Annotated in this window: 102 protein-coding genes and 2 pseudogenes (2 of these 104 running past the window's edge); 61 read left to right on the top strand and 43 right to left on the bottom strand. The window is 69.6% G+C overall.

From position 1 onward, the window contains the following. From AC1C2U_RS09500 to AC1C2U_RS09475, 6 genes are all read left to right on the top strand, one after another. Positions 1–606: the 3' portion of a carbohydrate ABC transporter permease gene (locus AC1C2U_RS09500; protein ID WP_495361506.1), read on the top strand. The gene continues 327 nt to the left of window position 1, outside the view; 606 of the gene's 933 nt are visible here — the last part of the coding sequence; its start codon lies beyond the left edge, outside the window; its stop codon occupies positions 604–606. Then, complete coding sequence (locus AC1C2U_RS09495; RefSeq protein ID WP_495361505.1) at positions 603–1,478, top strand: carbohydrate ABC transporter permease; 876 nt, start codon at positions 603–605, stop codon at positions 1,476–1,478. Before AC1C2U_RS09500 ends, AC1C2U_RS09495 begins: the two co-directional genes overlap by 4 nt. Then, positions 1,478–2,551 (top strand): ABC transporter ATP-binding protein, encoded by a 1,074-nt coding sequence (locus tag AC1C2U_RS09490; RefSeq protein WP_495361504.1) that lies wholly within the window; start codon positions 1,478–1,480, stop codon positions 2,549–2,551. Before AC1C2U_RS09495 ends, AC1C2U_RS09490 begins: the two co-directional genes overlap by 1 nt. 4 nt (positions 2,552–2,555) lie before the next feature. Beyond that, positions 2,556–3,812 carry a CehA/McbA family metallohydrolase gene (locus tag AC1C2U_RS09485; RefSeq protein ID WP_495361503.1) on the top strand — a complete coding sequence of 419 codons (1,257 nt, stop codon included), beginning with the start codon at positions 2,556–2,558 and terminating at the stop codon, positions 3,810–3,812. 65 nt (positions 3,813–3,877) lie between these two features. Beyond that, positions 3,878–6,718, top strand: coding sequence for a glycoside hydrolase family 38 N-terminal domain-containing protein (locus tag AC1C2U_RS09480; protein ID WP_495361502.1), 2,841 nt, complete (start codon positions 3,878–3,880; stop codon positions 6,716–6,718). Positions 6,719–6,781: 63 nt separating this feature from the next. Beyond that, positions 6,782–7,543, top strand: a complete 762-nt coding sequence (locus tag AC1C2U_RS09475) for a GntR family transcriptional regulator (RefSeq protein WP_495361501.1) — start codon at positions 6,782–6,784, stop codon at positions 7,541–7,543. A 22-nt stretch (positions 7,544–7,565) separates the two neighbouring features. Here the strand turns inward: AC1C2U_RS09475 and AC1C2U_RS09470 are convergent, their stop codons facing one another. After that, complete coding sequence (locus tag AC1C2U_RS09470) at positions 7,566–9,674, bottom strand: HelD family protein (RefSeq protein ID WP_495361500.1); 2,109 nt, start codon at positions 9,672–9,674, stop codon at positions 7,566–7,568. 167 nt (positions 9,675–9,841) lie between these two features. On the opposite strand from AC1C2U_RS09470, the gene AC1C2U_RS09465 reads away from it, so the two are divergent. Further along, on the top strand, positions 9,842–10,186 hold the full coding sequence (locus tag AC1C2U_RS09465; protein WP_495361499.1) for a winged helix-turn-helix transcriptional regulator: 345 nt from the start codon (positions 9,842–9,844) through the stop codon (positions 10,184–10,186). Between the two features lie 91 nt (positions 10,187–10,277). Here AC1C2U_RS09465 and iolD read toward each other — a convergent pair whose 3' ends face one another. The 6 genes from iolD to AC1C2U_RS09435 all read right to left on the bottom strand — a co-directional run bounded on the left by iolD (position 10,278) and on the right by AC1C2U_RS09435 (position 17,431). Next, entirely contained in the window at positions 10,278–12,161 is a 1,884-nt protein-coding gene (gene iolD / locus AC1C2U_RS09460; protein WP_495361971.1) for a 3D-(3,5/4)-trihydroxycyclohexane-1,2-dione acylhydrolase (decyclizing), read from the bottom strand. A gap of 47 nt (positions 12,162–12,208) precedes the next feature. Beyond that, a complete protein-coding gene (gene iolB, locus AC1C2U_RS09455; protein WP_495361498.1) occupies positions 12,209–13,186 on the bottom strand; it encodes a 5-deoxy-glucuronate isomerase in 978 nt (325 codons plus the stop codon). A 50-nt stretch (positions 13,187–13,236) separates the two neighbouring features. Then, positions 13,237–14,145, bottom strand: a complete 909-nt coding sequence (locus tag AC1C2U_RS09450; RefSeq protein ID WP_495361497.1) for a class I fructose-bisphosphate aldolase — start codon at positions 14,143–14,145, stop codon at positions 13,237–13,239. Then, positions 14,135–15,172, bottom strand: a complete 1,038-nt coding sequence (gene iolC / locus AC1C2U_RS09445; protein WP_495361496.1) for a 5-dehydro-2-deoxygluconokinase — start codon at positions 15,170–15,172, stop codon at positions 14,135–14,137. The genes AC1C2U_RS09450 and iolC overlap by 11 nt, the downstream gene beginning before the upstream one ends. A gap of 121 nt (positions 15,173–15,293) precedes the next feature. Further along, positions 15,294–16,613 (bottom strand): FAD-binding oxidoreductase, encoded by a 1,320-nt coding sequence (locus AC1C2U_RS09440; protein WP_495361495.1) that lies wholly within the window; start codon positions 16,611–16,613, stop codon positions 15,294–15,296. A gap of 215 nt (positions 16,614–16,828) precedes the next feature. Beyond that, complete coding sequence (locus tag AC1C2U_RS09435; RefSeq protein ID WP_495361494.1) at positions 16,829–17,431, bottom strand: GNAT family N-acetyltransferase; 603 nt, start codon at positions 17,429–17,431, stop codon at positions 16,829–16,831. 242 nt (positions 17,432–17,673) lie between these two features. On the opposite strand from AC1C2U_RS09435, the pseudogene AC1C2U_RS09430 reads away from it, so the two are divergent. After that, positions 17,674–17,908: pseudogene (locus tag AC1C2U_RS09430) on the top strand (recombinase family protein); the annotation flags it as partial. Between the two features lie 286 nt (positions 17,909–18,194). On the opposite strand, the gene AC1C2U_RS09425 reads toward AC1C2U_RS09430, so the two are convergent. Beyond that, complete coding sequence (locus AC1C2U_RS09425; protein ID WP_495361493.1) at positions 18,195–20,414, bottom strand: S9 family peptidase; 2,220 nt, start codon at positions 20,412–20,414, stop codon at positions 18,195–18,197. Positions 20,415–20,528: 114 nt separating this feature from the next. Between AC1C2U_RS09425 and efeU the strand changes: the two genes are divergently transcribed. The 4 genes from efeU (at position 20,529) to AC1C2U_RS09405 (ending at position 25,813) form a co-directional block, all read left to right on the top strand. Then, positions 20,529–21,404, top strand: coding sequence for an iron uptake transporter permease EfeU (gene efeU, locus AC1C2U_RS09420; RefSeq protein WP_495361492.1), 876 nt, complete (start codon positions 20,529–20,531; stop codon positions 21,402–21,404). Between the two features lie 62 nt (positions 21,405–21,466). After that, on the top strand, positions 21,467–22,672 hold the full coding sequence (gene efeO, locus AC1C2U_RS09415; protein ID WP_495361491.1) for an iron uptake system protein EfeO: 1,206 nt from the start codon (positions 21,467–21,469) through the stop codon (positions 22,670–22,672). Continuing rightward, positions 22,672–24,177 carry an iron uptake transporter deferrochelatase/peroxidase subunit gene (gene efeB / locus AC1C2U_RS09410; RefSeq protein ID WP_495361490.1) on the top strand — a complete coding sequence of 502 codons (1,506 nt, stop codon included), beginning with the start codon at positions 22,672–22,674 and terminating at the stop codon, positions 24,175–24,177. The genes efeO and efeB overlap by 1 nt, the downstream gene beginning before the upstream one ends. A gap of 52 nt (positions 24,178–24,229) precedes the next feature. Beyond that, positions 24,230–25,813 carry an MFS transporter gene (locus AC1C2U_RS09405; RefSeq protein ID WP_495361489.1) on the top strand — a complete coding sequence of 528 codons (1,584 nt, stop codon included), beginning with the start codon at positions 24,230–24,232 and terminating at the stop codon, positions 25,811–25,813. Positions 25,814–25,931: 118 nt separating this feature from the next. Here AC1C2U_RS09405 and AC1C2U_RS09400 read toward each other — a convergent pair whose 3' ends face one another. The 3 genes from AC1C2U_RS09400 to pdxR all read right to left on the bottom strand — a co-directional run bounded on the left by AC1C2U_RS09400 (position 25,932) and on the right by pdxR (position 28,413). Next, positions 25,932–26,339, bottom strand: coding sequence for a hypothetical protein (locus tag AC1C2U_RS09400; RefSeq protein WP_495361488.1), 408 nt, complete (start codon positions 26,337–26,339; stop codon positions 25,932–25,934). Next, positions 26,336–26,827 carry a LysM peptidoglycan-binding domain-containing protein gene (locus AC1C2U_RS09395; RefSeq protein ID WP_495361487.1) on the bottom strand — a complete coding sequence of 164 codons (492 nt, stop codon included), beginning with the start codon at positions 26,825–26,827 and terminating at the stop codon, positions 26,336–26,338. Before AC1C2U_RS09395 ends, AC1C2U_RS09400 begins: the two co-directional genes overlap by 4 nt. A gap of 125 nt (positions 26,828–26,952) precedes the next feature. Next, positions 26,953–28,413 (bottom strand): MocR-like pyridoxine biosynthesis transcription factor PdxR, encoded by a 1,461-nt coding sequence (gene pdxR, locus AC1C2U_RS09390; protein WP_495361486.1) that lies wholly within the window; start codon positions 28,411–28,413, stop codon positions 26,953–26,955. A 77-nt stretch (positions 28,414–28,490) separates the two neighbouring features. Between pdxR and AC1C2U_RS09385 the strand changes: the two genes are divergently transcribed. From AC1C2U_RS09385 to AC1C2U_RS09375, 3 genes are all read left to right on the top strand, one after another. Beyond that, a complete protein-coding gene (locus AC1C2U_RS09385) occupies positions 28,491–29,213 on the top strand; it encodes a pyridoxamine 5'-phosphate oxidase family protein (protein WP_495361485.1) in 723 nt (240 codons plus the stop codon). 298 nt (positions 29,214–29,511) lie between these two features. After that, the gene (locus tag AC1C2U_RS09380) at positions 29,512–29,703 is read left to right on the top strand and encodes a hypothetical protein (protein ID WP_495361484.1); all 192 of its coding nucleotides are present in this window, start codon (positions 29,512–29,514) and stop codon (positions 29,701–29,703) included. After that, positions 29,700–32,873: a helix-turn-helix transcriptional regulator gene (locus tag AC1C2U_RS09375; RefSeq protein ID WP_495361483.1), complete on the top strand. Its 3,174-nt coding sequence runs from the start codon at positions 29,700–29,702 to the stop codon at positions 32,871–32,873. Before AC1C2U_RS09380 ends, AC1C2U_RS09375 begins: the two co-directional genes overlap by 4 nt. A 248-nt stretch (positions 32,874–33,121) precedes the next feature. Here AC1C2U_RS09375 and AC1C2U_RS09370 read toward each other — a convergent pair whose 3' ends face one another. Then, a complete protein-coding gene (locus tag AC1C2U_RS09370) occupies positions 33,122–34,645 on the bottom strand; it encodes a leucyl aminopeptidase family protein (protein ID WP_495361481.1) in 1,524 nt (507 codons plus the stop codon). Next, the gene (locus AC1C2U_RS09365) at positions 34,642–36,315 is read right to left on the bottom strand and encodes an MFS transporter (protein WP_495361480.1); all 1,674 of its coding nucleotides are present in this window, start codon (positions 36,313–36,315) and stop codon (positions 34,642–34,644) included. Before AC1C2U_RS09365 ends, AC1C2U_RS09370 begins: the two co-directional genes overlap by 4 nt. 163 nt (positions 36,316–36,478) lie before the next feature. Between AC1C2U_RS09365 and AC1C2U_RS09360 the strand changes: the two genes are divergently transcribed. From AC1C2U_RS09360 to AC1C2U_RS09345, 4 genes and pseudogenes are all read left to right on the top strand, one after another. After that, positions 36,479–38,269, top strand: a complete 1,791-nt coding sequence (locus AC1C2U_RS09360) for a threonine/serine exporter family protein (protein ID WP_495361478.1) — start codon at positions 36,479–36,481, stop codon at positions 38,267–38,269. Between the two features lie 27 nt (positions 38,270–38,296). Beyond that, positions 38,297–39,856, top strand: a complete 1,560-nt coding sequence (locus AC1C2U_RS09355) for an SLC13 family permease (RefSeq protein ID WP_495361476.1) — start codon at positions 38,297–38,299, stop codon at positions 39,854–39,856. A 35-nt stretch (positions 39,857–39,891) separates the two neighbouring features. Beyond that, the gene (locus tag AC1C2U_RS09350) at positions 39,892–40,392 is read left to right on the top strand and encodes a glutathione peroxidase (RefSeq protein ID WP_495361474.1); all 501 of its coding nucleotides are present in this window, start codon (positions 39,892–39,894) and stop codon (positions 40,390–40,392) included. 3 nt (positions 40,393–40,395) lie between these two features. Next, positions 40,396–40,494 (top strand): annotated as a pseudogene (locus AC1C2U_RS09345) (N-acetyltransferase); the annotation flags it as partial. A 160-nt stretch (positions 40,495–40,654) separates the two neighbouring features. On the opposite strand, the gene AC1C2U_RS09340 reads toward AC1C2U_RS09345, so the two are convergent. Beyond that, positions 40,655–41,614 (bottom strand): carbohydrate kinase family protein, encoded by a 960-nt coding sequence (locus AC1C2U_RS09340; protein ID WP_495361473.1) that lies wholly within the window; start codon positions 41,612–41,614, stop codon positions 40,655–40,657. 256 nt (positions 41,615–41,870) lie between these two features. Here AC1C2U_RS09340 and AC1C2U_RS09335 point away from each other — a divergent pair, with 256 nt between their 5' ends. Beyond that, complete coding sequence (locus tag AC1C2U_RS09335; RefSeq protein ID WP_495361472.1) at positions 41,871–42,563, top strand: TetR/AcrR family transcriptional regulator; 693 nt, start codon at positions 41,871–41,873, stop codon at positions 42,561–42,563. Positions 42,564–42,679: 116 nt separating this feature from the next. Continuing rightward, complete coding sequence (locus tag AC1C2U_RS09330; RefSeq protein ID WP_495361471.1) at positions 42,680–43,648, top strand: DUF389 domain-containing protein; 969 nt, start codon at positions 42,680–42,682, stop codon at positions 43,646–43,648. Between the two features lie 57 nt (positions 43,649–43,705). On the opposite strand, the gene AC1C2U_RS09325 is transcribed toward AC1C2U_RS09330, so the two are convergent. Continuing rightward, positions 43,706–46,561 (bottom strand): immune inhibitor A domain-containing protein, encoded by a 2,856-nt coding sequence (locus AC1C2U_RS09325; RefSeq protein WP_495361470.1) that lies wholly within the window; start codon positions 46,559–46,561, stop codon positions 43,706–43,708. A 470-nt stretch (positions 46,562–47,031) separates the two neighbouring features. Between AC1C2U_RS09325 and AC1C2U_RS09320 the strand changes: the two genes are divergently transcribed. After that, on the top strand, positions 47,032–48,555 hold the full coding sequence (locus tag AC1C2U_RS09320) for a hypothetical protein (protein WP_495361469.1): 1,524 nt from the start codon (positions 47,032–47,034) through the stop codon (positions 48,553–48,555). Positions 48,556–48,671: 116 nt separating this feature from the next. Here AC1C2U_RS09320 and AC1C2U_RS09315 read toward each other — a convergent pair whose 3' ends face one another. The 3 genes from AC1C2U_RS09315 to AC1C2U_RS09305 all read right to left on the bottom strand — a co-directional run bounded on the left by AC1C2U_RS09315 (position 48,672) and on the right by AC1C2U_RS09305 (position 51,487). Then, complete coding sequence (locus AC1C2U_RS09315; protein WP_495361468.1) at positions 48,672–49,364, bottom strand: HAD hydrolase-like protein; 693 nt, start codon at positions 49,362–49,364, stop codon at positions 48,672–48,674. A gap of 122 nt (positions 49,365–49,486) precedes the next feature. Continuing rightward, positions 49,487–50,182 (bottom strand): endonuclease NucS, encoded by a 696-nt coding sequence (gene nucS / locus AC1C2U_RS09310; protein ID WP_495361466.1) that lies wholly within the window; start codon positions 50,180–50,182, stop codon positions 49,487–49,489. 54 nt (positions 50,183–50,236) lie between these two features. Then, the gene (locus AC1C2U_RS09305; RefSeq protein ID WP_495361465.1) at positions 50,237–51,487 is read right to left on the bottom strand and encodes an MFS transporter; all 1,251 of its coding nucleotides are present in this window, start codon (positions 51,485–51,487) and stop codon (positions 50,237–50,239) included. Between the two features lie 409 nt (positions 51,488–51,896). Between AC1C2U_RS09305 and tdh the strand changes: the two genes are divergently transcribed. From tdh to AC1C2U_RS09265, 8 genes are all read left to right on the top strand, one after another. Next, on the top strand, positions 51,897–52,940 hold the full coding sequence (gene tdh / locus AC1C2U_RS09300; protein WP_495361464.1) for an L-threonine 3-dehydrogenase: 1,044 nt from the start codon (positions 51,897–51,899) through the stop codon (positions 52,938–52,940). Further along, positions 52,940–54,136 (top strand): glycine C-acetyltransferase, encoded by a 1,197-nt coding sequence (locus AC1C2U_RS09295; protein ID WP_495361463.1) that lies wholly within the window; start codon positions 52,940–52,942, stop codon positions 54,134–54,136. Before tdh ends, AC1C2U_RS09295 begins: the two co-directional genes overlap by 1 nt. A 293-nt stretch (positions 54,137–54,429) precedes the next feature. Continuing rightward, on the top strand, positions 54,430–54,861 hold the full coding sequence (locus AC1C2U_RS09290) for an SRPBCC family protein (protein ID WP_495361462.1): 432 nt from the start codon (positions 54,430–54,432) through the stop codon (positions 54,859–54,861). 227 nt (positions 54,862–55,088) lie between these two features. Next, positions 55,089–56,159, top strand: a complete 1,071-nt coding sequence (locus AC1C2U_RS09285) for a LacI family DNA-binding transcriptional regulator (protein ID WP_495361461.1) — start codon at positions 55,089–55,091, stop codon at positions 56,157–56,159. Between the two features lie 133 nt (positions 56,160–56,292). Then, entirely contained in the window at positions 56,293–57,234 is a 942-nt protein-coding gene (locus tag AC1C2U_RS09280; protein WP_495361460.1) for an ABC transporter ATP-binding protein, read from the top strand. Beyond that, positions 57,231–58,877, top strand: a complete 1,647-nt coding sequence (locus AC1C2U_RS09275; RefSeq protein WP_495361459.1) for an ABC transporter permease — start codon at positions 57,231–57,233, stop codon at positions 58,875–58,877. The genes AC1C2U_RS09280 and AC1C2U_RS09275 overlap by 4 nt, the downstream gene beginning before the upstream one ends. 54 nt (positions 58,878–58,931) lie before the next feature. Then, positions 58,932–59,399 carry a GbsR/MarR family transcriptional regulator gene (locus AC1C2U_RS09270; protein WP_495361458.1) on the top strand — a complete coding sequence of 156 codons (468 nt, stop codon included), beginning with the start codon at positions 58,932–58,934 and terminating at the stop codon, positions 59,397–59,399. Between the two features lie 51 nt (positions 59,400–59,450). Further along, entirely contained in the window at positions 59,451–60,677 is a 1,227-nt protein-coding gene (locus tag AC1C2U_RS09265) for an amidohydrolase (RefSeq protein WP_495361457.1), read from the top strand. A 112-nt stretch (positions 60,678–60,789) separates the two neighbouring features. On the opposite strand, the gene AC1C2U_RS09260 is transcribed toward AC1C2U_RS09265, so the two are convergent. Next, a complete protein-coding gene (locus AC1C2U_RS09260; protein ID WP_495361456.1) occupies positions 60,790–62,130 on the bottom strand; it encodes an MATE family efflux transporter in 1,341 nt (446 codons plus the stop codon). Between the two features lie 320 nt (positions 62,131–62,450). Here AC1C2U_RS09260 and AC1C2U_RS09255 point away from each other — a divergent pair, with 320 nt between their 5' ends. From AC1C2U_RS09255 to AC1C2U_RS09240, 4 genes are all read left to right on the top strand, one after another. Beyond that, on the top strand, positions 62,451–63,686 hold the full coding sequence (locus AC1C2U_RS09255) for a D-alanyl-D-alanine carboxypeptidase/D-alanyl-D-alanine-endopeptidase (protein WP_495361455.1): 1,236 nt from the start codon (positions 62,451–62,453) through the stop codon (positions 63,684–63,686). 86 nt (positions 63,687–63,772) lie between these two features. Further along, positions 63,773–65,917: a M13 family metallopeptidase gene (locus AC1C2U_RS09250; RefSeq protein WP_495361454.1), complete on the top strand. Its 2,145-nt coding sequence runs from the start codon at positions 63,773–63,775 to the stop codon at positions 65,915–65,917. Positions 65,918–66,015: 98 nt separating this feature from the next. Further along, positions 66,016–66,921 (top strand): serine hydrolase, encoded by a 906-nt coding sequence (locus tag AC1C2U_RS09245; RefSeq protein WP_495361453.1) that lies wholly within the window; start codon positions 66,016–66,018, stop codon positions 66,919–66,921. A 5-nt stretch (positions 66,922–66,926) separates the two neighbouring features. After that, positions 66,927–67,448 (top strand): GNAT family N-acetyltransferase, encoded by a 522-nt coding sequence (locus AC1C2U_RS09240; protein ID WP_495361970.1) that lies wholly within the window; start codon positions 66,927–66,929, stop codon positions 67,446–67,448. A gap of 21 nt (positions 67,449–67,469) precedes the next feature. On the opposite strand, the gene AC1C2U_RS09235 is transcribed toward AC1C2U_RS09240, so the two are convergent. Together AC1C2U_RS09235 and AC1C2U_RS09230 are read right to left on the bottom strand one after the other, a co-directional pair. After that, positions 67,470–69,062: an alpha/beta hydrolase gene (locus AC1C2U_RS09235; protein ID WP_495361452.1), complete on the bottom strand. Its 1,593-nt coding sequence runs from the start codon at positions 69,060–69,062 to the stop codon at positions 67,470–67,472. Between the two features lie 20 nt (positions 69,063–69,082). Further along, on the bottom strand, positions 69,083–69,490 hold the full coding sequence (locus AC1C2U_RS09230) for an NUDIX domain-containing protein (protein WP_495361450.1): 408 nt from the start codon (positions 69,488–69,490) through the stop codon (positions 69,083–69,085). 135 nt (positions 69,491–69,625) lie between these two features. On the opposite strand from AC1C2U_RS09230, the gene AC1C2U_RS09225 reads away from it, so the two are divergent. The 3 genes from AC1C2U_RS09225 to AC1C2U_RS09215 all read left to right on the top strand — a co-directional run bounded on the left by AC1C2U_RS09225 (position 69,626) and on the right by AC1C2U_RS09215 (position 73,247). Next, the gene (locus AC1C2U_RS09225; protein ID WP_495361449.1) at positions 69,626–70,948 is read left to right on the top strand and encodes an alpha-hydroxy-acid oxidizing protein; all 1,323 of its coding nucleotides are present in this window, start codon (positions 69,626–69,628) and stop codon (positions 70,946–70,948) included. Between the two features lie 103 nt (positions 70,949–71,051). Then, entirely contained in the window at positions 71,052–71,687 is a 636-nt protein-coding gene (locus AC1C2U_RS09220) for a hypothetical protein (RefSeq protein ID WP_495361447.1), read from the top strand. A 174-nt stretch (positions 71,688–71,861) separates the two neighbouring features. Next, complete coding sequence (locus tag AC1C2U_RS09215) at positions 71,862–73,247, top strand: glycine--tRNA ligase (RefSeq protein WP_495361446.1); 1,386 nt, start codon at positions 71,862–71,864, stop codon at positions 73,245–73,247. A gap of 156 nt (positions 73,248–73,403) precedes the next feature. Here AC1C2U_RS09215 and arr read toward each other — a convergent pair whose 3' ends face one another. Continuing rightward, positions 73,404–73,814, bottom strand: a complete 411-nt coding sequence (gene arr, locus AC1C2U_RS09210; protein ID WP_495361445.1) for an NAD(+)--rifampin ADP-ribosyltransferase — start codon at positions 73,812–73,814, stop codon at positions 73,404–73,406. A 139-nt stretch (positions 73,815–73,953) separates the two neighbouring features. Between arr and AC1C2U_RS09205 the strand changes: the two genes are divergently transcribed. Together AC1C2U_RS09205 and AC1C2U_RS09200 are read left to right on the top strand one after the other, a co-directional pair. After that, positions 73,954–74,433 (top strand): hypothetical protein, encoded by a 480-nt coding sequence (locus tag AC1C2U_RS09205; RefSeq protein WP_495361444.1) that lies wholly within the window; start codon positions 73,954–73,956, stop codon positions 74,431–74,433. 77 nt (positions 74,434–74,510) lie between these two features. Beyond that, positions 74,511–74,696 carry a glycine zipper domain-containing protein gene (locus tag AC1C2U_RS09200; protein WP_495361443.1) on the top strand — a complete coding sequence of 62 codons (186 nt, stop codon included), beginning with the start codon at positions 74,511–74,513 and terminating at the stop codon, positions 74,694–74,696. Between the two features lie 265 nt (positions 74,697–74,961). Here the strand turns inward: AC1C2U_RS09200 and AC1C2U_RS09195 are convergent, their stop codons facing one another. The 5 genes from AC1C2U_RS09195 to AC1C2U_RS09175 all read right to left on the bottom strand — a co-directional run bounded on the left by AC1C2U_RS09195 (position 74,962) and on the right by AC1C2U_RS09175 (position 79,394). Beyond that, on the bottom strand, positions 74,962–75,900 hold the full coding sequence (locus AC1C2U_RS09195) for an SMP-30/gluconolactonase/LRE family protein (protein ID WP_495361442.1): 939 nt from the start codon (positions 75,898–75,900) through the stop codon (positions 74,962–74,964). A 277-nt stretch (positions 75,901–76,177) separates the two neighbouring features. After that, complete coding sequence (locus tag AC1C2U_RS09190; protein ID WP_495361441.1) at positions 76,178–76,405, bottom strand: RNA-binding S4 domain-containing protein; 228 nt, start codon at positions 76,403–76,405, stop codon at positions 76,178–76,180. A 21-nt stretch (positions 76,406–76,426) separates the two neighbouring features. After that, positions 76,427–77,113, bottom strand: a complete 687-nt coding sequence (locus tag AC1C2U_RS09185; RefSeq protein ID WP_495361440.1) for a GNAT family N-acetyltransferase — start codon at positions 77,111–77,113, stop codon at positions 76,427–76,429. Positions 77,114–77,170: 57 nt separating this feature from the next. Continuing rightward, entirely contained in the window at positions 77,171–78,613 is a 1,443-nt protein-coding gene (locus AC1C2U_RS09180; RefSeq protein WP_495361438.1) for a glutamyl-tRNA reductase, read from the bottom strand. A 58-nt stretch (positions 78,614–78,671) separates the two neighbouring features. Continuing rightward, a complete protein-coding gene (locus AC1C2U_RS09175) occupies positions 78,672–79,394 on the bottom strand; it encodes a hypothetical protein (protein ID WP_495361437.1) in 723 nt (240 codons plus the stop codon). 287 nt (positions 79,395–79,681) lie between these two features. Between AC1C2U_RS09175 and AC1C2U_RS09170 the strand changes: the two genes are divergently transcribed. The 7 genes from AC1C2U_RS09170 (at position 79,682) to AC1C2U_RS09140 (ending at position 85,649) form a co-directional block, all read left to right on the top strand. Then, positions 79,682–80,905, top strand: a complete 1,224-nt coding sequence (locus tag AC1C2U_RS09170) for a uroporphyrinogen decarboxylase (protein ID WP_495361435.1) — start codon at positions 79,682–79,684, stop codon at positions 80,903–80,905. Beyond that, complete coding sequence (locus AC1C2U_RS09165) at positions 80,902–82,506, top strand: protoporphyrinogen/coproporphyrinogen oxidase (RefSeq protein WP_495361434.1); 1,605 nt, start codon at positions 80,902–80,904, stop codon at positions 82,504–82,506. The genes AC1C2U_RS09170 and AC1C2U_RS09165 overlap by 4 nt, the downstream gene beginning before the upstream one ends. A 100-nt stretch (positions 82,507–82,606) precedes the next feature. Then, complete coding sequence (locus tag AC1C2U_RS09160; protein WP_495361433.1) at positions 82,607–83,020, top strand: hypothetical protein; 414 nt, start codon at positions 82,607–82,609, stop codon at positions 83,018–83,020. 19 nt (positions 83,021–83,039) lie between these two features. Further along, positions 83,040–83,447 carry a phage holin family protein gene (locus AC1C2U_RS09155; protein ID WP_495361432.1) on the top strand — a complete coding sequence of 136 codons (408 nt, stop codon included), beginning with the start codon at positions 83,040–83,042 and terminating at the stop codon, positions 83,445–83,447. Then, a complete protein-coding gene (locus AC1C2U_RS09150; protein WP_495361431.1) occupies positions 83,431–83,742 on the top strand; it encodes a DUF3618 domain-containing protein in 312 nt (103 codons plus the stop codon). Before AC1C2U_RS09155 ends, AC1C2U_RS09150 begins: the two co-directional genes overlap by 17 nt. 44 nt (positions 83,743–83,786) lie before the next feature. Further along, positions 83,787–84,479 carry a GntR family transcriptional regulator gene (locus tag AC1C2U_RS09145; protein ID WP_495361430.1) on the top strand — a complete coding sequence of 231 codons (693 nt, stop codon included), beginning with the start codon at positions 83,787–83,789 and terminating at the stop codon, positions 84,477–84,479. Between the two features lie 39 nt (positions 84,480–84,518). Beyond that, positions 84,519–85,649: a class I SAM-dependent methyltransferase gene (locus tag AC1C2U_RS09140; protein ID WP_495361429.1), complete on the top strand. Its 1,131-nt coding sequence runs from the start codon at positions 84,519–84,521 to the stop codon at positions 85,647–85,649. A gap of 52 nt (positions 85,650–85,701) precedes the next feature. On the opposite strand, the gene AC1C2U_RS09135 is transcribed toward AC1C2U_RS09140, so the two are convergent. Genes AC1C2U_RS09135 through idi form a run of 7 tightly spaced genes read right to left on the bottom strand, consistent with a single transcriptional unit; the run spans position 85,702 to position 91,346 of the window. Next, positions 85,702–86,589, bottom strand: a complete 888-nt coding sequence (locus AC1C2U_RS09135) for a prenyltransferase (protein ID WP_495361428.1) — start codon at positions 86,587–86,589, stop codon at positions 85,702–85,704. Then, the gene (locus AC1C2U_RS09130) at positions 86,579–86,887 is read right to left on the bottom strand and encodes a lycopene cyclase domain-containing protein (RefSeq protein WP_495361427.1); all 309 of its coding nucleotides are present in this window, start codon (positions 86,885–86,887) and stop codon (positions 86,579–86,581) included. Before AC1C2U_RS09130 ends, AC1C2U_RS09135 begins: the two co-directional genes overlap by 11 nt. Next, positions 86,884–87,219 carry a lycopene cyclase domain-containing protein gene (locus AC1C2U_RS09125; protein WP_495361426.1) on the bottom strand — a complete coding sequence of 112 codons (336 nt, stop codon included), beginning with the start codon at positions 87,217–87,219 and terminating at the stop codon, positions 86,884–86,886. The genes AC1C2U_RS09130 and AC1C2U_RS09125 overlap by 4 nt, the downstream gene beginning before the upstream one ends. After that, positions 87,216–88,781 carry a phytoene desaturase family protein gene (gene crtI, locus AC1C2U_RS09120; RefSeq protein ID WP_495361424.1) on the bottom strand — a complete coding sequence of 522 codons (1,566 nt, stop codon included), beginning with the start codon at positions 88,779–88,781 and terminating at the stop codon, positions 87,216–87,218. The genes AC1C2U_RS09125 and crtI overlap by 4 nt, the downstream gene beginning before the upstream one ends. After that, positions 88,778–89,716 (bottom strand): phytoene/squalene synthase family protein, encoded by a 939-nt coding sequence (locus AC1C2U_RS09115; protein WP_495361423.1) that lies wholly within the window; start codon positions 89,714–89,716, stop codon positions 88,778–88,780. The genes crtI and AC1C2U_RS09115 overlap by 4 nt, the downstream gene beginning before the upstream one ends. Then, the gene (locus tag AC1C2U_RS09110) at positions 89,713–90,786 is read right to left on the bottom strand and encodes a polyprenyl synthetase family protein (RefSeq protein ID WP_495361421.1); all 1,074 of its coding nucleotides are present in this window, start codon (positions 90,784–90,786) and stop codon (positions 89,713–89,715) included. Before AC1C2U_RS09110 ends, AC1C2U_RS09115 begins: the two co-directional genes overlap by 4 nt. Then, entirely contained in the window at positions 90,783–91,346 is a 564-nt protein-coding gene (gene idi / locus AC1C2U_RS09105; RefSeq protein WP_495361420.1) for an isopentenyl-diphosphate Delta-isomerase, read from the bottom strand. Before idi ends, AC1C2U_RS09110 begins: the two co-directional genes overlap by 4 nt. Positions 91,347–91,422: 76 nt before the next feature. Here idi and AC1C2U_RS09100 point away from each other — a divergent pair, with 76 nt between their 5' ends. The 8 genes from AC1C2U_RS09100 (at position 91,423) to AC1C2U_RS09065 (ending at position 98,668) form a co-directional block, all read left to right on the top strand. Next, a complete protein-coding gene (locus AC1C2U_RS09100) occupies positions 91,423–91,974 on the top strand; it encodes a MarR family winged helix-turn-helix transcriptional regulator (RefSeq protein WP_495361418.1) in 552 nt (183 codons plus the stop codon). A gap of 90 nt (positions 91,975–92,064) precedes the next feature. Beyond that, on the top strand, positions 92,065–92,802 hold the full coding sequence (gene hemQ, locus AC1C2U_RS09095) for a hydrogen peroxide-dependent heme synthase (RefSeq protein WP_495361417.1): 738 nt from the start codon (positions 92,065–92,067) through the stop codon (positions 92,800–92,802). Next, positions 92,802–93,965, top strand: coding sequence for a ferrochelatase (locus tag AC1C2U_RS09090; RefSeq protein ID WP_495361416.1), 1,164 nt, complete (start codon positions 92,802–92,804; stop codon positions 93,963–93,965). Before hemQ ends, AC1C2U_RS09090 begins: the two co-directional genes overlap by 1 nt. Beyond that, positions 93,962–94,915 carry a hydroxymethylbilane synthase gene (gene hemC / locus AC1C2U_RS09085; protein WP_495361415.1) on the top strand — a complete coding sequence of 318 codons (954 nt, stop codon included), beginning with the start codon at positions 93,962–93,964 and terminating at the stop codon, positions 94,913–94,915. Before AC1C2U_RS09090 ends, hemC begins: the two co-directional genes overlap by 4 nt. Before the next feature lie 14 nt (positions 94,916–94,929). Next, positions 94,930–95,724 carry a uroporphyrinogen-III synthase gene (locus AC1C2U_RS09080; RefSeq protein ID WP_495361969.1) on the top strand — a complete coding sequence of 265 codons (795 nt, stop codon included), beginning with the start codon at positions 94,930–94,932 and terminating at the stop codon, positions 95,722–95,724. A gap of 41 nt (positions 95,725–95,765) precedes the next feature. Further along, the gene (gene hemB, locus AC1C2U_RS09075; protein WP_495361414.1) at positions 95,766–96,764 is read left to right on the top strand and encodes a porphobilinogen synthase; all 999 of its coding nucleotides are present in this window, start codon (positions 95,766–95,768) and stop codon (positions 96,762–96,764) included. Further along, positions 96,761–98,194 (top strand): glutamate-1-semialdehyde 2,1-aminomutase, encoded by a 1,434-nt coding sequence (hemL, locus tag AC1C2U_RS09070; protein ID WP_495361413.1) that lies wholly within the window; start codon positions 96,761–96,763, stop codon positions 98,192–98,194. Before hemB ends, hemL begins: the two co-directional genes overlap by 4 nt. A 99-nt stretch (positions 98,195–98,293) precedes the next feature. Then, on the top strand, positions 98,294–98,668 hold the full coding sequence (locus AC1C2U_RS09065) for a hypothetical protein (RefSeq protein ID WP_495361412.1): 375 nt from the start codon (positions 98,294–98,296) through the stop codon (positions 98,666–98,668). Positions 98,669–98,695: 27 nt separating this feature from the next. On the opposite strand, the gene AC1C2U_RS09060 is transcribed toward AC1C2U_RS09065, so the two are convergent. The 6 genes from AC1C2U_RS09060 to AC1C2U_RS09035 all read right to left on the bottom strand — a co-directional run bounded on the left by AC1C2U_RS09060 (position 98,696) and on the right by AC1C2U_RS09035 (position 104,343). After that, positions 98,696–99,076, bottom strand: a complete 381-nt coding sequence (locus AC1C2U_RS09060) for a DUF1304 domain-containing protein (RefSeq protein WP_495361411.1) — start codon at positions 99,074–99,076, stop codon at positions 98,696–98,698. Between the two features lie 150 nt (positions 99,077–99,226). Next, positions 99,227–100,357, bottom strand: a complete 1,131-nt coding sequence (locus tag AC1C2U_RS09055; RefSeq protein ID WP_495361410.1) for a winged helix DNA-binding domain-containing protein — start codon at positions 100,355–100,357, stop codon at positions 99,227–99,229. 7 nt (positions 100,358–100,364) lie between these two features. Then, positions 100,365–101,195 (bottom strand): ABC transporter permease, encoded by an 831-nt coding sequence (locus AC1C2U_RS09050; protein WP_495361409.1) that lies wholly within the window; start codon positions 101,193–101,195, stop codon positions 100,365–100,367. Next, a complete protein-coding gene (locus AC1C2U_RS09045; protein WP_495361408.1) occupies positions 101,192–102,091 on the bottom strand; it encodes an ATP-binding cassette domain-containing protein in 900 nt (299 codons plus the stop codon). Before AC1C2U_RS09045 ends, AC1C2U_RS09050 begins: the two co-directional genes overlap by 4 nt. Positions 102,092–102,284: 193 nt before the next feature. Then, positions 102,285–103,058, bottom strand: a complete 774-nt coding sequence (locus AC1C2U_RS09040) for an isocitrate lyase/PEP mutase family protein (RefSeq protein ID WP_495361407.1) — start codon at positions 103,056–103,058, stop codon at positions 102,285–102,287. 73 nt (positions 103,059–103,131) lie between these two features. Next, positions 103,132–104,343 carry a cysteine desulfurase-like protein gene (locus AC1C2U_RS09035; RefSeq protein WP_495361406.1) on the bottom strand — a complete coding sequence of 404 codons (1,212 nt, stop codon included), beginning with the start codon at positions 104,341–104,343 and terminating at the stop codon, positions 103,132–103,134. Between the two features lie 42 nt (positions 104,344–104,385). Here AC1C2U_RS09035 and AC1C2U_RS09030 point away from each other — a divergent pair, with 42 nt between their 5' ends. From AC1C2U_RS09030 to AC1C2U_RS09020, 3 genes are all read left to right on the top strand, one after another. Then, positions 104,386–105,333: an LssY C-terminal domain-containing protein gene (locus tag AC1C2U_RS09030; protein ID WP_495361405.1), complete on the top strand. Its 948-nt coding sequence runs from the start codon at positions 104,386–104,388 to the stop codon at positions 105,331–105,333. Further along, positions 105,330–105,869, top strand: a complete 540-nt coding sequence (locus AC1C2U_RS09025) for a hypothetical protein (RefSeq protein WP_495361404.1) — start codon at positions 105,330–105,332, stop codon at positions 105,867–105,869. The genes AC1C2U_RS09030 and AC1C2U_RS09025 overlap by 4 nt, the downstream gene beginning before the upstream one ends. Before the next feature lie 97 nt (positions 105,870–105,966). After that, positions 105,967–106,626, top strand: coding sequence for a DUF2306 domain-containing protein (locus tag AC1C2U_RS09020; protein ID WP_495361968.1), 660 nt, complete (start codon positions 105,967–105,969; stop codon positions 106,624–106,626). Between the two features lie 19 nt (positions 106,627–106,645). Here the strand turns inward: AC1C2U_RS09020 and AC1C2U_RS09015 are convergent, their stop codons facing one another. After that, complete coding sequence (locus tag AC1C2U_RS09015; protein ID WP_495361403.1) at positions 106,646–107,914, bottom strand: FAD-dependent monooxygenase; 1,269 nt, start codon at positions 107,912–107,914, stop codon at positions 106,646–106,648. Positions 107,915–108,018: 104 nt separating this feature from the next. Here AC1C2U_RS09015 and AC1C2U_RS09010 point away from each other — a divergent pair, with 104 nt between their 5' ends. Continuing rightward, a complete protein-coding gene (locus AC1C2U_RS09010; protein WP_495361402.1) occupies positions 108,019–108,612 on the top strand; it encodes a TetR/AcrR family transcriptional regulator in 594 nt (197 codons plus the stop codon). A gap of 151 nt (positions 108,613–108,763) precedes the next feature. On the opposite strand, the gene trhO is transcribed toward AC1C2U_RS09010, so the two are convergent. Beyond that, positions 108,764–109,666, bottom strand: a complete 903-nt coding sequence (trhO, locus tag AC1C2U_RS09005) for an oxygen-dependent tRNA uridine(34) hydroxylase TrhO (protein ID WP_495361401.1) — start codon at positions 109,664–109,666, stop codon at positions 108,764–108,766. Positions 109,667–109,796: 130 nt separating this feature from the next. Continuing rightward, the gene (locus AC1C2U_RS09000) at positions 109,797–110,441 is read right to left on the bottom strand and encodes a LysE family translocator (protein WP_495361400.1); all 645 of its coding nucleotides are present in this window, start codon (positions 110,439–110,441) and stop codon (positions 109,797–109,799) included. Positions 110,442–110,628: 187 nt separating this feature from the next. Here AC1C2U_RS09000 and AC1C2U_RS08995 point away from each other — a divergent pair, with 187 nt between their 5' ends. From AC1C2U_RS08995 to AC1C2U_RS08985, 3 genes are all read left to right on the top strand, one after another. Beyond that, a complete protein-coding gene (locus tag AC1C2U_RS08995) occupies positions 110,629–111,735 on the top strand; it encodes an enoyl-CoA hydratase/isomerase family protein (protein WP_495361399.1) in 1,107 nt (368 codons plus the stop codon). Positions 111,736–111,835: 100 nt separating this feature from the next. Then, on the top strand, positions 111,836–112,516 hold the full coding sequence (locus AC1C2U_RS08990; protein ID WP_495361398.1) for a GntR family transcriptional regulator: 681 nt from the start codon (positions 111,836–111,838) through the stop codon (positions 112,514–112,516). A 31-nt stretch (positions 112,517–112,547) separates the two neighbouring features. Beyond that, on the top strand, positions 112,548–113,609 hold the 5' portion of the coding sequence (locus tag AC1C2U_RS08985) for an MmgE/PrpD family protein (protein WP_495361397.1). It continues 477 nt past the right edge of the window; 1,062 of the gene's 1,539 nt are visible here — the first part of the coding sequence; it begins with the start codon at positions 112,548–112,550; the stop codon falls past the right edge of the window.

The raw sequence follows: 113,609 nt of genomic DNA, 5'->3' as shown, positions 1-113,609 counted from the left end.
ATCGGCTTCGCGCTCGCATGGGCGGTGCGGGGCATCCGCGGCTGGACGAAGGGGCTTCTCGAAGGCCTCGTACTGGCGGCGTGGGTCATCCCAGCATCCGTCGCCTCGTTCCTGTGGCTCGCCCTGCTCGACCGGCGGTCGGGCACGGTCAACGGGCTGCTCGGCACCGAGGGCACCGCGTGGCTGATCGACCACCCGATGGAAGCGATCATCATCTTCAACATCTGGGTGGGCACCGCCTTCTCGATGCAGCTCTTCTCCTCGGCGTTGAGCGCCGTGCCACCGTCGCAGATCGAGAGCGCCAAGATGGTCGGCGCCTCGGGCTGGCAGCAGCTACGCGATGTGATCGTGCCGAACATCAAGGGGCACATCCTCACGAACACGCTGCTCATCACGCTGTGGACGTTCAACACCTTCACGCCCTACCTCGTCACGGCGGGCGGGCCGAACAGCAAGACGGAGATCCTCTCGGTCTACATCTACGAGACGGCGATCCCCGGCGGTCAGCTCGGACTCGGCGCCGCGATCTCGCTCATCATGCTGCTCATCAATCTCGTCATCGCGCTCGGCTACGTGCGCGTGTCGAGGGGAAGGAAGAAGCGATGACCGCCACTCCCGCACAGAAGGTCACCGCCGCACAGAAGGTCGCCGCGAATGCGACGGTGCGGCACTTCCTCGCCCGCGTCGCTTTCGCCGTCGTCATGACGATCGTCGGCCTCCTCTTCGCCCTGCCGATGGTGTGGCTCGTGCTTGCGCCGTTCGATGCGACCCCGTCGCTGTCGTTGTCGTGGCCCGACTGGACGCTCGACAACTTCGCGCGACTCGCCGAGAACCCCTATGCACTGCGCTCGATCGGCAACTCGCTGCTACTCGGCATCGGCACGATGCTCATCGTCGTCGTGCTCGGCGCGCTCGCCGCGTACGCGATGAGCCGCATCCGCATCCCGGGTCGCGACGGCATCCTCTACGGACTGCTGCTGCTCTCGTCGATCGTGACGGGCACGGCGGCCATGGTGCCGACGTTCCAGATCATCACCCAGCTCGGGCTCATCAACTCCTACGTCGGTGTGCTCCTCGTGCTGGCGGGCGGCCTTCTGCCGACCGTGATCTTCATCCTCAAGGACTTCATGGACTCGATCCCGAAGTCGTATGAGGAGTCGGCGCGGCTCTACGGCGCGGGTCCGTTCCGTATTCTCCGTGACGTGGTCGCACCGATCGCGCGGCCCGGTCTGGCCTTCATCGCGATCTGGACGATCGTGCAGGTCTGGAGCAACTTCCTCGTGCCGTTCATCCTGCTGCGCAGCCCGGACCTGCAGCCGGCGGCGGTGCTCATGTACACCTTCTACACCGAGAGCGGGCAGGCCGACCTCCGACTCATCTCGACCTTCGCACTGCTGTTCTCGGCGCCCGTGCTCATCATCTATTTCATCGTCAACCGTCGCTACGGTTTCCGCTTCCATGGAGGTATCAAGTCCTGATGGCCGGCATCAACGCCACTCAACTCGTCAAGGAGTACCCCGGCGGCGTCCGCGGGGTCGACGAGATCGACGTCGAGATCCACGATGGCGAGTTCTTCGCCCTGCTCGGCCCCTCGGGCTGCGGCAAGACCACCCTGCTGCGCTCGATCGCGGGCCTCGAGGCGATCACCTCCGGCACGCTCGTCATCGGCGACCGTGACGTCACGAACGCCGAACCAGGCGTGCGCGGCGTCGCGATGGTCTTCCAGGACTACGCGCTCTTCCCGCATATGGACGTCGGCGACAACATCGCCTACCCCATGCGCATCAAGCACGTGAAGCGCGATGAGCGACGGGCGAAGGCAGAGACGGTCGCCGACGGGCTCTCGCTGCAGGGGCTGATCGAACGCCGACCGGGTCAGCTCTCGGGCGGACAGCAGCAGCGTGTCGCCCTCGCCCGCGCCGTCGCGACCACGCCCGACGTGCTGCTCCTCGACGAGCCGCTGTCGAACCTCGACGCCCGGCTGCGACTCGAGGCGCGCACCTTCCTCAAGGAGCTGCAGCGCGACCTCGGCGTCACGACCGTGTTCGTCACCCACGACCAGGCCGAGGCGCTCGCACTCGCCGACCGCATCGCGGTCATGAAGTCGGGCAAGCTCCAGCAGATCGGCACTCCGCGCGAGGTGTTCCAGCAGCCGAACAACACCTTCGTCGCCGGGTTCATCGGGTCCAACCCGATGAACCTCGCCGAGGCCGCGATCTCGGGCGGCGCGATCTCGATCGGCGAGACCTCCGTGCCGGTGCCGGCCGGCGCCGAGGGGCTCGTGCGCGACGGGCAATCGGTGATCTGGGGCATCCGGCCCGAATACCTGCGCTGGGTCTCGAGCGAGGAACCCGGCGGCATCCCGGCCGAGGTGAGCGTCGTCGAGAACCTCGGCGCGAGCGTGCTCATCGCAGTGAACGCGGGCGGGCACAAGTTCCAGGTCGTCGTGCCCGAAGACCAGGAGCCCGCACCCGGCGACCGCGGCTGGATCGTGCCGCAGGCCGCCAAGACCCTGCTCTTCGACGCCGAGTCGACGCAGCGCATCGGGTGACGCGATGACGACGATCCGCCGCCGCATTCCCATCGCCGTCGACACGCAGAACGAGCACCGCTTTCTCAACGTGCCCTTCGACGTGCCGCCGGGCACTGATTCGCTCGAGGTCGTGATCCGCTTCGACGGCTCGAACGCGGGCATCGACCTCGGTTGCGAAGGGGCGAGCGGATGGCGCGGCTGGTCGGGCGGCGCCCGAACCGAGTTTCTCATCCACCCGAGCGACGCCACGCCCGGGTACCTGCCGGGCGCGCCCGAGCCGGGGGAGTGGAACGTCGTGCTGGGCCTGCACCGCGTGCCGTCGGAGGGCGTCGAGGTCGAGGTCGAGGTCACGATCCCGGCGTCGCGTGCAGTGCCGCCGGTTCCGGATGCCGCGCCGGCGACGCGAACCGTACGCGGCAGCGATCGCGGGCTGCCGGCCGAGCCGGGCCTCACGTGGTTCGCCGGCGATTTCCACGGGCACACGATCCACTCCGACGGGCGCCTGCCGATCGGCGGCCTCGCGGCGCTCGGAGTGGCGTCGGGCCTCGACTTCATGGCCGTGACCGACCACAACACCGTGAGCCACCACGCGCACCTGCCGGCCGAGGGCGCGAAGCACGGCATCACGCTCCTGCCCGGTCAGGAGGTCACGACCCACCGCGGGCACGCGAACGCGTTCGGCGACATCGGGTGGATCGACTTCCGTGAGCCCGCGCAGCACTGGGTCGACGAGGTCGAGCGGCGAAGCGGCATCCTGAGCATCAATCACCCGATCTCGGGCGACTGTTCTTGGCTGCACCGGCTCGAGCGCCGGCCCGCCGCGGTCGAGCTGTGGCACGCGACCTGGTACCTCGAACTCATCTCGACCGCGCCGTTCGCGTGGTTCCGCACGTGGCCTTCGGGCGCGACCCTACTCGGCGGCAGCGACACGCACATGCTCGAGGAGCCGCAGCGACCGGGCACGCCGACGACGTGGGTCGCGGCGACGGATGCCTCGGCGGAGGCGATCCTCGACGGGGTTCGCGCCGGCCGCACCGCGATCACCGGCAGCGGCAGCTTCGACGGCACAGTGCTCACGCCCGAGCTCATGCGCGCTCCGGCGCTCGTGCGGCTCGGCGACGAGGTCGTCGCGGTCGACGCCGAAGGGCTGATCCTCGTCGACGGGTTCGGGCGCCGCCGCTCGGTGCATTCGGCGCGCGAGGCGTTCCCGGCCGACCGCGCCGACGGGCCGTTCCACCTCGTGCTCGCCGACCGACGCATCATGGCGCTCTGCGCGTAGGGGGCGCGCCGGCGCGTCGGAACCACTGCACGACCTGCACGACCTGCACGACCTGCATGACCTGCATGACCGAACCACTGCTTGGAGTGACCATGGATGCCCCCGACGAACTCGTGATCGTGCCGCACACGCACTGGGATCGTGAGTGGTACGAGCCGCACGACGTCTTCCGGTTGCGCCTCGTGCACATGCTCGACCGGCTGCTCGACACCCTCGAGGGCAACCCCGGCTACCGGTTCACCCTCGACGGGCAGGCCGCGGCGATCGACGACTACCTCGAGATCAGGCCCGAGCAGCGCGAGCGCGTCGTCGCGGCCGTCGACCGCGGGCAGCTCGCGATCGGACCGTTCCTGATCCTGCTCGACGAGTTCCTGTGCGACGGCGAGACGATCGTGCGCAACCTCGAGCTGGGCCTGCGCTCCAGCCGCCGCATCGGCCCCGAGATGCGCGTCGGCTACCTGCCCGACATGTTCGGCCACGCCGCCCAGATGCCGCAGCTGCTGCGGGGGTTCGGGCTGCGCGACGCAGCGCTCTGGCGCGGCGTGCCCGCGCGCATCGACCGCCACGCCTTCGCCTGGACCGCGCCCGACGGTTCGACGGTGCGCACCGAGTACCTGCTCGACGGCTACGGCAACGCCCTCGACCTGTTCGCCCTGCCCGGTCAGCTCGGTGCACTCGTCGCCGAGTACAGTCAGTCGGTCGCGAGCTGGTACGGATCCGACCCGATCCTCGGCATGCTCGGCACCGACCACAGTGCACCGCCGGCCGACCTCATGCCGCTCGTCGAGGCCGCCAACGCCTCCGGCGCCGCCGTCGGGTTGACCGTCGACACGATCGAGGGATACGTGCGCCGGGTCGCACCCGAGTGGGCCGCGGGCGACGACTCCGGGCTCGCCGAACTCCCGGTCGTCGACGGTGAGCTGCGCTCGCACGCGCGCGGCAACCTGCTGCCGGGCGTCTTCTCGATTCGCACGAACCTCAAGCAGGCGATGACCGATGCCGAGCGCCGGCTCTCCACCGCCGAGCGACTCGACGCCGCGTTCGGCGTCGACGACCACCGCGCCTTCTTCGACACCGCCTGGTACCGGCTCGTCGAGAGCACGGCCCACGACTCGGTCACGGGATGCGGCGTCGACGCGACCGCGATCGAGGTCGAGGGGCGCCTCGCGACGGCAGGCCATGTCGCGCGCGGCGTGATCCTGCGCACGATGGAGCGGCTCGCGGCATCCGTCACCCCTGATCGCCATGTCGTGGCGAACCCGGCGGGCTTCGCCCGGCGTGCTCACGTCGAGATCCGCCTGCACGACCCCGAGCGGCTCGAGCTCGGCGACGGCGTGCAATTGCTCGACGCGCTGCCCGAGGTGCTCGGCGACGAGCAGCTCACGACCGCCGAGCTGCCGAAGCTGCTGAACCGTATTCACGGTCGCGAGCTCTTCGGCCAGCTGATCAACGCATGGCGATTCACCGACGACGGACTGCGCTTCGAGGTGGCCGAGGCCCCCGTCGGCGACTTCGACCTCGCGGCCTTCACCGAGGAGCTCGAACGCCGCGTGGCGTCGGATGCCTCGAGCGAACGCCGCTGGCACGTCGAGATCATCGCCGACCCGCGCCGTAGGGCGGTCGTCGGCATCGATGTCGGCGGCATCGGCGTCGCGAGCCTCGATCCGGCGACGGCTCGGGCAACGGATGACCCGGTGACGGTGTCGGTGTCGGCTCGATCGCTCGCAAACGAGCAGCTGACCGCGACGGTCGACGATCACGGCGCCGTGCGCATCGAGGCCGCCGACGGCACGGTGCTCACCGATGCCATGCGTCTCGTCGACGAGGGCGACCGCGGCGACTCCTACAACTACGGACCGGTCGACCCGGCGACCGCGGTGACCGACCCGACCTCGGTCGAGGTGACGGTGCTCGAGTCGGGGCCGATCCGCGGGCGGCTCAACGTGCGCCGCCGCTACGCCGTGCCGGTCGCACTCGACACGGTCGATCGCGACCGGCGCTCCGCGACATCCGTCGACCTCGTCGTCGACACCGTGCTCGAACTCCGCGAGGGCGAGCCGATGCTGCGCGTGCGGGTCGACTTCGTGAACCCTGCGGCCGACCATCGCCTGCGGGTACTCGTGCCCACCGGGGTCGCCGAACTCTTCGGCTCGTCGGCTGCCGGGCAATATGCCGTGACCGAGCGCGGGCGCATCGGCGAAGGCGGGCCCGTCGGTGAGTACCCGCTGCCCACCTATCCCGTGGCCCGGTTCGTGCACGCCGGGCACGCGACCCTTCTCGCCACGAAGCACTCCGAGTACGAGATCGTCGCCGACCCGCAGTCGGGCGTCGACGCGATCGCACTCACGCTCGTGCGTGCCGTCGGCATGATGAGTGTCAACGTGCATCCGCTGCGCGACGAGCCGGCCGGTGCCGAGTTCCCGGTTCCCGGCGCGCAGTATCTCGGCACCGCGGTGTCGACCGAATTCGCGATCTTGCCATCGGCTGCGGGCTGGGCGGAGTCGGGCGCAGCCCGCTGGGCCGAGCTCGTGCGGGTCGAACCCGAGGTCGTGCGCGGCACCCGCGGTGGCCCGGCGGTCGTCGGCGGAGTCGCTGGCGCGGGCGGGGCCGCCGAAGCTGCGGAGTTGCCGACGACGCCCGCCGTCGAGGTGGTGAGCGACGTCGTGCTCGAGTCGCTTCGCACGGTGACGGACGCCTCGGGCCGACCGATCTCCGAGGCGCGGTTCGTGAACTACCGGCACGAACCGCAACGGCTCGCTGCGGCGGCATCCGGAATCTGGGATCGCACCGACCTCACGGGCGCCGTGCTCGAGCCCGACGTCGATCTCGAGCGATTCGTCATCGGCGCGGCGCGCATCGAGACGTTCCGGCGACGGGCGGGCGACACGCCCCCCGATCTCGGGTGAGGCGGCCCTCCTGCCGAACGTCTACTCTCAACTGTCAGAACATCCGAACAACTGGAGAATCCCATGGCGCAGCTGGAGCAACGCCTCCCGGTCGAGTTGTTCCTCGACCTCGATCGCTCGGGCCCGGTGCCCCTGTACTACCAGATCGCGAGTCGGCTCGAGCAGGCGATCCTCGATCAGACGCTGCCCGCGGGCGCCCGTCTCGAGAACGAGGTCGCGCTCGCTGCCCGGCTCGGGCTCTCCCGCCCGACGATCCGGCGGGCGATCCAAGACCTCGTCGACAAGGGCCTGCTCGTGCGGCGCCGGGGCATCGGCACGCAAGTGGTGCACGGCAAGGTCACCCGCAACGTCGAACTCACGAGCCTCTACGAAGACCTCGAACGCTCGGGGCAGAAGCCCGAGACGAGGGTGCTCTCCGTTGAGATCACGACCGCCGAGGAACCGGCGGCGGATGCGCTCGGAGTGCCGGTCGGCAGCACGGTGCTGCACGTGCATCGCCTGCGCATCGCCGACGGCGTGCCGCTCGCGATTCTCGACAACGTGCTGCCCGAGCAGTTCACCGACCTCGACCTCGAGTCGCTCGAGAAGCACGGCCTCTACCAACTGCTGCGTGCCCGCGGCGTGACGATGCGCGTCGCGAAGCAGCGCATCGGCGCCCGTGCGGCGACCGGGCATGAAGCCGAGCTGCTCGACCTCTCGCGAGGGGCTCCAGTGCTCACGATGTCGCGCACCGCGTTCGACAACTCGGGCGTCGCCGTCGAGTTCGGACAGCACTGCTACCGGCCCGACCGCTACTCGTTCGAGGTCACGCTCGTCGATCGGTGAGCGGCCACGCGGGTGCCGCCGCTTACTCTCGGATGTTGATTCGGCCGAGTTCTTGAGTCGATCGGGTGAGTGCGACATAGAGCCGGTTCCAGCCGCGGGGTTCGGCCGCGATGCCATCCGGATCGATCACGAGAGTGGCGTCCCATTCCAGGCCCTTTGACTGAGTCGCGGTGATCACGGGGATGCCCTCCATGGCTGCGCTGAGAGCAGGGATCCGTGCAGTGGCCGCGATGATGCCTACGGTGCCACCAGCCCAGCGTTCGGCCAGTTCCTGGAACGCCTGCGTCGCCTCTGCCACCAGTTCCGCTTCGTCGACGTCGCGCTCCCACGGGTCGATTCCCGATGACCGGGCAGCAAGTGGTGGTTCGTTGAGGCTTCCAGCCTTGTACAGGACGGGTCCGGTCAGTGCCATGACTTCCGCGGGCGTCCGGTAGCCGATGGTCAGCTTGGCTTGAGTCCAGCGTTCGCCGAATACCGCGTTGACAGCTTGGGCCCATGATGTGTGTTGGTGCGGGGATTCGGCTTGGTCGATATCCCCGACTGCTGTGATCGACAGTTGCGGGCTGCGGCGGGCCACCATGTGCCATTGCATTTCAGACAGCTCCTGGGCTTCGTCCACAATGACGTGTCCGTAGATCCAGTCCCGGCGTGACGCAGCGCGCTCGGAGAGGAACTCTTCGGCTGCCGGGTGATTGACGGTGTCTCCGAGCAGATCAGACATTGCATCGAGCAGCGGGACGTCGCTCGTCGCCCATCCGGTCTTCCTGACCGAGACTGCTTCTCGCTCGGCGCCGCTCAGTTCCGGGGCGAACCGGCGTAGGGATGCGTCGTCACCAAGGAAGCGCTGCAGTTCCACTTCAGGGTCGAGGATGGGCCACACCGTGCGGATGGTTGAGGCGACTTGCGGGTTCTCTGCGATCTTCTCGCGTAGCCTGTCGAGTTCCTCTTCGGAGAGCACTCCATCGGCCTCGCTCCCTTCACCGCCGCCCAACTCCGGAAAGTCCACACGCCGATGCACGATGTCTTCGAGGCCATCATCGATTCGAGCGAAGAGGTCTTCGCTGCGATCAGCGACGGCCTGGGTGAGTCGGTCGTGCATCTGGTCGGCGAACACCATGCCCGCACCGTGGTAGCTGCGCCCAGAGATCGCGGCAGCTATGAGACGACCGACGGTGATAGCCGGAATCTCATATCGTTCCCCCTGCCAGACGAAATCAACAGACATGCTCGCGGGCGTGAGTGTCGCGACGTAACGGGTCAGGGCCTGTTGCCAGAGCGCTCGGCCCTTGATCTCCCCTGTTGCACGCGGATCTTCGGCGGTGACGGTGATCCCCGGAACGAGAGCATCGGGTATCGCTGCAACGATCGCGGTCTCACCCAGAGCTGGGAGCACGTGAGCGATGTAGTCCAAGAAGCGGCGCGATGGCCCGAGTGTCAGGACTCCTTGGGCTGCGAGTTGCGGGTTGGCGAAGAGCAAGTAGGCAGCGCGATGGAGGGCCACCACAGTCTTGCCCGTGCCAGGGCCGCCCTGAACCACGAGTGGCCCTTTGACGTCGGCACGGACCACCTCGTCTTGTTCCCGCTGCAGCGTCGCGGCGGCGGCGGTCATCTGGCCGGTGCGACGCTCCCCGAGCGCAGCGAATAGCGCTCCTTCGCCGACCAACCCGCTCGCGTTCGCCACGTCGAGCGGTTCATCGTCGACGCCAGTGACCGTGCGGCCTTCGATGCGAATGTGCCGGCGGTGCGCCTGTCCCAGAGGTTCGACTGGTGTGGCCATGTAAAAGGGACGAGCGGCATGTGCGCGCCAGTCGACGACCAGAGGATCATCATCGTCGGTGGGACCGGAGATGCCGATCCGCCCGACACGGCGAGTGGTCCCGTCCAGAGAGTCAAGGCGTCCGAAGATCAGGCCGCTCTCCGCGCGCTGCAACTCGGTCCGCTGCCGGGCCAGGCCTCGGTAGCGAGCCTGCTCGACCGCATCCTGCGCCGGAGCCGACAACTCTGCATCCAAAGACCGGAGAATCTCAGAGCGACGCTCATGCGCTGTATCGAGATACACCTGCTCTTCAACAATGGCATCGTCGCGTGCGGCAGCGCGGTCGTCCTGCGTCGCAGTGGTCTCGTCGAGCACCGGGCCTCCTTCAATGGTTGAAGTCGTGGGTCAAGCGCCCGATCGTGGAACCGACTGAAATCGGAGCCACCATCTGGGCAAGTTCACTAGTAAACCACTAGTACTTGCTGGAGTAAAGTACTCGGATTTCAATTGCAAATTGGTCGAAAAGATGCCCTACTGTACGCATGGGAAATCTGACGCATTCGGCGAGTTCCGCGCGTGAGTCCGGTCTCAGAGCTGCGTTCGATGTCCTCGGCAAGAAGTGGAATGGCATCATCCTTGCCGCCCTGAGCCAGGGGCCGATCAAGTTCTCCGACCTGCGTCGTTCCGTGGGATCGATCACGGACTCCGTCTTGTCTGATCGCCTCGTAGATCTCATCGCCGCAGGTCTCGTCGAACGGGCGGAAACCGGTGTCCGCCCGAACCACATCACCTATGCGCTCTCGCAACAGGGGCAGGCAATCCAACCCATTTTCGACCGTCTCGCGACCTGGGCGGCCACCAACCTTCAGGCTCCAGGCCAGGGCTAGCCATTTGAGCCGAGTAGACCGCCCGCAAGCTCAGCACGAAGGTCTGCCGCACCAAGGGCCATCGCGCTTGGTGCGATTCGATCTCGCCGGCTCAGCCGAGCAGCGGCCGCTGCTGCTCGCGCGCAGCCTCGTACTGCGCACGCGCTGCCTGCACGCTCGGGGTCGCGGATGTCTCGGCCACGGGTACATCCCACCAGCCGCCGCCGTCGGGGCCGGACAACAACGGGTCGCTCTCGATGTGGATGAGCGTTGACGTGGGCGATGCCTTGGCCGTCGCCATCGCACGGCTGAGTGCGGCGATGGCGTCGGGGCCCGGCGCGATCTCGATCACCTCGACACCGTAGCTGCGAGCGTTGGCGGCGAGGTCGACCGGCAGCGGCTCGGTGCCCTGGAAGTTGCGCGCCGCTGGGTCGTAGCGGCGATACCTGGTGCCGAAACGCTGTCCGCCGACCGACTCCGAGAGGTTGCCGATCGAAGCGTAGCCCTGGTTCTGCACGAGCACGACGATGAGCTTGTGGCCTTCGGCGACCGCCGTCACGAGTTCGGTGTGCAGCATCAGGTACGAGCCGTCGCCGACCATGACGATGACGTCGCGATCGGGCGCCGCGCGGCGCACGCCGAGACCACCGGCGATCTCGTAGCCCATGCACGAGAAGGCGTACTCGACGTGGTAGCCGAGCGGGTCGCGCACCCGCCAGAGCTTGTGCAGGTCGCCCGGCAAGGAGCCGGCGGCCTGCACGACGACGTCGCGAGGGTCGCTGGCAGCCTGCACGGCGCCGATGATCTCGGATTGCGCCGGGCGGTCGCGGTGCGAGGGCACGAACGCGGCGTCGACGACGGCGTTCCATGCCTTTCGCTCCGCAGTGACGAGTTCGGCTTGCGACGCGGCGACCCGGTACCGGGCGAGCTCGACCTCGAGCGCCTCGAGCGCCGTGCGCGCGTCTGCGACCACGGGCAGCTGCGTGCCGTGCTTGTAGGCATCGAAGGCCGCGACGTTGATGTTCACGAACGCGACATCCGGGTGCTGGAATGCGCTGCGGCTCGCGGTCGTGAAGTCGCTGTACCGCGTGCCGATACCGATCACGACATCGGCCTCGGCCGCAAGCCGGTTCGCGGCGGTGCTCCCTGTGGCGCCGACGCCGCCGAGGTATGCAGGGTGATCCCACGGGAGTACCCCGCCGCCCGCCTGCGTCGTGGCGACCGGGATGCCGGTGGCCTCGACGAGCCGGCGTAGCACCTCTTCGGCGCCCGAGTAGATCACTCCACCACCCGCGATGATGATGGGTGCGCGGGCGCCCCGGATCGCCGCGACGGCGCGAGCGAGCGGCCCCGGCTCAGGCAGTGGCCGTCGCACATGCCACTCGCGGTCGGCGAGGAAGGTGAGCGGCACGTCGAACGCCTCGGCCTGCACGTCCTCGGGCAGGGCGATCGTCACGGCGCCGGTCTCGGCGGGGTCGGTCAGCACTCGCATCGCGCCGAGCGCGATCGAGAAGAGTTGCTCGGGCCGCTCGACGCGGTCGAAGAAGCGCGACAGCGGCCGGAACGCGTCGGTGACCTGGATGCTCGGATCGTGCGGCAGCTCGAGCTGCTGCAGCACCGGGTCGGCGACGCGCGTCGCGAAGGTGTCGCTCGGCAGCAGCAGAGCCGGGAGGCGGTTGCTCGTCGCGAGGGCGGCGCCGGTCAGCATGTTCGCGGCTCCCGGCCCGACGGACGCGGTGCTCGCGTACGTCGCCCGGCGCCGGCGCATGCGCGCGAACCCGACCGACTGGTGCACCATGGCCTGCTCGTTGCGCGCCTGGAAGTACGGCATGAGCTCGGGGTCGGCGGCATTCGACTCCATGAGGGCCTGCCCGAGGCCGGCGACGTTGCCGTGGCCGAAGATGCCGAACACGCCGGGGACGGTGCGCTCGCGAAGGTCGCCATCGACGGTCCATTGGTGGGCGAGGAACTCGACGAGGGCCTGACCGACGGTCATGCGCTTCGTCGACGCGCTGCTCGGGGTCACTGACTCGTTGCTCGCGGTCACGGGCGGGGTCCTTTCGCGGCACGGGTATAGGGCAGTCGGGCGTCGACGGGTTCGGATTCCCACGAGGATCGCACCCAGGCGTGCCCGGGCTCATCGCTGATGTGCCAGACGCGTTCGCCGGGGCCCGCCATGACGTTGAGGTAGTAGAGGTCGTTGCCGGGCGGCGCGGCCGCCGGCCCGTGGAAGCCGCCCGGGATGAGCGCCACGTCGCCGCTGCCGACGCGCTCGTCGAGCTCGATCTCCGTCGCGGCCGACGAGGTGGCGCTGAAGAGTGCGTAGGGCGACGCCGCGCCCGCGCCCGCGCCCGCGCCCGTGCCCGCGACGGCCGGCTCCGGCGGCGCGACCTCGAAGTAGTAGATCTCCTCGAGCTGCGACTCCCGCCCCGCCAGCTCCTCGTCGTGCTTGTGCGGCGGATACGACGACCAGTTGCCGGCCGGCGTGATCACCTCGCAGACGATCAGGCGCTCGGCGTCGAGCACGGCCGGGGTGCCGAGATCGTGCACCTGCCGGCTCGCGCGCCCGCGACCGCGAAGTTCGACGGGCACTTCGTCGCGTTCGATGCGGCGAAGCGGATGCCGCGTGGTCGCCGGCGCCTCGGCCACGGCGATGCGACCCACGCCCGTGAGCGTTGCGCGCGTTCCCGGCGGCAGGAAGAGGATGTCGGTTGGGCCGTCGAAGACGGATGCGCGGCCCTCGAGTTCGACTTCGTGCAGCACGTCGTCTTCGGTGAACGCGCGCACGCGGCATCCGCTCGTCAATGGCACGATGAGCCGCTCGACCTCGCTCGCGGGCAGTTCGACCTCGCGTCCGGCGAGCTCGGCGACCCGCAGCCCGGTGTGCTGCCAGCCGGGAAGCGACGAGTCGACGACGATGTCCCAGCCGTCGCGGGCGAGGCTCGCTCGCGGGTGGAACCAGGGGTCGTCGTTCGGCCGGGTCGGCTTCGCCGTCGGGGTCGTGCTCGACTGGTCGGTCACGGTTGCTCCTTCGAATCTCGTCGGCGCCGCAGCACCGCACCGTCGCGTCGTCAGTGCTCGTGCACGAGTGCTGCCGCAGTGTCGACGGCGCGCTGCACGTCTCCGTCGGGAGGATAGATGAGCGTGCGCCCGACCACGAGCCCGCGGACGCCGGGCAGCGCAAGTGCGTGCTGCCAGCTGGCGTACATCGCGTCTGGGTCGTCGGGGCGCTCCCCGCCGAGCAGCAGGGTCGGCAGCGTCGTCGCCGCCATCACTCGCTCCATCTCGTCGACCACCGGCAGCTTCATCCAGGTGAAGGCCGAGCTGGAGCCGAGGCCCGCGGCGATCGCGACGGAGGTGATGACGGCGTCGGCGGTGAGATCGTTGACGCTGCCGCCGCCGCGGAGTGAGCTCATGAACGGCTCGAGAATGATCGGCACACCCGCCTGTGCGGCAGCCGTGACGGCCGCTGCACAGGCCTCGATCGTCGCCGCCGAGCCGGGGTCCTGCAGGTTGATGCGCAGCAGCGCCTTCGCGACATCGAGGCCGTCGCGCACGATGCCGTCGATGTCGTAGCCCGTGAATCGGTCGTCCATCTCGAAGCTCGATCCGCGGAGCCCGCCGCGATTCATCGAGCCGACGACGACCTTGCCGTCGAGTGCTCCGAGCAGTGCGAGGTCGTCGATGATGTCGGGGGTGCCGAGCACGCCGTCGACGCCGGGGCGGCTGAGGGCCAGGGCGAGTCGGTCGAGCAGCTCGTACCGGTCGGCCATCGCCATGGGTTCGTCGCCGACGCCGAGGGCCCCGCGTGCCGGATGGTCGGCCGCGAGGATGAAGAGCCGGCCGTTCTCGCCGAGCAGGGGTCGTCGCGAGCGAGCGGCGTGGGCGGCCGCGATCGCAGCGGGGTCGTTCGCCCGCCGGTCGCGAATGGCGGCGAATCGGTCGTCGTCGACGAATCGTCGAATGGTCTCAGGATGCATCGGCGGCCCCTCCGTCGCGTGCGTGCTCGGGTTCGAGGGCGACCGCGGTGCCGGCGCCGGCGCGGCTGCCTGCGCGTTCCCGGGCGAGCTCCTCGACCTCGGCGGTCGTCGGCATCGCCGTCGAGCACTCCCGGCGGGAGGCAACGATGGCACCGGCGACGTTCGCGAAGGCGATCGTGCGCTCGAGCGGCCACCCCGCGAGCAGGCCGTGGCAGAACGCGCCGCCGAATCCGTCGCCGGCGCCCAGCCCGTTGACGACCTGAACCGGGAAGGCGGGCGACTCGACGGTCTCATCGCGTGTCTTCGCGAGCACGCCGTGGGGGCCGCGCTTCACGACGGCGAGCTCGACGCCGCGATCGAGCAGCGCATCGGCCGCGCGGTGCGGGTCGCGCTCGCCGACGGCGACCTCGCACTCGTCGAGGTTGCCGATGGCGACGGTCACCGAATCGAGGGCGGCGGACACCTCACGCCGCGCCTCATCGACGGAGCGCCAGAACATCGGGCGGTAGTCGAGGTCGAGCACGGTGTGCTGTCGTCGCCCGCGAGCGAGCCACGCGGCGTGGTGGGCTGCCCGGCTCGGCTCCTCACTGAGGCCGGTCACGGTCGACCAGTAGATCGTCGCGGAGCGGATGTCGTCGAGCGGCAGGCTCTCGGGCGTGATCTCGAGGTCGGGCGCTTTCGGCTTGCGATAGAACGTGAGCGGAAAGTCGTCGGGCGGGAAGATCTCGCAGAAGGTGAGCGGTGTCAATAGCTCGGGCACGGTCGCGATGAATCGCGGGTCGACACCGAAGCTGCCGAGTTCGCGCCGAATGTATCGACCGAAGGCGTCGTCGCCGGTGCGGGTGATCACGGCGCTCCGGCGCCCGTGCCGGGCTGCGGCGATCGCGACGTTCGTGGCGCTTCCGCCGACGGACTTGCTGAAGAGCTCGGCTTCGTCGAGGTGCACGCCGTCGCGCGTCGGATAGAGGTCGATGCCGACGCGACCGATGGTGATGAGGTCGAAGGGCGATGCTGTCGTGTTGGTCATACTGCGTCGTACAACTTTCTGCCGGTGCCGCGTGCGGTATCAGCAGTCTACACAGAATGTCCTAACAAAGTGGAGCGAGCGGATGCCCCGGGCCTCAGCCGCGGCATCCGCTCGCCGTTGCTCAGCTCGCCGGCGTGATGTTGTGGTTCTGCCGGAACACGTTGCCCGGGTCGAGCTGCGCTTTCACGCGGCGGAGGCGTTCGAGCGTGGCCGGCGGGTACATCGCCCGGATGACCTCTTCGCCGCGGTTCTCGGAGAAGTTGCCGTAGACGCCGCTCGTGAACGCGAGGGCCGCGTCGTTGCCGGCCTTCACAGCCGCCACCTGTTCGGCCGGCGCATCCGTGGGCAGCACGCCGTTGACGATGAGGAACGCCTCGGCGTCGCGGTGGGCGATGGCCGTGGCATCAGGCGCAACGCGCGAGAACGCGCCGCCGAGAGCGCGCAGCATGGCCATCGTCGGCACCTCGCGGTCGTATGCGGCGGCGACCGCATCGAGCGCTGCATCGGAGAGCTCGGGCACGAAGCCGTTGCCCCCGACGAACTGGAGCGGCGGACGCCCGAGCGGGGCGTCTTCGAGCAGGTCGCCGTAGGCCACCGGCGCGAGCGAGACCTCGGTGACCGACGGGAGTGCGAGGAGCGGCGCGAGCAGCTCACGAAGTCGCTCCTCGCTGCCCTGCAACGCGACGCCGAGCTGCGGGCCGGCGGGCATGCCCGGGGCGAACGCCGGCATCAGCACGAGCGTCGAGTTCAGCTCGTCGGGGCCGCCGCGCATGATGTCGCGCCACGCCCGCAGCACCGCCGGCACGTCGGATCGGTCGAACCGCACGTGCCCGCCGACGAGGCCGTCGGCGGGCACGGCCTGGAAGACGAATCGCGTCACTACGCCGAAGTTGCCGCCGCCGCCGCGGAGCGCCCAGAACACCTCGGGGTGCTCGGTCTCGTTCACCGTCAGCACCTCACCGGCCGCGGTGACGAGCTCGGCCTCGCGGAGCGCGTCGATCGCGAACCCCTGCCCGCGGACCAGCCATCCGATGCCCCCGCCGAGGGCGAGACCGCCCACGCCGACGTCGCGGGTGTCGCCCGAGCTGATGCCCAGACCGTGCGGAGCGAGTGCTGCGGCGACATCGCCCCAGCGCGCGCCGCCACCGACGGTGACGAGACCGTCGTCGCCGACTTCGATGGCCGTGAACTCGGCGAGGTCGACGACGAGGCCGTCTTCGACCGGAACGAGGCCGTGGCCGCCGCTGCGCACGGCGATGGGAAGGCCGGCCGCCGCCGCGAGGCCGACGGCGGCCGCGACTTCTTCGGCGATGTGCGGCCGGACGACCGCTTCGGGTTCGCCGACGCCGGCGAAGACGGTACGGCCGGCGTCGTATTCGGTTGCGCCGGGACCATGCGCCCGGCCTGGAATTCGCTCACTGAGATCGGAGAGAAGAGACATTTTGCCAGTCTGGCAGCGGCCTGCGACATCCGGAACGCTGCTCGCTGAGCGCTGAATCCGTGCGTTCGCATGCTCATCGATCGGCACCTCAGTGTGTCGAAACCCATGTGTTATGAGGCACTTATGTTACGAGACAGATCCGGCTGGAGTGCCAACTAGCCCCGCAGTTTCGTCGCTCCGAGTCGACCGCGACGTCGCGCACGTTAGTGGACCCTCTACCGGGTGAGGTGTTGCCGGTCCACTGCATAGAGGCACTCACGAACCGCCCGACCATCGTCGCTATCCGACGTTGACACGAGGCTCATACCGATGCGCTCGCAAAGCGCCCTCGAGGGTAGATTCCCTTCGTCGGTCTTCGCCACGACCAGAACGAAGCCGAACGCGTCTAACGCGGCGTGGACGAGCGCAGCGACGGCTTCGGTCGCGAATCCCTGCCCACCTGAGGCCGGATCGAAGACGTAGCCCACCTCGGCTGTCTTCGGCTGATCGTCGAGCCACACGAGACCAACCTCACCGACCACTTCGGTGGCGTTCTGGGCCTCGACGAGCAGAACGAGTTCGTCACCGGCTTCAGAAAAGGCGGCATCTTCATATGTCGCGAGTTCCTCTTCAGCTTTCTCGCGTGTCCAAACACCCGCTCTGAGGTGTCGAGCGACGTCAGGGCGAGATCGGTAGGCCAGGACCGCGTCCACATCAGTACGGCGGCAACGCCGAAGGTGAAGTCGAGCGGTGGTTATCACGTCATCGATGTTACCGCCGCGCCGCGCCCCGCCCCCTTGCTGGTCGGCTATCGCACCCAGCTCGTTCCTGGCGGTCACCCCAGTCCCGTCGCCACAGCGATCCCCGGTAGCCTGCCCGATGAAAGCACCCGCAAGTTTGCGTTCTCCACGACACGGTTTCTGTCTCATATCCCTAGGGATACGAGACGTCTCACGCGTCGCTCCCCGCGCCTTTCGTGAACCCGGGAATCTCGGGGCGGCGACTCTCATAACTACGTCGCATAACCTCCTGCATGAATTTCAGTACTCACCGTTAGTTATGCGACAACCCCAAGCGCAGAATGACGAAGCTGATCGGCTCCGCGCGCGTATCGACGCGCCAGCAATCCACCGACCGGCAAACAGGTCGACATCCTTGCCGCAGGCGTCCGGCGCGATGACCTCTACGTCGACCAAGGCAGCTCCGGAGCTGGAGCATCGCGACCACACTTCGATCGCGCGCTCGACGCCCTCCAAGACGGTGACACTCTCGTCGTCACGACTCTGGACCGGCTGGGGCGATCGACACAGAACATGTCAGTTGTCATCACGTGTCAAAGCTTTTGACACGAACGCAATACCTGTAAAAAAATCGACGAAAAGTTTACGCATGAGTATCTCGCCCCACTGCGACGATGTGGTTGACCTCGCTCGTCGGCGCCGGCCTGCTTACGGACCTCAAGGTCGGGAGAGACCGGCTTTCGTCAACGCATTCCTCAGGCTCCTCCCGCGTGAGGAAGTGAGGAAGATGTCTCGCAGCCGGGTTCGGGCAGAACCGACCCTATTCTGAGCCTCGGATGCCGCGGCATCCGCTCGCCTCGGATCACTCGCCGCTCGGGTGCGCTCCCGCCGCGTCGATGACCCATGCGTACGCGAACGCCCGCTCGCGCCAGGCCGAGTACCGCCCCGAGACCCCGCCGTGCCCGGCCGCCATCTCGATCTTCAGCAGCGGTTCGGCGCCGACATCCCGAAGGCGAGCGACCCACTTCGCGGGCTCCACGTAGAGCACGCGGGTGTCGTTGAGCGAGGTCACCGCGAGGATGGGCGGGTAGTGCCGCCCGCCGTGGGCGCCATCGTGCACGTTCTCGATGGGGGAGTACGACTTCATGTAGTAGTAGACCTCTTCGTCGTCGAGCGGGTTGCCCCACTCGTCCCACTCGATGACGGTGAGCGGCAGTGACGGGTCGAGGATCGACGTCAACGGGTCGACGAACGGCACCTCTGCGAGGAAGCCCGAGAAGTAGCGGGGCGCGATGTTGGCGACCGCGCCGATGAGGAGGCCCCCGGCGCTGCCGCCCTGCGCGACGAGTCGGTCGGGCGCGGTGATGTCTTGGTCAATGAGGTGACGGGCCACCGCGACGAAGTCGGTGAACGTGTTGCGCTTCTCGAGCTTCTTGCCGTGCTCGTACCAGAGCCGGCCCATCTCGCCGCCGCCGCGCACGTGCGCCACGGCGAAGATCATGCCTCGGTCGAGCAGTGACAGCCGGGAGATGCCGAATCCGGGGTCGATCGAGAGCTCGTACGAGCCGTAGCCGTAGAGCAGGGTCGGCGCAGGGGTGCCCAGGTCGACGAGGTCGTGCCGATACACGAGCGAGATCGGCACCCGGGTGCCGTCGTCGGCGATCGCCCACTCGCGGCGCTGGGCGTAGCGGGTCGCGTCGTAGTCGCCGAGCACCTGCTGGCGCTTGCGCAGCTTTCGCTCTCCGGTGGCGACGACCACGTCGTACACGGTCGATGGCGTCACGAAGCTCGTGTAGCCGATGCGCAGCGTCGGCTGCTCCCAGTCGGGGTTGCCGCCGACGCCGACCGAGAACAGTGCTTCGTCGAACGCGAGTTCGTGCAGGGTGTCGTCGGAGTGGTTGTTCGGGCGCCCTTCGACAGGCTCAGGGAGCGGACTGGTGGGCACCTTCGCGATCGCCACCCGCGGCAGACCCTCGCGCCGGTACTCGACCGCGACGAAGTCGCGGAACGCGTCGACCCCCTCGAGGCGCACGGCGGGATCGTGGGCCAGCAGCATCCGTCGGTCGCCCTGCGGGTCGGATGCCGCGACGCTCACGAGCTCGAAGTTGACGGCTCCGTCGTTGTGCACGATGAGCAGGCGATCTTTGCCGCCGGCGATGACATGCTCGACGTCGTACTCGACTCCGTCTTTGCGAGGCCACACCACGGCGAATTCGCCAGTCGGCTCCGCAGCGTCGAGCAGCCAGGTCTCGCTCGTGACGTTCGAGCCGGCCTCGATGAGCAAGAACTTGCGGCTGCGTGTGAGGCCGACGCCGAGCCAGAACCGCTCGTCGGGCTCGTGGAAGACCGAGACGTCGTCGGATGCCGCGGTGCCGACCTCGTGCCGCCAGATCGTGTCGGGGCGCCACGACTCGTCGACCGTTGCGTAGAAGACGTAGCGACCACTCGCGTCGAACGTGGCGCCGCCCGACGTGCCCTCGATCACGTCGTCGTACTCTCGGCCCGAGCCGTCGAGCGAGCGCAGCCGGATCGTGTAACGCTCGTCGCCCTCGATGTCGATCGCGTAGAGGAGGGTGGACCCGTCGGAGGTGACGTCGAAGCTGCCGAGCGAGTAGAAGTCGTGGCCGGCGGCCTCGACGTTGTCGTCGAGCAGCACCTGCTCACCGGGGAGGCTCCCTGAGCTTGTCGAAGGGACCGCCGTTTCGCCCTGCCGACTCGCTTCGACAGGCTCAGCGAGCGGAATGGCCGGCGGTTCCCAGTCGTCGGCGCCGGCTGCCGGCACTCGGCAATGGATGCCGTACTGCTGGCCCTCGACCGTGCGGGTGAAGTACCACCAGTCGCCCTCGCGCGTGGGCACGCTGAGGTCGGTCTCTTGAGTGCGGGTCTTGATCTCCTCGAAGATCTGCTCCTGCAGAATCGCGAGGTGCACGGTCTTCGCCTTCGTGTAGGCGTTCTCTTCATGGAGATGCGCGATGACGGCCGGGTCGTCCTTCTCCCGCAGCCACTCGTAGTCGTCGACGACCACGTCGCCGTGGTGCACGCGTTCGGTGGGTCGTTTCTCGGTCTTCGGCGGAGTCAGCACGCTCCAACGGTACGCCCCTCCGGCGGCTCGGCAGATCACGAAGATTGTTCGCGAAGCGACCCTGGGTTAGGTTAGCCTTAGCTTAATTACTCCGTTCGTACCCGGGAGAAGCGTGTGCTCGCCAACTACCTGATCGGCCTTCGCGAAGGCCTCGAAGCAGGACTCATCGTCGGCATCCTGATCGCGTACCTCGGCAAGATCGGCCGACGCGACCTGTACGGCAGGCTCTGGATTGGCATCGCCATCGCGGTCGCCGTCTCGCTCGGCGTCGGCGCGCTGCTGACCTGGGGTCCGTACGCGATGACCTTCCAGGCGCAGGAGGTGCTCGGCGGCGTGCTCTCGCTCGTCGCGGTCGCGCTCGTCACCTGGATGATCTTCTGGATGGGCACCCACGGCGCGCGCCTCTCGAAAGAGCTGCGCGGGCAAGTGGATGCCGCGATCGACCGTTCCTGGTTCGCGATCGTGCTGCTCGGCGCGCTGTCGGTCGGGCGCGAGGGCATCGAGACCGCGCTCTTCGTGTGGGCGAACGTCTCGGGCGGCAGCGACCCCGTGGCCGGCACGGTCGGAGCCCTGCTCGGCATCCTCACCGCCGTCGCCATCTCGTGGGGTATCTCGCGCGGCCTCGTGCGCATCAACCTCTCGGTGTTCTTCACCTGGACGGGCCTCTTCCTGATCCTCGTCGCGGCGGGCGTGCTGGTCTACGGCATCGGCGACCTGCAGGAGGCCTCCGTCATTCCCGGCTGGGGCGTGCACGCGTTCAGCCTCGTCGAGCTCGTGCCTCCGGGCAGCTGGTACGGCACGCTCCTCGGCGGCATCTTCAACTTCACGCCCGAGCCGACCTGGGCGCAGGTCATCGGCTGGGTGTTGTACGTCGCCATCACGACGACGCTCTACCTCGCGATGCTGCACCGGCGACGCCGCCCGGTTCGAACTGAACTCGCTGAGCCTGTCGAGTTCGCTGAGCCTGTCGAAGCGAACCCTCCCGCATGACCGCCCCCTCGACACGCTCAGGGCACTTCTTGCAGACCCAACCTCGATCAACAGGAGCCCCCATGACCCGACGCCCCCTTGCGGCATCCGTTGCCGTGACCGCACTCGCGCTGGCCCTCACCGGCTGCGTCGCGAAGTCAGATCTCGCATCGGCAATCGCGGTCGACATCACCGATGACGGATGCGCCGTGGCCGCCGCCGCCGCGCCCGCCGGCGCTGTGACGTTCAGCCTCGCCAACAACGGCTCCGACGTGAACGAGTTCGAGATCCTCGCCGACGACCAGCTGCGCATCGTGGGCGAGAAGGAGAACGTGACGCCCGGCCAGGAGGTCGAGTTCGTCGCCCAGCTCGGCCCGGGCACGTACTACACGGCGTGCAAGTTCCAGCAGGTCGGCGCCCCGATCGGGCTCGCCGAGTTCACCGTCACTGGTGAGACGTCCGCCGTCTCGGCCGACGAGCAGGCGCTCAGCGAGCAGGCCGTCACCGAGTACCTGGCGTACGTGCGTTCGCAGTCCGCCGAGCTGCTGCCGCTCGTCGAGGCGTTCGCCGGCGCCTACGCCACCGGCGACGACGAGACCGCTCGCTCGCTGTTCGCGTCGACGCGCGTGCCCTACGAACGCATCGAGCCGACCGCCGAAGCGTTCGGCGACCTCGACCCGAAGATCGACTTCCGCGAGGTCGACGCCGTCGCCGACGGGCTCGAGTGGACCGGCTTCCACCGCATCGAGAAGGACCTCTGGCCGCCGGCCGCGGGCGACCTCAACTCCGACGGGCAGGACGCCCTGAAGGACTGGACGCCGTCGACTCCCGAGCAGCGTCAGGCGTACGCCGACGGCCTGGTGGCGGATGTCACGGAGCTCCACGACCTCGTGACCGCCGACGACTTCACGGTCTCGCTCGACGCCATCTCCAACGGTGCGATCGCTCTGCTCGACGAGGTCGCAGCGGGCAAGATCACCGGTGAAGAGGACTGGTGGTCGGGTACCGACCTCTCCGACTTCGCCGCCAACGTGCAGGGCGCGGGCGTCGCGTTCGGCGCGGTGCGCGCGCTCGCCGAGTCGAAGGGCGACGAGGGCACTGCCCTTGCGACCGAGATCGACGAGCAGTTCGCGGGGCTCGAGGCGGCGCTCGGCGAGTACGGTTCGCTCGAGTCGGGCTTCGTGAACTACTCCGAGCTCACCGACGCCGACAAGAAGGCGCTGAGCGACCAGGTCAATGCCCTCGCCGAGCCGCTCTCGAAGCTCACCGCGACGGTGCTCGGGGTCTGATGAGCGACGATCGTTCGTCGAGTAGCGCCGCCGGAGGCGACGCGTCTGCTTCGCGGGTTGAGGAGCGCCCGACGAAGGAGGACGCGTCTGTTTCGCGGGTTGAGGAGCGCCCGACGAAGGAGGACGCGTTTGCTTCGCGGGTTGAGGAGCGCCCGACGAAGGAGGACGCGTCTCGAAACCCTGCCCCCCGTGACGATGGTTTCGAGACGGCCGCAGACGGCCTCCTCAACCCGCACAGCGGCGTCAGTCGCCGGCAGCTGTTCGGCTTCCTCGGCGCGGGCGCGGCCGGCGCCGTGGTCGGTGCAGCCGGGGGAGCCGGTGCGGCGCTCGCCGCGACCGGCGGTGGGGCGACGGAGGCCTCGGGCGCCGCGGCATCCGCGTTCCCGTTCTTCGGGGCGCACCAGGCCGGCATCGTGACCGCGGCACAGGACCGCCTGCACTTCGCCGCCTTCGACGTCGCCGAGACCCTCGACCGCGACGGGCTCATCGAGCTGCTCACGGAGTGGACGGATGCCGCGGCGCGCCTGAGCCAGGGGCTCGAGGTCGCCGAGGGCGGTGCCGTGGGCGGCTCCGACTACGCGCCGCCCGCCGACACCGGCGAGGCGCTCGGCCTGGCGGCGAGTGGGCTGACGATCACGTTCGGCTTCGGACCGGGACTCTTCAGCGACGCGGGCGGCGCCGATCGGTTCGGGCTCGCGGCGCGGAAGCCCGCGCTGCTCGAGCCGCTGCCGCGGTTCCAAGGCGATGCGCTCGTGCCGGAGATCTCGGGCGGCGACCTCTGCGTCCAGGCGTGCGCCGACGACCCGCAGGTCGCCGTGCACGCGATCCGCAACCTCAGCCGCATCGCGTTCGGCCGCGCGAGCCTGCGCTGGTCGCAGCTCGGCTTCGGCCGCACCTCGTCGACATCGACGACGCAGGCGACGCCGCGGAACCTCTTCGGCTTCAAGGACGGCACCGCGAACGTGAAGGCCGAGGAGACGGCGGCGGTCGACGAGCAGGTCTGGGTCGCGGCATCCGATGACCCGGCCTGGCTCGCGGGCGGCTCGTACCTCGTGGCCCGCCGCATCCGCATGATCATCGAGAACTGGGACCGCGTGCAGCTCGGTGAGCAGGAACAGCTCGTGGGTCGTTCGAAGGGCGAGGGGGCGCCGCTCTCGGGCGGCACCGAGTTCACGGAGCCCGACTTCGAGAAGACTGGCGTGGCCGACAAGCCTCTCATCGACGCGAACGCGCACGTGCGACTCGCGCACCACTCGAACGCCGGCGGCGCTCGTATGCTTCGCAGGGGATACAACTTCGTCGACGGCAACGACTCGCTCGGCCGGCTCGACGCGGGCCTCTTCTTCCTGTCGTTCCAACGCTCGCCGCAGCAGTTCATCGACGTGCAGCGGAGCCTCGCGAGCGACGGGCTCAACGAGTACCTGAAGCACGTCGGTTCCGCCGTCTTCGCGGTGCCCGGAGGCGTGGCGAAAGGCGAGTTCGTGGGGCAGGCGCTCTTCGCCTGAGCGTCCCCGATCTGGCTCTTTCCGGCGACCGCGAGATGTGGTTGAGTGAGCCATGGAATCCGGTGATGTCGCCGTGAAGCCGTTCAACCGCCGGCTGGCGCTCCTCCTTGCGATGGCGATGTTCGTACTCGTCGTCGACACCTCGCTCATGAACGTGTCGATCTCGGCGGTCGTGGAAGACCTCGGCACGACCGCGAGCGGCGTGCAGGGTGCCATCGCACTCGAGGCGCTCGTCTCCGCCGCGTTCATCCTCATCGGCGGCAAGACCGGCGACCTCATCGGCCGGAAGCTCGCCTACATCCTCGGGCTGCTCGGGTACGCCGTCGGCGCGATCGCAATGACGCTGGCCCAAGACCTCACCGCGATCATCATCTTCTGGGCGATCATCGGAGGCATCGGTGCGTCGCTGCTGCTCCCGGCGATGCAGTCCCTCATCCACGGCAACTTCCAGGGCGCGCAGCAGAAGCGCGTGTACGCCCTCGTCGGTGCCTCGGCCGCGATCGCAGCGGGCATCGGCCCGTTGCTCGGCGGCGTCATCACGACGTTCCTCTCCTGGCGAGTGGGGTTCCTGCTCGAGGCGATCGTCATCGCCGTCGTGCTCTCGGGCATCGGGCTCGTCAAGGATGTGCGCTATACCGGTTCGCGTGCGGTCGACTGGGTCGGCGCGGCGCTCTCGGTCGTCGGCATGGGCGGCATCGTGCTCGGCATTCTCGTCTGGCAGGAGGGCGGGCAGTACGTGGCCCTCATCATCGGCGTCGGGGCGATCGCGCTCGTCGGGTTCGTTTGGTGGCTGCGGGAACGCAAACGACGCGAGCGTGCGACCCTCATCGATCCGGTGCTGTTCGAATCGAAGGTGTTCAAGGCGGGGGTGAGCGGCCAGCTTCTGCAGCAGATCGCCCTCGGCGGCTCGATGATCGTGCTGCCGCTCTACCTCCAGATGGTGCTCGGCTACAACGCGCTGCTCGCCGGTCTCTCCATCGCGCCGCTCTCGCTGAGCATGTTCGCGGTCGCACTGGTGGCCGGGAAGCGAGCGAACGGCCGTCCGAGCTCGATCATCCTGTGGGGCTTCGGGCTCCTCGTCATCGGCTTGGCCGCGGTCGTGGTGGTCGTGCCGCGTGCCGACTCGGGCTGGTGGCTGGCCATTCCGCTGGTCATCGCCGGTGGCGGGCTCGGGCTGCTCGTCTCGCAGCTCAACAACTACACGCTGTCGCCGATCTCCGACGAACGGGTGAGCGAGGCGGCGGGCGTGAACTCCGCCGCGGGTTCCTTCGGGCTCTCGTTCGGCCTCGCCTTCGCCGGCGCCATCATGCTCGCCGTGCTCGCCTTCACGTTCACTGCTCGCGCGGAATCGAGCGCGGTGCTCGAGCCCGCGGAGCAGCAGCGCGTTGCGGTCGCCCTCGAGGAGGACGCCCAGCTGATGTCGGACGAGCAGCTCGAGGAGCTGCTCGCCGACCAGCCCGACGACGTGCAGGAGGAGATCATCGCGATCAACACCGAGTCACGGCCGATCGCGCTGCAGGTCGCCTTGCTCATCCCGATCCTCGCGGGGCTGCTCGGCATCGTCACTGCGTTGCGGATGCGGCGGCTGCCCGACCCGAAACCCTCGGCGGCCGCTGAGGGAAGCGTGCTCGGCTGACCGAAGGCGCACGGAGCTCCAGAATGAGCGAGCCGCTCGGTGCGGGTGACCCGGGCGCTGCGGCATCCGGCGACTGAAGGTGTTCATCGCGGTGGCGGTGCGCCGCCGCCGCTGCTGCTCACTCGGTCGACTCCTTGACCTGCCAGCGGCCGTCGCCCTGGTCGATCAGCACACCGCTCACTCTGGCGCCGTCGCGTTCCGCCGAGAATCCGATCGGCGGCAGCCCCTTGTCGGAGAGGCTCAGGCCACCGCTGAACGTGGGTGAGACGTACCCGAGTTCCTCGAGCGCCTGCGTGCGCGCCTGGGTGTCCCAGATGCCAGAGAGTGTCCACGCCATCGCGCCCGCCGTGAGCGCCGAGACGAGGAAGACCACGAAGCCGAGTTCGCGGATGGGCTTCGAGCGGCGTCGGGTGCCGAGAATGGAGACGACGACGCCGATGGCGAGCGTGATCACGGGAATCGCAACCGGCCACGGATTCCAAGGGGCGATCGTGACGATCACATCGACTTCGGCAGCGAAGCTCACCCGGTCTTCGTCCAGTCGAGGTTGATGACGTCGCCGATGTAGACGTTCTCGCCGTAGTCGTGCACCTGTGGGTTCATCCGCAGCAGTTGTTGCTGCGGCAGGTCGAAGCGCTGGGCGATGTCGAAGAAGTGGTCGCCCGAGACGACGGTGTAGCTGATGGGCATGCCCGACCCGTCGAGCACGGGGGAGCCGTTCGCACCGTCGCCCGCGCCGAGATCGACGGCTGGGCCCGGCTCGTAGACGGGCGCAGGCGCGTTCGGCACCGGCTCGGGAGCGGGGGCCGGCGCGGGCTCCACGGGCGGCGCTGCGACCGGCGTCGGCGTCGGCGTGGGAGCGGGCTTCGGCGTCGCGGTGACGGTCGCGACGATGGTGACGGGCGGCGGGATGGGTGCAGCGACGCATCCGCTCAGCGCGAGCACGCCCGCTGCTCCGAGCACTGCACCGAGACCGAGAGCGGATGCCGCTTTCCTGCCGATTGCTCGCTTCACCGGGCCTCCCGACCGTAGGGCGGCGCGCCGCCCTCGGCGCACCGGTCGGTTCACACTATGGGTCGAGTCGGGCTTCCGACAAGTGGCCGATGGTCGTATTCGCATCGGGATTCCGGCAGATCACGTCATCCCGGTGCGCCGCGTGGCGAGAGCCGATCGAGGATCGCGGCACGGATGCGCGTGAGTCCTTCGACGAGCTGCGAATCGCTCGGCGCCGCATAGCCGAAGACGATGCCAGGCTGCCCATCGCCGGGGATCGCGGAATAGTCGGAGAGGGGTGCGACGCCGACGCCTTCCGCCGTGAGTCGGGCGACGACGGCAGCGGATGCCGCGGCATCCGCCAGCCCGATGACCGCGTGCAGCCCGCCGTCGAGTCCGGAGAGCGTGGCGCCGGGCAGCCCGTCGAGGGCGGCGAGCACGAGACGGCGCCGGTGAGCGTACTCGCGCCGGGCGACCGCGATGTGCCGGCGTACGGCGCCGCTCGCGAGGAGCGCGGCCATGGCATCCTGCGCCACGCCGGGCACGGGGCAGGGCTCGTCGGCGCGGGCACGGGCGATCGCGTCGCGCAGCTCGGAGTTCGCCCCTGTCGGCGGCAGCACGAGGTAGCCGAGCCGGATCCATGGCGTGAGCACCTTCGAGAAGCTGCCGACGAGCACCACGCGGCCGGACTCGTCGAGCGACGCGAGCGCGGGCAGGGGCGGGCCGAGGTGTCGGAACTCGCTGTCGTAGTCGTCTTCGATCACGAGGGCGCCGGTCGCGCGCGCCCACGCGAGCAGTTCGAGCCGGGTTCCGACGGGCAGGCGACCGCCGAGTGGGTACTGGTGGCTCGGCGTGACCATGACGGCGTCGGCGCGGTGCGGAATTCGTCGCAGTGCGTCGAGGTCGAGCCCGTCGGCGTCGAGCCCGACTGGTGCGGTGCGGGCGCCGTGGCGCTCGAGGGTGCGGCGCGCCGACGGGTAGCCGGGATGCTCGACCGCGACCACGGGAGCCCGCCCGGCGACGGATGCGAGTGCGAAGGCCACGAGCCCGAGCGCCTCACTCGTGCCCGCGGTGACGACGACGTCGTCGGGCGCGCATGAGAGGCCTCGAGCGTGCCGCAGGTGATCGGCGATCTCGGCGCGCAGTCGATCGACACCGAACGGCGGCGGAGCAGTGGCAGGGATCTCGAGTGACGCGGCATGCCGCCAGGCCGCACGCCACGCCCGTCGGTCGATGCGCGAGGTCGAGGGGTGACCTGGCAGGAGGTCGATGCGCGGCTCGTCGACCGGCGCAGCGGATGTCGCGGCATCCGCTCGCTCGTCGAGTCCGTGAGCGCTCGCGACGCGCGTCGCCGCGGGGTCGAGCACTGCGACGCGCGTCGCCGCTCCCTGCCGCATCTCGAGGTAGCCCTCGCCGGCGAGCTGCTCGAACGCCGCGACGGCAGCGCTGCGTGAGACGCCCAGTTCTTTCGCGAGCGCGCGCGTCGAAGGCACGGGGTCGCCCGGGCGGAGGGCGCCGCGGAGGATGCCGCGGCGCAGGCCGTCGACGAGCTGCACGACGATGGGCTTGCCGGATTCGCGGTCGATGGTGAGGATCGGCCCGTCCATACGACTCCAGACTGGACTGGTGGAAACTGCAGAAACTGGACTGCAGGCGCGACCAGTGTAGCGCCGAGACTCGAAGCATGACCACGATCGACCCAGCGGCCGCCGCGGCCCCCGCCGCCCCTGCACCCGCCGAAACACTCGCACCCCGCCGCATCCGCCGCTTGCCCGAGCGCCAGAGTGCCGACCGCGACGCCCTCTTCGAACTGCTCGACTCCGAACTCGTCGGCCACCTCGCCGCCGTCGTCGACGGTGCGCCGATCATCGTGCCGATGGGGTACGCCCGCGACGGCGAGCATCTGCTGGTGCACGGCTCGACCGGCGGCGGGTTCGCCCTGCGCGCGGCATCCGAACGCCAGACCGTGGCCTTCGCCGTGACCGCGCTCGACGGCCTCGTCTTCGCCCGCTCGCTCTTCGACAGTTCGATGAACTACCGCAGCGTCGTCGTCTACGGTGTGCTCCAGCCGGTCGAGGGCGAGCGAGCGGATGCCGCGCTCATCGCGCTCTCCGAACGACTCATGCCCGGCCGCTCATCCGAAGTGCGCGCCACGACGCGCAAGGAGGCCGCGGCGACCCGCGTGCTGCAGCTTCGCCTCGACGACGTGGTCATGAAGGTGCGTGCGGCCGGGGCGTCCGAGGCTCCCGACGACGGCGAGGACCACTCCGTGTGGGCCGGCGTCGTGCCGCTCGGCAAGGCCTGGGGTTCGCCCGAGCGTTCGGCGCTCACGCCGGAGTCAACCCCGACACCCGACTCGGTGGTCGCCCTGACGACATCGACCGGCCAGGGCCGCAGGCTTCTCTGAGGTTTCATCAGATTCCGTGAGTGTCCATCAGAAGGGAGGTGCGCGATGTTCGCCATCCTGTTCCTCGCAGCGTTCGGCCTGGTCACCGCCGTGGCGGTCTCAGCCGCGATCGTGCAGTTCAGCCGTGACGGCTACCGCCGTGCACCGACCCTCTCCCGTTAACCGGGCGCATCGGGTAAGTGGGTCCCGTCGGGGGAGGCGCCGCGAAATAGGGCGATCGCCCGATGAGCCTCAGGCACCTTAGCGAGCACGCTGGAGGCATCCGGTCGGAAGTTCCGGAAGAGCACCAGGAGGAATCATGCAGTTCTCGGCAGACTTCGTCGTATTGCACGCCCACCAGACCGACGTGCTGCGCGCCGAGCACGAGCTCAACCTGCAGCGCAGTCCCGAAGAGAGCGGGTCGGGCGACGCGGTGGCGTCGTCCGGCACCGCTGTTCGCCGGCACCGTCACCACCACGCGCACCGGGCTCCGCGACTCGCGTTGCGGTGACCCCCACCGTCACCATCGGGGCGCCGGCGGTGTCACTGCCCGCCGGCCCGCGGGTGCACCTGCATCCGCCGAGCGCTCCCGATCCGATTCAGCTGAGCGCGATCACGGATGCCGCGGCAGCCGCCGCTGTCGGTGGTACGTGGCACGATGAGATCGTGATCACGTCAGCGGCGGCCATGGTCGGTCGCGACGCCGACCTCTCGAGGCTCAACGAGCGACTCGACGAGGTGCGCGCAGGCGCGCCGTTCACCGTCATCATCGGCGGTGAAGCCGGCATCGGCAAGACCCGGCTCATCCGCGAGTTCCAGCGCGGGCTGCCGGCCGACGTGCAGCTCCTCGCCGGTCAGTGCGTCGACCTCGGCAGTGTCGCGGCACCGTACGCTCCCGTCAAGGCGGCCTTGCGCACGCTCATCGCCGAGCTCGGGCCCGAGCGGGTGCTCGAGGCGGCCGGCCCCGGTCGCTCGGCGCTCGCCGCGCTCCTCCCAGAGCTCGCGGCGTCCGAGACCGACGTCCAGCCCGCCGCGGCACTGGCCGGTGTCGGCGCCGCCACCGGCCAACTGCACGAGGGCATCGCGGTGCTGCTCGAGACCGTCTCCCGCGAGCGCCCCATCGTGCTCGTCATCGAAGACCTGCACTGGGTCGACGCCGCGACGCTTGCGCTCCTCCGATTCCTCATGCGCGCGCTGGGCTCGAGCCGAGTACTCACGGTGCTCACGTACCGCAGCGAAGACGTCACGCGGGGGCATCCGCTGCGCCCCTTCCTCTCCGAGGCCGAGCGCGACCGCTGGGTCGAACGCCGCGATCTCCCGCGGCTCACTCGCGCGCAGGTGCGCAAGCTCGTGAAGTCGCTCGTCGTCGACGAGGCGCCCAGCGCGAGCGCGCTCGACACCGTGTTCCGCCGCAGCGACGGCGTGCCGTTCTTCGTCGAAGAGCTCGTCGGCATCGACGGATGCCGCGACGAGAGCTTCGTGCCCGACACCCTGCGCGAACTCCTGCTCGCCCGTTACGAGCGACTGCCCGATCCGGCACAAGAGCTGCTGCGGCTCATCTCCACCGGAGGTGTGCGCATCTCCCACGCCTTGCTGTCCGGCGTGTACGCAGGCACAGCCGATGAGCTCGACGCCGCGGCACGCCAGTGCGTGGTCTTCGGGGTGCTCACGATCGAGGGTGACGACTACGCCTTCCGACACGCGCTCGTGCGCGAGGCCATCCTCTCCGACCTGCTGCCCGGCGAGCGGGCGCGCTTCCACGCACGGTACGCCGAGGCGTACGAAGCGGCGGCCGCCGCCGGCACTCGTCGACTCGCTGCCGAGATCTCCTTCCACTGGCTCGGCGCGCACGACGCGACGCGAGCCTTCCCCGCAAGCATCCAGGCGATGCGCGAAGCGCGCGCCGCAGCGGCGTATGCGACGGCCGCTCAACTGGGCGAACGGGCGCTCGGCCTGTGGGACGTCGTGCCCGATCCGGCACGTGCCGCCGGCATGGCGAAGCTCGAGCTCATGGGCCGCACGGCCTCGCACCTCCGCAATGCAGGCGAAGGCGAGCGAGGCCTCACGCTCGTGAAAGCCGCCCTCGCCGAGTGCCCGCGCGACGATCCGCAGTACCCCCGGTTCCTGCGCGACAAGGCGATGTACCTCGCCAACGTGGGGCGGCCGGGTTCGATTCCCGTACTCGAAGAAGCGCTCGAGGCGCTCGGCGAGCACGGCTCGAGCGAGATTCGCATGACCGTGCTCACCGGTCTCAGCGGCCGACTCATGATCGAGGGTCGGCTCGATGAGGCCGTCGAGACCGCAGAACGTGCGCTCAGCGTGGCGCTCGAGCTCGATTCGCCGAGATACGCGTCGATCACCACCAACATCGCAGCCGTCAGTCGTGCCAGTCGTGGCGAGGTCGAGGCAGGTCTGGCCGGCCTCGAGCGCGCGCGTGAACTCGCCGCCGGCGACGGTACGGCGCTGCTGCGCTACTGGGTGAACGCCTCCGACCTCCAGTACCTCGTCGGCAACCATCGCGAAGCGGTGCGGTTGGCCGAAGCGGGCCTCGAACAGGCACGCGCCCAAGGTGTCGAGCGCAGCACGGGCGTCCTCCTCGCTTCCAACGCCGTCGACCCGCTCTTCGCTCTCGGCGAATGGGATCGCGCCGCCGCACTCGTCGAGCGTGCCCTCGCCCTCGACCCTCCCGGCCCGTTCGGCGTCTACCTGCAACGCGCACGCATCTGGGGCATCCTGTGGCTCGGCGAACCGGTTCGTGCGGCCGAGCAGTTGCGGCGCGTCCGATCCGCCTGGGGCGAGGTCATGGAGGTCGAGACGCAGACGAGGCTCAGCGTGAGCCGCGTCGCCGCCGAGGTGGCGCTCGCCAACGGCGACGTGGCCGAGGCGTGGCGAGAGGTGAGGCGGGTGCTCGAAGAGCACGACGTGCCACTACCCGGCTACGCTCTACCGGCGCTCTGGGTGGCGGCGCGAGTCATCGGCGCCGCCAGATCGGGTGCGCCCGAGCGTGCAGGGGGCATCTCCGATGCGCTCGCCGCCGAGATCGGGGCGGCCGAGCCCACGTTCCGTGGGCTGCTCGATCAGTTGACCATGTGGCCGACGCATTCGCTCTGGGCCGCGTTCTTCGACGCCGAGCTCGCCGAGGCGCCCGGGGGCGCCGCCGGTTCAGATGTCGCGGCCTGGCGCGCAGCGGCGAAGACCGCCGCCGCGCCCACCGCGCCCGGATACCTCGCACCGTTCGCCCTCCTCCGACAGGGTGAGGCCGAACTCGCGTGCGGTGATCGCGCCGCCGCCAAGGTGACGCTGCAGAGCGCGCTCGACCTGGCGCTGAGCGGCGGGGTCGGCGCGGTTCGCGACCGGGTCTCGCAGGTGGCAGCTGCCGCGGGGCTCGCGCTCGACGGCGGCATGGGCGCCGGCCGGGGCAAGGCGGCGAACAACGCCGGGGCACCGGGCATCGCGGGCGCCGCTGCATCCGATGCCGAACTCACCGCCGCGACCGCCGAGCTGACCGCACGCGAACGGCAAGTGCTCGAACTCATCGCCGAGGGGCTCAGCAACCGGCAGATCGGTGAGCGACTCTTCATCAGCGGCAAGACTGCGAGCGTGCACGTCTCGGCGATCCTGCGCAAGCTCGGTGCGGCGACTCGCACCGAGGCGGCCTACCGCGCGGGCGTACTGCGCTGACGCGGGCGCGCCGCCCTGCCTCCCTCCGCAGCGCCGGCCTCCGCTCAGCTCAAGCCGTGCAGCCCCGCGTGCCGTGCCGTGCAGCCCATGCCGCGGCCCGTGCCGTGCAGCAATTCAGGAGCGGAGGCGTGTCGTCCGGCGTGTCGCGTGGCTGAAGCGACGACACACCGTGCGCTGACCTGAATTGCTGCAAGGCTCTGGCGAGCGAGAAGGCAAGGGCTGGGGCGGGGGCGAGGACCATGGCGCGATCAGCGCACCGGGCGGAACCCCCGTGCGACATCGATGAGGATGCGCGCGCCGAACCCGGTCGCACCCTTCGAGCGCCACGAGTCGTCGGCATCCGACTGCATCGTGCCCGCGATGTCGAGGTGCGCCCACGGGGTCGCACCCACGAAGTGGTCGAGGAACAGCGCCGCCGTCGTCGCACCGGCGAACGGGCCGCCGAGGTTGGCGATGTCCGCGACCTCCGAGTCGAGCTGCTTGCGGTACCTGCGCTCGAGCGGCAGCCGCCAGACCTGCTCGTCGGTCGCAGCCGACGCGCGCTCGACCGCCGTGAGCATCGTCTCGTCGTTGCCGAGCAGCGCCGCCACCGACTGGCCGAGTGCCATGAGCGCCGCCCCCGTGAGTGTCGCGATGTCGACGATCGCATCGACGCCGTCTTCGTTCGCGAGTGAGATGCCGTCCATCATCACGAGCCGGCCCTCGGCGTCGGTGTTCCTCACTTCGACCGTGGTGCCATTGCGCGCGGTGAGCACGTCGCCGAGTTGGTACGCCGAGCCCGACGGCATGTTGTCTGTGCACATGAGCCAGCCGCTCACGGTCGCGGTGGCGCCGAGGTCGCGCAGTGCGGTGAAGGCTCCGAGCACGGATGCCGCGCCGCCCATGTCCATCTTCATGAGCAGGTGCATCGGGTCCGACGGCTTCAGGCTGATGCCGCCCGAGTCGTACATGATGCCCTTGCCGACGAGGCCGAGGTGTCCGGTGGAGGATCCGGCGGGCGTGTAGCGCAGCTTGATCATGCGCGGCTCTTCGGTCGAGCCGCGATTCACGCCGAGCAGGCCGCCGCAGCCGAGGTCGATGAGCTGTTGCTTGTCGAACACCTTGACGTCGAACCCGAAGCGAGTGCCGAGCTCGACGGCGACATCGGCCAGGTCGGTCGCCGTGAGATGCCCGCCTGGGGCGTTCGCGAGGTCGCGGGCGATGTTCGCTGCTCGTGAGGTGATGAGGCCCACCTCGATGCCGGCTGCCAGTTCGGCGGCGTCGGGCGTCGCCGGCAGCACGTCGCCGATTCGCAGGGCGAGTCGCTCGAGCGACGTGCCGGGGGGCTTCGTCGAGAGGCCCGTGTAGCGGTATCGTGCGAGCGCGGCGCCTTCGGCGATCGCCTGCCCGGCGGCTGCGCGGTCGAGGCCACCGAGCGCAGGGATCTCGAAACCGAGGCGCGCGCTCGTCGATGCCGCGCGCACGAAGGTCGCGGTCGCGTCGCGCAGTCCGTTGACGGTCAGATCTGCGGTCGTGCCGCCGCCGACGAGCACAGTGGGCTCGTCGCCCGGCATGAGCAGCGTCTGTCCGGGCTTCGCGTCGAACCCGGCCCGTTGCCACGCTGCGGGGTCGAGCCCGGCGATGGACGCCGGCTCCGAGGCATCCGTGAATACGAGCACGCCGGTCGTCTCGACCTCGCCGAGCGCGTCGTCGAGCACGACCGCGAGGGAATGCGCGAGCGACGGCGTCGCGGTGAAGTCGGCCGGGATGAGTTTGTTCGGACTGCGGGTCATGCGAGTGCCTCTTCTTCGTCGACGGGATCGATGGGGTCGTCATCGTCGGGTTCGAGTTTCTCGGGCAATTCGTCCTTGCGTCGGCCGGGCATGCGCGTCGCCGGCACGATCGCGAGCAGCGCGAGCGCCGCGAGACCGAGCAGCGACACCTGCAGCGACTGCAGCCGCGCCTCGGCGTTGACGAGGATGGCGGCGTCGACTTCGGGGCCGGTCGCCCGGGATTCGAGGGCGGCGGCGAGCTGCTCGTTCGTGAGGAAGTCGGCCTCGTTGAAGTTCACCTGCGAGATGAGCTCATCGGAGATCTCGGGGTGCTCCTGCGCCCCGGTCAACAGCATCGTCGAGAGCATGCCGACCGCGAAGGCCGTACCGACGGCGATGCCCACGCTGCCCGAGATGTTGTGCACGAGCCCGCGCCAGGCGCCGACGTCGCCCGCGAGTTGCTTCGGCGCCGCGGAGAGCAGGGTGTTGAACACCAGCGCGACGATCGAGCCCTGGCCGAGGCCGAGCAGGATGAGTCCCACGACCACGAAGCCCTGGCTCCATTCGCCGCGCACGGTGAAGGCGAGCAGGGTGAGCGCAGCGGCCACGACGACGAACCCTGCGCTCGCGAGCACCCGCGGCGGGAACCTGCCGTAGAGCGATGCGATGAATGTCGATGCGAGGAAGATCGACAGCGTGTAGGGGATGATCGAGAACGACGTCTCGATGCTCGACCGGCCCTGCACGACCTGGATGTAGAGCGGAATCAGGAAGTTCGCGGCGGTGCCGACGAAGAGCATGATGCCCATGCACGCGGTGATCGCGCGCTCGGAGCCCGTCGCGAGCACCCGCAGGTCGAAGATGCGCGGCTTGCCCTCGCGCCCTCGGCGCCGCAGCCACGAGAAGAACACCTGGCCCACGATGAGGCCCGCGAGCACGAGGAGCGGGGCCGGCGAGATGCCGAGGATGTCGAACGGCGCTTGGTTCGTCGCGAGCCAGACTCCCCACGTCGAGAGGCCGGAGAAGCCGAAGCTCAGCAGGATGACGGCGACGGCGGCCAGCAGGGCGCCGGTCCAGTCGATCGAGAGGCCGGGCTGGGCGGGCACGCGCTTCAGCCGGAAGCTCAGCAACAGGTTGATGACGGCGAGGCCGACCATGAGCACGAACGACCAGCGCCATCCGATCGTGGTCGCGAACCAGCCCGCGAGGATGAGGGCGAGTACGCCCGCCGCGGGGATCGCCGCAGCGAGCAGGCCGATCGCTCTGCCCTGCTGCGGTCCGTGGTAGTTCGTGGCGATGAACACCGTGAGCGCCGGCGCGATGAGCGCGATGACGGCGCCCGAGGAGGCCTGCGCGATGAAGAGCATCGCCGGGCTCACGCTCAGCGCGACACCGAGCATGGCGACGCCGTGAATCGCGACGGCGATCTGGAAGACGCCTCGGCTGCCGAAGCGGGAACCGATTTTCGCACCGAGCAGAATGAACGCCGCCATTGCGAAGGTTCCGGCGGTGATCGCGATGCCGATCGAGCTCGCCGCGGTCTCGAGGTCGGTCGTGATACCGGCCATCGACACGGTCAGCGCATTCACGGCGAACGAGACCTGGATCTGCGTCATCACGACCACGATGAGCGCGAGCCACGAAGTCTTCGGAATCGGAACGGCGACGGGTGCCTCGGCCTGCATGCTCATGAACGATCCCCTCGGTTCACAGATACTGATGCTCACCGTACTGCGTGAGCCTCGCCCGGCGATACTGCTGCTGCTGCGACTGCGAAGGCGGCGAATGTCCGCCCCCCGCACTCCGGCCGGCTGTCATTGAGTCGCGACGACTGTGACGACTACAGTGAGCGTCATGTCAGCCGGGGGGCGTGTGCGGGTCACTTCCGTGCTTGCGGCGTTCGCCGTGGCCGCGATGCTCGGGGTCGGCGCGCTCGCCGCGGCCCCGGCGGGGGCGGTTGCGATGAGCCCGGTGGTCGAACCCGTCCAGCCGACGGCGCCGGCCGGGGAGGCGCCGGCCGGGGAGGTGCCGCCGACGGAACCCGAACCCGACCCAGGGCCGGAGCCGGGGCCGACGGAGGATCCGAAGCCGCCCGTCGAGACCGTCGAGCCGCCGGCCTCCGAGGCGCCGCCGCCTGAGGTTCCAGGCGGCCCCGTCGACGAGAACGGCGATGGCGGGGGTGACCCTGAGGACGCGCCTGTGCTCGAACCGGTGCCGCCCGCGGCATCCGATGTCGAGAATCGCTCGCCGTGGTCGTGGATCATCGCCGTGATCGTGCTGCTCGCGATCGCCGCGGTGCTCCTCGCGATCCGGCGGCCGGGTGCCGCCGAGCCCGTAGCGGAAACCGGCCAGTCCGGCCAGACCGGCCAGACCGGCCAGACCGGCTTGATTGACGTGGCCGCCGGCGCCGTGGTGCACGGGGCCGCCGCGGACGAGACCCTCGCCGCCATGGAGGCCACGGGCGAGGCGATGATCGACGCGGGGTACTCGGTGACCACCGTGGGCGCTGCGCTCGAGGACATCGCCAAGGTGAACGGCATTCCCGAGACCGAGACCATCGTCTTCCCGACCGCGCTGATCGTCTCCGCCCGAGGCGTCGGCGAACTCCGCACCGGTGCCGTCTCGAGCGGGCACAGCCGCCTGATGCTGTACCAGGTCGACGAGTTGCACCGCACGGTCGAAGCCGCCAGAGCAGGTCGCATCGACCCCGTGACGACGAAACGGAGCATCCGGAGGCTCCGCCGCAGGCCGGCACCGTACTCTGCGACCCAGCGCGTCGTCGCGTACGTGCTGCTCTCCGCGGGTCTCGCCGTGCTGCTCGGCGCCTCATGGGTGGGCGCCGCGGTCGCAGCGGTGCTCGGTGCGATCGTCGGCGGGGTGCTGCTCATCGCCGCTCGGGCGCCGCGCGACTACCAGGCCCTCGTGACCGTCGGCATCGCGTTCTTCGTCTCGATCGCGGTGTTCCTGCTCATCCGCATGGGTCTCGACCCCGGCGTGCTGCCATCGCTCATGGCCCCCCTCGTGACGTTGCTGCCGGGGTCGCTCCTCACGACGGGCGTCATCGAACTGTCGACAGGTCAGATGATGGCGGGTGCCGGGCGGCTCGCCGCCGGGGCGATGCAGCTCGTGCTGCTCGCCGTCGGCATCGTCGCGGGCGCCGCACTCGTCGGCGTTCCGGGCGTCGAGCTCACCGCGGCATCCCAACCGATCGGGCCGATCGCGCCGTGGATCGCGGTCTCTGTCTTCGGCGTCGGCATCGTCGTGCACCAGTGCGGGCGTCGCGACTCGATCGGCTGGATCCTGCTCGTGCTCTACACGGCGTACGGCGCGCAGGTCATCGGCGATATCTTCTTCGGCGGCGTGCTCTCGGCATTCGTCGGGGCGCTCGTGATGACCCCGGTCGCGGTGATGGTGGCGCGCCAGCGAACCGGCCCGCCCGCCGTGGTCAGCTTCCTCCCCGCGTTCTGGCTGCTCGTGCCCGGTGCGCTCGGCCTCGTCGGGGTGACCTCGATCCTCGGCGGCGACGAGGCGGGCGTGACGACCCTCGTCACGACGGTGTCGACGATGGTGGCCATCGCCCTCGGCACACTCGCCGGTTCGGCCCTGACCAGCGGTTTGAGATCATCGCGCGGGCCACTGCTGTGAGGGATGCCTCGCGGCTAATCTGAGCGAATGGACCCCGTCGCGACCACGCTCGTCATCCTGGCGCTCGCGATCGTGGCGTTCATGTCGAACCGGGTGCCGATCGGCATCGTTGCGATCGGCGTCGCCGTGGCGCTCTGGCTCACCGGCATCCTCGATCTCGGGCAAGCGCTCGCCGGATTCGGCGACCCGACGGTGATCTTCATCGCCGCCCTCTTCGTCGTGAGCGAGTCGCTCGACTCGACGGGGGTCACGGCGTGGGCCGGTCAGCAGGTGATCGGGCGCGCCGGCACGAAGCGCGGGCCACTGCTGCTCGTCGTGTGCCTCCTCGTCGCCGGCGTCACCGCCCTCATCAGCGTGAACGGCGCCGTGGCGGCGCTCATCCCTGTCGTCGTCGTGGTCGCGACGCGCGCCGGCATCCCGCCGTCGCAGATGCTCATGCCGCTCGCCTTCTCGGCTCACGCCGGTTCGCTGCTCGCGCTCACGGGTACGCCGGTCAACATCATCGTGAGCGAGACGGCCGCCGACGCCGGCGCCCGGCCGTTCGGCTTCTTCGAGTTCGGGCTCGTCGGTGTGCCTCTCGTCATCGGCACGTTGCTCATCGTCTCGCTCATCGGGCGTCGGCTGCTGCCCGAACGCGCGCCGACGAGGCTGCCGCAAGACGTGAGCGAGCACGCCCGCACGCTTCGGCAGCAGTACGACCTGCCAGAGGAGACCGAGTTGATCGGGGTGCGCCGAGGCGTGACCGAGGTCGTCGTCGCACCTCGCTCCGAGCTCATCGGCCTGCACCTCTTTCCGGGCATGGTGACCCCGAGCGGCGATCTCGTCGTGCTCGCCGTGCAGCGCGGCGGAGAAGACCTCGTCGGCGCCGATTCGCGGCTGCAGGCCGGCGACACCCTGCTGCTCACCGGCGCGTGGGACCAGCTCGAGCGCAACACCGCCGGCCCCCACGTGCTCGTCGTCGATGATCCGGCGCTGGTGCGCCGCTCGGTGCCGCTCGGTTCCGGCGCGAAGCGGGCGATCGTGATCCTCGCGGCGATGGTGGTGCTGCTCGCCACGGGTCTCGTGCCGCCCGCGATCGCGGGGCTCGCCGCGGCATCCGCTCTCGTGCTCGCCCGCGTGGTGTCGCCCACGCAGGCCTATCGCAGCATCTCGTGGACCACGGTCGTGCTGGTCGCAGGCATGATCCCACTCTCGACGGCGTTCATCAGCACGGGTACTGCCGATGTCATCGCCGATGGGCTGCTCGGACTCGTCGGCGACGCATCGCCGTACCTGGCGCTCTTCGCGATCTGCGCGCTCACGATGGTGCTCGGCCAGCTCATCTCGAACACTGCGACGGTGCTCATCATCGCGCCCGTCGCGGTCGTCGTCGCGGCCGACCTCGGCGTCTCGGTGCTGCCGTTCATGATGGCGCTGACGGTCTCGGGGGCCGCGTCATTCCTCACTCCCGTGGCGACCCCCGCCAACACGATGGTGCTCGAACCCGGCGGCTATCGATTCGGCGACTACTGGAAGCTCGGGCTGCCGTTGCTGTTGCTGTTCCTGGTCGTCGCAGTGTTCTACGTGCCGCTCATCTGGCCGTTCTGAGCCCCGCGCGACGTACGCTGGGAGCGGAGGCGATGATGAACCGAATCGATGAGATCCCCATCACGACCATGGACGGCAGCACGACGACGCTCGGTGACTACACGGGCAAGGCCGTGCTCGTCGTCAACGTCGCCTCGCGGTGCGGACTGGCACCGCAGTACGCGAAGCTCGAGGAGCTGCAGCGAAAGTACGGCGAAGCGGGCTTCACTGTGCTCGGGTTCCCGAGCAACCAGTTCCTGCAAGAGCTCTCGAGTAACGAGGCGATCAGCGAGTACTGCTCGACGACGTGGGGCATCACCTTTCCGATCTTCGATCGCGTTCGGGTGAACGGTCGCCACGAGCACCCGCTCTACACCGAGTTGAAGCGGGCACCGGATGCCGCAGGCAAGGCCGGCCGTGTCACCTGGAACTTCGAGAAGTTCCTCGTCACGCCCGATCGCGAGGTGCGGCGGTTCCGCCCGCAGACCGAGCCCGACGCCCCCGAAGTGATCGCGGCGATCGAGGCCGCGCTGCCGGTGGCTCGCCCGGCCGACTGATTCCACGGCACGGGCGTCGGGCAGGCGCTGCTCGACGCGGCTATCGGCGATCGGGCCGCCTACCTGTGGGCGCTCGACGACAACCCCAGGGCGCAGGCGTTCTCCCCAGGGCGCAGGCGTTCTCCCCGGTGCGCGAGGTGCGATTCGTACGGTGATCTCGTCTCGTCAGCGGCGCTTCTCAGGAGATCCACGGCGACACGCCGCATGACCGCGGCGTGTCGCCCCGCACGCCGAACAAGTTCCTGAGAAGCGAGACAGGGGGTCAGCTGGCGAGTAGGGGCGGCCCCGCGGGAAGGCGCAGCAATGCGCCCTCGTGGCGCACGGTCGCGGCGGCGATGGTCATCGCCTCGACGAGCGCGTCGGCCCAGCCTTCGGCCGTGCGCGGCAACCCGTGCACCGCGATGTGGTGCACGACCGCCGAGAGCGTCGCGTCGCCGGCGCCCATCGTGTCGACGATGGGGCCGGGCAGCTCGACGATGCCGGCGTGCACCGGGTCTCCGCCGTGATGCACGGTCGCGCCGGCCCTCCCCGCTGTCGCGAGGATCGCGGGGGAGTGGGGAGCCGGGGCATCCGTTGCCGGCCGGCTCGTCCCCGGTCGGCTCGTAGCCGCTGTGCGGAGCCGCTCGACGAACTTCGGAAGCGGGGCGTCGAGCAGCAGTTCGGCGTCTTCGTCGCCGACCTTGACGAGCAGGGCTGTCGCGGCGACCGAAACGAACTGCTCGAGGAAGACCTCGCGGTCGGCCATCATGCCGGCCCGTGGGTTGCCGTCGATGATGAGTCGCTCGCCCGGTCGGTCGATCGCCGCCGCGAGTTCGGCGACCTGCCCAGGGTCGTCGAAGGGGAAGCAGCTCACCACCACGAGGTCCGCCTTGTCGATCGCGGCACGCGTGGCTTCGTCGAATCGGATGCGGCGCCGCTGCGCGGCCTCGTTGAACTCGTAGCGGGGCTCGCCGTCGGTTCGATCGGAGACTGCACGCGAGGTGCCATGTTCCGACGGGCTCTCGATGAGCTTCACCCGATAGTCGCGGACGTAGGCGCGCACGCGGTCGGCCGGCTCGTCGTCCCCAAGCATGGCGACGAGGGTGGTCTCTTCGCCGAGCAGTGCGAGGCCCACCGCCACGTTGAGCGCGGCGCCGCCGACGAATTCGCGGGACCCGCGCGGATCGCGGATCTCGTCGATGAGGGCATCGCCGATGACGACGATGCGTGCCGGTCGCTTCATGCGTTCACTCCTCCGATCGCGGCGCGATCTCGCCCGAGCCGCGCTCGAGCAATCGCGTGGGCACGATCGTACGCGCCGCGGGGGAGGCGTGTGCAGCGCGGCGCAATGCTCCCCACGACCCTTCGTCGGGAGACGGTCGTACGAATCATCCGTGGTCGGGCGAAAGCTCGTGGCGCGCGTGAGTTCGGGAGTTGGTGCGGGAGGGTGCGCGCGAGCCGGGAGAATAGGGGTGAGACCCCGAGGAGCACCCAGCACCATGAAACCCGGACCGAGACGCAGCGTCAGCCAGGTCGACATCGTCGACGCCGCGTTCGAGATCCTCGAGCAGAAGGGTTTCGCCGCCGTCTCGGTGCGGGGCGTCGCCGCGGCCCTCGGGCTCACACCTACCGCGATCTACACCTACTTCCCATCGAAGAACGCGCTGCTCCGTGCGATGGTCGAAGAGCTCCTCTCGAGTCTCGACCTCGCCGCGGCATCCGACGTGGCGGTTGACTGGCGCGGCAGGGTGCACGCGCTCGCCGCAGCGCTCCGCACGCGACTCGCCGAGCACACGGGCGCAATGGTGCTCGTGACGAGCGGTCCGCTCGACGGGCGGCACGCGCTCGGGTTGAACGAAACCCTCATCGCCGGTTTCATGGGCGAGCGGATGCCGCTGGCCGACGCCGCACGGGCCGCATACGCCGTGCGCGCCCACGTACTCGGGGTGGCTGCCCTCGACGCCGCAGAGCGGACGGGCGACCCCGAGGCATCCGTCGCCCGATCGGTGACCGGCGCACTCTGGACGGATGCTGCGAGCCACCCGCTCACGGAAGCGACCGCGCATCTCGTGGCCGGCGCCGAGACGGCCGCCGGGGTCGATGACACCTTCACCTGGGGCCTGGATCGCCTGCTCGACGGTGTGCTCACCCCTCCGCCTGCCGTTCCGCTCACCCCTCCGCTCGCAATGTAGGACATCCGCCTCTTGGTAGGACGAAGCGGAATGCACGCGTCCTCCCAAGAGGCGGATGTCCTACATACCGGCCCTGCCGGGCGGAAGGCTGCATCCGCTCGCGCCAGACTTGCACCGTGCTGCATCTGAGAATGATCGTGCCGCAGGCGCTTCGGGCCGACGTCGACCGAGTGCTGCTGGCGCCCGACGCGCCCGTCGCGAACCTGATCGTGCTGCCGGGCGCTGGCGTCGACCCCGTCGGTGATGTGATCCTCTGCGATGTCGAACGCGATGCGACGAGCTCGCTCCTCGCCGAGCTGCACGGTGTCGGGCTCGACGAACAGGGCTCCATCGCCATCGAGGCCGTCGACCTCGCGCTCGGCCGCAAGCGACGCCACAGCGCGGCCGCAGTGTTCGGCAACGACGACGACGCCGTCGTGTGGGAGGAGGTCGAAGCGCGCACCGACGACGAGGTGCGGCTGTCGGCGACGTTCCTCGTGTTCATGACGGTCGCCACGCTCATCGCCGCGGTCGGCGTGGTCACCGACCAACCGATCCTCATCGTCGGAGCGATGGTCGTCGGACCCGACTTCGGCCCGCTCGCCGCGATCGCCGTCGGCATCGTGCGCCGCCGACCTCGGGTGGCGTGGCGTTCGACGGCGACCCTGCTCATCGGGTACGGCGCAGCTATCCTCGTGACGATCGGGTTCGCGCTTCTGCTGGAGGGCATCGGCGTCTTTCCCGACGATCCGCTGTCGCAGGAGCATCCGCTCACCGAGTTCATCTGGCAGCCTGGGGCGCTCAGCTACATCGTCGGCTTCCTGGCCGGCATCGCGGGCGTGCTCTCGCTCACCTCGGCGAAGTCGGGCGCACTCATCGGCGTGCTCATCTCGGTGACGACCATTCCCGCGGCGGGCGCGATCGCCGTCGCCGTCGCCGATGGGCAGTGGTCGCAAGCCGGCAGCTCCACCGTGCAGCTGCTCGTGAACCTCGTCTCGATCGTCACCGGCGGGGTGCTCACGCTCGCCGTGCAACTCACGGTGCAGCGTCGGGCGTGGAGGCGTCGCGAGCGCCGCCTGCTCGTTCCGCCCGCCGGAGGTCGCTGACGCTTGAGGCGCCGACCCCCGGAGGGGCCGACGCCTCGTCGGTGTCGTGTCGCCGGATCAGCCCACGGTCGGCGGGGTGATCTTGATCAGCGCCGAGGTGTTGCGCTTGAGCGCCTTCTTCACCTCGATCACGGTGCCGTAGCCCACGCCGGCGTCGGCGGGGTTGCCGGTGCCGAGCGTCATGCCCGGCTGAACCTCGAGTCCGTAGAACTCGGGCAGCGGCTTGCCGTTCTCATCGACGACTCGGGTCGTGTACGGCGAGTTGCCGAGCGACGGCACGACGGCCGAGCCGTTGCGGAACCGGTAGTACAGGTCGGCTCCATTCCGGATCTCGATGCCCGGCACCCAGCCCTGGTCGTCGGTGAAGGTGCTCACCGGCTTCTGAGAGCGCACGTCGGTGCAGTACTCGTCGGTCACATCGGCGCCCGTGATGCACTCCGTGAAGCGGTACGTCTTCTCGAGGCCGAACGCGGCGTTCGAGGACTGCGCCCGCGAGGGCATGTTGTCGGTCGCCGTCGGATCGATCTCGGCCGCCTCACCGGTGCGACGCAGCGGGTCGAAGTGACTGTCGACGATCAGCAGGCCGCCCTTGGCACCGGCGCTCGGCAGCGCCGTCTCGTTCGACACCACGTGGTTCGTGTTGCCGTACGTCGTGTCGCGGTACCAGATGAGCGCTCCGGGAGCGTTGTACTTGATCTTCTCGACCTTCCACGCACCCGCGCTGTACACGGAGTTGTAGCCGTACTTGAGCCCCTCATCGAAGCCGTCGAAGTTGCGCCACTCGACCATGTAGTACTGCGCCTTCACCGAGGTGCCGGTGTCGATGCGCCAGCCGGGACCGGTCGTCGCGGCGAACGTCTCGACCTCAGCGGTCCAGCCGTTGTCACCGCTCTCGACATCGTCGCTCCAGACGGTCTCCGCTCCGCTCGTGAGTGCGAAGTCGTCGGCGAACCAACCGCGATCCTGGTAGGCGGCATCGGTTGCGAGCCGCAGGCGCAGGCTCACCGTCGTGCCGGCGTACGAGGTGAGGTCGACATACTGCTTCTGCCAACCGTTCGACGTGCCCGTGAGCCCGTACTTCTTGTTGCCGAACGTCGCCATGTTGCCGTTCGGGTCGGCGTAGCCGTCGGGTGTCGTGAGTTCAGTGCCGGCTTCGTCGTAGACCTTCTGCTCGGTCCACGTCGTGCCGCCGTCGATCGAGACCTCGACGAAGCCGAAGTCCCAGTCCTGCTCGATGACGAAGTTGCTGTTCATCCAGAACTTCGCGTCGGCGGGCACGTCGAGGCTGCGGACGATGCGGATGTCGCCCCAGTCCTGGTCGGCACCGGTGTACCACATGTTCTCGCCGCTGGTCGGCTCGGCCAGTGTGATCACCTTGTCGGGAAGATTGATCTTCACGCCGTCTTCGGTGCCGACCAACGGCCGGGAGTTCTGGCCCACGTTGATCGTGCTCGGAGCGTCACCGGGGTTGACCTCGACAGGGTCGGCCCAGCCGAGCATCCACTTGTCCCAGATGCCCATGTGGGTGGGCATCGACTGGAAGATCGGTCCCGAGTGCGAGCCCGAGGACATCAGATCCCAGAAGTCGATGTCGGAGTCTCCGGCACCGGAGGTGTCGTAGAGGTCGGGCAGGCCGAGGTCGTGGCCGTACTCGTGAGCGAACACGCCGACGCCCGAGTCTTCGGGCTGCACGATGTAGTTCGACAGCTTGAGGTCGGTGCCGGGGATGTCCGCGCCGCCTGCGACGGCCGAGGAGTGCGCCCAGAGAGCGTACGTGCCCTCGGCGCCGCCGCCGCCGGACTTGTCTTCACCGGCGTGCACGAGCACGACGTGGTCGATGACTCCATCGGGCTCGAGGAAGTCGCCGTCGCCGTCGCGGTCGCCCTGGTCTTCGATGTCGTAGTCGGCCCACGGGAAGTCGGGCTGCGCCTGCGCGAGCGCCTCGACAGCGTCGATCGGGAGCTGGCCGGCACCGAGCGGGTTGTCGGGGTGGCCCTGCATGTCCTGGATCGCCCCGGCCTCGTACACCCCCTCCTCGTTCTGGAAGCAGAGGCTCGCGCCGTAGTAGGCCTCCGAGTGCGGCACAGTGATCCAGGGAGTCGCCTCGCCGGTCACCGTGTAGGCGCCGCGCGACATCTCCTCGTACATGGCCTTCATCGTGTGGCCCGAGATGTCGATGCCGCGGCGGCCGTCGGGACCCTTCAGGTCTTTGCGAACCCGCTCCGTGATGCCCTTGTCGGTGAAGAGCATCTTGTTGAAGTGCTCGGACGAGAAGTCGGCAACCCACATCGAGTTGTTGTCTTCGAGCTCGTAGTCGGCCGGGTTCGGGATGTTGTTGTGCATCGGGCCGCTCTGCACCTCGCCGGGCTTGCACTCGGTCGCACCGTACTCGTTCGGCACGTAGGTGCCGGAGAAGTCGTCGTTCGCGCTGTCGTTGAACTCGACGAGGATTGTGAGCAGCTTTGCTTCCTGCGTCTCATCGGCTTGCTTGTAGTCGGGCTTCTTGTGCCGGTTCTTGTCTCGGCCGCGATCCCAGTGCCGGTCGCGCTTGAGCTCACCGGGACTCTTGCCGGTCTCGATCGACGCGGCCTCGAGCTGAGCGAGCCCCTCTGCGGCGAGCGGGTTGCCCTGCGAGAACTTCTGGTCGAACGCCTCGGCCTCGGTGGCGACGGTGCCCGCGCTACGCTGCGCGATGGCGTCACCCACCAGCTCGTCGGTGCCGAACGCCTGCTCCACACGGGGGGCGACGTAGTTCATGTAGTACTCGGAGTCGCTGATCACCGGTGGTGAGACCGGCGATTCAGCCGCGGCCGCGCTACTCGCCCCGACCGACACCAGACCGGTGGCAGCGAGTGCGAATACCGGGAGGACCGCAACCGCGCGCCTCCGCGCGCGGGTGGTGAATCCAGACATGCTTCTCCCTTCGAGCGCCCCTCGGAGGTGACCGTGGGGCGTGAACGACGTTCGTCGGTGGGCGAACGTACTGGGAATCCTGCCTTGCTTTGCATCGTCTGCGGAAGAGCTCCGACGAACTTTCTGGACCATGACGCACGTCCGTTGCGCGTCACCGGCAGAAATCGTCGATCACCGCCGTGCATCACCCGTTGAGGGGTGATCTGTGCGTCGACGCCGTGAAAGATCGCTCGGAGTCGACGCTGGCCGCGCAGCATCCGTCGTCATGCTGGTGCTGTCACCGTGAAGGTCATGCCGAAGACCGGCTACTCGCTGCAGCACCCGGGTGCAGGATCGACGACCCGCTTTCGAGGGGTGGCGGAGCGCCCGAGCGAGCCCTACCATGGCGTCAGTCAGGCAGCGGCCCCGCTGCCTGCCCACGGGTGCCCTTCCGCTCGATCCGAGATCTCTCGAATTCGAAGGGCTGTGGGATGTTCCGATCGGTGTCGGCCGCGATTGCGGCATTGGGGCTCGTATTCGGGGGCGTGCTGCTGGGGAGCCTGCCCGCGGCCGCCGTCGGCGGGTCACCGGGCATGGATGCGCCATCCGTCGCGCGCTCCATCGCATCGCCGGCGCACGCCGAGGCCGCCGACCCCTACGTGCCGCCGCGACCGGTCGTCACGCCGCGGGTCGTCCTCGACCCGAACTGGACGTTCACCCTCGACGGCATCGATCTCTCCGACATCCGACCCGGCGACACCTTCACGATCACGGCGGCCGGCCTGCCGCCCGGGCTCGACGTCTTCGTCGAGCTGCACTCCGATCCCGTGACCCTCGCGGTCACCGAGGTCGGCCGTGACGGCAGGTTCGCGGCGACGGCGACGATTCCGATGGACACGGTGCCCGGCGCCCACCGCATCGTCGTCATCCTGTCGGGCGACGGTATTCCGCCGACTTCCAAGGAGGCAGTCGTCACGGTCGCCCCGCTGGAGTCCGGTGTCGCCCCGAACATCCTGACGGACGCGCTCCAGCCGATCCAGCACGTGCTCGAGAACCCCGAGACGATCGCATCCGCCTTCTCGATCGGCCTCGTGCTTATCGTGCTGGCGGCCGTTCCCGCCCACCTGCTCAACGCGACGATCGCCGAGCAGTACCAGCGATTCAGCGGGCGCGTCGCTCGCCTCCGGCGTCCGCCGGGTTGGTACGCCGCACTGTCGGCATGGATGGCTCGCGAATCGGCCGTCCCTGCGATCGCCCTCGTTGCGGCCACCGCGCTGATCTTCGGATTCGCCGACCCGCACCTCGGGTTCAACGACCATTCACTGCGGCTCATCCTGGCCCTGGCCATCGCGTTGTTCTTCATCGCGTTCGTGTCGAGTTGGATGACGGCGTTCATCCTGAAGCAGCGGTGGTCGGTGATCGCGACCATCAGCTTCCGGCCACTGGGGCTGATCCTCACAGCCCTCGGCGTCATCGCGTCGAGACTGCTCGACTTCTCGCCGGGCTTCCTGATCGGACTGGTGCTCGGCCTCTCGATGTCCTCGCCCGCCATCAGGCAGTTCGCGTGGCGTGCGGTGGCGATCCGTTCGTCGATCATCATCATCTTCGGAGTCGCCGCGTGGATCGGCTTCAGTGCGCTGACCCTGCACGGAGAGCCGCACGACTTCCTCGGCGCGCTGCTCGTCGAGACCTGCGTGGCGATCACGACGGAGGGCATTGTCATGCTCCTCATCGACCTGATGCCGTTCAAGCTGCTGTCGGGCGAGCTCCTCTTCGCCCACTCGAAGCTGCTATGGGGCGGGCTCTACCTCGTCGTGACGTTCGTCTTCATCGTCGCCGTCGTGGCGTGGGAGGGCCACTGGCGCGAACTCGGCGGTTCGCTCTGGCTGTGGATCTCGGTCGTCAGCGCCTTCGCCGCCGTCTGTATTGCGATCTACCTGTATTTCCGGTTCTGGGCACCGCCCCTGCCGGAGGAGACCGCCGACGAGGAGGAGCCGCTGACTCGCGTCGAGTGAACGTTGCTCGCGTCGAGTGAACGTTGCTCGCGTCGAGTGAACGTTGCTCGCCAGAGAGTCAGAGAGTCAGAGCCGGCGGGCTGGCAGGTCGGCGGGTAGGCCGCGTGTGGTCGCCCTCAGCCGAGCAGCAGGGCGCGCAGCTGGTCGGCCGAGTGCACGACTGCCATCGCGTCGGCAGCTTCGGCGGGCGAGCCGTAGCCCCACTCGACGAGGATCGTCGGCACGCCGTTCGCGAGCGCGCCGAGTGTGTCGTACCCGCGGTCGCCGACCATCACCGCGTGCTCTGTGGTGATGCCCTTCGCGTGGAGTCGTCGCAGCGCCTCTGCTACGACGTCGGCCTTCGTGCTGCGCTCCTCATCGTCGCTTGCGCCGGCGATGACGGTGAAGTATTGGCTGAGGCCCTGATGGTCGAGCACCTTGCGCGCCATCGACTCGGGCTTCGAGGTCGCGAGCGCGACCGGGATTCCGCGGGCGTGCAGTCGCTCGAGCACGCCCGCGACACCCGGGAACACGGGGGAGCGCAGCACGTGCTCGCCGTAGTGGTCGCGGTAGACGTTGAGCGCTTCCCACGACTCGGCATCGTTGAAGCCGGCGGTCATGCGCAGGCTGTCGAGCAGCGGCGGGCCGACGTAGGAGCGGAGCACTTCGTCGCTCGGCACGGGCAGGCCCATCTTCTCGAACATGTGGGCGAGCGAGCCGGTGATGTCGGATGCCGAGTCGACGATGGTGCCGTCGAGGTCGAAGAGCACGGCGGACCACGTGCGGGTCGGCGGCGTCGCCGGCGGGGTCGTCAGGGTCTCGGTAGTCACCGTGACATCCTAGGGGGCTCGTCGCTGAGCGATTCTCAGGCTCGACGATCGCCGGCGGTGGAGGCGCGACCATCGGAGCGGTGGAGGCGCGTCGATCGCGGCGGTGGATCGCCGGCGGTGGATCAGAACAACCGGGCGTGCCCGCCATCGACTCCGCGCATCGCGTCGTAGTCGAGTACGACGCAGCGGATGCCGCGGTCTTCGGCGAGGGTGCGAGCCTGCGGCTTGATCTCCTGCGCGGCGAAGATGCCGGTCACCGGGGCGAGGTGCGGATCGCGGTTCATGAGTTCGAGGTAGCGGGTGAGTTGTTCGACGCCGTCGATGTCGCCGCGGCGCTTGAGCTCGACGGCGACCGAGGCGCCCGAGGCATCCGTCGCCAGGATGTCGACCGGGCCGATCGCCGTCATGTACTCGCGACGCACGAGCCGGTGGCCGTCGCCGAGGAGTTCGATCTGCTCGGCGAGCAACTTCTGCAGGTGCGCTTCGACGCCGTCTTTCTGCAGGCCCGGGTCGATGCCGAGCTCGTGGGCCGAGTCGTGCAGCACCTCGTGGATCGAGACGATCAGCTGGTCGGCGGTCTTCTGGTGCACGACCTTCCACAGCTCGACGATGCCGGCCGAGCGTTGGTCGTCGTCGGGCTCGAGCGTGGTGAGCGTGCACGGCGGGCTCATCCAGTTGAGTGGCTTGTAGCTGCCGCCGTCGGAGTGCACGAGGAGGCTGCCGTCGCCCTTGACCATCAGGAGGCGCGTGGCGAGCGGGAGATGGGCCGCGAGGCGCCCCGCGTAGTCGACGGAGCAGCGGGCGATGACGAGACGCACCCGGCGAGTCTACTTGCCGAGCGGATGCCTCGGGGCGGCCGCCGCAGACGGGCGTCAGGCTGCGGTGCGGGAGCGCTCGCGTGCGGCAGGGGCTGCGAGCGCCGACAGCACGAGCAGGCCGAGGATCACGAGCAGGGCGTTCAGGATGCCGAACTGCTGGCCGAGGAAGCCGAGCAGCGGCGGCCCGGCGAGGAACGCGCAATAACCGATGATCGCGACGGCGCTCACCCGCGCTGCGGAACGATGGGGATCGTCGGCCGCCGCCGACATGCCGACGGGGAAGCCGAGCGAGCACCCGATGCCCCAGAGGGCGGTGCCGACGATGAGCATCCAGGGCTCGGTGCTGAAGATGAACAGGCTCAAACCGAGGATGCCGACGATCGCGAGCGTGCGCAGCACGGGCACACGCCCGAAGCGATCGAGCACCGGTCCGCCGAGCACCCGCGCGACGGTGATCGCGACCGTGAAGACGCCGAAGACGACTGCGCCGGTCGTCTCGTCGAAGCCGTGGCCGTCGACGACCGCGAGGGCGAGCCAGTCGTTGGCCGATCCCTCGGCGAACGACATGCCGAGCATGATGACGCCGATGAGGAGGAGCCGAACGTCGCCCCACACCGCGAGGTTCTCGCGCAGCCGCTCGGTCCACGGCGGCCGCGGGGCATCCGTGTGCGTGTCGTCGCCGACCTCGGCGCGCAGCGGCACCCAGCGCACCGCGATGACGACGGCGATGGCGATGAGCACGGCGGCGACACTGAAGTGCACCGACACGGGCACCTGCAGAGCGGATGCCGCGGCGGCGAGCCCCGCTCCGGCGACCGTGCCGAACGAGAAGAAGGCGTGCATGAGCGGCATCACGGTCTTGCCGATCTCGCGCTCAGCCTCCGCGCCCTCGACGTTCATCATCACGTCGACCGCGCCGTTGCCGAAGCCGAAGAGCACGAGCCCGATGATGACGATCGGCACCGAGGGCAACGCAGCGCCGCCGATGCCGACGAGCACGAGCCCCACCGAGACGATGATGAGTGCCGAGATCATGCCGCTGCGGGCGCCGAGCCGCGCAAGCAGCCACGGGGCGACGACGAGCCCGAGCACGGAGCCGATCGACCCGGCGAGGATGACGAGGCCGACGCCCTGGGTGGTGAGGCCCGTGTCGTCGCGGATGGCGGGGATCCTGGCGACCCAGCTCGCCATGCTGAGTCCGCTGAGGAAGAAGATCGCGAAGACGGCGTTCCGCCATGCGATGAGCTCACGCGGCGGGCGTGCGGCCGTGACCGGGGTGCCGGAGGTGTGGGGAGTCTCGTTCATCGTCTCTGTCTCATCGTTGTCGCGAGGTCGATCGAATCGATTCGACAACCCTGACCCGAGAACGATATCGGCGACTTCGCGCGGCCGCAACCGGCGCACTCACCTCGTCGCCTCGCCTCGCCCGGCTCCATCCGACGCCGAGAGTGCGGTTCGTGTCGGTATGGGCGCGGAATAGCGACGCGAACCGCACTTTCGACGCGTGGTCGGGTGGGTGTGGGTCGGGTGGGCCGGGTCGATCGGGTGGGCGTCACGGGTGACGGATGCCGCGGCATCCGTTCGACAGACCGAGGACGGCGCCGTGGCTACCATGAACTGACTGGCGCTCGGGGCATCCGGACACGACCCGACAAACCCCCGACCCAGAGCCGAACACCCCCGGCTCGAGTCCCAGAGAACAACGAGGTTATCGATGAAGGCCCTCTACAAACCCGCCCCCGGCGCCGGTCTGGAATACGTCGACCGGCCCGAGCCCGAGACGGGCCCCGGCGACGTGAAGATCCGGGTGCTGCGCACCGGAATCTGCGGCACAGACCTGCACATCGAGCAGTGGGACGACTGGGCCGCGTCGACGATCGCCGCCCCACTCATCCCCGGCCACGAGTTCTACGGAGAGGTCGTCGAGGTCGGGCCGCTCGTACACGACGTCGCGGTCGGCGACCGGGTCTCGGGCGAGGGCCACATCGTGTGCGGCATGTGCCGCAACTGCCGCGCGGGGCGTCGCCAGATGTGCATCCGCACGAAGGGCGTCGGCCTCCACCGTGACGGCGCATTCGCGGAGTTCGTCGTGCTGCCCGGCGAGAACGTCTGGGTGCACCACGCCGAGGTCGATCCCGAGGTCGGGGCGATCTTCGACCCCTTCGGCAACGCGGTGCACACCGCGCTCACCTTCTCGGTCATCGGTGAAGACGTGCTCATCACGGGCTGCGGCCCGATCGGGCTCATGTCGATCGCGGTGGCACGTCATGTCGGTGCCAGGTTCATCGTCGCGTCGGATGTCTCGCCCGCACGCCTGTCGCTGGCGCGCGAGATGGGGGCCGACGCGGTCGTGGATGTCTCACGCGAACGCATCGCCGACGTGCAACCGCGGCTCGGCATGCGCGAGGGCTTCGACGTCGGATTCGAGATGTCGGGCTCGGCGAAGGCGCTGCCCGAGATGATCGAGAACATGAATCACGGCGGGCGTATCGCCCTGCTCGGCCTGCCGAGCGAGCCGTACGCGATCGACTGGGGCAAGGTCGTCACCCACATGCTGACGATGAAGGGCATCTACGGCCGCGAGATGTTCGAGACGTGGAACTCGATGAGCGCGATGCTGCAGACGAGCGAGACGCTGCGCACGAGAATCGCCTCGGTCATCTCAGATCGCTACCCCGCGCGCGAGTGGCGTGCGGCGTTCGACGCGGCCGCATCGGGCGGCGTCGGCAAGGTCATCCTCGATTGGACGGAGCTCTGATGTACGGAACCATTCGCGAACAACTGCGCACGGAACTCGACGAGATCGAGGCCGCTGGGCTCACCAAGCGCGAGCGCGGCATCCACGGCCCGCAGTCCTCCGAGATCGAGGTCGCCGGGCGCGAGGTGCTGAACTTCTGCGCCAACAACTACCTCGGGCTCGCGAACGACCCGCGCATCGTCGCGGCGGCGCACCGCGGCCTCGACGAGTGGGGCTACGGCCTCGCGAGCGTGCGGTTCATCTGCGGCACGCAAGAGCTGCACCTCGAGCTCGAGCGACGCGTCTCCGACTTCCTCGGCTACGACGACACCATCCTGTTCTCCTCGTGTTTCGACGCGAACGGCGGCGTCTTCGAGGTGCTCTTCGGGGCCGATGACGCGATCATCTCCGACGAGCTCAACCACGCCTCGATCATCGACGGCATCCGGCTCTCGAAGGCGCAGCGATACCGCTACAAGAATCGCGACATGGCCGATCTCGAGGCGCAGCTCGAGCTCGCATCCGCTGCCCGTCGCCGCGTGATCGTGACCGACGGCGTCTTCTCGATGGACGGCTATATCGCGCCCCTCGCCGAGATCTGCGACCTCGCGGACCGCTACGACGCGCTCGTCTTCGTCGACGACTCGCACGCCGTCGGCTTCGTCGGCGAACACGGTCGGGGCACGCCCGAGCACTGCGGAGTCGAAGGCCGGGTCGACATCACGACCGGCACCTTCGGCAAGGCGCTCGGCGGGGCATCCGGCGGCTATGTGGCGGCTCGCCAGGAGATCGTCGACTTGCTCCGCCAGCGGGCGCGGCCGTACCTCTTCTCGAACACGCTCGCGCCGGCGATCGTGGCCGGTACCATCCAGGCGCTCGAGCTGTTGGCGTCCTCGGGCGAGCTCCGCGAGCGGCTGCGTGCGAACTCCGCGCTCTTCCGTTCGCTGATGACGGATGCCGGTTTCGATCTGTTGCCCGGCGAGCATCCGATCGTGCCGGTGATGTTCGGCGACGCCGCGCTCACCGCGCGCATGGCCGACGCGTTGCAGCAGCACGGGGTCTACGTGACAGCCTTCAGCTTCCCGGTCGTGCCGCGCGGGTCCGCGCGCATCCGTGTGCAGCTCTCGGCGGCGCACTCCGACGATGAGATCCGCCGCTGCGTCGCCGCGTTCGAGGCGGCGCGCGACGAGGTCGCCTCGAGCACGCCGGTCGAGTAGCGACGAAGGAGCGTCTCGAGATCCCGCAACGGTCTCGATACGCTCGCTGGCGCTCGCTACTCGACCAACGATCTCCGAGCAACGATGGCGATCTCCGAGCAATGCTGGTCGAGTAGCGACGAAGGAGCGTATCGAGACCCCGTTATCGATCGATGGACGGCCGATGCCGGGATCGGTCGTGCCGCTCGGCTGGTGGTGTCGCGTTCGTGCAAGACCGTGTCGGTGGGGGCGCCTAGCCTGACACCGACGACAGCGACATGATCGGTCGTCGACTCGATGAGGGAGCAGATCAGATGACCGCAGACTTCGACGCGACGTCGACCATCACGATCGACGCCCCACGTGAGCGTGTCTGGGCCGTGGTGACCGATCCTGCGGCCGCCCGCGAGTTCATGTTCGGTACCGAGCTCGTGACCGATTGGTCGATCGGCGGCCCGATCTTCTGGCGCGGCGTCTGGAAGGGCGAGCCCTACGAAGATCACGGCGTCGTGCTGGCGGTCGAGCCCGGCGTGCGCCTCGTGCACACGCACTTCAGCCCGTTGAGCGGTGACGACGACGTGCCCGAGAACCACCACACGCTGACCTGGACTCTCGAGGAGGGCGACGGCGCCACTGTGTTGACGCTTTCGCAAGACAACAACCCGACGGCGGAGGCTGCCATGCATTCACAGGGGATGTGGGACTCCCTCGTCGTGAGTGTGAAGCAGATCGCGGAGCGTCCCTGAGATCGCCCTCGACCGACCTTCGCTGATTCGACCCGCCTGAGCGTCGGGAGCTGCTGCGCAAGATCGAGAATCCTCGTGCGGTAGCTCGAGAATTCTCGTGAAGGCCTGCTCGAACGCCGGCTAGCTCGACGACCGCGCCACCCTGGCGGCGTCATTCCTGCGCAGCAGTCGCGCCCTTCACCGCATCGCGCTGACCCGATCGAATCGATTCGGCCTAGACTCGGCGCATGCAGCTCGATGCCGCTCCCCGTCCGACGCTCGCCGATGTCGCGGCGCGCGCCGGCGTCTCGCAGTCGACGGCATCGCTCGCCTTCAGCGGCTCGGGCCCCGTGTCGGATGCCACGAAGCAACGCGTGCTCGCCGCGGCATCCGAGCTCGGCTATGCCGGCCCCGATCCGCGCGCCCGTTCGCTTCGGCGCGGACGCTCTGGCATCGTCGGCGTCGTGCTCGAGGAGCGCGTGCGGGAGGCGTTCCTCGATCCCGTGAAGATCCAGATGCTCGACGGCATCTCCGAAGGCATCGCGCCGCTCGGCGCCGGGCTCCTGCTGCTCACCGACACGGGAGAAGAGGGCGGCAACGCTGTCGGCATCGAGAGCGCTCCCGTCGACGCCGTCGTGCTCATCGGCTGCAGCCCGCGGCTCGGCGTGTCGATCGAGGCGCTCCGCCGCCGAGGCATCCCGGCCGTCGCGATCGAGGGGGCGACGGGCGAAGACATCCCCGAGATCTCGATCGACAACCGGGCGGCGACCCGGCGCGGCGCCGAGTACCTTCGCGAACTGGGCCATGCGGATGTCGCGATCGTCACCCTGCCCTTCGACCCCGCGCGCACCCGTGGCCCGATCACCGACGAGCTGCTGCAGTCGAGCACTGCCGACACCGCCAGCCAGCGACTGGCCGGGGCCCGTGAAGTCTTCCCGGCAGCGACCGGCCGCGTCGCCGGCGCGAGTTCGATCGAAGAGGGCCTCGAGGCCGCGCGCACTCTGCTCGCCGACCCCGCCCGTCGCCCGACGGCGGTCATCGCGCAGAGCGACCTGCTCGCGGCTGGCGTCATCCAGGCGGCGGAGGAACTCGGGTTGCACGTGCCAACCGACCTGAGTGTGCTCGGATTCGACGGCATCCGCGTCGACGGGCTGCAGCACGATCTCACGACGCTCGTGCAGCCGTCGGTCGCCAAGGGGAGGGCCGCCGGCGAGGCTGTCGTACAGATGCTCTCGGGCGAGCCGCCGGCCTCACGGTGCTTCACCAGCACGCTGCATGTCGGCGACACGACGGCGGTGCCGCGACCTGCCTCGAGCTGACGGCCGCGACACAACTCCGCTCCTGTATTGCTGCACGGGCTGCCTTCGAGACTCGGACGCCTTCCCGACGCACCCCGTTAGAATTCCGTTAGGAAGATTCACAAATTTGTGAATTGGGCGTATTGTCGGCCGCATGAACACCGTCATCGAAACGCGCGGCCTCGACAAACGCTTCGGCCGCGTGCGTGCACTCCACGGGCTCGACCTCAGTGTCGAAGCCGGCGAGGTGCACGGGTTCCTCGGCCCGAACGGCGCGGGGAAGTCCACCACCATCCGCGTGCTGCTCGGCCTCATCAGGGCGAGCGGCGGAAGCGCGACGCTCTTCGGCCGCGACCCCTGGCGCGACGCCGTCGAACTGCATCGCCGCATCGCGTACGTGCCCGGCGACGTCAACCTCTGGTCGAACCTGTCGGGCGGCGAGGCCATCGACCTGATCACGCGCCTGCGTGGCGGCGCGTCCGACAAGCAGACATATACCGCGCGACGCGAGCATCTCGTCGAGGTCTTCCAGTTCGACCCGTCGAAGAAGGGCCGCACCTACTCGAAGGGCAACCGGCAGAAGGTCGCGCTCATCGCGGCGCTCGCGACGCCCGCCGACCTCTACATCCTCGACGAGCCCACGTCGGGCCTCGACCCGCTCATGGAGGCGGTCTTCCGGCAGGAGATCGCGTCCCTGCTCGGCGATGGGGCGACCGTGCTGCTGTCGAGCCACATCCTCTCCGAGGTCGAGCACCTCTGCGACCGGGTGAGCATCATCCGCGCCGGGCGCACGGTCGAGACCGGCACGCTCGCCGAGCTCCGCCATCTCACCCGCACCGAGATCTCGTTCGCGAGCGAGGGGCTCGCCCCCGCGGCATTCCAGAACATCCCCGGCGCGCACGGCCTCGCCGTCGATGGGGCGCATGTGCGCTTCACCGCCGACTCCGACGCCATGCCCGAGGTGCTCGCGGCGCTGAGCCGACTGCGGGCGACGGGCGTCACCGTGAACCCGCCGTCACTCGAAGAGTTGTTCATGCGGCACTACCACGACGACGTCGAGCAGCCCGCCCGATCGAGCCTCGAGGGCGTGCGATGAATACCCTGCCGACGCTGCTGCGGGCGCGGTTCCGCCGCGACCGCATGCAGATCATCATCTGGATCGCGCTGTTCGCGCTGCTCGAGGTCGTCGGCCACTCTGCCGTGACCGAGACCTACGGCACGGCCGACGAGCGGGCGAGCGTCATCCACTTGGTCATCATGAGCCCCGCCATCCTGATGCTCCGCGGCACTCCGCAGGGCGTCGAGCCCGATGCGTTCCAGGTCTTCCTGCTCTTCGGATTCCTCGGGCTCATGATCGGCCTCATGAGCACCTTCCTCGCCGTGCGTCACACCCGCGGCGATGAGGAGGCCGGCAGGGCCGAGCTCGTCGGCTCGACGCCCGCCGGCCGCATTGCACCGCTCGTCGCGACGGCGCTCGAAGGCGTCATCCTGAGCGTTGCGGTCGGCGTCGTCATGGGCGGCGTCGCCTGGCTCTACGGTGCGGATGCCTCGGGCGCCATGCTCTACGGCGCAGCGATGGCAGCCGTGGGCGTCGCCTACCTCGGTGTCGGATTCACCTGCGCGCAGCTCATGCGCACCTCGCGCGGCGCCAACGGACTGGCGGCGGCGATCGTGACCCTCGGCTACGCCCTGCGTGCGATGGGCGATGCGACCGGCACCGTGCAGCCCGGCGGACTCAGCATGGAGGCGGGGTGGTGGAGCTGGCTCAGCCCCATCGGCTGGGGGCAAGCGGTCGCGCCGTACACGCACCAGCTCGTCTGGCCGCTCGCGCTGTGCCTCGGCCTCGGCATCGTGCTCTTCACAGTGTCGGCATGGTTGCAGTCGAGTCGCGACATCGACTCGAGCATCATCCCCGAGCGTCCTGGCCGCCAGCATGCGCCGCGGAGCCTCTCGGGCCCGATCGGCCTCGTCTGGCGTACGCTCCGCAATCCCGTCACCGGCTGGGTGGTCGGCGGCGCGCTCTTCGGGCTCGTGATCGGTGCGGTCGGGCAGACGGTCGTCGACCTCGTGAACACGCCCAACGGCGAGGAGGCATCGCAGGCGATCGGCGACACCCTCGCGTCGCTCGCCGGCCCGAACGCCGAAGGCGGCATGATCGATCTCTTCACGACCGGCATCTTCGGTCTCGTCGGCGCGCTCGCCGCGATCGGCGGCGTGCAGGCGGTCATGCGCGCCCGGCAAGACGAAGCAGGCGGCACGGCAGAGCTCGTGCTCGCGGCTCCCGTCTCGCGTTTCCGCTGGTTCTCGTCGTACCTCCTGATCGGTGCCGTCTCGGTCGCCGCCGTGCTCGCCTTCGCGGTGCTCGGCTCGTTCGTCGGGCTGATCGGATCGACGGATGCCGGTGCGCGCATGTCGATCGTTGCCGAGGCGGGGCTCGCGCAGCTGCCGGCGGGGCTCGTGATCGTCGCGATCGCAGCGCTCGCCTTCGCGGTGCTGCCACGCCTGTCGATCGGACTCGGCTGGGCGCTGCTGCTCCTCGCCATCGTGCTCGGGCAGTTCGGCGGGCTCTTCGGATTCCCCGAGTGGGTGCGCGACCTCTCGCCGTTCAGTCACACGCCGATCGTCACGACCGATGACCTCGATTGGACCGCGGCGTGGGCGATGGTCGGAATCGCGGTCATCGTCGCGGCGGGCGCCACGGCTCTCGTGCGGCGGCGCGACCTCGCACTCGGCGGGTGAACGAGGGGCGGGGCATCCGTGCGGGTGCCCCGCTCGTTCTGTGAGGATGGGAGCATGGCGCGAGACGAACAGGCGGTGAACGAGTTCGTCGAGCAGTCGGCCGCGGCGATGGCCGAGGCGGGCTTTCCTCGTATGCCGGCGCGCGTACTCATGGCGCTCATCGCCGCCGAGGCGACCGGCCTCACGGCGAAGGAGCTGGGCGGGCAGCTCGTCGCGAGCGCCGCGGCGATCTCCGGAGCGGTGCGCTACCTGCAGACGCTGCGCATGGTGCGGCGGGTGTCGCAGCCGGGGTCGCGTCGCGACATCTACGAACTGCCCGAGCACGCATGGTACACGGTCACGATCGGCAGGAACCCGCTCTACGACCACATCGAGATGCTCGCGACGAAGGCGGTCGCCGCGATCGACGACCCCGAGTCGCTCGCGTCGCAGCGCATCCAGGAGATGAGCGACTTCTTCGCGTTCATCCAGCGCCGCATGCCCGAGCTTCTCGTCGAGTGGCGGGCCGAACGCGGCGAGTGACCGGTCGTGGCGTGCGTGTGCTTCGAATTCCGCTCGGCATAGGCTGACGTCATGACCCTCGACCTCGCCGCCGTCTACCGCGACCTCCACGCCAACCCCGAGCTCTCGTTCCAGGAGCACCGCACGGCGGGCATCGTCGCCGAGGCGCTCACCGCGCTCGGCCTGACGGTGACCACGGGCATCGGCCGCACGGGTGTCGTCGGCGTGCTCGAGAACGGCGCAGGCCCGACCGTGCTGCTGCGCGCCGACATGGACGGCCTGCCTGTGCTCGAGGAGACCGGGCTGCCGTACGCGAGCACCGCCAGGGGCACCGACCCCGACGGACACGATGTGCCGGTCATGCACGCCTGCGGCCACGATGTGCACGTCACATGCCTGCTGGGCGCGACCGAGCGGCTCGTCGCCGACCGCGCTGCCTGGTCGGGCACCCTCGTCGCGCTGTTCCAGCCCGCCGAGGAATGGGGCGGCGGCGCCGAGGAGATGGTCGGCGACGGCCTCTACGATCGGGTGCCGAAGCCCGACATCGTGCTCGGCCAGCACGTCGCGCCCTTCCCCGCCGGGTTCGCCGCCGTGCGCGCGGGCGCGGCGATGGCCGGAGCCGACTCGCTCACGATCCGGCTCCACGGCACCGGTGGGCACGGTTCGCGACCCGAGACGACGGTCGACCCCGTCTACATGGCAGCATCGACGACGGTGCGACTGCAGGGCATCGTCGCACGCGAGCTGGCACCGACGGATGCCGCGGTGGTGACGGTCGGCCAGATCCACGCGGGAATGAAGAACAACATCATCCCGGCGGTGGCGTCACTCGGACTCAGCGTGCGCACCTTCGACGAGACCGTGCGCACGAAGGTGCTCGCGTCGATCGAACGCATCGCCCGGGCCGAAGCGACAGCGGCGCAGGCGCCGCGCGAGCCGGAGTTCGACTACGAGGAGCGGTTCCCGGTCACGGTGAACGACCCGGCGGCGACCGAGCGCACCGCGGCGGCGTTGCGCCGCGCGCTCGGCGAACAGCGGATCATCGATCCGGGCATCGTCTCGGGAAGCGAAGACGTCGGCGTGCTCGCGACGGCAGCGGGCGCGCCCCTCGTCTACTGGTTCCTCGGCGGCTCCGACCCGTCGCTCTTCGGCGATGCGCTCGCGACCGGGCGCATGCCCGACGATATCCCGTCGAACCACTCGCCGCACTTCGCCCCGCTCATCGAGCCGACGCTCGACGTCGGTGTCGCAGCGCTCGTCGCGGCCGCCCGCGAGTGGCTGGGCGAGCCGGCCGCTTGACGCGCGTCTGACGCGCGTCTGACGCGCGCGTGCGCCGGCGTCTCAGTGCACGCCCGCCGGACGCCTGCGGCGGAGGCCCCGCGCCCGACGCCCCGCGCCCGACGCGCGCCCCTCAGCGCCCCGCGCCCACCACCATCCACGACGCGCCGCGCGCCCTGAGCCCGAGGGTCACCGCCCGCGCCCCGAGGAAACCGATCGCGAACGCCGCCATGAGCCACGCCGGGCCCGCGGCACCCGCCGGAGCGACGGCGACCACCCAGAGGGCGAGCGGCACGAACACCGCGAGATTCACGATGCCCGTCCAGGCGAGGTAGCGGGCGTCGCCCGCGCCGATGAGCACGCCGTCGAGCACGAACACGATGCCGCCGAGCGGCGCGGAGAGCGCGAGCACGACGAGGGTCGGGGGCAGCAGCGCCGCGACATCCGCTGAGCTCGTGAAGACCGCCGGAAGCACCCACGCCGTCGCGATCAGGACCACGCCCACTACGGCGCCGCTGGCGATGCCCCACTGCAGGCAGCGTCGCAGCACCGCTCGAACCGCGACGACGTCGCCCGCGCCGAGGTCGCGACCGATGAGCGCCTGCGCGGCGATGGCGAGCGCGTCGAGTGCGAAGCCGATCGTGAAGTAGATGGTCATCGCGACCTGGAACGCCGCGAGCTCGTTGGAGCCGAGCGACGTCGCCGCCCATGTCGCGAGCAGCAGCGCCATGCGCAGGCTCAGGGTTCGCAGGAACAGCCACCCGCCCGAGGTCGCACCGCGCAGCACCCCGGCGTGGTGCGGCCACGGGCTCGCCCCGACCCGTGCGGCGTGCCGGGCGACGACCACCAGGTAGACCGCGACCATGCCCCACTGGGCGATCACGGTGCCGATTGCCGAGCCGGCGATGCCCCAGCCGGCGACGTAGATGAACACGTAGTTCAGGGCGATGTTGACGGCGAAGCCGATGCCGGCCACCCAGAGTGGCGTGCGGGTGTCCTGCAGGCCGCGCAGGAGGCCCGTCGCGGCGAACACCACGAGCATGGCGGGCAGCCCGGCCATCGAGATCGTGAGGTAGACGGATGCCTCGGCGGCGACGTCTGCACTCGCGCCGAAGAGCCCCACCAGCACGGGCGCGGCCACCCAACCGGCGACCGCGAGCACCGCCCCGATGCCGAGCGCGAGCCACAGCCCGTCGATGCCCGAGGCGACGGCTCCGCGCTCGTCACCGAGTCCGACGCGACGCGCGACGGCCGGCGTCGTCGCGTACGCCAGGAACACCATGAGCCCGATGATCGTCTGCAGTACCGCGCTCGCAAGACCGAGGCCCGCGAGCGGGGTGGCCCCGAGGTGTCCGATCATCGCGGTGTCGGCGAGCAGGAACAGCGGCTCGGCGATGAGCGCGCCGAGCGCGGGTACGGCGAGGCGCAGGATGTCGCGGTCGACGGACCGTGGGGCGGTGTCACTGGTACTCATGAGCGCGTCGAGCCTATGCGCCGCCGCCGACGTCGGCACGCGACATCCGTTCGAGCCTCATTGATTCGCTTCTGGAGATTTCACGGCACAGAACGGAGATTCGAGAGATTCGCTCCCGGCCGCGACGGCTGACGCCGCACGGACTGACGACGACGGCGCCGAGGCATCCGGATCGGAAGCGCGTGCCTTCCGCCCGCCACTGCTCTAAGCTTCTCGACATACAACGAGGATACGTTTCGTATGTTGCGCCAGATTGGCGCGGTGAGGGGATGCCACGTGCCGACCATGAGTGCAACCGCGAACGCTCGAACGAGCACACGATGACGACCGAGGCGCCGGTCGGAGTCGGCCGGGGCCGCACGAGCGTGCGCGCCGACGATCCGAGGCTCGGGTCGCCGCGGATCCACGTGATCGACGTCGCCGACGGCACAGTCGTGTTCGATCGCGACGGCGCGGTGCCCGGCCCCACCGCGAGCGTGTTGAAGCTCCTGACCTCTGCGGCGGCGCTCGCCGCGCTCGGTCCCGACCACCGGATTCCGACGAGGGTGGTCGCCGGGGCCGAACCCGGCGAGGTCGTGCTCGTCGGCGGCGGTGACGTCTCGCTGACGAGGCTGCCCGTCGGCGAGGCATCCTTCTACCGGCAATCGGCGCACCTCGAGACGCTCGCCCGCGCGACGCTCGCCGCGTGGCAGGGCGATGAGCCCCTCACGCGCCTCGTGCTCGACGATTCGCTCTTCACAGGCACGCCGTGGCTGCCTGCCTGGGACCCCGAAGGGCGCAGCCCAGAAGGCTATATCCCCTTCATCACGGCGCTCCAGGTCGACGGCGACCGTGACGACCCGACCATCGACGACACGCCGCGCAGTGAGGACCCGGTGGGGCGCGTCGGTGCGGAGTTCGCGGCGTTGCTCGGCGGCGCAGGCGATGGCACGGGCGGCTCGGCCGATGGCATCCGGATCTCCCGCGGTCGTGCCCGCCCGGATGCTCGGGTGCTCGCCGAGGTCTTCTCGCCGCCGCTGTCGGAACTCATCCGGTTCGGCCTCGAGACCTCCGACAACGCACTCATGGAGTCGCTCGCGCGGCTGTCGGCCATCGCGATCGGCGAGCCGGCGAGCTTCGAGGGGGTGTCGAGGGCGATTCCCGCGTTACTGTCGCGTTACGGCCTGCTGGTCGACGAGCTGACCATCGAAGACGGGTCGGGCCTCAGCAACGACAACGCGGTGCCGGCACGCTTCGTCGCCGAGCTCCTGGTGCGGGCTCACCGCCGAGAGCACCACCTCGGGGTCATCGACGACATGCTTCCGGCCACCGGGCCGAACGGCACCTTTCCGCGCCGGCGGTTCACGGGTGACAACGCCGTCGTGGGCGATGCCGTGCGTGCGAAGACCGGCTTCATCAACATCGTGTGCTCGCTCGGCGGTGTCGTTCGTGCTGCCGACGGCACTCAGTTGGCGTTCGCGGTCTACGCGATCGGCGAGATGATGGGCGACCCGGCTCGAGCCGCCATCGACGATCTCGTTACGAGCCTGTACCTCGAGGGCGCACAGCTCAGATGACGGCGCGCGCCTTCGCCGGCCGGGCACGCAGGAGGTCACAGGAGATTCTGGGCCTCGCGCACGCCGCCCACACATAGGCTGGAGCAATGACCGACGACGTCGCGCTGCCCTCCGGAATCACGCAAGACGAGCTCGACGCAGGCATCCGCCCGCAAGACGACCTCTTCCGTCACGTCAACGGCAAGTGGATCGAACGCACCGATATTCCGGCCGACAAGGCCAGGTACGGCTCGTTCCTCGTGCTGCACGAAGAGGCCGAGCAGGCCGTGCGCGAGATCATCGAGGAGTCGCAAGACGCAGAGCCCGGCACCGAGGCGCGCAAGGTCGGCGACCTCTACGCGAGCTTCATGAATGAAGATCGGGCGAACCTCCTCGGCACGACACCCATCGCGGGGCAGCTCGTCGAGGTCGAGCTCATCAGCTCGGTCGACGCATTCCTCGCGACCCTCGGCCAGCTCGAGCGGCAGGGCGTGCCGGGCTTCCTGCAGCTCTACGTCGACAACGACCCGGGCGACCCCGAGCGTTACCTCGTCTTCGTCGAGCAGGGTGGCATCGGTCTGCCCGACGAGAGCTACTTCCGCGAAGAGCGGTTCGAGTCGGTGCGGGGCGCGTACCGCTCGCACCTCGAGCGGATGCTGCGGCTCGCGCGACTCGAAGCGCCCGACGAGCGCGCGGCCCGGGTGTTCGAACTCGAGACCGCGATCGCCGCGGCGCACTGGAACAACGTCGACACCCGCGACAGCGAGAAGACCTACAACCTGTTCCAGTGGTCGGATGCTGCGGCGGCGTTCGCTTCGCTCCCTGAGTCCGCTTCGCTCCCTGAGTCCGCTTCGCTCCCTGAGTCCGCTTCGCTCCCTGAGCCTGTCGAAGGGGCCCCTGACCTGAACATCTGGCGCGATGCGATGGGCGTGCCCGCCGGGGCGTTCGACGAGATCGTGCTGCGCGAGCCCTCGTTCGTGCAGGGTCTCGGCGCACTGCTGACCGAAGACCGCCTGCCGGCGTGGAAGGACTGGCTCGCCTGGCAGGTCATCCGCGGCAGCGCGGCGTACCTCTCCAACGACTTCGTCGAGGCGAACTTCGACTTCTACGGCCGCACCCTCACGGGCACCCCGCAGATGCGCGAGCGCTGGAAGCGCGGCGTCTCCCTCGTCGAGGGCGCCATGGGCGAGGCCGTCGGCCACATCTACGTCGAGCGGCACTTCCCGCCCGCCGCGAAGGAGGCGATGGACGACCTCGTCGCGAACCTCGTCGAGGCCTACCGCCAGTCGATCACCGGCCTCGAGTGGATGGGTGCCGAGACTCGGGCGAAGGCCATCGACAAGCTCGAGAAGTTCACGCCGAAGATCGGGTTCCCGGTGAAGTGGCGCGACTACTCCGCCCTCGAGATCACCGACGACCTCGTCGGCAACGTGCGGGCGACGGCCGAGTTCGAGTTCAATCGCGAGCTCGGCAAGATCGGCAAGCCGATCGACCGCGACGAGTGGTTCATGACGCCGCAGACGATCAACGCGTACTACAACCCGGGGTTCAACGAGATCGTGTTCCCCGCGGCGATCCTGCAGTACCCCTTCTTCGATGCCGAGCGGGATGCCGCGGCGAACTACGGTGCCATCGGCGCCGTGATCGGCCACGAGATCGGGCACGGCTTCGATGACCAGGGCTCGAAGTACGACGGCGACGGGCGCCTCACCGACTGGTGGACCGAGGCCGACCGCACCGCGTTCGAGGAGCGCACGACCGCGCTCATCGAGCAGTACGACGCGCTCGTGCCGGCTCAGCTCCGCCCTGACGCCCAACTGCCCCCTGAGCCCGTCGAAGGGGGCGCCGCTTCGACGAGCTCGACGAGCTCAGCGGGCGAGCACAGCGTCAACGGTGCGCTCACGATCGGCGAGAACATCGGCGACCTCGGCGGCCTCGCCATCGCGTGGAGGGCGTACGTGCTGTCGCTCGGCCCTTCGGCGGGCTCAGGCGAGTCCGGCAGTGTCGCCGAGGCACCCGTCATCGACGGGCTGACCGCAGCGCAGCGTTTCTTCCTGTCGTGGGCGCAGGCGTGGCAGATGAAGGGTCGCGATGAAGAGGTCATCCGCCTGCTCGCGATCGATCCGCACTCGCCGAACGAGTTCCGGTGCAACCAGATCGTCAGGAACATCGACGAGTTCTACGCTAGCTTCGAAGTGACTCCAGATGACGCGCTCTGGCTCGACCCAGCCGAGCGGGTGACGATCTGGTAGTCGCAGATCCGCATCCGCAAGACCAAGAATTCTCGAGCGCGCCGCTGACCGCGGTAGGGGAGCGCCGACCGCCAGAGGAAGGCAGTGGAATCACCGTGGTGACGTCGTCGCAGGGTTCGGAGCGACGCGCACGGCATAGCGACTTCCGGCGGGGAAAACATCGCACCGAAGAGGCCAACGACAACTTCGCCCGCGGTTTCGACGCACTCGGCGAGCTCGCGCTCGCGGGCGTGCAGGTCTCGGCGCGCGCGACCGATCTCGCGACCGGCAAGGTGCTCTTCTCCGTCGACGACCATGTCGTCATGCCGACGGCGTCGATCGGCAAGGTGCTGCTGCTCGTCGAGGTCGCGTCCCGGCTCGCCGGCGACGGCAGCGAGTCGTTCACCGTGCTCGACCGCGCCCCCCGCGACGCGGTCGGCGACTCGGGCATCTGGCAGCACATGCAGTCGCCGTCGCTGCCCCTCGCCGACCTCGCGGCCCTCATCGGTGCGACGAGCGACAACCTCGCGACGAATGTGCTCATCCGCCACGTCGGTCTCGAGGCTGTGCGCGCCCGCACCGAGGCACTCGGCCTCACCCGCACCGCGCTTCTCGACCTCGTACGCGATCACCGAGGCCCCGACGACGCCCCGCAGCTCTCGATCGGCTCGGCGAAAGAGCTCACGTGGCTCTTCGCCTCGCTCGCCCGCGGCGAGATCGTCTCACCCGAGGTGTCGCAGCGGGTCGTCGGATGGCTCTCGCTGAACGCCGACCTGTCGATGGTCGCGAGCGCGTTCGGGCTCGATCCGCTTGCGCACCGCGCAGCCGATCACAACGTGCTGCTCATGAACAAGACCGGCACCGACGGCGGCGTGCGCAGCGAGGTCGGCGTGCTCCGCGGACCGCGTGCGAGCGTCTCGTACGCCGTGTCGATGTACTACGCCGATACCATGCTCTCCTCGCGCCTTGCCGTGCTCGACGGCATGCGCCAGGTCGGCGCCGACCTGCTGGAGTACGTGCATTGAACGAAGTGCTCATCCGCCCGCTGCATCCGCTCGATCATGCGATCGTCGACCGGCTGCTGTCGGTCGCCTTCGCGACGCCCACGACGACGGTCGACGACCCGCCGATCGAGGCGGGCCTCAATACCGAGCTGCTCGCGTCCGACGCCCTGCTGCCGCATCTCGCACTCGTCGCCGAAGTCGACGGCGAGATCATCGGCTATTGCATCAGCACGCGCGGCAGGGTCGGCGTGACTCCGGCGATCGGTCTCGGGCCGATCGCAGTGTTCCCCGAGCGACAGGGGGTCGGTGTCGGCTCCGCGCTCGTGCGCGAGACGGTCCGTGTCGCCGAAGAGCATGGCGAGCGAGTGATCGCCTTGCTCGGCGACCCCGCCTACTACGGCCGGTTCGGCTTCGTCGCCGGCTCCGAAGTGGGGGTCATCTCGCCAGAGCCGGCGTGGGGCAGCTACTTCCAGGCGCTTCGCCTGTCGGGTGCCGGCGACGAGCATCGCGGCGACTTCCGGTACGCCGCTCCGTTCGAAGCGCTCTGATCGGGCGTCGGGTCGGCTGCCTCATTCGTGTCGCACCGCGGACGCCTCGGTAAGCGACTCGACCGCCGTGACAACGGCGGCCGCCGTCTCGGGGGCGGCGAGGATGCGGAAATGCCCGGCGACCGGAACCTGCACGTTCGTCGCGCCCGCGAGCGCACTGCCCTCGGGCACGTGCGGGTCGAAGAATCCGAACACCGACACGATGCGCGAATTGACGGATGCCGCATCGGAGAGTTCGACGATCATCGCGCTCGCGGGGTCGAACTCGCGCAGCCGTGGATCGAACAGGTACCGTGCGAGGCGCGAACCGCCGAACGGCGTGGCGACGGTGACGACCCCGAGCAGGCCGAGCCTCCGGTCGGCGTCGTCGAGCAGCATCCGCTTGCCGACGAGGCCGCCTTTCGAGTGCGCCACGATGATGCGGCCGGCGGGCGGCGGTGGGATCCGCTCGAGCGCTCGAGTGATCCGCTCGGCCGTCTCGGGGATCGCGAGCAGGTTCGCGCCGAGTCCATGCACGACCCGAACGCGGTAGCCCCGCGCGTTGACCGCGTGGCCGAGCGGTTCCATGAACGACCAGTGCTCGTAGACGCCAGGCAGGAGGAAGACCGTCGGTTTGTCGACGTCGCCCTCGGCCCAGAGCCTCGGGGGCTTCGGCACGGTGAGCACGCGCGCGTGCCGCCTCGCCGCGTCGAGGTAGTCGAGCGCCCACCAGCCCGCGGCCGCGAGCGGTGGGAGTGGCGCGGGGGCCGTCGTCGCCGGGGCATCCGCGACTGTCGCGATGCTCGTTGCCGGGGCATCCGCCACCATCGAGGCATCCGTCGCCGGCGAAGCGGATGGCGCCGCGAACGCCGCCGCCGGAACCCTGCGGCCGACCGCTTCGCCGCGTGCGTGCCGCGCGATGAGCTCGGCCACCTGCGGGCCGGCGGTGATCATCGTCTCGTGACCGCGTCCGGGAACCTCGATGTATCGGCCGTTCGGCACGAGGCCGGCGACCTGTTCCGCCCAGTCGCGGGGAACGATCCCGTCGCGTTCGCCGCGGATCACGAGCGTCTCGCCCGGGATGTCGGGCAGGGTGCGCTCGATCTCGTGCGCCATCACGGGCCGGAGCGTCTCGAGGTACCAGCCGAGGCCCGCCTTCGCATATGACACGACGCCGAGGCCGATCACCTTCGGGTGGGCGAGCACGAGGTCTTGCGCCAGCCGACCGGCCTGCTTCGCCACCGTGCGTTCGCGAGGATTCACGGTCGGGGCGATGAGCACGATGCGATCGAAGAGCTCGGGATGCCGCGCGGCGGCCTCGGCCACGACCTGCGCCCCGGCGGAGTGTCCGACGAGCACGGGTCGGTCGATGCCCTCGGCGACCACGAGCTCGGCGAGCAGCTCGCCCGCCTCCGGAATCGAGGGCGGATGCTCGGGCTCCGGCGCCTCGCCGAACCCGGGCATGTCGAGGGCGTAGACCGTGCCGGTGCGACCGAGGGCCTCCGCGACATCCGACCAGTACTCGTGCGCCATGCCGATGCCGTGCACGAGCACGTAGCCCGGGCCGTCGTCGATGCCCGTGCGGGTGATGAGCGTGATCCGGTCACCGCTGCGGAACTCGCGGGAGGTCGGCATGACCGAAGTCTACGAGGCGGTCAGTCGATGAGCCCGGCCCCCGCGAGGCGCTGGAGCACTTCGGCCCCGGCGGGCGGGCAGCGATCGAGGTCGGCGGTCGTCACCCAGTGCAGGCTGCCCACCTCGGCGGAGGCGATGGGTGCGGCATCCGTCTCGGCGCGAAAGACCCGCATGCGCACGAGCCGTCCGTCGGGCTCTCCATGTGCCTGCACGACGACCTCGAAGAGTTCCTCGAGCGAGGCCGGATCGAGAATGAGCGCGACCTCTTCGAGAGCTTCGCGGGCGGCCGCCGCCGCGGCCGATTCGCCCTCGTCGATCTTGCCGCCGGGCATGTAGTACACGTCGCGGTCGCGAGCCGTGACCATGAGCACCCGGCGGTCGCGCACGAGGGCGATGGCGGCGACGCGGATGTCGGTGAGTTCAGGCATATCCGCTCCAGCCTATGTCGTGCGTCTGCGCGGGCTCCGTCGTCAGCGCGGTCACGCCTGACCGGCACCCCTGTCGTGAGCCATGCTCCCGCAGCTACGCTGGCTCGCATCCGCCGATCGCGAAGGAGCGAGCCGATGACGTCGACCGAGCCGATGACCGCCGACGAGCAACGTGGATTCGCGAGGGCCGTGCAGTCCGAGGTGTACCGGGCGGGGCTCTCGGGCATCCGTCCGGCGGTGCCGGTCGACGTTGCTGCACTCGAACGTGCTGCGCGCAAGGCCGTGTCGGCCGAGGCGTTCGCATACCTCGCCGGCGGCGCGGGCGCCGAGGTGACGATGGCGGCGAACCGTGCGGCATTCGCGCGCTGGCAGATCTGGCCGCGGGTGCTGCGCGATGTTTCCGAGCGCGATCTCTCGATCGAGTTGCTCGGGCGGCGCCGGGCGACGCCGTTCGTGCTGTCGCCGATCGGCGTCATCGAGATGGCGCACAGCGAAGCGGATGTCGCGGTCGGCCGTGCCGCGGCGGCGCTCGACGTGCCGTACATCCTCTCGAACCAGGCAAGCGCCCCATTAGAGGAGGTCGCCGCCGCGATGGGCACGCGATCGCGCTGGTTCCAGCTGTACTGGAGCGCCTCCGATGAGCTCAACGCGTCGTTCGTGCGTCGCGCCGAGGCATCCGGGTGCGAGGCGATCGTGGTCACCCTCGACACGCACCTGCTCGGCTGGCGCACCCGCGATCTCGACGCCGCCTATCTGCCCTTCACGCGCGGGCAGGGCATCGCGCAATACACGAGCGACCCGGTCTTCGCCGAGCTCGTGCGGCAGCGCGTCGCACGCGGCGGCGGTGGCGGGCCGCGCCCGAAGGTGACCCCGAAATTGCTCGCCTCGGCGTTCGCGATCGCCCGTTCGGGAGCACGAACGCCGCTCGTCGACGGCGGAGTGCGTGCGGCCCTACGCTCGCCGCTGCCTCGTGCGGCGATCGAGACGTTCCTCGACGTGTTCTCGAACCCGGCGCTCGAGTGGGGCGACCTCGCGAAGCTGCGTGAGTGGACGAACCTGCCGGTGCTGCTGAAGGGAGTGCTGCATCCGGATGACGCGGCGCAAGCGCTCGACCACGGCGTCGACGGCCTCGTGGTGTCGAACCACGGCGGCCGCCAGGTCGACGAATCCGTCGCGACGCTCGACGCGCTGCCCGGCGTCGTCGAGCGGGTCGGCGGCCGGGTCCCCGTCATCCTCGACAGCGGGGTGCGCGGCGGTGCCGATGCCTTCATCGCGCTCGCACGCGGCGCCACGGCCGTGGGCATCGGCCGGCCCTACGCCTACGGCCTCGCCGTCGCGGGAACCGACGGCGTGCACGAGGTCGTGCGCAATCACATCGCCGAGTTCGACCTCACGCTCGGCCTCGCGGGGCACCGGTCCGTCGCCGAGATCGGGCCCGATTCGCTGCGTGCGGCGTGAGGGCGGGACAGCCCGTCGTTGTCGCCGCGCCGGTGTCGTATAGTCATCTCACGCCCACCGCTGGGCGGCCCGAATCCAACCCCGAACGAAAGCCCGATCCTCCATGACCGCTCTGAACTTCCCCCGTCGCGCCACTGTCGTCGCGGCAGTCGCCGGCCTCGCCCTGGTGACACTTGCGGCGTCGCCCGCCGCCGCGGAAGAGGTGCCTGCGCCCACCGCACCGACCATCCAGGTCGACCAGACGACCTTTCCCGCAGGCGACTGGCTCGGCGGCTTCACCGTCACCGGATCGGGCTTCGATCCGAGCGTGTCGACCGCATGGGTTGCAGTGGCAGCCGGCCAAGGCACCCTCACCGGCACGCAGGCCGACGTCACTCCCGACGGCACGTTCAGTGTGCTGATCACGCCGGTTAACATGGTCCCCGCCGACAGTGAAGAGCGCCCGCGGTTCAGCGTCTTGGCCTCGCAGACGATCGGCGATGGAACCGTGCTCTGGTCGAATGAGGTCCTGCTGACCATCACCGCGGCTCCGGCTCCGGCTCCGGCGCCGACCGCCCCCGGCGAGTCATCGCCGGCAGCGGTACCCGCCGCCCCGGCCATCGACTCCGAGACGACGGCCGACGGCCCACGCTTGGCCGAAACCGGTGTCGACGGCGGTATCGGCATCGCCGCTCTCGCGCTGATCGTACTCGGCTGCGCGGCAATCGTGTGGCGACGGCGGGCCTCGAGCGCGCGCTGATCGACAGACCGCGAAGGCGGATCGGCGGTCGTGCCCAGCGCAGACCGCCGATCTCGGCCGTCTCGGGAGCGCCGGTGACCGCGGACCGGGACAACGGGCTCGCGCCCGCCCGTAGGATGGTGTCACCGTGTCGTTTCCGGGAAACCCCCGATCTCTAGGACCATTGGAGCCACCGTGGCCGCACCCAGCCGTCTCGAATCCGTCATCGCCCTCGCCCAGCATCGGGGGTTCGTCTTCCAGGCCGGCGAGATCTACGGCGGGTCCCGCTCGGCATGGGACTACGGCCCCCTCGGCGTGGAGCTGAAAGAGAACATCAAGCGCCAGTGGTGGCGGTACATGGTGACCGGCCGCGACGATGTCGTCGGCCTCGACTCGAGCGTCATCCTGCCGAAGCAGGTGTGGATCGCCTCGGGCCACGTCGGTGTCTTCACCGACCCGCTCGTCGAGTGCCTGCACTGCCACAAGCGCTTCCGCGAAGACCACCTGCTCGAGGCCTTCGAGGGGAAGAAGGGCCGCGCCCCCGAGAACGGCATGGGCGACATCGCCTGCCCGAACTGCGGCACGCGCGGCCAGTGGACTCCGCCCCGCGACTTCAACATGATGCTGCAGACCTACCTGGGCCCGGTTCAGGATGAGTCGGGGCTGCAGTACCTCCGCCCCGAGACGGCACAGGGCATCTTCACGAACTTCGCCAACGTGCTGCAGGCCGCACGCATGAAGCCGCCGTTCGGCATCGGCCAGATCGGCAAGTCGTTCCGCAACGAGATCACGCCCGGAAACTTCATCTTCCGCACGCGTGAGTTCGAGCAGATGGAGCTCGAGTTCTTCGTCGAGCCCGGCACCGACGACCAGTGGTTCGAGTACTGGCTCGACTATCGCTGGGACTGGTACGTCGACCTCGGCGTCGACCCCGAGAACCTGCGTCGCTTCGAGCACCCGCAAGACAAGCTCTCGCACTACTCGAAGCGCACCGTCGACATCGAGTACCGCTTCGGCTTCACCGGTGGCGAGTGGGGCGAGCTCGAGGGTGTCGCCAACCGCACCGACTTCGACCTCAAGACGCACTCCGAGCACTCCGGCAAAGAGCTGTCGTACTTCGACCAGTCGAAGAACGAACGCTGGATCCCGTACGTGATCGAGCCCGCGGCGGGTCTGACCCGCTCGCTCATGGCGTTCCTCGTCGACGCGTACGACGTCGAGGAGGTGCCGAACGCGAAGGGCGGCGTCGACACTCGCACGGTGCTGCGACTCGACCCGCGTCTCGCGCCGGTGAAGGCGGCCGTGTTGCCGCTCAGCCGCAACGAGCGTCTCTCGCCACTGGCCCGCGAGGTCGCCGCGTCGCTGCGCAAGCACTGGAACGTCGACTTCGACGACGCCGGTGCGATCGGTCGTCGGTACCGTCGCCAAGACGAGATCGGCACGCCGTTCTGCATCACGGTCGACTTCGACTCGCTCGACGACAACGCCGTGACCGTGCGCGAGCGCGACAGCATGGAGCAGGTGCGCGTGCCGCTCGCCGAGATCGAGGGCTACTTGGCGGCGCGACTCATCGGGGCGTAGGCGTCGGTTCGAACGGGCGCCTTGTCGTCGCGCGGACGTTGACTCTCGGCAAGGATGTGGGCGAGACAGTTCATGTCGTCGTGTCACCCCGCTGAGGGATTCGCCACGGGACGCGACGGAACATGCGCGAGCATTCTCGCCTCGATGCAGATCTGGTTAGTTGATGATTTCGCCTCGCTTGTCGGCGCGGAACGCTGCCAGACGTTCTCTCCACGCCTGGAGCGCCTCGGGGGTCTGGCGCGTGAAATCAGTGATCTCGCCAACGACCCTGAGTGGTGCAGTGCTGCGGTACGAGCGGGTGGGGTTGCCGGGGAACTTCTTGTCGGTCACGTTCGGGTCGTCCTCGAACGGGCCGGTCGGCTCGACGGCATAGACGCGCGGAGCACCGTCACCGGCCGCGAGTTCCGCGGCGAGTCCAGCACCGTCGGGAAGGGCGGTGAAATAGATGTGGTTCATCACGACTTCGGGACGATAGTTCGACCGGAAGCCCGCCGTGAGGAGATCACCGTTCCGGAGATCGGCTTTCGTGCCGTGAAAGAACGGCCCCTCGTCCAGTGCTTGGCTCACTGCGACAGCCTAGGTGGATGACACCCGTAAGCACAGGGGGACACCGATTCCGGTGACGAACGAATCTTGTCGCTGTCGCAAAGGTAGCGTGGGGTGTCGGAGTGAGATCGCTCCGAATAGTGCTCGAGGAGGAGCGCCCATGGGTTCTCAGGTCTGGAAGTTGTCCGCGGTCGGCATGCTCCTCTTGATGATGAGTGGATGCTCCGCCGTTGACGGTCCAGGAGAGAGCACGCCGGCGACCGCTGGCGGCGTCGAGATGGCCGTCTCGGAGTCCTGCGTTTCGGGATCCGCACCGGAGTGCGTCTCGGTGAATGGCGAGTACGTGATGATCCTCGAATCGGACTTCGTTCATGCTGGCGTCGAAGAGGCCGAAGCGGTCGCCGATGGTAAGACCCATGCTGTCGACGTGAGGTTCGACGATGAAGGAGCGGACGTCTTTCAGACGTTGACAGCCGAAGCCGCTCAATCCGGAGGGACTGCACGCTTGGTGATCAAGGCGGGTGACGTGGTGTTGTCAGCTGTCGCGGTGCTCGAGGCGTTGCAGGGCGATACCCTCCTGATCGCGCTCCCGCCGGACGCAAACCCCGCTGAGTTGGCTGAAATTATCCGCGGCACCTAGACCGATGAGCGCCGGATGCGGCCTCGTGGCGGACCGCAAGCGGATGTCCTGTCTTCGGTGCGAGTAGCGTTGAAGTCATGGTGCCTCCGAAGGATTACTCCGAGACGTCGTTCAGCGGCGTGGGAATCGGCATCGCGCTAGGGGTCCTGGTCGGCGCCGGTGTTGGGCTGACCTTCTTCGACGCCCTTGTAGTCGGTGCAGGTATCGGCATGTTGGTCGGCATCGTGGTCGGTGCCGTATTCGACGCTCGGAGGGCGACCTGAGCGCGTCTTGGAACGGGCGTTCGACGGTCTAGAGCAGGGTCTTCATGGACCGACTTCTGAAGGCTCGAACCAGGTGTCCGTGCCGCTGGACATGATGAGCGGCAAAGGTCTGACCGGTCTCGAACCGACCTGCTCCGTGGGGATATCCGCCGAGTCGATCATGCCCTTCAACAATGCAAAAACGGTTGCGGGAAGCAGACCATCTGGTCGCCGGCGTTCGGCGCGATGATCTCTACGTCAGTCCCGCTGCGTGACCGGAAGCTCCCTACTCGCGTACCGCGACCGGCGGATAGAGCGCGCCGTTGAAGGTGACCCTCAGGCAATAGACGGACCGGCCGGCGGTGATGAAGAGCAGATTGCGCTTCGGCCCGCCGAACGCGAGGTTGGCCACGGACTCCGGCAGGAGCAGCTTGCCGATGAGGTCGCCGTCGGGGCCGAAGCAGTGCACTCCGTCCCATGCGGCGGCCCAGATCCGGCCGTCGGTATCGACCCGCAGCCCGTCGAACCGGCCGTGGTCGCAGGTGGCGTGGATCGCACCACCCTCGAGCGTTCCATCGGCCAGCACATCGAATGCCCTGATGTGGCTCGGGTTCTGCCGCGTGTCGGCGATGTAGAGCCGCTGTTCGTCGGGCGAGAAGGCCAGTCCGTTCGGGCGGGAGAAGTCGTCTGCGACGACGGTCAGATCACCCGTCGACGGATCGAGCCGGAAGACGTACTGACCGTCCTGCTCCTGTTCGGCGGCGTTGCCCTCGTAGTCGCCGGCGATGCCGTAGGGCGGATCCGTGAACCAGATCGTCCCGTCGTGACGGACGACGACGTCGTTGGGACTGTTGAGCGGCCGGCCGTCGAAGGTGTCGGCGAGCACGGTGATGGACCCGTCGTGCTCGGTGCGGGTCACTCGGCGGTTGCCCTGCTCGCACGTGATGAGGCGGCCCTGGCGGTCGATGGTGTTGCCGTTCGCGTAGCCGGAGTCCTCGCGGAACACCCCGACCGCGCCGGTCGTCTCGTCCCAGCGCAGCATGCGCGAGTTCGGGATGTCGCTCCAGACAAGATAGCGTCCCGCTGGGAACCACACCGGGCCTTCGCTCTTGCGTGCTCCGGTGTGGATGCGTTCGAGGACGAAATCGCCATCGACACCATCGAATCGATCATCCAGGCGCACGAACTGTGCCTCGATGGTGGGCACGTCACGATCGATCGGCATGCGGATCAGTCCAATCTCGGGCGGCCCGGCCGAACCACCCGTGGGTTCGTAGTGGGGTGCGGACCGACGGCCCGCACCGCCTCACTTTCCCCACCCGGAACGGGTGTTGCTTCGGCACGATGAGGATACCGCGGGAGAGACCGTGGATGCTCGCCCCCGTCAGCCGGAGGTCAGATGGCAGACGAGGCACCCAACGGTGCAATCGTGGGTCGAGCACGGTGTTGACGTGACGGCGCCTCGTGCCTGCTGGTCCCCGTCTCCGTCCGCACCGGTACTTTCACGGGCAGACGCGAACCCTGCGGCCATCGAAGCTGACGATGTCTCCGAGCTGCAGCTGCCGTCCGCGGCGGCGATCAACCTCGCCGTTCACGGCCACAAAGCCGTTGATGATGGCCTCTTTCACGTCTCCACCGGAGTCGAGGAGCCCAGCGAACTTCAGGAACTGCCCGAGGCGAATGACCTCACCGCCGATCGGGACGTCGTCGATCGGAGTCGGGTTCGTCATCCCCGAATGTTAGTCGCCCAATCAGTGCGACCCGCGAGCGGCCGCCCACTCGCGCCGCAGCACTCCGTAGACCGCAGTGTCCTGCCACTCGCCGTCGTTGTACTGCTCTTCCAGGATCGTCGCCTCGCGTCGCATGCCGAGGCGTTCGCAGAGTGCAGCGGATGCTCCGTTGCGCGCGTCGAGGAACGCCTGAATCCGGTGGGGGTGCAGCGTCTCGAACGCGAAGTCGCGGATCGCGCTCGCGGCCTCGAGGGCGTACCCACTGCCTTGGAAGTCGGGGTGCACCACCCAGCCGAGTTCGAGCTGCGCGTGGGCGAGGCTCGAGACGCGCACCATCATGTCCCCGATGACGCGATCTCGCTCGGCGTCGTCGATCGAGGGTGTGCCAGGCAGCGCCATCGCGAATACGAAGAAGTCGCCGTCAGCGGCGAGTACGCGCTCCGCCGCACGAGTCGCCGTGTGCTCGTAGCCCTCGTCGCGGTCGCGCTCGGGCCACGGCAGGTACCGGAGCACCTCGGGGATGCGCTGGTACTCGTAGACGTCTGGGGCATCGGATGCCTCGAGCGGGCGCAGCACGAGACGGTCGGTGCGAATCGGCGAATCGGTGAGTGTCGCCGCATCGAACGGGAAGCGCAGTGCGGGCGGGCCGTCGGCCGCCGCCGCTGCCGCGCGTTCGGAGATGGTCGCAGGGTCGCTGTTCTCGTGCATCGTCAGGAAGCGTATCGCGCGCCCCCGACGGGCGGCATCGCTGGCACTGGCCGACGGTCAGAAGGCGGCGACGGCGCCTGCACCCGCGGAACCGGCGCCACCGGAAGCTGCACCACCGGAAGCAGCACCCGCGGAACCGACGCCACCGGCCTCGCGACCCCCGGCCCCCGCGGCATCATCCGCTTCGGGAACCACGCCGAAGATCGCGGCGATGCCGTCGATCCAGGCCTGCTGTTCGCCGGCGCGGGCGAGTTCGCGCGAGCGCACCATGGGAGTGTGCAGCAGCACGCCGGCCATGTGCCGCAGTGCGGCCTCGGTGCGTGCGTCGTCGTCACCGCGGCTGCGAGCACGCTCGATCTCGCCGTCGAGGATGTCGAAGACATGGCGCCGCAGGGCCACGACGGCGGGCGCGAGGTCGTGCTCTTCACGGGCCTCGCCGAAGGCGCGGGCCGCTCCGCCGACGATCGCGCGCGCGGCATCCGTCGCCCCGAATTCTTCGAGCGGTGCGTGGATGCGGATGGTCTCGAGGTCGAGCAGCTCGACGCCGGGCACTTCGACGACATCGGGGGCGACGTTGCGCGGCAGGCCGAGGTCGATCACGAGCTGACGACCGACCGGGGAGTCGCCGGGCTCGCCGACAAGGCTGAGCGAAACAGCGTCGAGAGCAGCTCCAGGCGCGACGGATGCCTCGAGCCCCGCCCGCCCGGATTCGAGCATCGTCCGATCGACGACATGGTGCTCGGCCGTGGTGCAGGTGACGATGATGTCGGAGGTTGCGGCCGCGGCGGCGACTTCGCCGCGCGCCACCGCATCGATGCCGTGACCGGCGGCGAACTTCGCCGCCCGGCCCGAGGGCGAGAAGACGCGCACATCGGTGACGCCGCGGTCGCGTAGCGCCGCGAGCGAGGCGCCCGCGAAGCGTCCGGTGCCGACGAGCAGCACCCGGGTCGCGGCCCAGTCGGTGATGCGGCTTTCGGCGAGTTCGAGCGCGAGGCGCACGAGCGAGCGCCCCTCGCCGCCGATGCCGGTCTCGTTCTTCACTCGGCGCGAGATCTGCGAAGCGCGCTGGAAGAGTCGTTCGAGTTCGGGGGTCGTGGTGCGCTCGGTGCGCGCGCGTTCGAGCGAACGGCGCACCTGGCCGGCGATCTCGCCCTCGCCGACGACGACCGATTCGAGGCCGGAGGCCACGGCGAAGAGGTGCCCGGCGACGGCGTTGCCGTGCACGAACCCGAACGTGGTGCGCAACTCGTCGGGCTCGAGGCCCGCAACGGTGCCCACCGCGCGAATCGCCTCGTGCACCGCCGGCACGGGCGATTCACCCTCGGCGGCGTCGAGGTCGAGATACGCCTCGAAGCGGTTGCAGGTGGCGACGACCACTGCACCGCGCACAGCGTCGTGGCCATTGCGGATGCGGGGGCCTGCGGCGTCCGCGGTCGCCGAAAGACGTTCGAGCATGTCGAAGCCGGCGTTCTTGTGGCTCGCGGTCAGGCAAATGAGCACGATGGGATTCTACTCGTGGTGGAATCCACGTTTGCTCAGTGCGGACTCTGAGGGAAACTCAGCGTCCGGCGAGCACCAGACCCGGCTGGATGATCTGGATGGGTGCGGTGAGCGGCGGCAGGTCGAGGCCCGCGGCGGCGAGCGCCGTGCGGTGCTTCGCCTTCCAGCTGCGCACGATGGCGAAGAACGGGGCGCCAGCGAGTGCGTATCGGCCGGTCCGCTCTGCGGCGAGGATGAGTGGCAGTTCGATGCTCATGCCGCCGTGTCGCACGCGCAGCACGAGCACCGCCAGCTCCGAGTCGCCTGCGATGACCGAGTCGCTGCGGATGCCGCGCACCTCGCGCCACGGGAAGTGCACCGCGCGCCGGGGTCGCCGGCCGCCGTTCCAGAATGCGACGCCGATCTCGTCGACCACGATCGAGAAACGAGCCCCGAGCTTGACCGCGCGCGGGTCATCCGCGGTCAACTCGTTGAGGCTCGCCACGAGAGCTCTGCTGCGGATGCCGCAGCTCACCTCGCCCCGCACGCTGGCCTCGAGCGCACGGCGACGGGCGCGGGCGCGGGCGAGCTCGCCGAGGCGCACGAACATCCAGATGACGGCGGCCAGCACGGCGAGTGCCGAGACCATCAAGGCCACTCGCTCGAGGCCCGGCACTTCGGGCAGACGCAGCATCAGGCGCTGGAGGAAGCCGGAGCTGGCGATGAGTGCGCCGACGAGGAGGGCGGCGGCGGCGGCGACCAGGAACGTGATGCCGGCGCGGTGCGGCGTGGCGTCGTTCATCGCGCGACTCGGGTCGTTCGGGCGGACGGGTTGCAGCACTGCATGAGCGACATGGGATCTCCGTGGGTGCGGAGGCGCACGGGCGGGGGAACACGTGCGTCGTCGTGCTCGGGGGCGCACAACGTCTCGACCTTAGCGTTGATGAGTGCGCGAATGTAAGGCTTCGAACAAATCGGCTCGCTGGGTGAACCGCGCGACTCGGATCCGGAAACGACCTGCGTCACCCATACCTGCGCGAGCGGCACACGGCTGCTCTTCGAGTGAGTTCCCCAGCCCGATAGGCGACAATGTCAGGCGTGATCCTCTCCCCGCAGCATCCGCTCTCCTCCGGCCTGACCTCCGACTCGCGCCTCGTTCGCGCATATAGAGGAGAACGCTCGGACGTCACCCCCGTGTGGTTCATGCGACAGGCGGGGCGATCCCTTCCCGAGTACCGCGACCTGCGCGTCGGCACACGCATGCTCGACGCATGCCTCGACCCGGCGATGGCCGCCGAGATCACGCTGCAGCCCGTGCGCCGTCACAAGGTCGACGCGGGCATCTTCTTCAGCGACATCGTCGTGCCGCTCAAGCTCGTGGGCGTCGACGTCGAGATCCAGCCCGGCCGCGGACCCGTCTTCACGAAGGGCTATGCGGATGCCGCGGGCGTCGCCGAGCTCACGGCGATCGACCCCGCGCGGATCGACGAGACATCCGCCCCCATCACCGAAGCGGTCGGGCGCGTGGTCGCCGAGCTCAACGCGACTTCGCTGAGCGGAGGGGTTTCGGCAGGCTCAACCGGCACTGGCAGCACCCCGCTCATCGGCTTCGCCGGTGCCCCGTTCACCCTCGCGGCCTACCTCGCCGAGGGCGGCCCGTCGAAGGACCACCTCGCGGCCCGCACCCTCATGCACGCCGATCCCGGCGCCTGGCGCGCGCTCATGGACTGGACGGCCGAGCTCACCGGACGCTTCCTGCGCACGCAAGTGCTCGCCGGGGCGTCCGCCGCCCAGCTCTTCGACTCGTGGGCAGGCGCGCTCTCGCTCGCCGACTACGAGACGCACGTCGCACCCGCCTCGGCGAAGGCGCTGAGCTTCGTGCACGACCTCGCCTACGAGACGACGTCCCCTGAGCCTGTCGAGTCCCCTGAGCCCGTCGAAGGGGTCGGGCCCGCTTCGACAGGCTCAGCGAGCGAGACGAGGCGCGTGCCCGTCGTGCACTTCGGCGTCGGCACCGGCGAACTGCTCGGCGCGATGCACGGCATCGGGGTCGACACCGTCGGGGTCGATTACCGCATCCCGCTCGATGTCGCCGTCGAGCGCGTCGGCGACGGCGTTCCCCTGCAGGGCAACCTCGACCCGGCGCTCCTCGCCGCCCCGTGGCCCGTGCTCGAGGCCGCGGTGCGCGACGTGCTGCGTCGCGGCCAGGCGGCGCCGGCCCACATCTTCAACCTCGGCCACGGCGTGCCGCCCGAGACCGACCCTACGGTGCTGACGCGCGTCGTCGAGCTCGTGCACGAGGCGTCGGCATGACCGATGCGCCCGACGCTGGTCGAGACCCGGTGAATGGTCTCGATACGCTCGCTTCGCTCACTACTCGACCGACAGAGTCCGCAGCCGACGTCGTCGTGATCGGCGGCGGGGTCGCGGGCCTCGTCGCCGCACTCGAGTGCGCGAAGGTCGGCCTGCGGGTCACCGTGCTCGAGCGGCGCGACGAGCTGGGCGGATGCGTCGGCCGCATCGAACTCGACGGCCTGACGCTCGACAGCGGCGCCGAATCCTTCGCGACCCGGGGCGGGGGGGTCGCCGAGCTGCTCAGCTCCCTCAAGCTCGACGGCGAGATCGAGAGCCCGAACCCGGCGGGCGCCTGGCTCGTCATGCCCGGTGCGCACGGTCGACCCGACGCCGCGCCCCTGCCGAAGACCGGCATGCTCGGCATCCCCGCGAACCCCCTCGGCGATGACGTGCGACGCATCATCGGCTGGCGCGGGGCGATCCGCGCGTACGGCGACCGCCTCATGCCGATCCTCCGCATCGGACGGGCCCACAGCCTCGGCCAGCTCGTGCGCTCGCGCATGGGCCAGGCCGTGCTCGACCGGCTCGTCACGCCGATCTCGGCGGGCGTCTACTCGACCGATCCGAACGACCTCGATCTCGATGTCGTCGCCCCCGGACTCAACGAGGCGATGACCCGCACCGGCTCGCTCTCGGGCGGGGTCGGGCAGCTCGTCGAGGAGCGCAAGGCCGGGGGAGCCGTGCGCGGCATTCGCGGCGGCATGCACCGACTCGTCGACGCGCTCGAACGTGAACTCGAGCGGTTCGGCGTGACGGTCGTGCGCGGCGCCGAGGTTACCGGTCTCGAGCGAGCGGATGACGCGCACCAGCCGGGTCTCGAAACCCGCACTCCCGGAGAACCCGGTTTCGAGACGCTCGCTTCGCTCCCTCCTCAACCCGCAGGATCCTGGCTCGTCACCGCGTCGACCGAGGCCGGCGAGCTGATCGTGAGCACCCCCGAGGTCGTGCTCGCCGCGTCCGGGCACGCCGCGCTCGAGCTCGTCGCCGCTGCCCTCGACGGCTGGGCGGATGCGTCGACCGGCGAGTGGCCGGCTGCGGCATCCGTCGAGCTTGTCACGCTCGTCCTCGACGCGCCAGACCTCGACAGAGCCCCGCGCGGCACCGGTGTGCTCGTCGCCGCAGGCACGCCCGACGTGCAGGCGAAGGCGCTCACCCACTCGACCGCGAAGTGGAGTTGGCTCGCCGAGGCGGCGGGCGGCCGGCACGTCGTGCGTCTCTCTTATGGTCGCGCCGGTGCACCGAACCCGCTCGACGGGCTCTCCGACGCCGAGGTCGCCGCGCTCGCGCTCGCCGATGCATCGATCCTCCTGGGCGTGACCGTCGATGGGCGGATGCTCCGCGCAGCCGGCCGAACGCAGTGGCGCGACGCGCTCTCGCAGGCCGCCATCGGCCAGCGCGATCGGGTGCGTGCACTCGAAGACGCGCTCGCCGCAGAGCCCGGCATCGAAACCACCGGATCCTGGGTCGCCGGCACCGGTCTGGCGTCGGTCGTGCCCCACGCGCTCGAGGTGGCGCGGCGAATCAGGCACCGTCGGGTGCAGCCCGACGGCAGCGCATAGCCCGAGCGGAATATTTCGACGCAACCCCCTTGCGCCGATTGATGCGGGGTCTACGCTGGAAACGTCACTGTGGTGAATCACAGGGGGAGATGGGGTGCACATGAAAGGCAAGATCCTCTTCGTCGTGGGGCTCGGAATCGGCTACGTGCTCGGTACGCGAGCCGGTCGTGAGCGCTACGAGCAGATTCGAAAGGCGGCCGAGGGCGTGTGGAACACGCCCGCCGTGCAGCAGGGCGTCGACACCGTCAAGGGGTTCGCGGCCGAAAAGGTCGGCGATCTCTCCGGCACAGTGCTCGACGGCGTGAAGTCGCTCATCGGAAACGCCACTCGAGGCTCGGGCGCGACCAAGCGCGACGTCGACACTACGGCGAAGACCGCGAAGGCGAACGTCTCGAAGACCGCGAAGACCGCGAAGGCCGCGTCGAGCAGTACAGCCAAGTCGGCCCGTAAGCCGGCAGCCACGCGCGGCACCGCGGCCAAGGGCAAGGCCAAGCCCGCGACATCCGACTCGTGAACGTGGAGGTGACCGCGCGATGACCGCACCCTCGAACGACGACCGATCGCTCTTCACCCTGATCGGCGAACTGCCCGACACGATCTCGGCGCTCGTGCGTGCCGAGATCGACCAGATCAAGGCCGAGGTCTCATACAAGGTCAAGCACTTCGGCATCGGATCCGGCCTCGTCGCCGGCGCCGCTGTCGTCGGCGTCTTCCTGCTCTTCACGCTGATCGTCACGGGCATCTTCGCGCTCGCGCTCGTGATGCCCGCGTGGGCCGCGGCACTCACCGTCTCCGGCGCGTTGCTGCTGATCATCGTCATCCTGCTCTGGATCGCCTACATCAACTTCAAGCGGGGCTCAGAGCCCCTCGAGTCGGTCGAGAGCCTGAAGGCCGACCTCGACGCCCTGAAGGGAACGGGTGACTATGACCGCCGCTACTGACGCCAACGGACCCCACCCCTCGAAGCGCGACGCCGCCACTCGCGAGCGCAACCTCACGCGCATGCAGGCCAAGGTCGCGTCGCAACGGGCGCGTGCCGAGTTCGCCGAGACTCTCAACGCCCTTGAAGACAAGCTCAACGTGCCGAAGCAGGCGGGCATCAAGGCCGAACAGGCGAAGGTGAGACTGCGCCGGTTCGCTGACGAGCAGCCCGTCGCCGCGATCGCCGCCGCCGTGGGCCTGGTCGCCGTCGTCGGCGTCACTGTCTGGCTCGTCGTGCGCTCGAAGCTCGACTGAGCGCGCCGACGATTCAGGGCGAACCAGAGCGAGCGGATGCCCCGGTGCCGACGTCACGACGCGAGGCGGGTGGCCCGGCCGCAGCAGAGACCGCGGTCGATCGGGTCGCGGGTCTCGTGCGCGCGGACATCCTGAGCGGGGTGCTCCCACCCGACTCCCCGCTTCGGGAAGAAGCCTCATCCGAGCTGTACGCCGTGTCGCGACACACCGTGCGCGCGGCGTTCCAGCGGTTGGTGGCCGAGCGCCTCGTTGTCGCCGAGGCTTACCGGGGGGTGCGCGTGGCGAGTTTCGATCGCCCCCACGTCATCGCGCTGCAGCAGCTGCGTGCGGCGCTCGAGGTCGAGGCGGTTCGCATCGTGGGCGTGCGCAACGGCGAAGCGTGGCCCGAGTCGGTGCTGGCCCCGGCGCGCGACGCCCTCGACCGGCTCGACGCCCTCGACCGGTCTGCGCCCGCCGGCGGTGATACCAGCGCCGCAGTCGACTGGCTCGAGGTCGAGCGCATTCACGCCGACTTCCATCGGGCGATCGTCGCGGCATCCGAAAGCCCCCGCATCATCGAGGCCCACGCCGCCCTCGGCAGCGAACTGCTGCTGTTCCTCCTGCACGTGCGCCCGCACTACACGCTCGAAAGCCTCATCACCGAGCACCGCGCCCTGCTCGACGAGCTGCCCACGCGCGGGCCGGTTGCGCTACGCGAGCACCTCGAGCACTCGACGCGGCTGCTCGTCGGCGAGTAGGATTCCGGCTTCGCGCCGGTCGATCGAAAGGACTCGACGATGGTGCCGGAACAGAACTCCCCGGAACAGAACTCCAAGGCCACAACTGCCCACGGTGAAGCAGGCGCGGTGACGGCATTCGCCGACCGCATCTTCGCATCGGCTCTCGGCGGCATCGAACTGCTCAGCATCTACCTCGGCGATCGTCTCGGCTGGTATCGCGCCCTCGCCGCGGGCGGGCCGCTCGACGCGCCGACACTCGCCGCGCGCACCGGCACCCACGAGCGCTACGCGCTCGAATGGCTCGAGCATCAGGCCGTGAGCGGCATCCTCACCGTCGATGATGCGCACGCAGCGGCATCCGCCCGCCGGTTCACCCTGCCGCCCGCGCACGCCGAGGTGCTCGTCGACGCCGACTCGCTCGACTACCTCGCGCCGCTCGGTCGGTTCTTCGCAGCGACGGCAGGCCAGCTCCCTGCACTGCTCGACGCGTACCGAACGGGCAGCGGGGTCTCGTGGGCGCAGCTCGGCGACGATGCCCGCGACGCGCAGGGCGACATCAACCGCCCGTGGTTCCTGCGGCAGCTCGCGCTCGAGCTCGCCGGCGTTCCCTCAGTGAACTCGGTGCTCTCACGCCCAGGTGCCCGGATCGCGGATGTCGGCAGTGGACACGGCTGGTCGGCGATCGGGATCGCGCAAGGGTATCCGGACGCTCGTGTGGAGGGGTTCGACATCGACGAGCCCTCGATCACGGCGGCGCGGGAACATGCGCAGGCGGCGGGAGTGGCCGATCGCGTTCGGTTCCATCACGTCGCCGGTGAGGCGCTCCCCGAGGAAGCCGTCTTCGACGCCGTATTCGTCTTCGAGGCGCTCCACGACATGCCGCGACCGGTCGAGGTGCTCGAGGCGATCCGACGCGCCGCACGCCCCGACGGCGTGGTCGTGATCATGGACGAGGCCGTCGCAACCGAGTTCGCGCCCGACGGCGACGAGACGGAGCGGATCATGTACGGGTACAGCCTCTTCATGTGCCTGCCCGACAGTCTCTCCACGCCCGGGTCGGTCGGCACCGGCACGGTGATGCGGCAGTCGACCCTCGAGCGGTATGCGAGGGAGGCGGGCTTCGCGGGCATCGAAGAGCTGCCGATCGAGGGCTTCGCGTCGTTCCGGTTCACGCGGCTCCTGCGCTGAACGGGCAGTCGCGGCATCCGCGAGCCCCCGAAATCGTCGGAGGCGGACCGGCTCAGGCCATGATGGCGGCGTACCAGATGAGCAGTAACGTCACGAGGAACCCGACGACGTAGTTGATGCCGAGGAATCGCTTCCAGCCGGCGTTCGCGCGCCCCGATGAGGCATCGGTGACGTCCGTGAAGGGTGCTGCCACGGCGAGGTACGGCACCACGAGCAGGGCCGCGAGCGGCCCGGGCCACGACGTCGCGAGCATGAGCAGCCCCGCGAGTGTCCACGCGCCGATCGCGAACTGCACCGTGCGGCGGGCGCCGAGCACCGTCGCGATCGAGGCGATGCCGCCCGCCCGGTCGGGCACCACATCCTGCACCGCTCCGAACGCGTGGCTCGCGACACCCCACGCCAGGAAGGCGAGCAGCACTGCGAGGAGCGGCGGCGTGAACGCCGCGCCGGCAAGCACGAGCCCGTAGACCGCAGGGCTCACGAAGTGCACGCTCGAGGTCAGCGAGTCGAGGAATGGCACCTCCTTGAACCGTAGCCCCGGCACCGAGTACGCGGCGACCGCGAAGAGACTCACCGCGAGCACCGCCCACGATGCCGGCCCACCGAGCGCGACGAGCACCACGACGAAGGGTGCGCACGTCGCGATCGCGGCGATGATCGTGAGCCGGTGTCGGCCGGGCACGAGCAGCGCGCCCTCGACGCCGCCCTTGCGCGGGTTCGCGGCATCCGATGCGTAGTCGAAGACGTCGTTCACCCCGTACATCGCGAGGTTGTAGGGCACGAGGAAGAACAGGGTGCCCACGATGAAGGCGACATCGACCTCGCGGGTCGTGAGCAGGTACGCGGCCGCGAACGGGAACGCGGTGTTCACCCAGCTGAGCGGGCGGGAGGCGGTGAGGAGGTCGGCGACCGCGCTCCGTCGGCGGGTGTCAGTCGGCATCGGTCGGCCGCCTTCCGAGGAGGTTCCACAGTCCGCTGAGGAGCAGGATCCCGGCGACGGGATACGCGAGGTCCTCGATGGGTGCGAGTCCGAGACGAGCCCCCCAGATGTGCGCATCGGCGTAGTCGAACAGGCCCGCCCCGATCATGATCGAGTCGAAGGCGACGGTCAGCACCACGAGTACGAGCGCGGAGATCACGACCGCTCGCCCGTGGCCGCGCGGTGCACGTCGCCACCCGGGCGCCGCGACGACGATGGCCACCGAGAGGAAGACCGCCGAGAGCAGCAGGTAGGTCACCGGCGTACCGCCTCCTTCGCCGCGATCAGGCGCACGACGCCGGTGTAGAGCACGAGCGTGAGATAGCAGAGGAAGGTGAGGAACACGAGCTCCTCGAGAGGCAGTTCCGGTGCGAGCAGGATGCCGGTGCTCACGGTGTTCTCGGCCTTGTGGAAGATGCCGAGGCCGATGCCGGCCAGATCCCACGCGAGGAAGAAGACGAGACCGGCGGCGAGTACGACGGTCGCGTGCCAGCGCCGGCCGGCCGCACCGAACACCAGATGGAAACGCACGTCGAGCAGCACCATGCACGCGATGCCGCCGAGCAGCACACCGAGGTAGGCGAGGTTCATGCCGGCACGCTCCGCACCGCAGGCTCGACGAGCGGCCCTGCACTGCGATCGCCGCGCATGGCCTTCGCCACGAGCTCGGCGCTGATGAGGCACATGGGCAGCCCGATGCCGGGAACGGTGGTCGCGCCCGCGAAGTAGAGGTCGTGCACCGTCTTCGAAGTCGTACGCCCGCGCAGGAACGCGCTCTGCCGGAGCACGTGCGCCGGCCCGAGTGCAGAACCGCGCCACGAGTTGAACTCCGACTCGAAGTCGCCCGGCCCCACGGTGCGGCGTACGATCACGCGTTCGGCGAGCTCGGGGATGTCGGCCCACGCCGAGATCTGCGCGATAGCCGCATCGGCGATGCGCTCGACGGCCTCATCACCGGCGCCATCGATGCCGCCACGCCCGATGCCGGGGTCGGCCGGAACCGGCACGAGTACGAACAGGTTCTCGTCGCCGGTGGGCGCCGCCGACGGGTCGGTCGCGCTCGACTTGCACGCGTAGAGCGAGGCCGGGTCGGGCACCGACGGGTCCGCGCCGAAGATGCGGTCGAAGTTCTCCGCCCAGTCCTCGGTGAAGAGCAGGTTGTGGTGCAGCAGCTGCGGCAATCCGCTCCGCACGCCGAGCATCACGAGTACGGCGCTCGGCCCAGGGTCGGCGCGGCGCCATGAGGCATCCGACCGGCTGCGCGACTCGGCCGGCAGCAACGCCGTCTCGGTGTGGTGCAGGTCGGCGGTGGAGACGACGAGATCGGCCTCGACCGAATGCTCGACGCCCTGCGAATCCTGGTAGCGGATGCCGCGAGCCGCCGCCGCTTCGACCTGGATCTGCGTCACCCGAGCCCCCGTCACGATGCGAGCGCCGGATTGCTGCGCCAACCGCGCGACGCTGTCGATGACTTCGCGGAACCCGCCGAGGGGGTAGAAGACCCCGTCGTCGAGGTCGAAGTGGCTCATCAGGTGGTACATGCTCGGTGCCGCCGACGGCGAGGTACCGAGGAAGACGGCGGGATAGCCGAGCACCTGCCGCAAGCGCCCGTCTCGGAAGCGGCGGGCGACGAACCGGTCGAGCGGTTGCAGCAGCAGGCGGCCGAGACGGCCCAGCCGCCGCAGCACCGGCGGCACGAGCAACGTGCCCGGCGACGAGAAGTCGTTGTAGAGGAAATGGTCGAGCGCGAGCCGCGTGGTCTCCTCTGCCGAGTCGAGGTAGCGCTCGAGCGCTCTGCCGGCGCCGGGTTCGATCGCTTCGAATGCCGCGGCGGCCCGTGCCCGGTCGGCGACCACGTCGAGGGGGTCGTCATGACGCTCGAAGAACACCCGGTAGCCGGGCTCGAGTCGCTCGAGCTCGAGCTCGGCGGCGGCGCTCGTGCCCATCAGACGGTAGAAGTGCTCGAACACTTCGGGCATGAGGTACCACGACGGGCCCGTGTCGAAGCGGAAGCCCGCGGCGTCCCACCGCCCGGCTCGACCCCCGACCGAGTCGTGCGTCTCGTAGACGGTCACCTCGTGGCCGTCGCGGGCGAGCAGCGCGGCAGTCGCGAGGCCCGCGATGCCGGCGCCGATGACGGCGACCCGGCTCATGTCCCGGCCTCGGGGGCCGGAGGGCGCACGGCCTCGGGCGACCGCGAACGGGATCCGGACTGCGACCCGGACCGCGACCCGGCGGCACGCGCGAGCAGCAGGAGCTTCTGCGCAGTCGGCACTCGCACCCGGGTGATGAGCAGCTCGCTCGCCGGCGTGCGACGCAGCCTCTCGGAGAGCGCGGAGAACAGTGCGTGCGCTGCGGCGACGGCCCTGCGGCATCCGCCCGGCAGTTCGGGAACGACCTGGCCGGCGATCGCGAGGTCGCGGTCGATGTCGTCGAGCAGTCTCGTCTTCTCGGCCTCGCCCAGGTGCGCCGGGTCGATGCCGGGGAAGTAGCGACGTCCGAGCGATTCGTAGTCGTCAGCGAGATCGCGCAGGAAGTTGACCTTCTGGAATGCGGCGCCGAGGTGCCGGGCGCCGCGCTGCCAGCGCTGATCCCGATTCGCATCGGCGGGCAGCCCTTCGCTGAACGCGCGCAGGCACATCAGGCCGACCACTTCGGCCGAGCCGTACACGTACTCGCGCAGCTCGGCGTCGTCGAAGTCGACGGGGTCGAGGTCGCGTCGCATCGAGGCGAAGAACGGGCGGGTCAGCTCGATGCCGAAGTTCGTGGTGCGCGCGGTCTGCGCGAAGGCGTGCACGATGAGGTTCGAGCTGTACCCGCAGGCGACGGCCTGCTCGGTCTCCGCCTCGAGTGCGTCGAGCATCGCGCGGCGCTCGGCCGGCCCGAGACCCGCCTCTTCGGCTGGGCCGTCGACGATCTCATCGGCGATGCGCACGAGTGCGTAGATATCGGCCACGTGGGCGCGCACCGGGCGAGAGCACAATCGGCTCGCGAGGCCGAACGAGGTGGAGTAGTGCGAGATCACCTGGGCGGAGCCGAGGCGCGCGGTGCGGTCGTAGAGGGCGAGCCCGCTCGTCGGCGCCGTCATCGGGCGCGCTCCACGCACTCCCGAGCCGTCGCCGTCAGCCCGTCTCGAAGGTGCTGCGGCAGCGGTGCCGCGGCGATGGCGTCGACCGCATCGCCGCAGCGCGCGTCGATGAGCCGTTCGACCCTCTCGCGGGCGCCGCTCGTCTCGATCGTTGTGCGAAGTCTCGCCGCGGCCTCCTCATCGAGCTCGGGGCGGCCGAAGTCATCTGCGACGGCCGCCCAGCTCGCGTGTTCGCGCGCGTACGCGACGAGCAGGGTCTCTTTGCCCTCCCGCAGGTCGCCGAGGGTCGTCTTTCCGGTCATCGCCATGGTGCCGTAGACGCCGAGCACGTCGTCGCGCAACTGGAAGGCGACGCCGAGGTGCCGGCCGATCTCGCCGAGCCGAGCGACGGCGGCTGCGGAGGCGCCGCCGAGCACCGCCCCGGCCTGCAGGGGCGCGCTGAACGAGTACGACGCCGTCTTGTTCTCGATCATCGCGAGGATGTCGCGCTCGCCGGGTGCAGCGCCGGCATGGCGCACGTCGGCGTGCTCGCCGGCCGCGGCGAGGAAGACGCCCTCGTCGATGATCTCGAGCAGGGAGCTGCGTACGGTTCGCGGTGCATCGAGCTCGGCGATCAAGCGGTGTGCGCCGCTGATGAGCAGGTCGCCGGCGAGAATCGCGGATGCCTCTCCGTACTCGTGTGCACGGGCGCTCGACAGTCCTCGGCCGACGCCGTCGAGCGCGAAGAGACCCGCGACGTTCGGCGCCCCTCGGCGCACGAGGTCGTGGTCGATGACGTCGTCGTGCATGAGGAAGGCGGTGTGCAGGAGCTCGAAGGCAGCGGCGAGACGCACGGCCTCCGTCGTGGGAGTGCCGGCGAACGCCGCGTGGGCGGCGAGCACGAGATCCGGCCGGATGCGCTTGCCGCCGGTCGCCCCATCGCGCGCAGCCTCCCACAGGCGCACGTAGGCGTCACCGTGCGCTCCCGCGCGCGCGAGGCGGGCGGCGAAGAACTCGTCGAGGACACCATCGAGCTCGACGGACGTGCCGCCGCCGCGTTCCAGCGGCCGGTCGAGGGTCGTGCCGATCATGAGGCGATCGCCCCGCGCTGCTCGAGCGAGCCGCCCAAGAAGGGCAGCAACTGCGCCTGCAGCACGAGCCACGGGCTGAACGCCCACGGCGCGTGCTCGATCGCCGGCGCGAGCTGTCGGGGATGGACCCATGCGTAGTCCATGACCTCGGCCGGGTGCGGCTCGGGCACCGAGCTCGTGTACGCCGTGTAGACGGGGCACAGCTCGTTCTCCACGACACCCGAGGCATCCGTCGCCCGGTAGTGGAAGAAGGGGAGCACCGGCTCGATGCGGTCGAGGGCCAGGCCGAGTTCGAAGTCGCCGCGGCGGCGGATCGCGTGCACGAGTGTCTCGGCGGGCGCCGGGTGGCCGCAGAACGAGTTGGTCCAGACGCCGGGCCATGCCTGCTTCGTGAGGGCGCGCCGGGTGACGAGGAGCTCATCACGCTCGTTGAACACATGGCAGGAGAACGCGAGATGGCGTGCGGTGTCGGCGCCGTGCACGCTCGATTTGGGCGCCCGGCCGATGGGCCGATCGTCGACGTCGAGCAGCACGACCTCTTCGATGTCGCTGAGGGTCATGCTGGTCTCCAATCTTTGGTGCTTCGGCTAGTAGGTAGCTTAGCGAGAAATATACATTACTGGCTAGAATTACTCCATGGCAACTGAGCGGGAGCCCCGGCACGACATCGCCGCCGCGATGCACGACCCCCGCATCTCCGACCGCGACGAGCAGCTCGTCAGCCGCGCCGGCCTCGACGACGAGCACGTCGACCAGATCGTCCGCGTCATGCAGAGCCTGCGAGGATGGCACGAGACCGAACGCCGCATGAGCGAGGCCTCGCGCCGGTACATGAAGCTCAATGCAACCGACATGCGCGCCCTGCGGTTCCTCATCGCCGCTCGGAACCAGGGCGAGATCGTCACTGCCGGGGCGCTCAGCGAGTACCTCGGTATTTCGAGCGCGTCGACGACGAAGCTCCTCGATCGGCTCGAGCGCGGCGATCACGTGGTGCGGGCGCCGCATCCGACCGATCGACGGGCGCTCGCCATCTCGGTCACGGACGCCACGCGCATCGTCGCCCGCGCGTCGGTCGGACGGCAGCACGCACGACGATTCGCGACGGCCGCCGAGCTCACCTCGGATGAACGCGAGGTCGTGATCCGCTTCCTCGACGCGCTCAGCGCGACCGAGTTCGATCAGGACTGAACGGGTGCGTCCCCTCGAGCTGCGGATGCCCGTACGTCCACCCCGCCTGCCCCTTTTGGCCGTTCAGGAGGAAAGAGGGAGACTGGAGGCATGTCTTCCCCCGCTGCCGAAGCGGCAGCCGACGCGCTCCGTCCAGAATCCGAAGCCGGCGAGTCTCCAGAGGGGTTCACGGTGTTCGCCGTGCTCCGCAGGGACCCGGCGAAGCCCGATGACTACGACGGCCACGACGTGCCCCGTATCGTCGACGAACTCGACGGCGTCATCGCGCTCGTCGAGAACGAAGGTGTCACCCTCCGCGGCATCTACGACGTCTCCGGCCTCCGCGCCGACGCCGACGTCATGTTGTGGCTGCACGGCCCGACCGCCGAGGGCCTGCAGTGGGCGCTCCGCGAGCTGCGCCGCGCTCGCATCCTGAAGCACCTCCTGCCGACGTGGAACGCCATGGGCGTGCACCGCGACGCCGAGTTCAACAAGGCGCACGTGCCCGGATTCCTGCGCGGCATCGAACCGAAGGCCTGGCTCACGGTCTACCCCTTCGTGCGCAGCTACGAGTGGTACCTCCTGCCCGGCGATGAGCGCAGTCGCATGCTCGCCGACCACGGCCGCAAGGGCGCGGCGTTCCGCGGCGCCATCGCCAACACCGTCAGCGCCTTCGCGCTCGGCGACTACGAGTGGCTGCTGCCGATCGAGTCCGACGAGCTCACCGAACTCGTCGACCTGATGCGCGAGCTGCGCGCCACCGACGCGCGCCGCCACGTGCGCGAAGAGGTGCCGTTCTACACCGGCCGTCGCGTCACGACGGCCGAACTCATCGAGGTGCTGCAGTAATGGCGCACTACGACGCGATCCTGCTCTCATCGTTCGGCGGCCCCGAGGGTCAAGACGATGTCATCCCGTTCCTCCGCAACGTCACCGCCGGTCGCGGCATCCCCGACGAGCGGCTCGAGGAGGTCGCCCACCACTATCGCCACTTCGGCGGGGTGAGCCCCATCAACGAGCAGAACCGGCGGTTGAAGGCCGCACTCGAGGCCGAACTCGCCGCACGCGGCATCGAGCTACCCGTGTACTGGGGCAACCGCAACTGGGCGCCGTACTTCGGCGACGTGGTGCGCGAGGCCGAGGCCAACGGCCACACCGAGCTGCTCGGTCTCGTCACGAGCGCCTACACGAGCTATTCGGGCGTCGGCCAGTACCGTGAAGACTTCGAGAAGGCCACCGCCGGCACGGGTGTCGCGATCGACCGCGTGCGCGAGTACTTCGATCACCCCGGGTTCGTCGGGCCCTTCATCGAGGGCGTGACGGATGCCGCGGCGGAACTCACGGCCGAGGGCGTCGCGCCCGAACGCATCCACGTGCTCTTCGTCACCCATTCGATCCCCACCGCCGCTGCGACGGCGTCGGGGCCGGGGTTCGGCGAGGGCGGTGCGTACGTCGCGCAGCACCTGGCCGTGGCATCCATCATCGGCGAAGCCGCCGCGCCCGAATCGCCATGGTCGCTCGTCTACCAATCGCGCTCGGGCGACCCGCGCACCCCGTGGCTCGAGCCCGACATCAACGACGCGATCGGCGAGCTTGCAGCGGGCGGCCGCACCGACGCGATCGTGATCGTGCCGTTCGGGTTCGTCAGCGACCACATGGAGGTCATGTGGGACCTCGACAACGAGGCCGTCGCGTCCGCCGGTGAGCACGGGCTGAAGGTCCGTCGTGCGCCGACGCCCGGTGTGCACCCCGCGTACGTGTCGGGTCTCGTCGACCTCGTGCTCGAGCGTGTCAATGACGTCTCCTCCGCCGAGCGACCGCACCTCACGACCCTGGGGCCATGGCCCGACCACGCGCGCATCGTCGGAGGTTCCGTCGTCTCGTCGTCCCCTGAGCTCGCCGAAGGGCGCGAACCCACGGGGCTCGCTTCAACCCTTCGACCCTCCGACAGGCTCAGGACACCGCAGGCTCAGGGCGGCGCGGGCTCAGCGAGCGGGGCGACCTCGCGATGACCGCCGTCATTCGCGTCGGCACCAGGGGCAGTGCGCTCGCGATGGCCCAGACCCGCCAGATCGCCGAGCGGCTCGGCAAGGCCGCGAAGGCCGAGATCGAACTCGTGCCGATCACGACGCAGGGCGACACCTCGCGGGCGTCGCTCGCGACGATCGGCGGCACGGGCGTGTTCGCCGCCGCTCTTCGCGAGGCGCTCCTCGCCGGAGAGTGCGACATCGTCGTGCACTCGCTGAAAGACCTGCCGACCGCCGAGCACGAGGGGCTCCGGCTCGGAGCCGTGCCGAAGCGCGCCGACGCGCGCGACGCCCTGTGCGCGCGTGACGGGCTCACGCTCGCGACGCTGCCCGAGGGCGCACGCGTCGGCACCGGGTCGCCGCGACGAATCGCGCAGCTCGCCGCCGCCCGCCCCGACGTGGTGGCCGTCGACATTCGCGGTAATATCGACACCCGCCTCGGCAAGGTCGAGTCGGGTGAGCTCGACGCCGTGATCCTGGCTGCCGCGGGTCTCGGTCGCCTCGGGCGATCGGATGCCGCGACCGATCTCCTCCCGCTCGGCGACTGGCCGACCGCCCCGGGCCAAGGCGCCCTCGCCCTCGAGGTGCGGCGAGAGGCCGGTGACCATGCACTCGAGCGCGCGCTCGAGGCGATCGATCACCAGCTGACACGGGGGACCGTGCTCGCCGAGCGCCTGGTTCTCGCGGGCCTCGAAGCCGGTTGTTCGGCCCCCATCGGTGCCGCAGCGTTCATGGAGGACGAACTTCTGTTCCTGACGGCGACCGTGTACAGTGCCGACGGGACCCGGCAGCTCGCGAGCTCGCACGCGGCCACCCCCGACAGCCGCTCGGCCGCCGACTTGGCGGATGCGGCGCGCGAGGTCGCTGAACGCGTCGTCGCGGAACTCCTCGGCAACGGCGCCGCCGAACTTGCACCACCTGAGGAGTCGCTGTGAGCGAATTCGAATCGATGACGGGTGCCATCAACCTGCCTGTTTCGGCCGGCAAGCCACTCGCCGGCTGGCGAGTGCTCGTGCCGCGCGGTGGGCCCTGGGGCGACGGTGTCGCCGCAGCATTGCGTGCGCGCGGCGCTTCGCCCGTGATCGCGCCGATGATCAACTTCGCGCCGACCGATGACCAGCCCGCCCTCGAAGCCGCACTCGCGAAGCTCGCCGCCGGAGATTTCGATTGGGTCACGATCACGAGCGCGACGACCGTCGACGTGCTCTCGACCTACGACGCGGTCATCCCTGAGACGACGAAAGTCGCAGCGGTCGGCGAGACCACCGCTGCCGCTCTCGTCGCAGCCGGGTACCACGCCGACATCGTGCCATCCGAAGACAACTCTGCGCGCGGCCTACTCGAGGAGTGGGAGGCGGCGACCGAGGGCCGACTGGGTCTTCGCGTGCTCGCGTTGCGTTCGGCGATCGCCAAGCAGGTGCTCTCGATCGGGCTCGCCCGCGTCGGTCATCACGTCGAGGCCGTCGTGGCGTACCGCACCGTGGGCGTGCCGGTGTCGGCGAAGGTCGCCGACGATGTGCGCTCTGGCCGGGTCAACGCCGTGCTCGTGACATCCGGCAGTGTGGCCGAGCAGGTGCAGCAGCAGCTCGGGCCGATCCCCGAGTCGATCCTCGTCGCGGCCATCGGTCCGCAGACGAAGAAGGACGCTGCCCAGGTGGGCCTCCGCGTCGATGTCGTGGCGCGCGAGCGCACCGCCGAATCCCTCATCGACGCGGTCGTCGACGCGGTAACCGCGAAGGCTTGACGCCCGGCTCTCGCACAGCGCCCGCGACGTAGGCTGGTCGGGTGAGTTCCACGCCCGTTCCCCGTGTCCGCCCGCGCCGACTGCGCGAGACCCCGGCGCTGCGCCGGCTCGTCTCCGAGACCAGGTTGCATTCCGCTGAGCTCGTGCTCCCGATGTTCGTGCGCGAGGGCGTGACCGCCCCGGTGCCGATCGGCTCGATGCCGGGAGTCGTGCAGCACTCGCTCGAGAGCCTGCCGCAGGCGGTGTCGGATGCCGCGGCCGCGGGCATCGGCGGCGTCATGCTGTTCGGCGTGCCAGAGGTGCGCGACGCGCGCGGTTCCGGTGCCACCGACCCCGACGGCATCCTGAACGTCGCAACGAGGATCGCCGCCGAGGCATCCGCCGGCCGACTCGTGGTGCAGACCGACCTCTGCCTCGACGAGTTCACCGATCACGGCCACTGCGGCGTGCTCGACGAGCAGGGCCGAGTCGACAACGATGCGACGCTCGAGCGGTACACGGCGATGGCCCTCGAGCAGGCGCGCGCCGGCTCGGAGCTGCTCGGCCTCTCGGGCATGATGGACGGCCAGGTCGCTGCCGTGCGCGACGCGCTCGACGATGGCGGCCACGAGCACACGGCGATCCTCGCCTACTCGGCGAAGTACGCGAGCGCGTTCTACGGTCCCTTCCGCGAGGCGGTCGAGTCGACCCTCGAGGGCGACCGCCGCAGCTACCAGCTCGATCCCGGCAATCGTCGTGAGGGGCTCCGCGAGGCGATGATCGACATCGACGAGGGCGCCGACATCGTCATGGTCAAGCCGGCAGGCAGCTACCTCGACGTGCTCGCCGACGTCGCCGCGGCATCCGAGGTGCCGGTCTGGGCGTACCAGGTGTCGGGGGAGTACGCGATGATCGAGGCCGCCGCCGCGCATGGCTGGATCGATCGCAAGCGTGCCGTCATCGAATCGGTCCGGGGCATCCGTCGCGCCGGCGCCGATGCGGTGCTCACATATTGGGCCGTCGAGCTCGCCGAGTGGATCCGCGACGGAGACGTCGCATGACCCTCGCGAAGGGTTTCGAGTCGGCTCCTTCGTCGCCTTCTCAACCCACAGGATTCACGAACGACGAACTCTTCGCTCGCGCGCAGGCCGCGATCCCCGGCGGCGTGAACTCGCCGGTACGGGCGTTCCGCTCGGTCGGCGGCACGCCGCGCTTCCTCGTGTCGGCACGCGGCCCGTACGTCACCGACGCTGAGGGGCGCGAGTACGTCGACCTCGTCGCCGGCTGGGGTCCCGCGATCCTCGGGCACGCAGACCCGCGAGTCGTCGAGGCGGTGACGGATGCCGCGGCGCGCGGCCTCTCGTTCGGAGCCTCGACCCCCGTCGAGACCGAGCTCGCCGAGCTCGTCGAGGCGCGCGTGGGCCCCGTCGAGAAGCTGCGCCTCGTCTCCACCGGCACGGAGGCGACGATGAGCGCGATCCGTCTCGCCCGCGGCTTCACCGGGCGCGACCTGCTCGTGAAGTTCGCGGGGCACTACCACGGTCACTCCGACGGGTTGCTCGCCGAGGCCGGATCGGGTCTCGCGACGTTCGCGCTGCCGGGCTCCGCCGGCGTGCCGGCCGACATCGCAGCGCTCACGCTCGTGGTGCCCTACAACGACCTCGAGGCGTTGCGCGCGGTGTTCGCCCAGCACGGCGACCGCATCGCCGCCGTCATCACCGAGGCGGCCGCGGCCAACATGGGCGTCGTGCCGCCCGCGCCGGGGTTCAACCGCGCGGTCGTCGAACTCGCGCATGCCAACGGATCGCTCGTCATCTCCGACGAGGTGCTGACCGGCTTCCGCGTCTCGGCCGCCGGTTGGTGGGGTCTCGAGGCGGCGAGCGCTTCGACCGGCTCAGCGAGCACTACGACCGGCTCGGCGAGCACTACGACCGGCTCGGCGAGCACTGACTACACGCCCGATCTCATGACGTTCGGCAAGGTCATCGGCGGCGGCATGCCGGTCGCCGCACTCGGCGGCCGTGCCGAGATCATGGATCAGCTCGCCCCCCTCGGCCCCGTCTACCAGGCGGGCACACTGTCGGGGAACCCCGTCGCGGTCGCGGCGGGCGTCGCGACACTCAGGGCAGCGGATGCCTCGGTGTACCGCCGGCTCGATGAGACTGCCGAGACGATCAGCGACGCGGTCACCGCCGCGCTCGATGCTGCGGGCGTCGCGCACCGCGTGCAGCGCGCGGGCAACCTCTTCAGCTTCGTGTTCGGCGAGGAGGCGGCGTCGGGCGAGGTGCGCGACTACACCACGGTGCTGCGGCAGGAGTCGTGGCGCTACGCCCCGTTCTTCCACGCCATGCTCGACGCGGGCGTCTCGCTGCCGCCGTCGGTCTTCGAGGCGTGGTTCGTCACTGCGGCGCACGACGACACGGCGATCGCACGGGTGCTCGACGCGCTGCCGGCCGCGGCGCGAGCAGCGGCATCCGCTCGCCCGTCGTAACCAGCTGAGCTGGTTTCTGCGGTTCCGTGCATCAAACCCGTTACTCGTTTGTGGGGCGTCGACACGTCGTGAGGCGAGGGTCTCGGGCAGGATGGAAGCATGGCGAAGCTCCGCGTGCACACCGACCGGATCGAGGTTCATCTCACCACGGCCGAGAAGACGCTCGCGCTCCGTGCCGATGACCTCGTGGTGCAGCGCGTCGACATCCGTTCGGCGACCGTCACCGACGACCCGTGGATCTGGATCCGCGGCATCCGTCGTCGCGGCACCGAGATCCCGCTCGTCGTCGCGGTCGGAGTGTGGAAGTACCACGGTGGCACCGACTTCGTCATCGTCAAGGGCAAGCGCCAGGCCGTCGTGCTCGAGCTCGCCGCCGGGGAGTTCACGCGCATCATCCTGAGCACCAATCACGCCGGCGAGCTCATCGACCGGTTGAAGCTCGCCGTGCCGCCCGACGCGCCCGACGCCGACTGAGTCCGCCGAGGCATCCGCTCGCATCGCTCAGGCGAAGGCGAAGAGCACGAAGCCGATGAGCGGCAGCGTGCCCTGCACGAGCGCCGGTTTCAGGTAGCCTCGACCGGTCGTCGTGAGCACCGCGGCGGCGAGCACCATGGTCGCGGTCGTGAACAGCACGAGCGTCTTGCCAACGGGCATCGCGCCCGCCCAGTAGAGCGCGATGCCGAGCGTCGCGCCGATGCCGAGGAACAGGTTGTAGAAGCCCTGGTTGTACGCCATCGGCTTCGTCGTGTCGGCGGCAGCCTGGTCGGCGACGCCGAAGCGCTTCCACGTCGAGGGCCTGGTCCACCAGACGCTCTCCATGAGGAAGATGTAGCCGTGCAGCAGCGCAGCGAGGGCGACGAACACGCTTCCGATGACGGCCATGCCGCGATCGTAGCGCGTTCGAGGCGTCGTGCGCCCGACCCTTCGAGTGGGGATATGTCGTCCGATTCCGGCACACGGATTCGGGAACACAGGTTTCCACGCCGAGACACAGCCGGGTACACGCCGGGTACCCGCCGAGACCCACCGGTGCTACCTCGGGAGCGGCTCACGTTCGGTCGTCGTGGGCACGCCGAGAAAGCGCTCGACCTCGGCGACGGATGCCGCGAGCGCCCGTTCCTCGCGAGCGGAGAACGCCCGCCACGGCACGAGCTTGACGACGGCACGCCGCTCGGCGGTGACGGGTGCCCAGCGACCGACCATGACGCCATCGATCATCAGCGCGTGCAGCGGAAACTCGGGGTGCACTGGATCGGCGCGGCCGGGCGGCTGCAGGAACGTGCGGGGTGCCGCGTACCCCATGATGTACTCGTCGTACGCCTGCAGCAGGTCGAAGATCGCTGTCGCCCGCGCGGCCGTCGCCGTCGTGCTCGCCGCCGTCACCTCCGCGTCGTGCCAGTGCGTCGCCCCGTCGACTTCGACGGTCTCGATGCGGCCGTCGCTCGCATCGACTATCGCGGCGAAGGCCTGGCGGGTGTCGCCGAGCGTGAACCCCGACCAGGCTGAGAAATCACGGTCGGTCACGGGCCCGCGTGAGCGGATGAACCGTGCAGCGAGCTCGACGAGCGCGGCATCCCGCGTCTTCTGAGCCGACGCAGGCACCCGCTCGTCGAACGCCGCATACGTGCGTTGCTTGCCGACGTTCGCCCCGCTGATCGCGACCCGTTCGAGCTCGGCGAGCATGAGCACGTAGGTGAAGCCGAGACCCGACGACGGGTGCCCGGCTGCCTCGAGTGCTGCGGCGAGCTCGGCGCGGGTGCGATGCCCGCCCGCGAGCGACTCGGCCATGACGTCGAGGGCTCGGGCGGCGGCGTCGCCGTCGACGCCCGTGCGCCGGTAGTACGTGGCATTCGTCCGATGCACCCGCTCGGCCGAGAGCTCCAGGAGCCACCGCGCATCCGCCGGGTCGACGAAATGCCACGTCGGCCGCAGCACGTGCGTGCGCAGGATCTCACCGCGGTCGAGCGCGGCGGAGACGGCCGCGAGGTCGGGGCGCTGCTCGATCGGCACCCGCATCGCGAGGCCCCACTGGGCCGGTACGAACTCCTGCGACTGCACCGCGACGAAGCGGCGCACCACATCGGGAGCCGACGCCGCGTGTACATCGCGCAACCCCTGCACCTGCAGCCGGACCCGGCGCAACTCGTCGAGTTCCACCCTCATGCCGCCTCTACGTCACGTCTCGACGCCAGGTGGTTGCCCCGCCGATGACCGTGGCGACGATGGCGATGCCGAGCAGCACGAGACCGCCCTGCCACCATTCGAGACTGTCACTCGCCCCGAGCGAGGCCATGTTGTAGAAGGATGCCCCGACGAGCGCGTCGCTCGCGGCGCCCGGGAGGAACCGGCCGATCGAGGCCGTCACATCGCTGAGCGAGGCGACCAGCCGCAGGATCGGTTCGACGAACTGGGTGAATGCGATCACGATGACGATCGCCGCGACCTGGTTCGTCACGAGCACGCCGAGCCCCACGCCGATCGCGCCCCAGAGCGCCATCGCCAGCACGCCGCGCCCGATGAGCGCCCACGTGTCGCTCGAGTCGAGGCCCGTGTCGAGCCCGAAGCCGGCAAGTGCCGCCGCACCGGCTCCGACGGAGACCGCGAACGCGATGACGCCGAGGCCCGCGCCGATGACGAGCTGCGACACGAACTTCGCCGCGAGCACGACGGTGCGATGCGGCTCGGCGAGGAAGGTCGGGGTGAGCGTCTTGTGCCTGAACTCGCCGGTGACGGCGAGGGCTCCGAGCAGCACCGGGAAGACGTAGCCGATCGACGACGCGAAGCTGTAGAGCAACGGCGCGAGGTCCATGCCGGGGGGCAGTGCGGTGTTGCCACCGGCGGATGCCGCGGCATCCGGATTTTCGGTCGCCCAGCCGAGGAATGCACCGAACCCGCCCGACATGAGTGCGACGTACGCGGCGAGGAGGATGGCGAGGAGCCACCAGATGCGGGTCGTGAAGACCTTCTGGAACTCGGCGCCGACGGCGCGAACGAAGTTCACGACTCCTCACCGCCGCCGACGAGCGAGAGGAAGGACTCTTCGAGGCCCGATCTCAGTCGGTGGAGAGCGGCCAGCTCGACCCCGCCGACGAACGCGGCGTGGCCGACGCGGGCGGGGTCGGGTTCGGCGACGATGAACCCGTTGCGTCCCTCGGTGTACTCGAGCCCTGCGGCGTCGAGTGCGGCGGCGAGCGCCGACCGGTCGGGGGAGTCGGCGATCGTACGCGGCGCCGAGTCGAGTTCGAGGCTCGCGAGTGTGCCGCTCTTCATGAGCCGGCCCTTCGCGATGATCACGACCTCGTCGACGCTCTGCTGCACCTCGCTGAGGAGGTGGGAGGAGACGAGCACCGTTCGTCCTTCACGGGCGAGGCTCTGCAGGAACCCGCGGATCCACTTGATGCCCTCGGGGTCGAGGCCGTTGATCGGCTCGTCGAGCACGAATACACCCGGGTCGCCGAGCAGTGTGTAGGCCAGTGCGAGTCGTTGCCGCATGCCGAGCGAGTACCCGCCGACGCGCCGGTCGGCGTACTCGGCGATGCCGACCTGCTCGAGCACCGCCTGCACCCGGGTCGCCGGCAGACCGGAGGCCGTCGCGTACACCTTGAGGTGGTTGCGTGCGGTGCGGCCGGGATGGAAGTTCGCATCGAGCGCGGCGCCGACCGTCTCGAGCGGCTTCGGCAGCGCGCTGTACGGCGTGCCGCCGAACGTCGCGGTGCCGGCGCTGGGATGCTCCAGCCCGAGCAGCAGCCGCAGGGTGGTCGTCTTTCCCGCGCCGTTCGGGCCGAGGAATCCGGTGACCTTGCCCGGTTCCACCGTGAAACTCAGGTCGTCGACCGCGGTCACTGGGCCGAAGTGCTTGCTCAGCCCCGAGATCTCGATGGGGATGCCGCTTGCCATGCGTTCTCCTCACGTGGGGGGCGAGCTCGGTGGACTCGGGCCGCACTCCCCGCACGGCGCCGGGCGGCCTGGCCCCTCACGCTCACCCTAGCGAGCGAACAGGAGCAGCGGCATCCGTCACGCGGGGGATTCGCGGATTGCGTTCGGCGCTCCTCGGCTGCGTTCGGCGCGCTCAGCGCGGTTCGGCGCCTGCTCAGTTCAGCGGGCGGATGCCGTGCGGCAGCACTCCTCCCGCGTAGAGCACCGTGGCGACGTCTTGCAACGCACCGAGTGCGATGCGCTGGGTGGACGGGCCGTAGGAGATGCGCGCGACGCCGAGCTCTTCGAGACGAGCCGGCGCCGGCACGTCAGGCAGCCCGATGACGCTCACCCGCTGGCGGCCGATGCCGGCCGTGAGTTCATCGACGACGTCGTCGCCGAAGTTGCCGGGCACGAACACGCACGTCGCCCCGGCCTCGAGGTAGGCGAGTCCGCGCTCGATGACGTCGGCCATCCACACGGCACGGGGCCGCTCGTGGCCGCGAAGCCAGGCGTCGGTGCGCGCGTTCAGCGCAAAGGGCACGCCTTCAGCCTCGGCGGCGGCCACCGCGGCGGCAACGGCGGCCACGGAGTCGGCGAGCGGCTTGAGCTGGTCTTCGAGGTTCGCGCCGGCGATGCCCTCGCCGATGGCCCGCCGGATCGTCTCGCCAGGGTTGCCGTAGCCGGCCTCGAGATCGGCGCTGACCGGCACCTCGACGGCTCGCGCGATGCGCCCGCACATGTCGAGCATGAGCTCGACCGGAATCTGCTCGCCGTCGGGATAGCCGTACGTCGCGGCGATCGAGTGGCTCGCGGTGGCGAGCGCCCGGGTCTGGGGCAGGGCGGCGACCGCTTTGGCGCTCACGACGTCCCACACGTTCACCACCTGGAGGAGCTCGGGGTCGGTGTGCAGGCGGCGGAGTTCGGCGGCGGTCTCGGCGAGGGTCATGCTCTCAGCGTAGGCGGCACGCAGACGCCGGAACCCGACCGCTGTCGGTGACGTCCGATTCCCGCGGGGGTGCTCAGCGGGGGAGCGCCGCGTCGAGCCCCTCGAGCAGGCGCTCGACGTCGCTCGCGTCGGTGTACGGCGCGAGCCCGATCCGCAGCCCGCCGGCATCGCCGAGCCCGAGACGTCGGGAGGCCTCGAGGGCGTAGAAGTTGCTGCTCGGCGCGAGCACCTTGCCCTCGGCAAGCAGCCTCGTGATGTCGGATGCCTCGTGGCCGGTGAAGGTCATGAGCAGCGTGGGCGTGCGACGAGACGCCCGTGACCACACGGTGACCCCCGGGAGTTCCGCGAGCCCCGACGCGATGCGCGTGAGGAGCACCGCCTCGTGCTCGTGCAGTGCCGCATACGACTCGGCGAGCTTCGCGCGGCGGGAGCTCGCGGCATCCGTCGTCCCGGCGAGGCCGGCCAAAGTGTCGACCGCAGCGGTGGCGCCTGCGAGCAGCTCATAGGGGAGGGTGCCGAACTCGAAGCGCTCGGGAACGACATTCGTCGACGGTGCCAGCTTGTCTGGCTCGATGGTCTCGAGCAGCTCGGGCGCCGCCGCGAGCACGCCGAAGTGCGGTCCGAGGAACTTGTACGGCGAGCACGTGAAGAAGTCGGCGCCGAGCGTCTCGATGTCGGGCAGCTCGTGCGCGGTGTAGTGCACGCCGTCGACGTACACGAGCGCGCCTGCCCCGTGCGCGGCGGCGGCGATCGCCGGGATGTCGGGCATCGTGCCGATCAGGTTCGATGCCGCGGTGACGGCCACGAGCCGGGTGCGGTCGGAGAGCACCGAGGCGACCGCTTCGACGGGCAGTTCCCCGGTCGCCGGGACGAAGTCGGCCCAGCGCACGCTCGCACCGACGCGCTCGGCGGCCTGCACCCACGGGCGCACGTTGGAATCGTGGTCGAGGCGGGTGACGACGACCTCGTCGCCCGGGCCCCACTGCTTCGCGAGGTGGCGGGAGAAATCGTACGTGAGCTGCGTGGCGCTTCGGCCATGCACGATGCCGCGCGGATGCCCGTTGACGAGATCGGCCATGGCGAGCCGGAACCCGTGCACCGAGGCCTCGGCGCGCTCCTCGGAGATGCCGATCGTGCCGCGGTTCGAGAGCGGCCCGGTGAGCACGGATGCCACGGCCTCACCCACCGACCTCGGCGTCTGCGTGCCCCCGGGGCCGTCGAACTGTGCCCAGCCGCTCTCGAGCGAGGGGAACTCCGAGCGGATGCGCGCGATGTCGTAGACCATGGAGCGAGACTAGCGAGTTCGCGGCCTCGCTAGCATTGGGGCATGTCGGAGGCGGGGGCCGGGGCATCCGGTGATGTGATCGAGGGCGCGACAGCCGAACCGGTGCGGGGGCGCCGGTTCTCGGGCAACGCGCTGCTCGACGGCTTCTTCTTCGTGTATGCGGGAATCGCCGCAGTCTGGCTCGCCTGGCTCGTGCTGACCGAGTCCTTCGCGTTCGGCTGGTTCGGCATCGCCTTCTTCCTGGTGTTCTGGCTCGTGCTGGCCTATCTCGTGTTGCCCCGACTGCATCGCATCCTCACGACGATCTACGTGCCCGACTACTTCATCGGGCGCGCGCGCACGAGTGACGGGCTGCTCGGAGACCCGGTCAACCTCGCGTTCGACGGCGATGAAGGGTCGTTGCACGCTGCGCTGCGCACGGCCGGCTGGACCCGCGCCGACAACGTGACGGGAGCGTCGAGCTGGCGCATCATCGCGTCGACGATCACCCGCCGCAGCTACGACGAGGCGCCCGTCAGCCCGCTCTTCCTCTTCGGGCGGCAGCAGGACTTCGCGTATCAGCAGGAGGTCGAGGGCAATCCGGCGCGCCGACACCACGTGCGGTTCTGGCGCACGCCCGACGGGTGGCTCCTGCCGGGCGGGCGCCGGGTCGACTGGCTCGCGGCCGGCACCTTCGACCGCGCGGTGGGCTTCTCGCTGTTCACCCTGCAGGTGACGCACAAGATCGACGCCGACATCGACATCGAGCGCGACCACATCGTCGCCACGATCATCGCGGCGAATCCGGCGGCGCGCGTCGACGTACTCGCCGACTTCTCGACGGGGTACCACTCCCGCAACGGGGGCGGTGACTCGATCCGCACCGATGGCGACCTCCCGGTCGTCGACGTCAGCGCGGTACCGGTCGTCGCGATCGAGACAGCGGATGCCGCTGAGCCCCCGCCTGCCATCGAGACGCGTTCACCGAGTGCGACGGAGGCGGGGCGATGAGCGTCGAGAAGCGCCCGGCATTCGAGTCGCCGGCGCAGCTCGTCAGTCCGCGACCGGTGCCGCCGTCGATGCAGCGCCCGACCGCAACGGTGTTCGGCGCGATCCTCGTCGTCTGCCGGGTGCTCGCGGGCATCGTCTGGCTCATCTCGCTCGCGGTGCTGTGGCGACGTGTGCTCGTGGAGGATCTTGGGGTGCCGCTCGATTCCGACGAAGCTGCAGAGGCGGCCTCGAGTCTCGGACTCACGGTGGTGCTCGTCATCGGCGGCATCGTGCTCGCGGTCGAGCTGGCGCTCGCCCTGCTGATCTTCCGCGGCAGCAACTCGGCGCGCATCACGGTGATGATCTTCGCGACGATCAGCATCACGTGGTCGGCGTTCGACTACTTCGGCACCGACACCGAGATCACGCTGCGCACGACGCTCATCACGCTCGCCCTCGACATCCTCGTGCTGCTCGCACTGTCGAGTCGAAATGCGCGGGCGTACGCACGGCGGCCCGGGCCCCGGCCGCGACCTCGTCGTGAGCGAAGCGAGTAATCCTCGAAAAGTACTTGGTTCGGCGGCGTGCCCGGGAGTAGCCTGAGCGCCAGCGACGGGCGAGCGTCCGGCCGGAGGAGGTCGCGGTTTGCGCGCGGTGGAGATCACGATGTGGGCGGCGATCTTCCTGCTGATTGCGATCGTGCTCGTCTTCGCGGGCATCAGGTTCGGTACGGATGGGCCGCTGATCGTCACCGGCACTCCGGCCGAGGGCGACAGTTTCGAACTGCGCTACGTCGTGAGCCCTTGGCTCGCCTACCTGCACATCGTGCCGGGCGTGATCTACCTGTTGGGCGCGCCGCTGCAGCTCTGGCGGCGGTTCCGCGAGCGGCACTTCACGTTCCACCGCCGATTCGGCCGCGTGCTGCTCGCCTTCGGACTCGTGAGCGGGGTCTTCGCGCTCGCCTTCGGGGTGCCGTTCTCGTACGGAGGGGCGTGGCAGTCGCTCGCGGCAGCGGTGTTCGGCTCGTGGTTCCTGGTCTCGCTCGGGCTCGCCTTCCGGGCGATCAGGGCGGGCAACGTGCGGATGCATCGGCGCTGGATGATCCGGGCCTTCGCGGTGGGCCTCGGCGTCGGCATGATCCGCGTGTGGGTCGGCATCTTCGCGGGGTTCCAGATCCTCTCGCTGGAGCAGAGCTTCGCGCCCGCGTTCTGGCTCGGGCTCTCGATGCACGTGATCGCCGGCGAGCTCTGGCTCTGGTGGAGGCCGAACGAAGACGGGTTGCCGCGGACTGCGCGTGTGCGCGTGGCGACGTGACGCGAAGCGACCCGCCGGCTCAACGCACCCCATCAGCCACGGCCGCGAGGGCGGGCGCCGGCGCCGTGACGGGCAGGGGGAGTTCGGCCTGGTTCGCGGCGAACATGCGCTTCACGATCGGCCGGGCCGCCTTGGAGAGCATGAGGCCTGTCATCGCTCGCGACATCACGGCCTCGAACCGATTGGTGGGCACCATCCGCTCGATGCCACCGCCCATGACCTTCTTGCCGGCCTCGGCGAACGGCAGGATGTCGGTCGCGTAGCGTCGTGCTGCGGCGACGAGGTCGCCCGGTGTCTCGGCGATGCGGGCGGCGAGCAGGTAAGCGCCGATGAGTGCGGTCGCAGTGCCCATGCCCGACATCGGCGAGCCGCACGAGCCGGCGTCGCCGATGAGTGCGATGCGGCCGTTCGCGGCCTCGGGCACGTCGATGCGCGCGAGTTCATCGAAATAGAAGTCGGATGCCCCGGGCATGGCCTCGAGCACCGTGGGGGCGTGCCACCCGGCACCCTCGAGGGATCGGCGGATCAGCGCCTCCTGCGCGGCCCGATCGCCGCGCAACGCGGGGTCGCGGTCGATGCGCAGCGTGACGATCGCCATGGAGGTCGAGGGGTCGAAGTCGGGGCGGATGCCGAAGGTCGCGCCCGGCACGAACCGCATCGAGAACCAGCCCGGCTGCACGTCGGCGGGGGTCGGGAGCGTGAAGAACGCCGTATAGCCGCCGAGATATGTCGAGTACTCCTCCTCGGGGCCGAAGGCGAGGCGGCGGGTCGCGGAGTGCACGCCGTCGGCGCCAACGACCAGGTCGAATCGCTCGGCCGGGGCGTGTTCGAAGGCGACGTCGACGCCATCGGCGTCTTGGGTGAGGGCGGTGATGCGGTCCCCGTAGCGGAGGTCGAGCAGGCCCGGGGCGATGTCGCTCGCGACGGTGAGTTCATCACGCAGGACCTCGTCGAGGTCGCCGCGGGCGATCTCGATCTCGGCGACCGCGCCCTTGCCGTCGAAGTCCTCCATCGACATGCGGCCGAACACACGGCCGGCGCCGTCGACGTAGGAGAGCCCGAGCTCGTGCAGCTGCCGCGCCTGGATGCCGGGCAGGAGTCCCATGCGCTCGGCGACCTCGCGGCTCGCGCCGCGGAGGTCGACGGCCTGGCCGCCGGCGCGCGGTGCGTCGGCCCGCTCGACGACGGTGGTGCGGATGCCGCTGCGCACGAGCTGCAGGGCGAGGGCATGCCCGGCGATGCCGCCGCCGGAGATCAGGATGTGCGGAGTGGTGTCGATGGTGGTCATCGTTCTGCCTTTCAGTCGTGAGACGTTCGTCTTGCACATATGTCTAACAGAGGTTTGGACGTATGTCTAGTACAAACGTCTAAATCGTCGCGTACCATTGAGGAATGGGGAACCGTGAAGACCTGCTGGCCGGCGCACGCCGGGTGATCATCGAGCGCGGGGTCGCGAAGACCACGGCACGCGACATCGCGAGTGCCGCCGGGGTGAGCCTCGCCGCGATCGGCTATCACTTCGGCTCGAAGGAGCAGCTGATCACCGAGGCGCTCATGGCATCGCTCGGCGACGGGATCGGCGACGGCATTGAAGCGGTCGTCGGAGAGACCGCGGAGCTGCCGTTCCTCGACGGGTTCGCCGAACTCTGGAATCGCATGCCCGAGGTGTTCGCGGCGAATCGCGAGCCCCTCCTCGCGAGTCTCGACAACACCGTGCGGGTGCTGCGCGACCCCGAGGCCAGTCGGCACCTCGCCGCGGCGGCGGAGGAGGGCTACCTGGGCATCGCCGAGCAGTTGCGCGCGGCGCGCCCCGAGCTCTCCGATGCGCAGGTCGATGCGGTCGCGAAGCTCGACTTCGCGCTCGTGCAGAGTCTCGGCATCCTCTGGCTGCTCGCGCCCGACAGCCTGCCGAGCGGCGACGAACTCGCGCGTGCCGTCGCCGTCATCGCCGGCACCGAGCCGCCCGCCGCTCCGTTGGTCGAGTAGCTCCTCCTCCCCTGTTGGTCGAGTAGCTCCTCCTCCCCTGTTGGTCGAGTAGCTCCTCCTCCCCTGTTGGTCGAGTAGCGAAGCGTATCGAGACCCGTGCGATGGTCTCGATACGCTCCTTCGTCGCTACTCGACCGGCGGAGGCGCGGCGCTACTCGACCGGCGAGGAAGCGTGTGCGGGGCACTGCGATGCACCGCACGACTCGCACAGCACGAACTCCGCGTCGCATGCGGCATCCGTGCAGTTCACGGTGCGGTTCGTCGGCTCACCGCACCCCGCGCACGAGCCGATGACCGCGGCATGGTCGCTGAAGTCGATCGAGCCGCGCTGGTCGAAGACGTACAGCGAGCCCTGCCAGAGACCGTCGTCGCCGTAGCGCTCGCCGTAGCGCACGATGCCGCCGTCGAGTTGGTACACCTCGCCGAAGCCGCGGCTTGTCATGAGGCTCGAGAGCACTTCGCAGCGGATGCCGCCGGTGCAGTAGGTGACGACCGGCCGCCCCTTGAGCTCGTCGTACTGGCCCGAGTCGAGCCGCTCGACGAAGTCGCGGGTCGTTTCGACGTCGGGTACGACCGCGCCGGCGAAGCGGCCGATGGCCGCCTCGAGCGAGTTGCGACCGTCGAAGAACACGACGTCGTCGCCGCGCTCGGCCACGAGCTCGTGCAGCGCATCCGGGCTGAGCTTCGTGCCGCCGCCGACGACGCCGTCGGGGTCGACGCGCAACTCGCCTGGCGAGCCGAACGAGACGATCTCGTCGCGCACCTTCACGCTGAGCTTCGGGAAGTCGAGGCTCATTCCGTCGGCGTCGAGACCGGTGCTCTCGCTCCACTTGAAGTCGATGTGCTTGAACGCGGGATAGTCGCGGGTCTTGCGCACGTAGCGCTTGAGTGCGTTCATCTCGCCGCCGAGCGTGCCGTTCAGGCCGTGCTCGGAGATGAGGATGCGCCCGCGCAGCCCGAGCGACTCGGCGAGGTCGCGTTGCCAGAGCCGCACCGCGTCGGGGTCGGCGAGCGGGGTGAAGGCGTAGTAGAGGAGGATCTTGGCGACGGCCACCCCGAGATCATACGGGCGCTCGCCGAATGACTGCCGTGTGCGCAACTCCGGAGTCGTGGCGCGCCACGCGGTTCGACGACGCCGGTCCATCGGCGTTCCGCGTGAGATCTCCGGAGTTCTGTACGCGTGCTCAGTGCTTGTTGCCGCTGAAGGCGAGCACGCCGCCGAGTCCGATCATCATGACGCCGCCCGTCGCGGAGAGGTGCGAGATGCGCTTCGGCGAGCGAGCGAACCAGCCGCGTGCCGCGCTCGCGGCGAGCGCCCACACCGAGTCGCAGGCCAGCGCGAGAACGATGAACACCACGCCGAGCTCGAAGAGCTGCAACGGGATCGACCCGGCCGAGAACGACACGAACTGCGGCAGTACCGCCACGAAGAACGCGATCGTCTTCGGGTTCGTCACGCCGACGACGAAGCCCTCGCCGAGCTGGCGCCAGTGCGAGTGCGAGTGCGGTGCGGACTTGCGATCTGCGGATGCCGCGTCATCCGCTCGGTGCCTGATGGCCTGTAGGCCGAGGTAGATGAGGTAGGCGGCGCCTGCGAACTTGATGATCGTGAAGAGCACGACCGACTGCGCGACGATCGCGCCGACGCCGAGTGCGACGGCGGTGATGAGCGGCACCATGCCGAGGGCGTTGCCGATCACGCTGAGCAGCCCGCCCATGCGACCGAGCGCGAGCGAACGCCCGATGACGAACAGCACGCTCGGGCCGGGAATCACGATCAGCACGACCGATGCGACGACGAACGTCCAGAGGTTCTCGACGGGGACCATGAACGGATGCTACCCGCTGGCTGCTCCGAGTCGCACGCGCGTTCCGAAGGGACCCTCGACGAGCGCGGTCCGCTCGCCCCACGGCTGGTCGGCAGGCTGCTCGAGCACCGGCGCGCCGCCGGCCGCGAGCCTCGCCTCCCGCGGCAGGGGGTACGCCGCTGCCCGAGATGCCGCTACGGTGGCACTCGTGAGCGACTACATCTCCGCGAGCGTTGCCGACGGTGTCGGCCACGTGACGCTCGACCGCCCGCAGGCGCTGAATGCGCTGAGCTACGAGATGATCCGCGCACTCACGGTCATATTCGACGTGTGGCGCGACGACACCGAGGTCGGGCTCGTCGTACTCGACGGTGCGGGTGAGCGCGGCTTCTGCGCGGGTGGCGACATCCGTGAGCTCTACGGGTACGCGTCCAACGACGACCACGCCGAGGCGCGGCAGTTCTTCCGCGCCGAGTACCGGCTCGACGCGATGATCGCGCGCTACCCGAAGCCCGTCGTCGCGATCATGGACGGCATCACGATGGGAGGCGGCATCGGCCTCGCGGGCCACGCCTCGATTCGCGTCGTCACCGAGCGCTCGCGCGTCGCCATGCCCGAGACTCGCATCGGCTTCACCCCCGACGTCGGCGGCTCGTGGCTGCTCGCGAAGGCGCCCGGCGAACTCGGCGTGCACTTGGCGCTCAACTCGCGCACGATGGATGCCGCCGACGCCATGCACGCGGGATTCGCCGACTCGTTCGTGCCCTCCGAGCGGCTGCCGCACCTGTTGCAGGCGCTCGCCGAACGCGCCGACCCCGGCAGTCCGGCCGAGATCGTCATGCTCTTCGACGAGACACCCGGGCCCTCGGCCCTCGCGCTCGCCCGCGACTGGGTCGACGCCTGCTACTCCGCACCGAGCGTCGACGAGATCATCCGGCGTCTCAGGGCCTTCGCCGAGGGGCGGGTCGACGAAGCGTCGAGCTCGTTCCCGATGCATCCGCTCGACCCGGCGGCCTTCGCCTATGCGGCCGCGGCCGCCGACGAGCTCGAGACGCTCTCGCCGACCGCGCTCACCATCACGCTCGAGTCGGTGCGACGTGCTCGCACGCTGCCGCGGCTCGAAGATGCGCTCGAGCAGGAGTTCCGGCTCGTGTCGTGGTTCATCGAGCAGCACGACCTGCGTGAGGGCATCCGGGCGCAGGTCATCGACAAGGATCGTCAGCCGAAGTGGCATCCGCCCGAGCTGCGCGACGTCGCGCCGGGCCTCGCCGCCCAAGTGCTCGATGAGGCCCGCTTCGAGCCGGTCTGGCCCTAGCGCGCCGACCCGGCCGTGAGGCGGAACCGTGCAACGTATACAAATTGTCGCTAGAACGGTGCTCTTTGCGCTTAAGTAGCGTTCAGTGTATACATGAAGAGTGGTGGCTGAAGCGGGGCGGGCAGGGGAGCGCGTCTACCGCACGCTCCGTGCCGAGATCGTCGACGGCGAGCTCGCGCCCGGCACGGTGCTCGCAGAGGTTGAACAGGCCGCCCGACTCGGAGTCTCCCGCACACCCGTGCGCGAGGCACTCGCCCGGCTCGTCGGCGACGGACTCGTCGCCGCACAGTCCGCACGAACCCTCGTCGTCGCCGAGCTCTCGCCGTCGACCATCACGGGCCTCTACGAGCTGCGCGAAGCGCTCGAAGAGCAAGCCGTGCGGCTAGCGGCGATGCGCCGCGACCCCACGCGGTTCGAGCCGTTCGTCGAACGCTTCGAGCAGGCGCCCGCCCTCGTCGACGAAGGCGAATCCGGCCTCGCCGCCTACTACGCCCTCGTCGCCGAGTTCGACGCCGCCGTCGACGAGACGGTCGCGAACCCCTACCTCACCGCCGCGCTTCGGAGCGTGCGACTGCACTCGGCGCGCGTGCGGCGGCTCGCACGCCACAATCCCGGGCGGCTCCGTGCCGCGGCATCCGAGCACCTCCTCATCCTGCAGGCGATCATCGCGGGCGATGCGTCCCTCGCGGCGCACGCCACCCACGTGCACCTGCACATGAGTCTTCGTCATGCACTCGCCTCGATCGAAGCTCGTCAGCCCGGCGGGCACCGCGTAGCCTGACCGATGGAACAGTTCAGAAAGGGACGCCGAAATGCAGCTCCACCACCTTCGCACGCATCGCAGTGACGAGAACCTCGCCCGCGAGGGCCAGCTCGCCTGGAAGCTCGCGGGTATCGCGACCGACCCGGTCGAGCTCGACGACGACGTCGTCGACATGGTGGTGAACCGCGTCATCGACAACGCGGCCGTCGCGGCCGCCTCGATCGCCAGGGGCCCTGTCGTCTCGGCCCGCAGCCAGGCGCTCGCCCACCCCGTCTCGATCGGCGGCGACGGCGCCACCGTCTTCGGTGCGGATGCCGCGCGCCGCACCTCGCCCGAATGGGCGGCATGGGCCAACGGGGTCGCCGTGCGCGAACTTGACTTCCACGACACCTTCCTCGCGGCGGAGTACTCGCACCCCGGCGACAACATCCCGCCGATCGTCGCCGTCGGCCAGCACCTCGCGGCGCACCGGGGCCTCACCGGGCGCGACGTCGTGCGCGGCATCGCCACGGGCTACGAGATCCAGATCGACCTCGCGAAGGCGATCTCGCTGCACCAGCACAAGATCGACCATGTCGCCCACCTCGGCCCCTCGGCAGCTGCCGGCATCGGCACCCTGCTCGGCCTCGATCAGGAGACGATCTTCCAGGCCATCGGCCAGGCGCTGCACACCACCACCGCGACCCGGCAGTCCCGCAAGGGCGAGATCTCGACGTGGAAGGCGCACGCCCCCGCATTCGCCGGCAAGATGGCCGTCGAAGCTGTCGACCGTGCGATGCGCGGCCAGACGAGCCCAGTGCCGATCTACGAGGGCGAAGACGGCGTCATCGCGTGGCTCCTCGACGGTCCGGATGCCTCGTACGAGGTTCCGGTGCCCGACGAGGGGGAGGCCAAGCGCGCCATCCTCGACTCGTACACGAAGGAGCACTCGGCCGAGTACCAGGCGCAGGCGTGGATCGACCTCGCACGCAAGCTGCACGAGGAGTACCCGCTGATCCTCGACGACCCCGAGCGCATCGAGTCGATCACGCTGCACACCTCGCACCACACGCACTTCGTGATCGGTTCGGGTGCGAACGACCCGCAGAAGTACGACCCCGACGCGTCGCGC

Source organism: Agromyces sp. Y575, from assembly GCF_059445445.1.
Note: the sequence above shows the minus strand (reverse complement) of the source record. Positions and strands in the feature narration are given on the sequence as shown.

What these genes read in the sequence shown, in the direction of transcription:
- AC1C2U_RS09405 (WP_495361489.1), top strand. Translation starts at nt 24,230, where the DNA reads ATGGAATCCGGTGATGTCGCCGTGAAGCCGTTCAACCGCCGGCTGGCG.
- AC1C2U_RS09045 (WP_495361408.1), bottom strand. Translation starts at nt 102,091, where the DNA reads ATGGCAAGCGGCATCCCCATCGAGATCTCGGGGCTGAGCAAGCACTTC.
- AC1C2U_RS09040 (WP_495361407.1), bottom strand. Translation starts at nt 103,058, where the DNA reads ATGACCCTCGCCGAGACCGCCGCCGAACTCCGCCGCCTGCACACCGAC.
- AC1C2U_RS09155 (WP_495361432.1), top strand. Translation starts at nt 83,040, where the DNA reads ATGACCGCACCCTCGAACGACGACCGATCGCTCTTCACCCTGATCGGC.
- AC1C2U_RS09490 (WP_495361504.1), top strand. Translation starts at nt 1,478, where the DNA reads ATGGCCGGCATCAACGCCACTCAACTCGTCAAGGAGTACCCCGGCGGC.
- iolC (WP_495361496.1), bottom strand. Translation starts at nt 15,172, where the DNA reads ATGACCAACACGACAGCATCGCCCTTCGACCTCATCACCATCGGTCGC.
- AC1C2U_RS09280 (WP_495361460.1), top strand. Translation starts at nt 56,293, where the DNA reads ATGAACACCGTCATCGAAACGCGCGGCCTCGACAAACGCTTCGGCCGC.
- AC1C2U_RS09165 (WP_495361434.1), top strand. Translation starts at nt 80,902, where the DNA reads ATGACCGATGCGCCCGACGCTGGTCGAGACCCGGTGAATGGTCTCGAT.
- AC1C2U_RS09200 (WP_495361443.1), top strand. Translation starts at nt 74,511, where the DNA reads ATGGTGCCTCCGAAGGATTACTCCGAGACGTCGTTCAGCGGCGTGGGA.
- AC1C2U_RS09170 (WP_495361435.1), top strand. Translation starts at nt 79,682, where the DNA reads ATGTCAGGCGTGATCCTCTCCCCGCAGCATCCGCTCTCCTCCGGCCTG.
- AC1C2U_RS09465 (WP_495361499.1), top strand. Translation starts at nt 9,842, where the DNA reads ATGGGAAATCTGACGCATTCGGCGAGTTCCGCGCGTGAGTCCGGTCTC.
- AC1C2U_RS09475 (WP_495361501.1), top strand. Translation starts at nt 6,782, where the DNA reads ATGGCGCAGCTGGAGCAACGCCTCCCGGTCGAGTTGTTCCTCGACCTC.
- AC1C2U_RS09150 (WP_495361431.1), top strand. Translation starts at nt 83,431, where the DNA reads ATGACCGCCGCTACTGACGCCAACGGACCCCACCCCTCGAAGCGCGAC.
- AC1C2U_RS09125 (WP_495361426.1), bottom strand. Translation starts at nt 87,219, where the DNA reads ATGAACCTCGCCTACCTCGGTGTGCTGCTCGGCGGCATCGCGTGCATG.
- hemC (WP_495361415.1), top strand. Translation starts at nt 93,962, where the DNA reads ATGACCGCCGTCATTCGCGTCGGCACCAGGGGCAGTGCGCTCGCGATG.
- idi (WP_495361420.1), bottom strand. Translation starts at nt 91,346, where the DNA reads ATGACCCTCAGCGACATCGAAGAGGTCGTGCTGCTCGACGTCGACGAT.
- AC1C2U_RS09270 (WP_495361458.1), top strand. Translation starts at nt 58,932, where the DNA reads ATGGCGCGAGACGAACAGGCGGTGAACGAGTTCGTCGAGCAGTCGGCC.
- AC1C2U_RS09185 (WP_495361440.1), bottom strand. Translation starts at nt 77,113, where the DNA reads ATGCACGAGAACAGCGACCCTGCGACCATCTCCGAACGCGCGGCAGCG.
- efeO (WP_495361491.1), top strand. Translation starts at nt 21,467, where the DNA reads ATGACCCGACGCCCCCTTGCGGCATCCGTTGCCGTGACCGCACTCGCG.
- AC1C2U_RS09220 (WP_495361447.1), top strand. Translation starts at nt 71,052, where the DNA reads ATGACCGCTCTGAACTTCCCCCGTCGCGCCACTGTCGTCGCGGCAGTC.
- AC1C2U_RS09060 (WP_495361411.1), bottom strand. Translation starts at nt 99,076, where the DNA reads ATGGCCGTCATCGGAAGCGTGTTCGTCGCCCTCGCTGCGCTGCTGCAC.
- AC1C2U_RS09440 (WP_495361495.1), bottom strand. Translation starts at nt 16,613, where the DNA reads ATGTCTCTTCTCTCCGATCTCAGTGAGCGAATTCCAGGCCGGGCGCAT.
- AC1C2U_RS09335 (WP_495361472.1), top strand. Translation starts at nt 41,871, where the DNA reads ATGAAACCCGGACCGAGACGCAGCGTCAGCCAGGTCGACATCGTCGAC.
- AC1C2U_RS09160 (WP_495361433.1), top strand. Translation starts at nt 82,607, where the DNA reads ATGAAAGGCAAGATCCTCTTCGTCGTGGGGCTCGGAATCGGCTACGTG.
- AC1C2U_RS09350 (WP_495361474.1), top strand. Translation starts at nt 39,892, where the DNA reads ATGAACCGAATCGATGAGATCCCCATCACGACCATGGACGGCAGCACG.
- AC1C2U_RS09140 (WP_495361429.1), top strand. Translation starts at nt 84,519, where the DNA reads ATGGTGCCGGAACAGAACTCCCCGGAACAGAACTCCAAGGCCACAACT.
- AC1C2U_RS09190 (WP_495361441.1), bottom strand. Translation starts at nt 76,405, where the DNA reads ATGACGAACCCGACTCCGATCGACGACGTCCCGATCGGCGGTGAGGTC.
- AC1C2U_RS09380 (WP_495361484.1), top strand. Translation starts at nt 29,512, where the DNA reads ATGCAGTTCTCGGCAGACTTCGTCGTATTGCACGCCCACCAGACCGAC.
- AC1C2U_RS09355 (WP_495361476.1), top strand. Translation starts at nt 38,297, where the DNA reads ATGGACCCCGTCGCGACCACGCTCGTCATCCTGGCGCTCGCGATCGTG.
- AC1C2U_RS09100 (WP_495361418.1), top strand. Translation starts at nt 91,423, where the DNA reads ATGGCAACTGAGCGGGAGCCCCGGCACGACATCGCCGCCGCGATGCAC.
- AC1C2U_RS09360 (WP_495361478.1), top strand. Translation starts at nt 36,479, where the DNA reads ATGTCAGCCGGGGGGCGTGTGCGGGTCACTTCCGTGCTTGCGGCGTTC.
- efeB (WP_495361490.1), top strand. Translation starts at nt 22,672, where the DNA reads ATGAGCGACGATCGTTCGTCGAGTAGCGCCGCCGGAGGCGACGCGTCT.
- AC1C2U_RS09275 (WP_495361459.1), top strand. Translation starts at nt 57,231, where the DNA reads ATGAATACCCTGCCGACGCTGCTGCGGGCGCGGTTCCGCCGCGACCGC.
- AC1C2U_RS09495 (WP_495361505.1), top strand. Translation starts at nt 603, where the DNA reads ATGACCGCCACTCCCGCACAGAAGGTCACCGCCGCACAGAAGGTCGCC.
- crtI (WP_495361424.1), bottom strand. Translation starts at nt 88,781, where the DNA reads ATGAGCCGGGTCGCCGTCATCGGCGCCGGCATCGCGGGCCTCGCGACT.
- AC1C2U_RS09295 (WP_495361463.1), top strand. Translation starts at nt 52,940, where the DNA reads ATGTACGGAACCATTCGCGAACAACTGCGCACGGAACTCGACGAGATC.
- AC1C2U_RS09090 (WP_495361416.1), top strand. Translation starts at nt 92,802, where the DNA reads ATGGCGCACTACGACGCGATCCTGCTCTCATCGTTCGGCGGCCCCGAG.
- AC1C2U_RS09065 (WP_495361412.1), top strand. Translation starts at nt 98,294, where the DNA reads ATGGCGAAGCTCCGCGTGCACACCGACCGGATCGAGGTTCATCTCACC.
- AC1C2U_RS09285 (WP_495361461.1), top strand. Translation starts at nt 55,089, where the DNA reads ATGCAGCTCGATGCCGCTCCCCGTCCGACGCTCGCCGATGTCGCGGCG.
- AC1C2U_RS09015 (WP_495361403.1), bottom strand. Translation starts at nt 107,914, where the DNA reads ATGACCACCATCGACACCACTCCGCACATCCTGATCTCCGGCGGCGGC.
- AC1C2U_RS09485 (WP_495361503.1), top strand. Translation starts at nt 2,556, where the DNA reads ATGACGACGATCCGCCGCCGCATTCCCATCGCCGTCGACACGCAGAAC.
- AC1C2U_RS09320 (WP_495361469.1), top strand. Translation starts at nt 47,032, where the DNA reads ATGTTCCGATCGGTGTCGGCCGCGATTGCGGCATTGGGGCTCGTATTC.
- AC1C2U_RS09305 (WP_495361465.1), bottom strand. Translation starts at nt 51,487, where the DNA reads ATGAACGAGACTCCCCACACCTCCGGCACCCCGGTCACGGCCGCACGC.
- AC1C2U_RS09205 (WP_495361444.1), top strand. Translation starts at nt 73,954, where the DNA reads ATGGGTTCTCAGGTCTGGAAGTTGTCCGCGGTCGGCATGCTCCTCTTG.
- AC1C2U_RS09260 (WP_495361456.1), bottom strand. Translation starts at nt 62,130, where the DNA reads ATGAGTACCAGTGACACCGCCCCACGGTCCGTCGACCGCGACATCCTG.
- AC1C2U_RS09480 (WP_495361502.1), top strand. Translation starts at nt 3,878, where the DNA reads ATGACCGAACCACTGCTTGGAGTGACCATGGATGCCCCCGACGAACTC.
- AC1C2U_RS09265 (WP_495361457.1), top strand. Translation starts at nt 59,451, where the DNA reads ATGACCCTCGACCTCGCCGCCGTCTACCGCGACCTCCACGCCAACCCC.
- AC1C2U_RS09030 (WP_495361405.1), top strand. Translation starts at nt 104,386, where the DNA reads ATGTCGGAGGCGGGGGCCGGGGCATCCGGTGATGTGATCGAGGGCGCG.
- hemL (WP_495361413.1), top strand. Translation starts at nt 96,761, where the DNA reads ATGACCCTCGCGAAGGGTTTCGAGTCGGCTCCTTCGTCGCCTTCTCAA.
- AC1C2U_RS09385 (WP_495361485.1), top strand. Translation starts at nt 28,491, where the DNA reads ATGACCACGATCGACCCAGCGGCCGCCGCGGCCCCCGCCGCCCCTGCA.
- AC1C2U_RS09195 (WP_495361442.1), bottom strand. Translation starts at nt 75,900, where the DNA reads ATGCCGATCGATCGTGACGTGCCCACCATCGAGGCACAGTTCGTGCGC.
- hemQ (WP_495361417.1), top strand. Translation starts at nt 92,065, where the DNA reads ATGTCTTCCCCCGCTGCCGAAGCGGCAGCCGACGCGCTCCGTCCAGAA.
- AC1C2U_RS09225 (WP_495361449.1), top strand. Translation starts at nt 69,626, where the DNA reads ATGACGTCGACCGAGCCGATGACCGCCGACGAGCAACGTGGATTCGCG.
- AC1C2U_RS09250 (WP_495361454.1), top strand. Translation starts at nt 63,773, where the DNA reads ATGACCGACGACGTCGCGCTGCCCTCCGGAATCACGCAAGACGAGCTC.
- AC1C2U_RS09325 (WP_495361470.1), bottom strand. Translation starts at nt 46,561, where the DNA reads ATGTCTGGATTCACCACCCGCGCGCGGAGGCGCGCGGTTGCGGTCCTC.
- AC1C2U_RS09370 (WP_495361481.1), bottom strand. Translation starts at nt 34,645, where the DNA reads ATGACCCGCAGTCCGAACAAACTCATCCCGGCCGACTTCACCGCGACG.
- AC1C2U_RS09340 (WP_495361473.1), bottom strand. Translation starts at nt 41,614, where the DNA reads ATGAAGCGACCGGCACGCATCGTCGTCATCGGCGATGCCCTCATCGAC.
- AC1C2U_RS09055 (WP_495361410.1), bottom strand. Translation starts at nt 100,357, where the DNA reads ATGAGGGTGGAACTCGACGAGTTGCGCCGGGTCCGGCTGCAGGTGCAG.
- AC1C2U_RS09450 (WP_495361497.1), bottom strand. Translation starts at nt 14,145, where the DNA reads ATGCATCCTGAGACCATTCGACGATTCGTCGACGACGACCGATTCGCC.
- AC1C2U_RS09000 (WP_495361400.1), bottom strand. Translation starts at nt 110,441, where the DNA reads ATGGTCCCCGTCGAGAACCTCTGGACGTTCGTCGTCGCATCGGTCGTG.
- AC1C2U_RS09135 (WP_495361428.1), bottom strand. Translation starts at nt 86,589, where the DNA reads ATGCCGACTGACACCCGCCGACGGAGCGCGGTCGCCGACCTCCTCACC.
- AC1C2U_RS09025 (WP_495361404.1), top strand. Translation starts at nt 105,330, where the DNA reads ATGAGCGTCGAGAAGCGCCCGGCATTCGAGTCGCCGGCGCAGCTCGTC.
- AC1C2U_RS09035 (WP_495361406.1), bottom strand. Translation starts at nt 104,343, where the DNA reads ATGGTCTACGACATCGCGCGCATCCGCTCGGAGTTCCCCTCGCTCGAG.
- AC1C2U_RS09110 (WP_495361421.1), bottom strand. Translation starts at nt 90,786, where the DNA reads ATGATCGGCACGACCCTCGACCGGCCGCTGGAACGCGGCGGCGGCACG.
- tdh (WP_495361464.1), top strand. Translation starts at nt 51,897, where the DNA reads ATGAAGGCCCTCTACAAACCCGCCCCCGGCGCCGGTCTGGAATACGTC.
- AC1C2U_RS09365 (WP_495361480.1), bottom strand. Translation starts at nt 36,315, where the DNA reads ATGAGCATGCAGGCCGAGGCACCCGTCGCCGTTCCGATTCCGAAGACT.
- AC1C2U_RS09115 (WP_495361423.1), bottom strand. Translation starts at nt 89,716, where the DNA reads ATGACGGCGCCGACGAGCGGGCTCGCCCTCTACGACCGCACCGCGCGC.
- AC1C2U_RS09010 (WP_495361402.1), top strand. Translation starts at nt 108,019, where the DNA reads ATGGGGAACCGTGAAGACCTGCTGGCCGGCGCACGCCGGGTGATCATC.
- AC1C2U_RS09235 (WP_495361452.1), bottom strand. Translation starts at nt 69,062, where the DNA reads ATGCCGACCTCCCGCGAGTTCCGCAGCGGTGACCGGATCACGCTCATC.
- AC1C2U_RS09230 (WP_495361450.1), bottom strand. Translation starts at nt 69,490, where the DNA reads ATGCCTGAACTCACCGACATCCGCGTCGCCGCCATCGCCCTCGTGCGC.
- AC1C2U_RS09255 (WP_495361455.1), top strand. Translation starts at nt 62,451, where the DNA reads ATGACGACCGAGGCGCCGGTCGGAGTCGGCCGGGGCCGCACGAGCGTG.
- pdxR (WP_495361486.1), bottom strand. Translation starts at nt 28,413, where the DNA reads ATGGACGGGCCGATCCTCACCATCGACCGCGAATCCGGCAAGCCCATC.
- AC1C2U_RS09080 (WP_495361969.1), top strand. Translation starts at nt 94,930, where the DNA reads ATGACGGGTGCCATCAACCTGCCTGTTTCGGCCGGCAAGCCACTCGCC.
- iolD (WP_495361971.1), bottom strand. Translation starts at nt 12,161, where the DNA reads ATGACCGTCGGTCAGGCCCTCGTCGAGTTCCTCGCCCACCAATGGACC.
- AC1C2U_RS09175 (WP_495361437.1), bottom strand. Translation starts at nt 79,394, where the DNA reads ATGAACGACGCCACGCCGCACCGCGCCGGCATCACGTTCCTGGTCGCC.
- AC1C2U_RS09290 (WP_495361462.1), top strand. Translation starts at nt 54,430, where the DNA reads ATGACCGCAGACTTCGACGCGACGTCGACCATCACGATCGACGCCCCA.